The 93,738-nt window shown below is 68.0% G+C and carries 81 protein-coding genes (1 of these 81 only partly in view); 25 read left to right on the top strand and 56 right to left on the bottom strand.

Going from position 1 to position 93,738, the window contains the following annotated elements; genetic code table 11:
- Positions 1–315 precede the first annotated feature (315 nt).
- A complete protein-coding gene (locus AC1ROC_RS18945; RefSeq protein ID WP_493001861.1) occupies positions 316–2,517 on the top strand; it encodes a sigma-70 family RNA polymerase sigma factor in 2,202 nt (733 codons plus the stop codon).
- On the opposite strand, the gene AC1ROC_RS18940 is transcribed toward AC1ROC_RS18945, so the two are convergent.
- The 3 genes from AC1ROC_RS18940 to AC1ROC_RS18930 form a co-directional block, all read right to left on the bottom strand.
- Positions 2,504–3,748, bottom strand: coding sequence for an MFS transporter (locus AC1ROC_RS18940; protein ID WP_256922040.1), 1,245 nt, complete (start codon positions 3,746–3,748; stop codon positions 2,504–2,506). The two genes, AC1ROC_RS18945 and AC1ROC_RS18940, sit on opposite strands and share 14 nt — an antisense overlap.
- A gap of 155 nt (positions 3,749–3,903) precedes the next feature.
- The gene (locus tag AC1ROC_RS18935; protein WP_085370177.1) at positions 3,904–4,452 is read right to left on the bottom strand and encodes a cysteine hydrolase family protein; all 549 of its coding nucleotides are present in this window, start codon (positions 4,450–4,452) and stop codon (positions 3,904–3,906) included.
- Positions 4,449–5,921 (bottom strand): purine-cytosine permease family protein, encoded by a 1,473-nt coding sequence (locus AC1ROC_RS18930; RefSeq protein WP_085370178.1) that lies wholly within the window; start codon positions 5,919–5,921, stop codon positions 4,449–4,451. Before AC1ROC_RS18930 ends, AC1ROC_RS18935 begins: the two co-directional genes overlap by 4 nt.
- A gap of 92 nt (positions 5,922–6,013) precedes the next feature.
- Between AC1ROC_RS18930 and purU the strand changes: the two genes are divergently transcribed.
- Genes purU through nagA form a run of 3 tightly spaced genes read left to right on the top strand, consistent with a single transcriptional unit; the run spans position 6,014 to position 8,457 of the window.
- Complete coding sequence (gene purU, locus AC1ROC_RS18925; RefSeq protein ID WP_493001860.1) at positions 6,014–6,889, top strand: formyltetrahydrofolate deformylase; 876 nt, start codon at positions 6,014–6,016, stop codon at positions 6,887–6,889.
- A gap of 36 nt (positions 6,890–6,925) precedes the next feature.
- On the top strand, positions 6,926–7,288 hold the full coding sequence (locus tag AC1ROC_RS18920) for a YrdB family protein (RefSeq protein WP_247597128.1): 363 nt from the start codon (positions 6,926–6,928) through the stop codon (positions 7,286–7,288).
- The gene (gene nagA, locus AC1ROC_RS18915) at positions 7,285–8,457 is read left to right on the top strand and encodes an N-acetylglucosamine-6-phosphate deacetylase (RefSeq protein ID WP_085370181.1); all 1,173 of its coding nucleotides are present in this window, start codon (positions 7,285–7,287) and stop codon (positions 8,455–8,457) included. Before AC1ROC_RS18920 ends, nagA begins: the two co-directional genes overlap by 4 nt.
- A gap of 56 nt (positions 8,458–8,513) precedes the next feature.
- On the opposite strand, the gene AC1ROC_RS18910 is transcribed toward nagA, so the two are convergent.
- From AC1ROC_RS18910 to AC1ROC_RS18865, 10 genes are all read right to left on the bottom strand, one after another.
- Entirely contained in the window at positions 8,514–10,313 is a 1,800-nt protein-coding gene (locus AC1ROC_RS18910) for an Ig-like domain-containing protein (protein ID WP_085370182.1), read from the bottom strand.
- A gap of 291 nt (positions 10,314–10,604) precedes the next feature.
- The gene (gene nagB / locus AC1ROC_RS18905) at positions 10,605–11,390 is read right to left on the bottom strand and encodes a glucosamine-6-phosphate deaminase (RefSeq protein WP_085370183.1); all 786 of its coding nucleotides are present in this window, start codon (positions 11,388–11,390) and stop codon (positions 10,605–10,607) included.
- Positions 11,383–12,288 (bottom strand): ROK family protein, encoded by a 906-nt coding sequence (locus tag AC1ROC_RS18900; protein ID WP_085370184.1) that lies wholly within the window; start codon positions 12,286–12,288, stop codon positions 11,383–11,385. Before AC1ROC_RS18900 ends, nagB begins: the two co-directional genes overlap by 8 nt.
- Positions 12,285–13,838 (bottom strand): glycoside hydrolase family 3 protein, encoded by a 1,554-nt coding sequence (locus AC1ROC_RS18895; RefSeq protein WP_256922041.1) that lies wholly within the window; start codon positions 13,836–13,838, stop codon positions 12,285–12,287. The genes AC1ROC_RS18900 and AC1ROC_RS18895 overlap by 4 nt, the downstream gene beginning before the upstream one ends.
- The gene (locus tag AC1ROC_RS18890; RefSeq protein ID WP_256922046.1) at positions 13,835–14,665 is read right to left on the bottom strand and encodes a carbohydrate ABC transporter permease; all 831 of its coding nucleotides are present in this window, start codon (positions 14,663–14,665) and stop codon (positions 13,835–13,837) included. The genes AC1ROC_RS18895 and AC1ROC_RS18890 overlap by 4 nt, the downstream gene beginning before the upstream one ends.
- 77 nt (positions 14,666–14,742) lie before the next feature.
- Positions 14,743–15,699 carry a carbohydrate ABC transporter permease gene (locus AC1ROC_RS18885; RefSeq protein ID WP_085370185.1) on the bottom strand — a complete coding sequence of 319 codons (957 nt, stop codon included), beginning with the start codon at positions 15,697–15,699 and terminating at the stop codon, positions 14,743–14,745.
- 118 nt (positions 15,700–15,817) lie between these two features.
- The gene (locus tag AC1ROC_RS18880) at positions 15,818–17,170 is read right to left on the bottom strand and encodes an extracellular solute-binding protein (RefSeq protein ID WP_085370186.1); all 1,353 of its coding nucleotides are present in this window, start codon (positions 17,168–17,170) and stop codon (positions 15,818–15,820) included.
- Positions 17,171–17,276: 106 nt separating this feature from the next.
- On the bottom strand, positions 17,277–18,488 hold the full coding sequence (locus AC1ROC_RS18875; RefSeq protein ID WP_085370187.1) for an ROK family transcriptional regulator: 1,212 nt from the start codon (positions 18,486–18,488) through the stop codon (positions 17,277–17,279).
- Positions 18,489–18,676: 188 nt separating this feature from the next.
- On the bottom strand, positions 18,677–19,138 hold the full coding sequence (locus tag AC1ROC_RS18870; RefSeq protein ID WP_085370188.1) for a hypothetical protein: 462 nt from the start codon (positions 19,136–19,138) through the stop codon (positions 18,677–18,679).
- Between the two features lie 110 nt (positions 19,139–19,248).
- The gene (locus AC1ROC_RS18865) at positions 19,249–20,463 is read right to left on the bottom strand and encodes an NADP-dependent isocitrate dehydrogenase (RefSeq protein WP_085370189.1); all 1,215 of its coding nucleotides are present in this window, start codon (positions 20,461–20,463) and stop codon (positions 19,249–19,251) included.
- 146 nt (positions 20,464–20,609) lie between these two features.
- Between AC1ROC_RS18865 and AC1ROC_RS18860 the strand changes: the two genes are divergently transcribed.
- The 3 genes from AC1ROC_RS18860 (at position 20,610) to AC1ROC_RS18850 (ending at position 21,924) form a co-directional block, all read left to right on the top strand.
- Positions 20,610–21,062 (top strand): GNAT family N-acetyltransferase, encoded by a 453-nt coding sequence (locus tag AC1ROC_RS18860; RefSeq protein WP_085370190.1) that lies wholly within the window; start codon positions 20,610–20,612, stop codon positions 21,060–21,062.
- Positions 21,046–21,420 carry an MGMT family protein gene (locus AC1ROC_RS18855; protein ID WP_493001859.1) on the top strand — a complete coding sequence of 125 codons (375 nt, stop codon included), beginning with the start codon at positions 21,046–21,048 and terminating at the stop codon, positions 21,418–21,420. The genes AC1ROC_RS18860 and AC1ROC_RS18855 overlap by 17 nt, the downstream gene beginning before the upstream one ends.
- Positions 21,421–21,504: 84 nt before the next feature.
- Complete coding sequence (locus AC1ROC_RS18850; RefSeq protein ID WP_085370192.1) at positions 21,505–21,924, top strand: hypothetical protein; 420 nt, start codon at positions 21,505–21,507, stop codon at positions 21,922–21,924.
- A 25-nt stretch (positions 21,925–21,949) separates the two neighbouring features.
- On the opposite strand, the gene AC1ROC_RS18845 is transcribed toward AC1ROC_RS18850, so the two are convergent.
- Genes AC1ROC_RS18845 through AC1ROC_RS18835 form a run of 3 tightly spaced genes read right to left on the bottom strand, consistent with a single transcriptional unit; the run spans position 21,950 to position 24,789 of the window.
- Positions 21,950–23,734: a sensor histidine kinase gene (locus AC1ROC_RS18845; protein WP_085370193.1), complete on the bottom strand. Its 1,785-nt coding sequence runs from the start codon at positions 23,732–23,734 to the stop codon at positions 21,950–21,952.
- A gap of 19 nt (positions 23,735–23,753) precedes the next feature.
- Positions 23,754–24,437, bottom strand: a complete 684-nt coding sequence (locus AC1ROC_RS18840) for a response regulator transcription factor (protein WP_256922042.1) — start codon at positions 24,435–24,437, stop codon at positions 23,754–23,756.
- A gap of 4 nt (positions 24,438–24,441) precedes the next feature.
- Entirely contained in the window at positions 24,442–24,789 is a 348-nt protein-coding gene (locus tag AC1ROC_RS18835) for a response regulator (RefSeq protein WP_085370251.1), read from the bottom strand.
- Between the two features lie 190 nt (positions 24,790–24,979).
- Here AC1ROC_RS18835 and AC1ROC_RS18830 point away from each other — a divergent pair, with 190 nt between their 5' ends.
- A complete protein-coding gene (locus tag AC1ROC_RS18830) occupies positions 24,980–26,059 on the top strand; it encodes a type III PLP-dependent enzyme domain-containing protein (RefSeq protein WP_085370194.1) in 1,080 nt (359 codons plus the stop codon).
- Between the two features lie 97 nt (positions 26,060–26,156).
- Here the strand turns inward: AC1ROC_RS18830 and AC1ROC_RS18825 are convergent, their stop codons facing one another.
- Positions 26,157–26,645, bottom strand: coding sequence for a hypothetical protein (locus AC1ROC_RS18825; protein WP_493001858.1), 489 nt, complete (start codon positions 26,643–26,645; stop codon positions 26,157–26,159).
- Positions 26,646–26,711: 66 nt separating this feature from the next.
- Positions 26,712–28,184 carry a sugar transferase gene (locus AC1ROC_RS18820; protein WP_085370196.1) on the bottom strand — a complete coding sequence of 491 codons (1,473 nt, stop codon included), beginning with the start codon at positions 28,182–28,184 and terminating at the stop codon, positions 26,712–26,714.
- A 156-nt stretch (positions 28,185–28,340) separates the two neighbouring features.
- On the opposite strand from AC1ROC_RS18820, the gene AC1ROC_RS18815 reads away from it, so the two are divergent.
- On the top strand, positions 28,341–29,771 hold the full coding sequence (locus AC1ROC_RS18815) for an SdrD B-like domain-containing protein (protein WP_493001857.1): 1,431 nt from the start codon (positions 28,341–28,343) through the stop codon (positions 29,769–29,771).
- Positions 29,772–29,841: 70 nt separating this feature from the next.
- On the opposite strand, the gene AC1ROC_RS18810 is transcribed toward AC1ROC_RS18815, so the two are convergent.
- The 6 genes from AC1ROC_RS18810 to purN form a co-directional block, all read right to left on the bottom strand.
- Positions 29,842–31,656: an ABC transporter ATP-binding protein gene (locus AC1ROC_RS18810; RefSeq protein WP_085370198.1), complete on the bottom strand. Its 1,815-nt coding sequence runs from the start codon at positions 31,654–31,656 to the stop codon at positions 29,842–29,844.
- Positions 31,653–33,497, bottom strand: coding sequence for an ABC transporter ATP-binding protein (locus tag AC1ROC_RS18805; protein WP_085370199.1), 1,845 nt, complete (start codon positions 33,495–33,497; stop codon positions 31,653–31,655). The genes AC1ROC_RS18810 and AC1ROC_RS18805 overlap by 4 nt, the downstream gene beginning before the upstream one ends.
- Before the next feature lie 391 nt (positions 33,498–33,888).
- Positions 33,889–35,094 (bottom strand): dimethylargininase, encoded by a 1,206-nt coding sequence (gene ddaH / locus AC1ROC_RS18800; protein WP_493001856.1) that lies wholly within the window; start codon positions 35,092–35,094, stop codon positions 33,889–33,891.
- Positions 35,095–35,119: 25 nt separating this feature from the next.
- Positions 35,120–36,199 (bottom strand): Glu/Leu/Phe/Val dehydrogenase family protein, encoded by a 1,080-nt coding sequence (locus AC1ROC_RS18795; RefSeq protein WP_085370201.1) that lies wholly within the window; start codon positions 36,197–36,199, stop codon positions 35,120–35,122.
- A gap of 104 nt (positions 36,200–36,303) precedes the next feature.
- The gene (purH, locus tag AC1ROC_RS18790; RefSeq protein WP_493001855.1) at positions 36,304–37,899 is read right to left on the bottom strand and encodes a bifunctional phosphoribosylaminoimidazolecarboxamide formyltransferase/IMP cyclohydrolase; all 1,596 of its coding nucleotides are present in this window, start codon (positions 37,897–37,899) and stop codon (positions 36,304–36,306) included.
- Entirely contained in the window at positions 37,896–38,489 is a 594-nt protein-coding gene (gene purN, locus AC1ROC_RS18785) for a phosphoribosylglycinamide formyltransferase (protein WP_168690006.1), read from the bottom strand. The genes purH and purN overlap by 4 nt, the downstream gene beginning before the upstream one ends.
- Positions 38,490–38,584: 95 nt before the next feature.
- On the opposite strand from purN, the gene AC1ROC_RS18780 reads away from it, so the two are divergent.
- Together AC1ROC_RS18780 and AC1ROC_RS18775 are read left to right on the top strand one after the other, a co-directional pair.
- Positions 38,585–38,983, top strand: a complete 399-nt coding sequence (locus AC1ROC_RS18780; RefSeq protein ID WP_493001854.1) for an ArsR/SmtB family transcription factor — start codon at positions 38,585–38,587, stop codon at positions 38,981–38,983.
- Positions 38,984–38,986: 3 nt separating this feature from the next.
- A complete protein-coding gene (locus tag AC1ROC_RS18775; RefSeq protein ID WP_493001853.1) occupies positions 38,987–39,664 on the top strand; it encodes an SRPBCC domain-containing protein in 678 nt (225 codons plus the stop codon).
- 16 nt (positions 39,665–39,680) lie between these two features.
- Here the strand turns inward: AC1ROC_RS18775 and AC1ROC_RS18770 are convergent, their stop codons facing one another.
- From AC1ROC_RS18770 to sucC, 5 genes are all read right to left on the bottom strand, one after another.
- A complete protein-coding gene (locus tag AC1ROC_RS18770) occupies positions 39,681–41,003 on the bottom strand; it encodes a threonine/serine exporter family protein (RefSeq protein WP_168690008.1) in 1,323 nt (440 codons plus the stop codon).
- Complete coding sequence (locus AC1ROC_RS18765; protein ID WP_493001852.1) at positions 41,000–42,277, bottom strand: cell division protein PerM; 1,278 nt, start codon at positions 42,275–42,277, stop codon at positions 41,000–41,002. The genes AC1ROC_RS18770 and AC1ROC_RS18765 overlap by 4 nt, the downstream gene beginning before the upstream one ends.
- Before the next feature lie 55 nt (positions 42,278–42,332).
- Positions 42,333–43,742, bottom strand: a complete 1,410-nt coding sequence (locus AC1ROC_RS18760) for a hypothetical protein (RefSeq protein WP_085370208.1) — start codon at positions 43,740–43,742, stop codon at positions 42,333–42,335.
- A 129-nt stretch (positions 43,743–43,871) separates the two neighbouring features.
- Positions 43,872–44,759, bottom strand: coding sequence for a succinate--CoA ligase subunit alpha (gene sucD / locus AC1ROC_RS18755; RefSeq protein ID WP_085370209.1), 888 nt, complete (start codon positions 44,757–44,759; stop codon positions 43,872–43,874).
- Positions 44,760–44,776: 17 nt separating this feature from the next.
- On the bottom strand, positions 44,777–45,940 hold the full coding sequence (gene sucC / locus AC1ROC_RS18750; RefSeq protein ID WP_085370210.1) for an ADP-forming succinate--CoA ligase subunit beta: 1,164 nt from the start codon (positions 45,938–45,940) through the stop codon (positions 44,777–44,779).
- 263 nt (positions 45,941–46,203) lie between these two features.
- On the opposite strand from sucC, the gene AC1ROC_RS18745 reads away from it, so the two are divergent.
- The 3 genes from AC1ROC_RS18745 to AC1ROC_RS18735 all read left to right on the top strand — a co-directional run bounded on the left by AC1ROC_RS18745 (position 46,204) and on the right by AC1ROC_RS18735 (position 48,735).
- Positions 46,204–46,803 (top strand): hypothetical protein, encoded by a 600-nt coding sequence (locus tag AC1ROC_RS18745; protein ID WP_493001851.1) that lies wholly within the window; start codon positions 46,204–46,206, stop codon positions 46,801–46,803.
- 105 nt (positions 46,804–46,908) lie between these two features.
- Positions 46,909–47,850 carry a hypothetical protein gene (locus AC1ROC_RS18740; RefSeq protein ID WP_493001850.1) on the top strand — a complete coding sequence of 314 codons (942 nt, stop codon included), beginning with the start codon at positions 46,909–46,911 and terminating at the stop codon, positions 47,848–47,850.
- 69 nt (positions 47,851–47,919) lie between these two features.
- The gene (locus AC1ROC_RS18735; RefSeq protein ID WP_493001849.1) at positions 47,920–48,735 is read left to right on the top strand and encodes an oxygenase MpaB family protein; all 816 of its coding nucleotides are present in this window, start codon (positions 47,920–47,922) and stop codon (positions 48,733–48,735) included.
- Positions 48,736–48,770: 35 nt separating this feature from the next.
- Here the strand turns inward: AC1ROC_RS18735 and AC1ROC_RS18730 are convergent, their stop codons facing one another.
- The 3 genes from AC1ROC_RS18730 to AC1ROC_RS18720 all read right to left on the bottom strand — a co-directional run bounded on the left by AC1ROC_RS18730 (position 48,771) and on the right by AC1ROC_RS18720 (position 53,431).
- A complete protein-coding gene (locus tag AC1ROC_RS18730) occupies positions 48,771–49,808 on the bottom strand; it encodes an FUSC family protein (RefSeq protein ID WP_493001848.1) in 1,038 nt (345 codons plus the stop codon).
- Positions 49,805–52,300 carry an ATP-dependent helicase gene (locus tag AC1ROC_RS18725; RefSeq protein ID WP_085370213.1) on the bottom strand — a complete coding sequence of 832 codons (2,496 nt, stop codon included), beginning with the start codon at positions 52,298–52,300 and terminating at the stop codon, positions 49,805–49,807. The genes AC1ROC_RS18730 and AC1ROC_RS18725 overlap by 4 nt, the downstream gene beginning before the upstream one ends.
- A gap of 66 nt (positions 52,301–52,366) precedes the next feature.
- On the bottom strand, positions 52,367–53,431 hold the full coding sequence (locus AC1ROC_RS18720; protein ID WP_493001847.1) for a glycerophosphodiester phosphodiesterase family protein: 1,065 nt from the start codon (positions 53,429–53,431) through the stop codon (positions 52,367–52,369).
- A 63-nt stretch (positions 53,432–53,494) separates the two neighbouring features.
- On the opposite strand from AC1ROC_RS18720, the gene AC1ROC_RS18715 reads away from it, so the two are divergent.
- From AC1ROC_RS18715 to AC1ROC_RS18700, 4 genes are all read left to right on the top strand, one after another.
- A complete protein-coding gene (locus tag AC1ROC_RS18715) occupies positions 53,495–54,028 on the top strand; it encodes a hypothetical protein (RefSeq protein WP_493001846.1) in 534 nt (177 codons plus the stop codon).
- A 60-nt stretch (positions 54,029–54,088) separates the two neighbouring features.
- Complete coding sequence (locus AC1ROC_RS18710) at positions 54,089–54,886, top strand: Bax inhibitor-1/YccA family protein (RefSeq protein ID WP_493001845.1); 798 nt, start codon at positions 54,089–54,091, stop codon at positions 54,884–54,886.
- A gap of 303 nt (positions 54,887–55,189) precedes the next feature.
- The gene (locus tag AC1ROC_RS18705; RefSeq protein ID WP_493001844.1) at positions 55,190–57,184 is read left to right on the top strand and encodes an NAD-dependent epimerase/dehydratase family protein; all 1,995 of its coding nucleotides are present in this window, start codon (positions 55,190–55,192) and stop codon (positions 57,182–57,184) included.
- A gap of 29 nt (positions 57,185–57,213) precedes the next feature.
- Positions 57,214–58,383, top strand: a complete 1,170-nt coding sequence (locus tag AC1ROC_RS18700; RefSeq protein WP_179150830.1) for a glycosyltransferase family 4 protein — start codon at positions 57,214–57,216, stop codon at positions 58,381–58,383.
- A gap of 3 nt (positions 58,384–58,386) precedes the next feature.
- Here AC1ROC_RS18700 and AC1ROC_RS18695 read toward each other — a convergent pair whose 3' ends face one another.
- Positions 58,387–60,210 (bottom strand): DUF4012 domain-containing protein, encoded by a 1,824-nt coding sequence (locus AC1ROC_RS18695; protein ID WP_493001843.1) that lies wholly within the window; start codon positions 60,208–60,210, stop codon positions 58,387–58,389.
- Between the two features lie 230 nt (positions 60,211–60,440).
- Here AC1ROC_RS18695 and AC1ROC_RS18690 point away from each other — a divergent pair, with 230 nt between their 5' ends.
- From AC1ROC_RS18690 to AC1ROC_RS18670, 5 genes are read left to right on the top strand one after another with little or no spacing between them, the layout of a single operon-like run.
- Positions 60,441–61,709, top strand: coding sequence for a nucleotide sugar dehydrogenase (locus AC1ROC_RS18690; RefSeq protein WP_085370219.1), 1,269 nt, complete (start codon positions 60,441–60,443; stop codon positions 61,707–61,709).
- 38 nt (positions 61,710–61,747) lie between these two features.
- On the top strand, positions 61,748–62,902 hold the full coding sequence (locus AC1ROC_RS18685) for an acyltransferase family protein (RefSeq protein ID WP_085370220.1): 1,155 nt from the start codon (positions 61,748–61,750) through the stop codon (positions 62,900–62,902).
- 39 nt (positions 62,903–62,941) lie between these two features.
- Positions 62,942–64,357: a hypothetical protein gene (locus AC1ROC_RS18680; protein WP_493001842.1), complete on the top strand. Its 1,416-nt coding sequence runs from the start codon at positions 62,942–62,944 to the stop codon at positions 64,355–64,357.
- The gene (locus tag AC1ROC_RS18675) at positions 64,354–65,562 is read left to right on the top strand and encodes a hypothetical protein (protein ID WP_085370222.1); all 1,209 of its coding nucleotides are present in this window, start codon (positions 64,354–64,356) and stop codon (positions 65,560–65,562) included. The genes AC1ROC_RS18680 and AC1ROC_RS18675 overlap by 4 nt, the downstream gene beginning before the upstream one ends.
- An 11-nt stretch (positions 65,563–65,573) precedes the next feature.
- On the top strand, positions 65,574–66,641 hold the full coding sequence (locus AC1ROC_RS18670; protein WP_493001841.1) for a glycosyltransferase: 1,068 nt from the start codon (positions 65,574–65,576) through the stop codon (positions 66,639–66,641).
- Between the two features lie 36 nt (positions 66,642–66,677).
- On the opposite strand, the gene AC1ROC_RS18665 is transcribed toward AC1ROC_RS18670, so the two are convergent.
- From AC1ROC_RS18665 to AC1ROC_RS18605, 13 genes are all read right to left on the bottom strand, one after another.
- Positions 66,678–67,652 carry an NAD-dependent epimerase/dehydratase family protein gene (locus AC1ROC_RS18665; RefSeq protein ID WP_493001840.1) on the bottom strand — a complete coding sequence of 325 codons (975 nt, stop codon included), beginning with the start codon at positions 67,650–67,652 and terminating at the stop codon, positions 66,678–66,680.
- 81 nt (positions 67,653–67,733) lie between these two features.
- The gene (locus AC1ROC_RS18660) at positions 67,734–69,596 is read right to left on the bottom strand and encodes a polysaccharide biosynthesis protein (protein ID WP_085370225.1); all 1,863 of its coding nucleotides are present in this window, start codon (positions 69,594–69,596) and stop codon (positions 67,734–67,736) included.
- Positions 69,597–69,767: 171 nt separating this feature from the next.
- Positions 69,768–71,354, bottom strand: a complete 1,587-nt coding sequence (gene guaA / locus AC1ROC_RS18655) for a glutamine-hydrolyzing GMP synthase (protein WP_085370252.1) — start codon at positions 71,352–71,354, stop codon at positions 69,768–69,770.
- Positions 71,355–71,376: 22 nt separating this feature from the next.
- Positions 71,377–71,826 (bottom strand): DUF3817 domain-containing protein, encoded by a 450-nt coding sequence (locus tag AC1ROC_RS18650; RefSeq protein WP_085370226.1) that lies wholly within the window; start codon positions 71,824–71,826, stop codon positions 71,377–71,379.
- 4 nt (positions 71,827–71,830) lie between these two features.
- Positions 71,831–72,625 (bottom strand): SURF1 family protein, encoded by a 795-nt coding sequence (locus tag AC1ROC_RS18645; protein ID WP_493001839.1) that lies wholly within the window; start codon positions 72,623–72,625, stop codon positions 71,831–71,833.
- A gap of 45 nt (positions 72,626–72,670) precedes the next feature.
- Positions 72,671–74,023: a cation:proton antiporter gene (locus AC1ROC_RS18640; protein WP_493001838.1), complete on the bottom strand. Its 1,353-nt coding sequence runs from the start codon at positions 74,021–74,023 to the stop codon at positions 72,671–72,673.
- 2 nt (positions 74,024–74,025) lie between these two features.
- Positions 74,026–74,556 (bottom strand): cation:proton antiporter regulatory subunit, encoded by a 531-nt coding sequence (locus AC1ROC_RS18635; RefSeq protein WP_085370229.1) that lies wholly within the window; start codon positions 74,554–74,556, stop codon positions 74,026–74,028.
- Positions 74,557–74,645: 89 nt separating this feature from the next.
- The gene (locus tag AC1ROC_RS18630; RefSeq protein WP_493001837.1) at positions 74,646–76,460 is read right to left on the bottom strand and encodes an ABC transporter ATP-binding protein/permease; all 1,815 of its coding nucleotides are present in this window, start codon (positions 76,458–76,460) and stop codon (positions 74,646–74,648) included.
- 52 nt (positions 76,461–76,512) lie between these two features.
- The gene (locus AC1ROC_RS18625) at positions 76,513–77,715 is read right to left on the bottom strand and encodes a peptidoglycan-binding protein (RefSeq protein ID WP_493001836.1); all 1,203 of its coding nucleotides are present in this window, start codon (positions 77,713–77,715) and stop codon (positions 76,513–76,515) included.
- Complete coding sequence (locus AC1ROC_RS18620; protein WP_493001835.1) at positions 77,712–78,638, bottom strand: hypothetical protein; 927 nt, start codon at positions 78,636–78,638, stop codon at positions 77,712–77,714. Before AC1ROC_RS18620 ends, AC1ROC_RS18625 begins: the two co-directional genes overlap by 4 nt.
- Positions 78,639–79,067: a peptidase inhibitor family I36 protein gene (locus AC1ROC_RS18615; protein WP_493001834.1), complete on the bottom strand. Its 429-nt coding sequence runs from the start codon at positions 79,065–79,067 to the stop codon at positions 78,639–78,641.
- Positions 79,068–79,168: 101 nt separating this feature from the next.
- A complete protein-coding gene (locus AC1ROC_RS18610; RefSeq protein WP_493001833.1) occupies positions 79,169–80,956 on the bottom strand; it encodes a glycerol-3-phosphate dehydrogenase/oxidase in 1,788 nt (595 codons plus the stop codon).
- A 37-nt stretch (positions 80,957–80,993) separates the two neighbouring features.
- On the bottom strand, positions 80,994–82,112 hold the full coding sequence (locus AC1ROC_RS18605) for a GuaB3 family IMP dehydrogenase-related protein (RefSeq protein ID WP_168690924.1): 1,119 nt from the start codon (positions 82,110–82,112) through the stop codon (positions 80,994–80,996).
- A 44-nt stretch (positions 82,113–82,156) separates the two neighbouring features.
- Between AC1ROC_RS18605 and AC1ROC_RS18600 the strand changes: the two genes are divergently transcribed.
- Positions 82,157–83,302 carry a MalY/PatB family protein gene (locus tag AC1ROC_RS18600; protein ID WP_493001832.1) on the top strand — a complete coding sequence of 382 codons (1,146 nt, stop codon included), beginning with the start codon at positions 82,157–82,159 and terminating at the stop codon, positions 83,300–83,302.
- A gap of 34 nt (positions 83,303–83,336) precedes the next feature.
- On the opposite strand, the gene AC1ROC_RS18595 is transcribed toward AC1ROC_RS18600, so the two are convergent.
- The 4 genes from AC1ROC_RS18595 to groES form a co-directional block, all read right to left on the bottom strand.
- Positions 83,337–85,025 carry an ABC-F family ATP-binding cassette domain-containing protein gene (locus AC1ROC_RS18595; protein WP_493001831.1) on the bottom strand — a complete coding sequence of 563 codons (1,689 nt, stop codon included), beginning with the start codon at positions 85,023–85,025 and terminating at the stop codon, positions 83,337–83,339.
- A gap of 97 nt (positions 85,026–85,122) precedes the next feature.
- Positions 85,123–86,625, bottom strand: a complete 1,503-nt coding sequence (gene guaB / locus AC1ROC_RS18590) for an IMP dehydrogenase (RefSeq protein ID WP_168690035.1) — start codon at positions 86,623–86,625, stop codon at positions 85,123–85,125.
- Positions 86,626–86,713: 88 nt separating this feature from the next.
- Positions 86,714–87,685 carry an EamA family transporter RarD gene (gene rarD / locus AC1ROC_RS18585; RefSeq protein ID WP_493001830.1) on the bottom strand — a complete coding sequence of 324 codons (972 nt, stop codon included), beginning with the start codon at positions 87,683–87,685 and terminating at the stop codon, positions 86,714–86,716.
- Positions 87,686–87,771: 86 nt separating this feature from the next.
- Positions 87,772–88,068: a co-chaperone GroES gene (gene groES, locus AC1ROC_RS18580; RefSeq protein WP_055894868.1), complete on the bottom strand. Its 297-nt coding sequence runs from the start codon at positions 88,066–88,068 to the stop codon at positions 87,772–87,774.
- A gap of 137 nt (positions 88,069–88,205) precedes the next feature.
- On the opposite strand from groES, the gene AC1ROC_RS18575 reads away from it, so the two are divergent.
- On the top strand, positions 88,206–89,396 hold the full coding sequence (locus tag AC1ROC_RS18575; protein WP_493001829.1) for a THUMP-like domain-containing protein: 1,191 nt from the start codon (positions 88,206–88,208) through the stop codon (positions 89,394–89,396).
- A 67-nt stretch (positions 89,397–89,463) separates the two neighbouring features.
- On the opposite strand, the gene AC1ROC_RS18570 is transcribed toward AC1ROC_RS18575, so the two are convergent.
- The 6 genes from AC1ROC_RS18570 to alr all read right to left on the bottom strand — a co-directional run.
- On the bottom strand, positions 89,464–90,105 hold the full coding sequence (locus AC1ROC_RS18570; RefSeq protein ID WP_493001828.1) for a DUF4190 domain-containing protein: 642 nt from the start codon (positions 90,103–90,105) through the stop codon (positions 89,464–89,466).
- 192 nt (positions 90,106–90,297) lie between these two features.
- Positions 90,298–91,380: a tRNA (adenosine(37)-N6)-threonylcarbamoyltransferase complex transferase subunit TsaD gene (gene tsaD / locus AC1ROC_RS18565; protein ID WP_493001827.1), complete on the bottom strand. Its 1,083-nt coding sequence runs from the start codon at positions 91,378–91,380 to the stop codon at positions 90,298–90,300.
- Entirely contained in the window at positions 91,377–91,862 is a 486-nt protein-coding gene (rimI, locus tag AC1ROC_RS18560; RefSeq protein ID WP_493001826.1) for a ribosomal protein S18-alanine N-acetyltransferase, read from the bottom strand. The genes tsaD and rimI overlap by 4 nt, the downstream gene beginning before the upstream one ends.
- Positions 91,859–92,479, bottom strand: a complete 621-nt coding sequence (gene tsaB, locus AC1ROC_RS18555; protein ID WP_493001825.1) for a tRNA (adenosine(37)-N6)-threonylcarbamoyltransferase complex dimerization subunit type 1 TsaB — start codon at positions 92,477–92,479, stop codon at positions 91,859–91,861. Before tsaB ends, rimI begins: the two co-directional genes overlap by 4 nt.
- 9 nt (positions 92,480–92,488) lie before the next feature.
- Entirely contained in the window at positions 92,489–93,031 is a 543-nt protein-coding gene (tsaE, locus tag AC1ROC_RS18550; protein ID WP_493001824.1) for a tRNA (adenosine(37)-N6)-threonylcarbamoyltransferase complex ATPase subunit type 1 TsaE, read from the bottom strand.
- On the bottom strand, positions 93,028–93,738 hold the 3' portion of the coding sequence (gene alr / locus AC1ROC_RS18545) for an alanine racemase (RefSeq protein ID WP_256922045.1). Its footprint extends 453 nt past the window's final position; 711 of the gene's 1,164 nt are visible here — the last part of the coding sequence; its start codon lies beyond the right edge, outside the window; it ends in the stop codon at positions 93,028–93,030. The genes tsaE and alr overlap by 4 nt, the downstream gene beginning before the upstream one ends.

Below are 93,738 nucleotides of genomic sequence, written 5' to 3'. Positions count from 1 at the left end.
GGGGGGGGGGGGGGGGGGGGGGGGGGGGGGGGGGGGGGGGGGGGCGGCCCCCCCCCCCCCCCCCCCGACGGTCCGCTCGCGCGGATCCCCCTCGTTTGACGGACGTTCGGGTCGTCCATCAAACGCACGGCGGAGTGGGCCGAATAAGAGCACTCCGCGCCGGATCGCCGTCCATCGCCGACGGCTTCAGTGGGAGAGACGCACCGCTGTCGCGGTTATGACGCCACTTCCGGCAACTTTTTTCCGCCGGTTCAGCGAGCGGTAACAGGACCGAAATATCAGACTTTTTTCAGCTGTTTCCGCCAGAATGGCGGGATGCCCCCCGTCACCGAACAGTCGGACTCCGACCTCGTCGAGCTGACCAGGGGCGGCAACCGGGAAGCATTCGCCGAACTGTGGAGACGGCACGCCCGCGCGGCCATGACGGTCGCACGCTCTCAGACGTCCACCTTCGACGCCGACGACCTGGTCTCGGAAGCGTATGCCAAGATCTACCGCGCCATCGCGGCGGGCGGCGGCCCCACCACGGCGTTCCGCGCGTACCTCTTCAGCACCGTCCGCAACATCGCCGCGTCGTGGGGGCGGGCCAAGCACGAGACGGCCATCGACGAGATGGAGTCCGTCGAAGACCCCGCCTTCAGCGAGGCTGCGACGATGGAGGCACTCGACCGGTCCCTCACCGCGAAGGCGTTCCACACGCTGCCGAGCCGCTGGCAGGAGGTGCTCTGGTACTGCGAGGTCGAGAGCATGACGCCGCAGCAGGTCGCGCCGCTGTTCGGGATGACGCCCAACGCGGTCGCCGCCCTCGCTTACCGCGCACGCGAGGGGCTGCGTCAGGCCTGGGTGCAGGCGCACCTCGCCTCGACGGCCGAGGGCTCCGAGTGCCGCTGGACCACCGAACGCCTCGGCGCATACGCCCGCCACGGCCTCGGTAAGCGCGACACGGCAGCAGTGGATGCGCACCTCGCCGAGTGCGCGCGCTGCAGCATCGTCGCCTCCGAGGCGTCCGAGGTCGGGTCGCGCCTCTCCCTGGTGCTGCTGCCGCTCACACTCGGCATCGGCGGCGCCTCCGCGTACGCGGCGTGGATGCAGTCGGGGGCGAACGCGGTCAGCTACGCCATCGGAGAGTCGGGCGCGGTGATGCCGGGCTCTGCGGCGCCCGGTGCTGGCGGCGCAGGCTCTGGCGGGGCGGGCGCTGGAAGCGCGGGCGGCTCGGGCTCGGGCGCCGCGACTGCGGCTCCCGCAACCGCCACCGCGGCGGCCGGCACCGGAAGCACCGTCGGCATCGGCCTGACCATCGGCGGCCTGCTCGTCGCCGCGGCTGTCGCCGCCGGGTTCGTCTTCGGCCCCCAGCTGTTCCCGCAGCGGCCCGCGTCGGTCACGGCCAGCCAGCAGCAGCCGGACACCGGCGCAGCGACCGCGCCGCCCGTCCCCGCCCCGGCGGCGCCGCTCGCCGCCGATCCTGCTCCCGCAGCGCCGGCTCCCTCCGTCCCGGCCCCCGCCGTGCCCGTCGTCGCGGCGCCGCAACCCGCCGCCCCATCGACCGGCAACCCGCCATCCACAGCCCCGGTCGCCGTCTCCCCCGGCCAGACCGGGACGACGCCGACAGAGCCCTCCGGCCCCGGCACACCGGGCACCCCCACCCCCACGACGCCGCCGGCCGCCCCCGCCGTCTCCTCCCCCGCCCAGCAGACCGAGACCAACGCCGCCACCCTCGCCGCCTCCGGCACCGCAGCACCGGATGCGCGCATCGTCGTCTCCGCGACACCGGCCACCGCATCGCCGCTCTCCACCGCATCCAGCACAAGCACCGCGTCCACCACCGCCGCGGTCTCCGTCGGCAACACCACCGCCGACCGCACAGGCGCCTGGAGCCTCACGCTCGATCTGTCCTCGCTCACCGACGGCGACTGGTCGCTCGGCTTCGTCCAGGCGACGGCGGGCGGCAGCTCCCCCGCGCAGACCACCACCGTGTCGATCGACCGCACGGCCATCGCCCCGCTGTTCAACGAGCCCGACACCGGCTCCGACACGTACGCCGGGCTCCTCGCACCCATCGTCTCCGGCACCGCAGAGCCCGGGGCGACCGTCGACGTCTACGACCACGGGACGCTGCAGGCCACCGTCACCGCCTCAGCAGACGGCACCTGGGCCACCGATCAGCTCACCGGCGTCCAGCCGGCGTTCGCGATCACCGCGCGGCAGACCGACCGGCTCGGCAACGTGTCAGCAGTGACCGCGCCCCTCACCGGATCCGTGGCCGTGCCCGCCATCCGGATCACGCCGACGCCCGGCCACTCGTTCCTGCTCACCGTGGACGGCGCCCCCGGCGCGACCCTCCGGCTGTCCGCCGACGGCAACCGGATGCAGAACCTCGTGCACCTCGACGCATACGGTCACGCGTCCCAGGGATTCGAATGGGCGCTCGACGACACCCTCCAGCACCGGTTCGGCGTGGCGTACACCGACGGCAGCCGCTACGGCCTGCTCGTCGACCTTCCTGTCACGCTGTTCTGACGCTCTCCGGCTCGGCAGGCGCATCCACCGGCTGCCGCCTCCTGGTCATCCGCCCGATCACGAGCACCAGCACGAGCGCGACGACCAGCAGGCCGATGTAGACGACCGGCAGCACCATCAGGCCGCCCAGGTCGAAGATCATCGCACCGATCAGAGCGCCGCCACCGATGCCGATGTTGAACGACGTCGTGTACAGCGCGCTCGCGGTGTCGCGGAACGCCGCGGACGAGGTGTGGAGCAGCCGCGTCTGCAGCAGGGGAGGCAGCGCGCCGAACGCGAGCCCCCACACGATGAACGCGATCAGGGCGATCACGGGCTGCCCGGCGAACGCCGCGAGCGCTGCGACGGCGACTCCGGTGACCACCAGCGCGAGGATCAACCCGAGCTGCGGGCGCGGCCCGAACAGCGAGCCGGCGAGCACCAGCCCGACCGCGCCGGCGATCCCGTAGAAGAACAGCAAGCCGCCGACGTCGCCGGGTGCGACGCCCATCGGTCCGGTGAGGAACGGGACGACGAACGTGTAGAACGTGTAGTGCCCGATCATCGTGACGGAGGCCACCAGGCACACCATCACGACCGCGACGATGGTCGCGTCCTTCGGGCGGGCCGGGCGTTCGAAGCGCGGCACACCGCGCATCCGGTCGGCGTGGGTGTCGGTCTCACGCTCCACCGTCGGCAGCAGCTTCCACACCAGCAGCGCACCGACCAGCATCAGGACGGCGAGGAAGGCGAACGACAGCCGCCAGCCGAACAGGTGACCGGCGAACGTGCCGAGCGGCACACCGAAGACGAACGCGAGCGTGCCTCCGCCGAGCGTGATCGACACGGCCCTGCCGATCTGCTCCTTCGGCACGAGGTGACCGGCGTACGCGCCGACGATCGACCAGAACAGACCGTGGGCGACACCGCCCAGGATGCGCGAGGCGACCACGAACCCGTAGTCCGGCGCGATGGCCGTCAGCACGTTCGACAGGCCGAGGGCGATCAGGATGCCGACGATCATGGCGTGCCGTGGCCAGCGCTTGGTCAGCGCGGTGAGCGGCGTGCTCGTGATCACCACGGTGAACGCGAAGAACGTGACAAGCAGCCCGATCTGCGCTTCGCTCACGCCGAGCGACGAGCTCATGTCGGGCAGCAGCCCGGTGGGGATCATCTCGCTGGTGACGGACAGGAAGACGGCTGCGGCGAGCGCGAGCAGTCCCGCCCAGGGGAATTTCGGTGAGGTTTTCATTGGCGACGTTGAAGTGGCAGACATGACGAACTGTCCAACGAACGGCGTTCCCCGCCCCATCCGGTCGCCGGTGCGGCAAGACTTCGGATGGCGGGTCGACTACGCGCCCATGTGCGCGCCCAGGGCCGGTGTTCGACCACCGACCAGAAAGGAGTCTACCCGATCGACGCCAGGATGCTCCGGCTGTCCTCGATCTCGATCAGCGGAGCGTACAGCGCCATAGCGTCGAGAGCTCGCCGATGGTCGGCGTCGGTCAGCCCGGCGCATCCATCGGCTGCCACGCGGATGTGCACACCCGCGTCCGCCGCCGGCAGCGCGGTGGAGAGCACGCAGCAGTCGGTGGACACGCCGGTCAGCACGATCTCGGTAGTCCCGCCGAGCGCCGCCTCCAGTCCCGGCCCCCACTTGCCGAACGTGGTCTCGGTGACCACCGCGTCCGCCCGTCCGGCGAACGTCGGCACCAGCTCGTAGAGCCTGTCGTCCTCCGGCACGAGCGCGAACGGCCACTGCTCGTAGTACGGCCCCCAGGCACCGACCGGATGCGCCGGGGCCACGAACCGCGTGAACACCACCCGTTCCCCGAAGGCGGGGAGCATCGACTCGATCACCGCGGCCGCCTCGGCGAACCGCGGGGTGAACCAGTCGCTGTCCTCGTCGCCGAACACGCGCTGCATGTCGACGACGACGAGCGTCGGCTCCGTCACCGCTCCTCCTGGCGGCGGATCGCGCCGCGCGAGAACAGAAGGGTGCCGAGGAAGCCGATCACGAGTGCGACGAGCACGCCGAGGTTGGCGTAGGCCCAGTCGCCCTGCGTGCCGCCGAGCCCGAACGGCCCGAGCAGATAGCCCTGCCAGGTGAGCCAGTTCGCCGAGGCGTTCGTGACGAGACCCCAGCCGATCCCCGTCCCGATCACGATGAGGGCGATGGGCAGCCAGCGCACGCTGCCGTACCGGCCGCGCCTGTCGTAGAGGTCGGCTTCTGCGTAGTCGCGCTTGCGCAGGCTGATGTCGGCCATGAAGATGCCGCACCAGGCAGCGATCGGAACACCGAGGGTGATCAGGAAACCTTGGAACGGCCCGAGGAAGTCGTTGGCGAAGAACACCACGTAGATCGCGCCGGCGGTCATGATCACCCCGTCGATCCCCGCCGCGACGTAGCGCGGCGCCCGGAGCCCGACGCTCAACAGGGCCAGTCCGGACGAGTAGATGTCGAGCACGGCGCCACCGACCAGGCCGAGGACCGCGACGATCACGAACGGCACCAGGAACCAGGTCGGCAGCAGGGAGGCGAGCGCACCGATCGGGTCCGCGGCGATGGCCGTGCTGAGCTTCTCCGACGAGCCGGCCAGCAGGATCCCGAACACCAGCAGGATGACGGGAGCCAGCGACGAGCCGAACGTCGTCCAGCCGACGACGCCGGAACTGCGCGCCGAACGCGGCAGATAGCGGGAGTAGTCCGCGGCGGCGTTCACCCAGCCCAGCCCGAACCCGGTCAGCATGAAGACGAAACCGCCGATCACGTGCGGGAGGTCGCCGGCGGGCAGCGCGGAGACGGCGCCGAGGTCGATGTGGCCGAGCACCAGGATGATGTAGAGCACGGTGAGCACGCCGGTGACGATGGTGATGATCATCTGCATGCGCATGATGAGGTGGAAGCCGATCACACCGCCGGCGATGATGAGCGCGGCCACGACGATGAGCGCCACCACCTTCGTGGCGACACCGCCCTCCCAGCCGAGCTGCGTGAACACCGTCGCCGTCGCCAGCACGGCGAGCGCGGTGAGCACGGTCTCCCAGCCGACCGTGAGCAGCCAGGACAGCACGGACGGCACCCTGTTGCCTTCGACGCCGAACATCGCGCGGCTGAGCACCATCGTCGGCGCAGAGCCGCGCTTGCCTGCGAGCGCGATGAACCCGCAGAACAGGAACGAGATCACGATGCCGACGATCCCGACGATCGTCGCCTGCCAGAACGAGATGCCGAAGCCGAGCAGGAACGAGCCGTAGCTGAGGCCGAACACCGAGACGTTCGCACCGAACCACGGCCAGAACAGATCACGCGGACGGCCCCGGCGTTCGCTCTCCTGGATGGTGTTGAGCCCGTTCAGCTCGACCCCGAGGCCGGTGGCCGGTGTCGTCGGGACGTCCGGGGTGTGCTCGCCCGTAGTGGTCATGCACCGATCCAACTTCACCTCGGTGCGCCGCGTCAATGGCTGTGCACCTCCGCGCGTTCGGCAGCGGCCTGCGCAATCGCTAACCTAACAAGGTGACTCTCTCAGCCCCCGCATCCCCGCAGCCCAACCACTGGGTGCTCACGTTCAGCTGCGCAGACAAGCCGGGCATCGTGCACGCCGTCAGCGGCGCGATCGTCGCCGCGAGAGGCAACATCACCGAGAGCCAGCAGTTCGCGAGCACGGACACCGGCCGCTTCTTCATGCGCCTCCAGGTCGAGTCCGGCGCCGACCGCGCCGAGTTCGAGCGCGCTCTCGCTCCCGTCGTCGAGCAGTTCGGGATGCAGCACCGCGTCGACAACGTCGGCCGTCCGCTGCGTACGCTCGTCCTCGCATCCACTGCGGCGCACTGCCTCAACGACCTGCTGTTCCGCCAGCGCGCTGGCCAGCTGCCGATCGAGATCCCGCTCGTGCTGTCCAACCACGGAACCCTGCGCGACCTGGCCGGTTTCTACGGCGTCCCGTTCGAGTCCCGGCCCGTGGCGGATGCGGAGAGCAAGGCCGCGTTCGAGGCGCGCGTGCTCGAGGCCGTCGAGGAGCACGACATCGAGCTGGTGGTACTGGCCCGCTACATGCAGATCCTCTCCCCCGAGCTGTGCGAGCGCCTGACCGGCCGGGCCATCAACATCCACCACTCCTTCCTCCCCGGCTTCAAGGGCGCGAACCCGTACCGTCAGGCGCACGCCCGCGGTGTGAAACTGATCGGCGCCACGGCGCACTTCGTCACGAGCGACCTCGACGAGGGCCCGATCATCGAGCAGAACGTGGTCAGGGTCGACCACTCGCGCACCGTGCAGGAGCTGGTCGCGATCGGCCAGGACGAGGAGAGCCGCACGCTGACCCAGGCGGTCAAGTGGTTCGCCGAGGACCGCGTCCTCCTCGACGGCGCTCGCACGATCATCTTCCGCTAGGCGGGCACGGGATGCTGCGGCAATAGAATGTATTCCGTGACTTCCACGCAGCACCCGCAGAGCGAGACCAGGGTCGGGCCGAACGACGTCCTCCGGTTCGTTCTGGAACTCTTCGCGATCTTCACCCTCGGCTTCTGGGGCTTCGTTGCCTGGCCGCTGCCGTGGAACATCGTCGTCGGCATCCTCGCTCCGGCCGTCGCCATCGTGCTCTGGGCGCTGTTCCGCTCGCCGAAGGCCGTGCTGCACGTCGACCCGTTCGTCAAGGCGCTGGTCGAAATCGTCGTGTTCGCGTCGGCCGCCCTGGCCTGGTGGGACCTCGGCCAGCCCATCGTCGCCGGAGTGTTCGCGGTCGTCGCGACCGTGAGCGGCATCGTCAACGGACGCAAAGAGTTCTCGTGACCGGCCTCGTCGTCCACAACGCCCGCAAGGTGGATGCGGACGGGCTGGTCGACGACTTCTGGCTCGTCGTCGACGGCGACACCATCACTGCCACCGGCTCGGGCACCGGCTGGCACAGCGCGGCCCAGGGCGGCGGCCGAGAGGTGGTCGACGCCGGAGGGCACTGGCTCACGCCGGGCTTCATCGACCTGCACTGCCATGGCGGCGGCGGCCACCCGTTCGACGACGGTCCGGAGCAGATGCTCGCCGGTCTCGCCACGCACAGAGCGCACGGCACGACACGCTCGCTCGTCTCCCACGTCGCCAACCCACTCGCCTCACTGCGCGAGAGCCTGTCCATCGTCGCCGACCTCGCGGCCGGCGACCCTCTCGTGCTCGGCTCCCACCTGGAGGGCCCGTTCCTGGCGCCGGAGCGCCGGGGTGCGCACGACGCCGCCTTCCTGCGTGAGCCGGGCCCCGAGATGGTCGAGGAGCTGATCGGCGCCGCCCGCGGCACGATGCGCGTCGCGACCATCGCCCCCGAGCTGCCGAACGCGCTGGAGTCGATCGGTGTGCTCATCGAGGCCGGTGTCGTGGTCGGCGTCGGCCACACGGCGGCCGACTACGCCCAGGCCACCCGCGCGTTCGAGGTCGGCGCCCGGCTTCTCACGCACGCGTTCAACGCGATGAACGGCATCCATCACCGCGCGCCCGGCCCCGTCGTGGCCGCGTTCGAGAACCCCGACGTGACCCTGGAGCTCATCCTCGACGGTCTGCACGTGCATCCATCGGTCGCCAGGCTCGCCTTCGACGAGGCGCGTGGACGCGTCGCACTGGTCACCGACGCGATGGCCGCCGCGGGCGCCAGCGACGGTGACTACCGCCTCGGCGGCCTCAACGTCTCCGTGCGCAACGGTCTCGCGGTGCTCTCCGGCACGGAGACCATCGCCGGCTCGACGCTCACCCAGGATGTCGCCCTCCGGAACGCCATCACTCTCGCCGGCCTCGAGCCTGTCAAGGCGGTCGAAGCGGTGACGCTCACCCCCGCGCGGGTGCTGGGCGACGGCCACCGGTTCGGGCGGCTGCGCGCCGGCTACGCGGCGGACGCCGTGATCCTCGACCACGAGTGGACCGTCCGCCGCGTCTTCGCGGCCGGCAGCACCATCGCCGACGGCGCGACCGGCGCCTGAACGCCGAACAGCCCGGCCCTCGGAGGAGGGTCGGGCTGCTGGCGATGTGGATCGGACTACTTGACGAAGTACTCCATGGGGACGGCCGAGACCGTCACGCCTTCGAAGATGTGCACAGCGGTGCCGACATAGCGGCCTGCAACCAAGTCGAAGTCCGCCGTGGCTGTCCAGCGTCCGTTCACGTCGACGATCGCCGTCGCGACGATGGCGCCCGAGCTTCCGACGATCTGGATGGTGGCGCCGTTGTGGCCGTATCCGGTGTAGACGGGCCGCGGACCCGCGGTGTTCGCACCGACGCTCGGGCTGGCCACCGAGTGGGTGCCCACGATCGTGTACTGAAGCACTGCGGGCGTGCTCACGCCGTTGCTGATGTGCGATGCGTGCGTGACGTACCGTCCGACGCCGAGCGGGAACTGCGCGGTCGCGGACCAGTTGCCTGCCGCGTCGACAGTGGTAGACGCGACGAGCCTGCCAGTGTTACCGCGGATCTCCACGGCAGCGCCAGGAGTGCCCACGCCGGAGTAGACCGGGGTCTCGGTGTCGAGGACACCGCCGGCTGCCGGGGACGTCACGCTGAACGGCTTCGCGGTGACGGCGTTGACCACGTACGACAGGCGTGCCTGCGTGGTCGCGCCGCCTGGGATCTCCTGCACGACGGAGCCGATGTAGTAGCCGTTGGCCAGCGGGATCTCCGAGGTGACCGACCAGGTGCCGTCCGCGGCGACCGTGGTCGAGCCCAGGACCGCGCCGCTGCTTCCCCGGACCTGGATGCTGGCGCCGGGCTCACCGGTTCCCGCATACATCGGCTTGTCTGTCGTGACCTGCCCTTCGATCGCCGGAGCTGTGACCACGACAGCGGCCGTGACGGGCACAGCAGCGACGGCGACCGTGAAGTTCGTGGATGCCGCGGTCGTCTCAGACACTCCGGCGACCGTCTGCGTGGCGGTGGCCACCACGGGACCGTTGGCGAGCCCGAACTGCGACTCGACACTCCACGCGCCGTCGTCGCCGACCGTCGTCGAAGCGAGCAGCACGCCGTTTCCGTCGGTGACGACGATGGATGCGCCGGCCTCGCCTGAGCCGGCGAACACGGGCGTCGCCGTGTCGACCGTAGAGCCTGCAACCGGGCCGGTCACTGTGACGGGCACCACAGGAATCGGGACGTTCACCGTGATGAAGTGGTTGAGGGAGGAGACCGGCTTCGTCTGCTCGGTCGGGGTGAAGAAGTCGACCCGGAGCGCGACCGCGCCGTTCGGGAAGTCGGACATTGCCGGCGCCGTCCATCGGCCGTTCGTGTCGATCGCGCCCCCGGCCACGGGCTCGTCTCCGCGGAAGACGACGACGAAGCCGCCGGGGAGGCCGGTTCCAGCGAACTCGGGACGGTTGGTGGTGACCGTCTCACCGAAGCCGGGCGCAGTGACGGACTTCGGATAGGTGGCGGGGTCCGCGATCGCGAAGTTGGACGTCGCTCCCTTGTTGTAGACCGTGACATCGACCATATACGCGCCGTACGCCAGCGGCTTGGTCGGCTTCGGGCACGACCAGTTGCCGGATGCATCCGACTTGAACGTGCAATACGTGTACTTCTTGCCGCCCTCTGGGGTGAGGTAGAGGGTGCCCGCGTAGCTCTTCTTCGACGTCCCGGAGAACACCGGGTACTGGTCGTAGATGATCGACGATGCGGCCGGTGACGTGACGACCGGGATTGTCTGAGCGTCCGTCGCCGCGGAAGCGGGAGCCGCGAACGCGAGCCCTGCCGCCGTAACGAGGAGCGCGGACGCTGCGGCGACACCGGTGCGGGCCGCGCGGAACGCCAGCCCCTTCGGAGCACCGGCGTGCTGTGTGTTTTTACGCATGGGAATGCGGATTTCCTTTCGGCGCCCACACGCGTCCTAGGGAGGCGGCGTGAGCAGTCGGGTAGGGGATCGTTCCCCTGGGTGGGTCAAGCGATTCCAGACCGAGCCCGGTCATCGCTGTCGGAGAGTTCAGAGAAGAGCCCGTCGACATATCGATTCTCACACGCTTTCATTTAGGGTGCAAAATTTCAACGCGGGATAATCAATGTTTTTATGAAAAAAGCCCGGCCCCGTCCATGCCGAGTTCGGCGACAGACGGGACCGGGCTTCCGGTACCGAGAAAGAGTGCGGCTAGAGCTTCTGCCAGGCCGGCTTGTTCGCGTACGCGTACCGGTAGTAGTCGATGTTCTTCAGGCGGGACGCCGCAGCCTCGTCGACCAGGACGGTCACGTGCGGGTGCAGCTGGATCGCCGATCCGGGGTTGCTGGCGGAGACGGGTCCCTCGACGGCTCCGGCGACGGCGTCCGCCTTGCCTTCGCCGAAGGCGAGCAGCAGCAGGTGGCGCGCGCGCAGGATGGTCGACAGCCCCTGCGTGATGCAGTGCATCGGCACGTCCGCCTCGGAGTCGAAGAAGCGCGCGTTGTCTTTGCGCGTCTGCTCGGTGAGCGTCTTCACGCGGGTGATGGAGGCGAACGACGAGCCAGGCTCGTTGAATCCGATGTGGCCGTCCGTGCCGATGCCGAGGATCTGCACATCCACCCCTCCGGATTCGGCGATCGCCTTCTCGTAGTCGGCACCGGCGTGCTCGATCGTGTCGATGTTCCCGTTGGGGACGTGGATGAGCGACGGCGTGAGACCCAGCGGCTCCACGACCTCTCTGCTGATCACCGCGCGGTAGCTCTCCGGGTGGCCGTCCGGGAGCCCGACGTACTCGTCGAGCGCGTACCCGCGGACGTGCGACACGTCGACCCCTGCCGTCTGCACCTTCGCCGCGAGCGCGCGGTAGAGCGCGAGGGGCGTCGATCCTGTCGCCAGGCCGAGCACGGCATCCGGCTTGGTGGAGATCAGGTCGAGGATGCTCTGCGCAGCGAGCTCCCCCGCTGCTGCCTGATCGGGGACGACGACGATTTCAGCCACTGAGTTTCTCTCCTACGAGGGCAGCACCGAGTGCCGCGACGGGTGAATCTTCCGGGACGAGGCGCACGCGGTCCTGCAGCGAGAGCGACGCCAGGAACGGCGAGCTCGTCGACCAGGATTCGAGCACTTCGTGGACGTCGCACAGCAGTCGGTCCCCGAGATGACTGAGGCCGCCGCCGATCACGACGGAGTCGACGTCGACGGTCAGCACGAGAACACGGACAGCTGATGCGATGCCCTCTGCAAGCCTAGCCTTGATCGCCCGCGCGTTCCGGTCGCCGTCCGCCGCGGCGGCGAACAGTGCGCGAACGGGCAGTGGGTCGTCGGTCTTCCACTGCCGGGCGACGCCGGATCCGCTCGCGACCGTCTCCAGGCAGCCGCGCTGGCCGCAGGCGCAGAGCACGCCCTTCGGGTCGACCGGGATGTGCCCGATCTCGCCGGCGATGCCTCCCCTCCCCCGCCACAGCCGTCCGTCGACCACGATCCCCGCCGCCATCCCCGTGCCGAGGTTGAGGTAGGCCATCGTGCCGTCGAGGCCGAGCAGATGATACGCGCCGAGGGCCGCGGCCTTCACGTCGTTCTCGATGCGGACGCCGACGCCGAGCCTGCCGGCGAGCTCCCCGCCGAGCTCGAGTCCCTCCAGCCCCAGATTCACCGCGTGCGCGACGTGACCGGATGCGTTGTCGACCAGCCCGGGGATGCCGATGCCGATCGAGTCGAACCCGGTCGCGGACAGGCCGGTCAGCTCGCCGATCCTGGATACGGCGGCCACCGCGGTCTCGACCACCGCCGTCGACCCGAAGCCGGTGGCCAGCCTGACCCGCTGCGCGAGCGATCCGGAGGCGTCGACGGCGACCGCATCGGTCTTGGTGCCACCGATGTCGATGCCGAGTCTCACGAGCCGGAGCCGAGCAGGTCGAGGAGCGCCCGGCCGACGAGCCTGGATGCGCCGAACGTCGCGATGTCCGCGTACGCCCTGTCGTCGCTCGGCCAGCCCATGTCGACCACGAGCACGCTGTCCCGTTCGGCGCGCAGCCGGTCGATGGCCTCCCGCGCGAACGCGTGCCGGTGATTGTCCTTCCCGATCACCAGCACGGGCGACTGTGCGGCGAGCACCAGCTCGGGATGGTCGCCCTCGGTGAACACGACGGTCGGGTTCGCCGCGAACGCCGCCGCGAACGCGGAGTCCGGGTCGGCCGCCACCTCGGCGAACGGACCCCACGGTGACACGCCGACGGCGATGTTCGCGACCGTGTCGATGCGGACGACGGAGCAGGGGCCCCGGTGGGCGCGCATCCACTCGGCGGCATGCTCGGAGATGTCGAAGGTGCTGATCGCGACGACGACGTCCGTCGGGTCGAGCCGCCCGGCCGGGGCGTCGGCCGGGATGGGCACGGCCGCCTGCTCGGCGCGGAGCTCTGCGGTCAGCGCGAGCACCCGCGCGGCGGCCTCGTCCACCCTGGCCTCCGGCAGCCGGCCGGATTCGACGGCGGCGACGATCGCGTTCTCGATCTCGGCGAGCTGGTCGTCCGTGTTCTCCGTGCCGATGCACAGCAGGTCGCAGCCGGCGGCGAGCGCCAGGACGGCGGCCTCCGGGATGCCGCGATCCCCGCTCGCGCCCTTCATGTCGAGCGCGTCGCTGACGACGACGCCCTGGAACCCGAGTTCCCGGCGAAGCAGGCCCTCGATGATCGTCGGGCTGAACGTCGCCGGCCGCTCCGCATCCAGCTGCGGGAGCAGGATGTGCGAGGTCATGATCGTGCGCGCCCCCGCCTCGATGACGGCGCGGAACGGCAGCAGCTCCCGCTCGCGCAGCTGATCGACGTCGAGGTCGACCTCGGGGAGCACCAGGTGCGAGTCCTGGGCCGTGTCCCCGTGGCCGGGGAAGTGCTTGGCGCAGACGGCGACGCCCGCCGACTGCAGCCCGCGCGTCCACGCTGCGCTCTGCTCGGCCACCAGCTCGGGCGACGAGCCGAAGCTGCGCACGCCGATCACCGGGTTGTCCGGGTTGGAGTTGATGTCCACATCCGGGGCGAAGTCGAGGTTACAGCCCGCCCTGCGCAGCTCCCAGCCCACCCGGCGAGCGACCTGCTCGGTGTACCCGGGGTTGCCGAGCCTGCCGAGAACCGCGTTGCCCGGATATGGCGAGCCCGTCTCGTAGTAGAGGCGGGTGACGTCGCCGCCCTCCTCGTCGATCGCGACGACCGCATCCGGGTTGGCGGCGTAGATCGCGTCGGTGAGCGCGCGGAGCTGCTCGACGGATGCGACGTTCTGGCCGAACACGCACACCCCGCCGAGACCGGCGCGCAGCCGAGCTGCGAGCCAGTCCGGCAGTGTGGTGCCCACGAAACCGGGAACAAGGGTCGCAGCGATCCGCCGGCGCAGGCCGGCGCTCGCTTCTCCCGGTTCTGTGGTGTCCTGGTGCTCGGCGATGCCCGGCCGGCTCACCCCTTCACCGCCCCGCTGACCAGACCGCTGGTCATGCGGCCCTGCACGAAGAGGAAGAAGATGATCACGGGAACCGCGACGAGGGTCGACGCCGCCATCACCTGTCCCCAGTCCGTCGCGCGGGACGCCGACTGCTGGATGAAGCCGCGCAGCCACAGCGGGAGCGTCTGGCTGGAGTTCTCCTGCAGGATCACGAGCGCGACCGTGAACTCGTTCCACGCCTGGAGGAACGCATACACCCCGGATGCGACGAGCCCGGGCGCGAGCAGCGGGAACGTGATGCGCATGAACGCCTGGGTGCGGCTGAGCCCGTCGACCATCGCCGCCTCTTCGAGGTCGGCGGGGATGCCGGCGACGAAGCCGCGGAGCATCCAGATGGTGAACGGCACGACGGCGGCGATGTAGATGATGCTCACGCCGACGACCGTGTTCAGCAGGTTGAGGCTGCCCATCAGCTTGTACTGGGCGATGAAAAGACCCTCGGCCGGCAGCATCTGGATGAGCAGGACGGCCAGCACGAACGACTTGCGTCCGCGGAACTTGAACCGGCTGATCGCGAGGGCTGCGAGGAACGCGAACACGATGCAGAACACGACGGTCACGACGGCGATGATGAGGCTCATCCCGAGTGCGGGGAAGAACGTGCCTCCGTTGATGACCTCGGCGAAGTTGTCGAACGAGCCGCCGAACGGCAGCCAGGTCGGCTTGGTGTTCTGCAGGACGACGTTGGGCAGGAGGGACGAGTTGACCATCCAGTAGACGGGGAAGACCCAGATCAGCGAGACGACGACGCCGACGATCCCCAGAACGACGCGAGACGGCTTGATCTTCTGGCGGAGCTTGCGCGGCGGCTGGGCCTGGGCGTCTGCGCCGGCGATGGATGTGGTCGGCGGAAGCGTGCTGGTCACGATTCGTCCTCCTTGAGCAGGTTGCGCACGTAGAACCAGCTGATCGCGATGGTCAGGATGAGCACGAAGACGCTGACGGCGCTGGCCATCGCGAAGTCGCTCGATCCGACGCCGAGCTGGTAGATGTACGTGCCGAGCAGGTTGGTCTCACTGGCGATCGAGCCCTTGTCTTGCAGCAGACGGATCTGGGTGAAGACGCGTAGGTCCCAGATGATCTGCAGCAGCAGCACGATGCCGAGGACGGGGCGGATCATCGGAAGGATGATGAAGCGGAGGCGCTGGAAGCCTTTCGCGCCGTCCATCTGCGCCGCCTCCAGCACCTCGCCGGAGACCTGCGTGAGGCCGGCGAAGACGGAGAACGCCACGAACGGGACGCTCATCCAGACCACGATGATCATGGCGACGAAGAAGAAGGAGAGCGGGTTCTGCAGCCAGTTGTGGTTCTGGAAGTCGAGGCCCCACGAGGTGAGCGTGTAGTTCACGATGCCGCGGCGCCAGTCGAAGAGCCAGTTCCAGACCGTCATCGCTGCGACGACCGGCATGGCCCACGCCAGCAGCATCGAGATCTGGATGATGATGCGCACGGCCTTGTTGACGGCGTTCATCAGCAGCGCCATTCCGACGCCGATCACCACGGTCACGGCGGCCGTGACCAGGCAGAACGCGATCGAGCGCGCGACGACGACCCACATGTACGGGTCGGAGAACAGCGTGATGTAGTTCTCGAACCACACGAACGGCGCGGGCTGGCCGAACTGCTGGGCGAGTCCGAAGCTCTGCATCGACGTGATGAGCTGCCACACGATCGGGTAGCCGAGCGCGAGGATGAGGATCGCGACCGAGGGGATGAGCAGCGCGTACGGGGTGAACTGGAACCTGCGCTTGCGGGGCGCCGGGGCGTCGGGGCGCCCGGCCCTGGCGGTGGCCTGGGCGGCATCCTGGGTGGTCGTCACGTCTGTCCTCCTTCCTGGGAGAGGGTCTGGTGCTGGGGAAAAGTATGGGGGCAGGCCCAGGGGCGCGGAAGGTGTTTCCCGCGCCCCCGGCCTGCTCGGTGTTTCTGGTGGTGCTGTACTACTTACCGGTCTTGACGTTCATCAGAGCGTCGAGCTTGGTGTTGTACTCCTGCGCGAGGCTCTTGAGATCGGTCGAGTCCTTGATCTTGCTGAAGAACTCTTCCATCACGTTGCCCGCCTCGACGGACGCCCATCCGGGAGCCGCCGGGGTCAGCTTCGAGTTCGACGCGGACTCGATGAGAGCCTTCGCGAACTGGTCGTCGCCGAGCGAGGAGGTGTACTTGCTGTTCGCCGGTCCCAGGCCGTTCTTGCCGAGCATCTCCTGGTAGTCCTTGGAGAAGATGATCTTCATGAGCGTCTTGGAGAGGCCGGGGTTCTTGGTCTTGGCCGAGATCCCGATGTTGGAGCCACCGGCGAACACCGGAGCGGGCTTGCCGTCGTTGCCCGGCAGCACGAACGTTCCGAACGTGTTGTCGTTCCAGGTGCGGACGACCTTGCCATCCTTGGTGGATGCGTCGCCGATCGACCAGTGCGCCCATCCGGGAGCCATGATCGTCGCGGCGGCGAGCGACGTGTCAGCCGTCTTGTTGCCGTCGGCGTCCACGGTCTGGTCGCTGTCGTTCAGGTAGATGTACTGGTTCGAGTCCTTGGCATCGTTCGGAGCCTTGGAAGCGTTCTTGTACAGGTCCTGCAGCTGCTGGAGACCCTTGAGCGAGCCCTCGGAGTCCAGCGTGGCGACCCACTTGCCGTCCTTCTTCTTCGCGATGTCCCCGCCGTTGGCGAAGATCCACGAGATGCCGTTGCGCCAGTCCTGGCCGCCGAGGTAGAAGCCGGAGAAGTCCGCGATCCCCTTCGGGTTCTTGGCCGTGATGGTGGCGACGTCGGTGTTGAACTGGTCGAGCGTGGTGGGCACGGAGACCCCGGCGGCCGACCAGACGTCCTTGCGGTAGAACGCGTACCGCGAACCGAAGTAGTACGGGAGGGTGTACTTCTTGCCGTCGACCTCACCGGCTGCGACGAAGGACTGCAGCAGGTTGTCGCCGCCGAGGTCCTTGTACATGTCGGAGATGTCGAGGAACGCACCCACGTTGGTGAAGGTCGGCGACTGGGTGTTGCCGATCTCGGTCACATCCGGGGTGTTGTTCGCGTCGGGAAGCGACGTCGTCAGCTTGGTGACGATGTCTCCCCAGTCCTGCTGCTGGATGTTGAGGGTCGCGCCGGTCTCCTTCTTGAATTCGTCCTTGAGGTAGGTACGAAGAGCATCCGGAGTATCGGCGCCGACGAGCCACAGGGTGACCGTCTTGCCCTTGCCGTCTGTGCTCGGGGCGGTTCCTCCGCCGGAGGCGCATCCCGCGAGCACGAGAGCGGAAGCTGTAGCCACAGCGGCGAGGCCGACGAGCTTTCTCTTCATTGCACTGTCCTTTCGTAGTGAATGGGGCTTTCTTGGGTGGTCAGTGTGTGCGATTGCCACACCGTGGTGCTGGGGTCGTGGTGGTTCGTGTTCGGGCGGTGCTGTGTTACGAGACCCCGAGTTGTCCGGAGAGGACGAGTACGGCCGCGCCGCGCAGGACGATGTCCTGCCCGAGCGTGGTCATCCGGAGCGTGAGCGTGGCGTGGTTCTCGGCCATGGTCCTGTTCCGGAGCGTGTGGATGGTCGCCTCGGCGAGAGGGCCATCGAGCAGGGTGGTCGGGCCGCTGAGGACGATCTCCGACAGGTTGAGGGCGCCGACGACGGGCGCGAGGGCGATGCCGAGCCGCTGCCCGGCTTCGCGCAGGATGGGTGTCGCATCCGACCCGGACGCCTCCGCCTCGCGGATGCGCTGCTGCAGGCGGGGCACGCTGAGCCAGTGCTCGAGCACCTGGTCGCGGTTGTACGTGGTCTCGAGTCCGAGGTCGGTGCCGACCATGACCTGGCCGATCTCGCCGGCGGCGAAGCGGCTGCCGTAGACGAGGGCGCCCGCGACGATCAGACCGGCTCCGATGCCGTGCCCGACGGTGATGAGCATGAGGTCGCCCGCCGCGTCCCCGTAGCCGTGCTCGGCGAGGACGGCTACGTTGGCGTCGTTGGCGACCACCACGGGAAGCCCGGTGCGCTCGTGCAGCCGCTGCTGCACCCGCTCGTCGACCCAGCCGAGGTTCGGCGCGGTCAGCACGGTGCCGCTCAGGTCGACGACACCCGGCGATCCGACGCCCACGCCCAGGATGGGGGCGGTCGCGGCGCCGATGAGCGCGTCGACCAGCTCGGCCACCTTCGCGAACGCGGCCTCACCGGTGGCGCCGTCGAGCGGAACATCCGCCCGGTGCAGGATGCCGCCGTCGATGTCGAGCACGGCACCCCGGAACATGGCGTGGTCGCTGAGGTCGACGCCGACGATCTGATAGGCGGTTCGGTTGATGTCGAGCAGCACGGCGGGCTTGCCAGGACGGGCGGACTCGCGCTGGCCGAGCTCGACGACGAGTCCCTCCGCCAGCAGCTCGGCGACAAGATCGGAGACAGTGACGCGGGTCAGCCCGGTCTCCCGTGCGATGTCGGCGCGGCTGCGCTCCCCCGCCCGGTACAGCGTCTGCAGCACGAGCGAACGGTTGTGGCTGCGGGCGTGCTCCGGAAGCACTTTCGCGCTGGGACGGAGAGCCCTGCCCGGCGCGAACCCGCGAAGCGCCGGGGTCTGCTGCGCCTGCGCATCCACGGCCAGGGCCGCGGTGCCTCGCTGCACATCCGTCGCGTTCATGTTTGTTAGTAAAGCTTACGAACAAAAGACGCGCAAGTCTTCAGACGGATTTGGTGCGGTGTTTACCGAGTCGTAACAAACGGGGCTATCGACGCTTGCGGCGGCGGGCGAGGTTGAGCGCGAGTCCTGCGGAGAAGCCGACGCATTCGTAACATATTGCGATACGAGTACGCGCCCCGGACAAGCGACTACGCGCACTCCTTCTGCACCGCGGTGAACTTCGCGGCCAGCTCCTGCGCCTTCGACGTGATCTGGTTCACGTCGATGCTCGCGGGATCCTTCATCACGCCCTTCAGGTAGGTCGCGTATGCGTGCACGGCCGTGGAGGCGTCGCTCGTCAGCGCCTTGACCTTCTCGTTGGTGACTTTGGCGTCGAGGTCGGCGACCTTCTGGTCGACCTGGTCGAGGACGGCGAGGGACTTGGCCGGGTCGTCCGTCGACACCTGGCTCTGCAGGGAGGCGACATCGGTCAGGCCGCCCTTCACGATGGCGCAGGCGGCGTCGTGGGTCTGGTTCGAGGCCTGAGCGGCCTTCGTCTGGGTCGGCGACGGGCTGGCGCTCGGGGCTGGACCGGACGTGCATCCTGCCAGCGCGACGGCCGCGATGATGGCGGCCGACACGGCCAGAGACGATCGGATGGCTTTTCCCACGGTTTCCCCCTCGGATTCCGTTCCCCCGCGATGGCGGAACGCGACACCACGATACAGAAAGGCCCGGCGGATGCGTGCATCCACCGGGCCTTCCCACCGTGCGTCGAGCTCTAGCTCAGGCGAGCCTTAAGGTTCTCGCCGAGGGTCGCGAGGAACTCCTCGGTGGTCTGGTACGGCTGGTCCGGGCCGACGAGGAGCGCGAGGTCCTTCGTCATCTTGCCGGACTCGACCGTCTTGATGACCACGTCTTCGAGGGTGTGCGTGAAGTCGATGAGCTCCTGGTTGCCGTCGAGCTTGCCGCGGTGCGCGAGGCCGCGCGTCCAGGCGTAGATCGAGGCGATCGGGTTGGTCGACGTGGGCTTGCCCTGCTGGTGCTGGCGGTAGTGGCGGGTGACCGTACCGTGTGCAGCCTCCGCCTCGACGACCTTGCCGTCCGGGGTGGTGAGCACGGAGGTCATCAGGCCGAGCGAGCCGAAGCCCTGCGCGACGGTGTCAGACTGCACGTCGCCGTCGTAGTTCTTGCAGGCCCAGACGTATCCGCCCTCCCACTTGAGGCTGGATGCGACCATGTCGTCGATCAGACGGTGCTCGTAGGTGAGCCCCGCCGCCTCGAACTTCTCCTTGTACTCGGTGTCGAAGACCTCCTGGAAGAGGTCCTTGAAGCGACCGTCGTACGCCTTGAGGATGGTGTTCTTGGTCGACAGGTAGACCGGGTACTGGCGGTCGAGACCGTAGTTGAACGACGCGCGGGCGAAGTCGCGGATCGACGCATCCTGGTTGTACATGCCCATCGCGACACCGGCGCCGGGCGCCTGATAGATCTCGAAGGACTGGGCCTCTCCGCCGTCGGCCGGCTGGAAGCTCATCGTGAGCGTGCCGGGGCCGTCGAAGGTGAAGTCGGTGGCGCGGTACTGGTCGCCGAAGGCGTGACGGCCGATGACGATCGGCTTGTTCCAGCCGGGCACCAGGCGCGGGATGTTCGAGATGATGATCGGCTCACGGAACACCACACCGCCGAGGATGTTGCGGATCGTGCCGTTCGGGCTGCGCCACATCTTCTTCAGGCCGAACTCCTCGACGCGCGCCTCGTCGGGCGTGATCGTGGCGCACTTGACGCCGACACCGTGCTTCAGGATGGCGTTCGCCGCATCCACGGTGATCTGGTCGTCGGTCTCGTCGCGCTTCTCGATGCCGAGGTCGTAGTACTCGAGGTTCACATCGAGGTACGGGTGGATGAGGGAGTCTTTGATCGCCTGCCAGATGATGCGAGTCATCTCGTCGCCGTCGAGTTCGACGACGGTGCCTTCAACCTTGATCTTGTCCAATGGATCTCCTGTGGTCTGTGCCGTTTTTCAGCCGTCGACAGCTTACCCGAGGCACGCAACTATCTTGACATCGAGACAAATTCGCTCAGGGGATCGGCAGGCTGCGCGACTATGCCAGCATCCCTCGCGCACGTTACCCTTTCGATATGGCTGAGTTGAGACTTGAAGAGTTGAGCGCGTCGAACGTTGTGGCGGCGAACGCTCTCACACTGAAGCCGGGCCAGGAGCAGTTCGTCGCTCCCGTGTCCTACTCGGCTGCGGCCGCCGTCACCAACCCGCAGACCTCCTGGCAGCGCGTCGTCACCGACGGCGACGAGGTCGTCGGGTTCATCATGGGCAACTTCGACCCGGAAGCCGAGCACGAAGAGTTCCGCTCGATCCTTTGGCGCATCAACGTGGATGCGGACGACCAGGGTCGCGGCATCGGCACGTTCGCGGTCCACTCGCTCGCCGACGAGGCGCGCAACCGCGGGCTCTCGCGGCTCTACGTCATCTGGGAGCCCGGCGAGCTCGGTCCTGAGCAGTTCTTCCTCCGCAGCGGCTTCCAGCCCATCGGCGAGACCCAGTACGGCGAGACGATCGGTGCCCTCGAGCTCTGAGCGGAGCGGCGCGACCGGCGACGGCCGCACGGACGACGACGGCCGCACCGACGACGACGCCCAGCCGTTCGTCGAGCGCGTCCTCTCCGTTGTCGAGTCGATCCCGTCCGGCAGGGTGATGACCTACGGCGACGTGGCCGCCACCCTGGGATCGCGCGCCGCGCGCATGGTCGGCCAGATCATGGCCTACTACGGCAGCGACTACCCGTGGTGGCGCGTGGTGCGGGCGAGCGGTCACCCTCCCGCCAACCACGAGCACATCGCGCTGCAGTACTACCGCGAGGAGGGCACGCCCCTCCTCGGCGGGGGAACGGCCGCGTACCGCGTCGACCTGCCGGCCGCCCGATACACTCCATAGCAGGGTCATCCCAGCGACCGATGCACCGCTCAGCTTGTTCGTGTTGACTGGTGAGGTCTGTCTACCGCACCTTCAGGAGTCTTCGTGCACCGTATCCGTCTCGTCGGTCTCGCCGCGTCTGCCGCCGTCCTCGCCGTGACCCTCTCCGGATGCTCGGTCGTCGCCGCGTTCGTCCCTCACGTTGACGCGGCGATCTACGACTCCGCCAAGGAGTTCAAGGCGGCATCCACCGCCGCGTTCGGGTCGCCGACGTTCGTCCCTGACGACGCCACGATCATCCGGGTCGACTACGACACCAAGGGTGCAGGCGCCATCCTCACCTACGCGTCGAAGACGCATTTCGTCGCGGGCACCTGCGAGAAGCCGGCGCCCATCCCGAAGCCGACGGTGCAGGACAGTTGGTGGCCGGTCGACGGCATCCCCGCCCAGGGCGTGAGCTGCCCGGGCGGCTGGACGGCGTTCCTCATCGGCGATCAGGTCTACGCGGCGACGCCGAAGAACTAGCGGCGACGCATCCCGCTGCCGCCCGCTAGTCCGCGCTCTGCGCTGCGTGCGGTGCGGGGATGGTGAGCTCGATGATCGTCCCGAGCCCCGCGACGGACTGAACCTCTGCGTGCCCGTCGACGGCCTCGACGCGGTCGCGGATCCCGCCGAGCCCTCCGCCCGGTTCGACGCGGGCTCCGCCCTGGCCGTCGTCCTTCACGACCACCGTCACGGTCCCGTCCGTCCGGCTCACGCTCACCGAGCAGTTGCGCGCCTGCGAGTGCTTCGCCGCGTTCGCGAGCGCTTCCGACACCGAGAAGTAGATCGTCTCCTCGATCACGTCCGGCAGCCGGTGCGGCACGTCGACGTGCACCTCGACCGGGAGATGGCTGCGGTTGGCGAGCTCTTCGATCGCCGACGCCAGGTCCCCGTCGGTGAGCACCGTCGGGTGGATGCCCCTCGCCAGCTCCCGCAGCTCCCTCAGGGCGTCCGCCAGTTGGGTGGATGCGCGCGCCAGGTCGTCTGCGAGCTCCGCGCTCCCGGCCGTCTCGGCTTTCGCCGTCGCGATCCGCAGGCTGATGGCGAGCGAGACGAGCTGCTGCTGCGACCCGTCGTGCAGGTCGCGCTCCAGCCGGCGCCTGGCGAGGTAGCCCTCCTCGACGATGCGGAGACGCGACTCGCGCACCTCCTGCAGCGTGCGCTCGAGCTTCTGGCGCAACCGGTCGTTGTCGACGGAGAGCAGCAGGGCGGAGGACACCGCATCCAGCAGCCTGTCGTCCTGACTGAGGGCAACATCGTGCTCGATCAGCGCGATCGGGCCCTGGTCGGAGTCGATCGTGAGCGTGGAGCGGCCGGGGCGCTGCGGCCCGCCGCCGTCGGCGATGCGTTCGCCGTCGCTGGTCTCGAAGCCCTCCAGGTGGTCGTCCCACCAGTAGACGCGCAGCGAACTGTCGTGCAGCGTGCGCGCGAGGCTCGACTCCCACAGCGCCCTGTCGACCCTGTCGCGGGCGACGATCACCAGGTCGGCCACCCTCGATCGCAGCCCGCGCGCGTAGAGCACGCCGCCGACGTACGACGGCGGGATGAGCGCGATCGCCAGCGGAGGAACGAACTGCAGCCAGCCGCTGTCCCAACCGAGGGTGAAGCTCACCGAGTCCTGCACAGTGCCGTAGCACCAGAGCAGCAGCGCGAGCGGCATCACGAACGCCACTCTCCGCGCGGGCAACGTCGACTGGAACCAGCGCATCGCGAGCCTCACCGCGACGGTCAGCAACAGGGCGAGCCCAGCCAGCCGCCAGCCGACCCCGAACCAGAAGTCCGCTCCGTCGCTCGGGACGATCGCGTACGCGTTCGGGACGCACCCGCACTCGGCGGGCGTCGGCGACGAGAACAGCAGGATGCCCGCGAAGCGCACGAGGAAGGCGACGGACACGGCGATGACGATCCAACGGTCGAAGCGCGAGACGATCCTGCCGGTCGGATACGACAGCACCAGGATCCCGACCAGCACCGCCCACAGGTCGGTCACGCCCTCCAGCAGCGGCCACAGCCAGCCGATGTCCCTGACGATCGGATACCAGGCGCCCGCCGCCCAGAACAGGGATGCGCCGACCATCAGCCACCCGGCGATGGGACTGCGCACCACCTTCCACGCGACGATCGCGCATCCGGCGTAGACCAGCGCGACGAGGACGAACACGATCGCCCAGCCGATGCCCTGCGGGCGCGGCCCGTAGTCGCCGGTCATAGCGCTCACGATCTGCGCGACGACATTCGCCGCGACCGCGAGCACGACGGCGAGCGAGCGGAGCCAGAGCCGCGCGGCCCTCATCCCGGCCTCTGTCCCCGCCTCAGACGTCCCGGCCAAGGAAGCGCAGCACGGCGAGCACGCGCCGGTGACCTTCCGCGGAGTCCTCGACGTCGAGCTTCGACATGATGTGGCCGATGTGGGACTCGACCGTGCGCAGGCTGAGGTGCAGGTCGGCCGCGATCCCGGCGTTCGACTTGCCCTCCGCCATCAGCCGGATCACGTCGCGCTCACGGGCGGACAGCGTGTCGAGCGACACCGTCGCCGACCGTGCGGAGACCAGCAGCTGCACGACCTCCGGGTCGACCACCGAGCCGCCCGCCGCGACGCTGCGCACGGCGTTGACCAGGGTGTTCGCGTCGGCGACGCGGTCCTTCAGCAGATATCCCGTGCCGCTTCCCGCGCTCATCGCGCGGATCGCGTACGAGGCCGTCGTGTACATCGACAGCAGCAGCACCCCCACCTCGGACCCGGATGCGCGCAGCTCTTCGAGAGCGCGCAGCCCCTCGTCCGTGTGGGTCGGCGGCATCTTGATGTCGAGCACGACGGCGTCGATGTCCCGGTCGCTGTCGACCACGGCGAGAAGCTCCTCCGCCGAGTCGACGGAGGCGACGACGTCCAGCCCGCCCGCGCGCAGAATCTGTCCGATCCCTTCGCGGAGAAGTACCGCGTCATCGGCGACAGCGACACGCAGCGAGCGCGGCTCACTGCTGATTCCCGCGACCACGCGCTTACCTTAGCAGGCTGCGAATCGCCTCGCCGCTCAGTTCTGCTTTGCTGATGAAGCCCTCTGCCCCGCTATCGGCGACGCGGTGCCCGTAGTCGCGCACGGAGCGACTGGAGGTGAGCACGACGGCCGCCCCCGTGGCGTGCATCGCGGAGACGAGTTCGAAGCCGCTGGTGTCCGGCAGGGCGATGTCGAGGAGCACCACGTCGGGGGTGAGTTTGCGGCTCAGCTCGACACCGCGAGCTCCCGTGTCAGCGTCCCCGACGACCGAGAACTTCTCCAGTTTCAGCAGTTCTGCCGCCTGTGCACGGAAGCGCGCGTGGTCGTCGACGATCACAACGCGGAGGCACATGCCGACAATCATCGCCGAACGCGCTTTCGAAAGCATCCGTGCCTCCACGCAAACGAATGGGGTGGCCCCCCGGATGTGGGTCACACCCCCCAGGGCCAGCATGTGAGTAAGCCGACCAGAACCCGAGGGATGCCGCCCGGCCCGACGAACGGCATCCCACTGGCCGACACCCAGAGCGAGGAGAAAGGCCATGTTCACCGCAACCCGACCCGCACGGCCGAACGGCGCGCAACCCGAAGGCGCGCCGCCGGCTGCGGGGGTGGACCTGGACAGGAGCGCCGTGCCGGAGCCCGACTTCGACATCGACGAACTCGTGGCACGACACAGCCTTCCGCTCGTCGTGATCGACGTGGCCCGCGCAGCACGGCAGTATCGTGCGCTGCGGGAGGCGTTCCCGAACGTCGAGGTGCACTACGACGTGAGCGCTCTCGCGCATCCCGCCCTCATCGCGGCGGTCGCGGAGTCCGGCGGATCGTTCGTCGCCGCCCATGACGGAGCCCTCGCCGCGCTGACAGCGTCGCAGTCCGACCTGCGCCGCGTGCTGCACGCGACAGCGGCGACGCACCCGCACGAGGTGCTTGCCGCGTACAACGCCGGCGTCCGCCGGTTCGTCGTCGACGGACCGGCGGACGTCGAGAAGTTCGCCTCGGCGCCGCACGACCTCGCCCTGGTGGTGCGGTTGCAGCCGCACACTCCCCCGCAGGCGGCGCACGTCGCCCCGCGCGGGGTGACAGCACGGGATGCGCACCGCGTCGTCCGCGACGCCGCCGCCCTGGGCGTGCGGATCGCCGGCTTCTCGCTCAGCACCCGGCCTGGCGCGAGCTGCTCGGACTACGTCGCCGCCATCGCGCGGACCGCCGGGGTGATGGCGGACGTGCAGGCCGCGACCGGCGCACGTTTCGACGTCCTCGACCTCGGCGACGGGTTTCCCGGCCGGGCCGCCAGGCGGCCGGGCGAGCGGGCCGAACTGGCCAGGGCGATCCGCGCGATCGTCGCCCCAGGCACCTCCCGGGTCACCGTGACCGCGTCGGCCGGGCACGCGGTGACGGCCGGCTGCATCACGATCATCGGCGGGACGGTCGAACGCGATGTCGACCCGTTCACCGCCAGCGAGTGCATCGACGCAGGGGCGGAGGTCGCGGTGCTCGTCGACGGCGACCAGCCGCATCCACTGCTGCGTCTCCCCTTCTTCCGGGCGGTCGCCACGAGCGGACACCGCATCCTCCGTAGCGTCCAGCGCGGGAGAACCACCGGGTCCACGGCGGGCTGAACTTCAACCCCTCTGTTCGCCGGACACGGCGGCGGGGGAAGCGGCACCTGCCGCCTCCCCCGCCGGAACCTCGTCGCGTGTGTCGCGTCGCGTGTGACTACTTGAGGTTCACCTCGTTGGCCTGGCCCTGGTCGTCGACCTTCGGCTCGTTGCCGGTCTCGACGATGTTGCCGCTGGCGGTGAACACGACGGACTCGATCGACGTGGCCGTGACCTTGTTGATCGCGCCGTTGATCGTGAGCATCTGAACGGCGCCGACGGTCACGAGGGTGTTCGACGCGTCGACGATCACGGTCGCACAGTCGCCGGGGATGGTCACATCCAGGTTGTTCTCCGTGATCGTCGCTGTGCCGCCCGGGCACTCCGCGTCCGACTTGGGGATTTCGGGCAGCGCGTCGGCGGGAGCGCCGGAGGCGGACGGCGTCGAGGTCGCCGACGGCTTCGCGGTGGCGGTGGATGCCGGCGAACCCGCGTCGGCGCACCCGGCGAGGCCGGCAGCGGCGAGCGCGATGGAGGCGATCGCGAAGGATCGGCGCAGGGCAGTGATGCTCGTCACGGGGACGTTCTTCACGGTGGGGGTCTTCATGGTGTTCCTATCTGGTGTCTCGGGTCGATTTCCGGTGTGGGGTCGGTCCTGCGGCAAGCAGGACGGTCAGTACGCGCCGTTCGGGCGGATGACCGCCGACGCGGTGCGGACGAGGATGACGACGTCGCGGAGCAGGGTCCAGTTCTCGACGTAGTCGAGGTCGAGCCCGACCCCCTGCTCCCAGGAGAGGTCGGAGCGTCCGCTCACCTGCCACAGACCGGTGATGCCCGGCCGCACGAGCAGCCGCCGATCTTCGTGACGCTCGTACTCGCTGGTCTCGTCGGGGAGGGCGGGGCGCGGGCCGACCAGGCTCATGTCTCCGACGAGGACGTTCCAGAGCTGCGGAAGCTCGTCGACGGAGAAGCGGCGCAGGACACGGCCGACGGGCGTGACGCGCGGGTCGTCTCTGAGTTTGAAGAGTGGCCCTGCGCCTTCATTCTGCGCGGCCAGCTCCGCCTTCATGGCTTCTGCCCGCACATCCATCGTGCGGAACTTGACGATGGAGAATTTCGCCCCGTTCTGGCCGACCCTGGTCTGCCGGAAGAAGACGGGGCCGCCGTCCTGGGCCTTGATCATGCCGGCGATCACCGCGAAGACCGGAAGAAGCACGACGAGACCGGCACCGGCCGCGACGACGTCGAACACCCGTTTGATCGTGCGGCGGGTGCCGAAGTACTCCGGCAACTCGACGTGCATGAGAGGGAGGGTGCCGACAGGGCGGTGGCGCACCCGCAACTGGTCGACGCCGATCAGGGGCGACGACACCACGAGTTCGATGCCGACCCGCTCGAGGTCCCAGCCGAGAGAGCGCAACGCTGTCCTGCCTCCCGGCAGCTCGCCGGCGATGACCACCGCGTCGACTCTCAGGTTCGCCGCCGCCTCGGCCGCCCCGGCGATATCGGACACCCTGGCCGGCAGTTCGTCCCCGTTGCCGGTCGTCGCCGGCGAGGTGTCCGTGGCCACGGCAGCGACGGTGAATCCCGCGCTCGGGGAGGAGCGCAAGGCGGCGGCGGTGAACGCGACATCGTCCACGCTGCCGACGAGCAGCACGCGGGCGAGGTACTCCCCCTCCGCGCGACGCCGGGCCAGCCAGCCGCGCCAGATCCTGCGATTGACGCACAGCGCGAGCGCCCCGAGGGGGAGTGCGATCACCAGGTACCCGCGCGCGATGTCGATCTGCAGCATGAACGCGACGATGGCGATCCCCCCGAACGCCGACACGCTCGACAGCAGGACCCTGCGGTACTCGTCCTCGCCGACGCCCATGATGCGCGGATCGTACGAATGGAAGGCGACGAGGGAACCGGACCAGACGGCCACGAGCACGGCGGAGACCGCGACGTAGTCGAACGCGACGCCGGCGACGGTGAGCACGCTCGCGTCTGCCGTGAAGCGGAAGAGCTGCGCGATGTGGACGGCGACGGCGACGATCAGTGTGTCGGTGAACCACGGGCCCTTGCTCGGGGCAATCGCCCTGGATCGGGCAGGAGCGTCTGCCTGGGAGGGCGGGGCCGTCCGCCGCTGTTCAAGCGCGGTCATGTGGGGAACTTCCAGTCGGGATCGAAGCGTACGGAGAATTCAGTGAACACGGTACCCATTGATCATACGAGTACTCACGTTTGACATTCTACCGTTCACACCTCATATTCTGCTACGAATTGCGACGCGAGAACTTCATCCGTAGTGTGGTCACATATGAAATATGTACGCAGAACGCCTCTCGCCCTGATCGCCGCCGCAGCTGTCGCCGTCCCAACCGTCGGCTTCGCTCCGGCCGGCATTCCCTCCCCGGCGATCTACACCGTCGCCGGAACCGTGTTCGCCGACGTCGACGGCGACGGCGCGCTCGACCTCGGCGAGCCTTTGCTCGCGAATGTCGCCGTCTCGCTGTACGCGAGTGCCGACGACGCGCACGCCACCCGCAACCCGGTAGCCACCACCACGACGGGTGTGCTCGGCACATACCGGGCCGGTTCGCTCGCCGCCGGCACATACTACGTGTCCGCCGGCGCGACCGGCGCATCGGTCCTCCCCGTCACGGTGGGCGGACTGTCCCTGATCCAGACGGCCGACATCGCCGCCACGCCGAAGGGCGCGCTCACCGCGACCGTCTTCGCAGACAGCAACGGCAACGGGGTCAGGGATGCGTCGGAGACGAACCTGGACAACCAGACGATCATCCTCATCGACGTGGCGAAGACCGTCGAGCTGATCGACAGGGGCGACCTCGGCGGCCTCGATGTGGGAACCGCTGTCGCGGCGGCGATCAGCGGAAACCTCGACATCGGCGACGCGATCCACTTCCGCACCACTGCCAAGGGGGCCTCGATCGGCTACCAGGGCCTCGATGCCGGCGCGTACGTCATGATGCGCTCGCCGTTCAATCTCACGGTCGGCGACGCGCTCCAGAACACGGCGCGCATCACGGCCCTCATCGACGTCATCGCCTCCGGCGACCCGGCCGCGATCCTCGCCGACCCATCGCTCCTGTCCTCCTCCGACATCAGCACGACGCCGGAGAACGAGTACATCAAGAAGCTCGCGAGGGCCCTGTCGAAGCTGGCGGACACGATCGACCCGGCCGAGGTCGACGCCTCCGTCGGACAGGATCTCGCAGCCGGCGCCCACGTCGTCGGCGGTACCATCCGGACGGTCGCCGAACTCGTCGACGCCGTACCCGCGATGCACGTCGCCGTCGTCGACCACCGCGGCCAGGGCTGGTCTCTGACCGGTCTCACGCTCGCCAGGACCAACGACTTCCTGTTCGGCGTGCGCAAGCCGGTCAGCATCACCGGAACGGTGTTCAACGACAGCAACGGCAACGGTAAGAAGGACGTGCTCGATCTCGCCGAAGCGGTGACGCTCACGGTGTACACGGAGGACGGAGCTGCGCTCGCCAGCATCAAGACGCCGGCACTGCTCGGTTCTTACACCGTCGACAAGCTGCCATACGACACCGACCTCTACGTCGTCCTCTCCGGGACCACCAAACGCCCGACCAATGGATACGCGGGTCGAGTCCCCGACGCCCTCGCCGGAATGACCGTCGTCGGTTCGACCAGGGTCGGCGGGGAAAGCACCACCAGCTCCGTGCCGTTGACCTTTGGCGTCACCGCCAAGAAGTAGTCCAACGCGAACGCGACAGGGCGCCCGGGTCGATTCGACCCGGGCGCCCTGTCGTGGGTTCACGCGGCGATCACACCAGCGAGTCCCTCCACGCGGCGTGCAGCTGCGCGAAACGGCCCGTGCCGGCGATCAGGTCGGCCGGCGTGCCGTCCTCGACGATCTTGCCGTGCTCCATCACCAGCACCCGGTCGGCGATGGCGACCGTCGACAGACGGTGGGCGATGATCACGGCCGTGCGGTCCGCGAGCAGCGTCTGCAGCGCATCCTGCACCAGGCGCTCGCTCGGGATGTCGAGCGAGCTCGTCGCCTCGTCCAGGATGAGCACGGCCGGGTTGGCGAGGAACGCCCTGGCGAACGAGATCAGCTGACGCTGACCGGCGGACACCCGGCCGCCGCGCTTGTTCACGTCGGTGTCGTAGCCGTTCGGCAGACCCCGGATGAACTCGTCGGCTCCCACCGCGCGCGCCGCCTCCACGATCTCCTCCCTGGTGGCGTCCGGTTTGCCGAGCGCGATGTTGTCGGAGACGGACCCGCTGAACAGGTACGCCTCCTGCGTCACCATCACGATCGCCCTCCGGAGGTCCTTCGGGTGCAGGTCGCGCAGATCGACGCCGTCGAGCGTGACGGAGCCGTCACTCGGGTCGTAGAACCGCGAGATCAGCTTCGCCAGCGTCGACTTGCCCGCTCCGGTGGATCCGACGAGCGCGATCGTCTGCCCGGCCGGGATGTCCAGGCTGAAGTTGGGCAGGATGACCCGGTCGCGCTTGTACGCGAACGTGACCTCGTCGAAGCGGACGTTGCCCTCCGCATCCCACAGGTCGACGGCCTTGACCGGATCCGGAACCGAGGGCTCCTCCTCCAGCACGCCCGAGATCTTCTCGAGCGCAGCGGCGGCCGACTGGTAGGAGTTGTAGAACATCGCCATCTCCTCCATCGGGTCGAAGAACCGGCGCGTGTACAGCAGCGCGGCGAGCAGCACACCGATGGCGAGCTGACCGTCCGCCACCCGGAAGCCGCCGACGAGGAGGACGACACCGACGGTCACGTTTCCAATCATCACGAGACCGGGATCGAAGATCCCGAACAGCTGGATGACGCGGGCGTTGACGTCGCGGTAGTCCTCGACGAGACCGCCGAACTCCTTCTCGTTGCGCTTCTCCTTGCGGAACGCCTTGACGGCGCGGATGCCCGTCATCGTCTCGACGAACTGCACGATCAGCTTCGCCGACGCCACCCGCGAGATGCGGAACAGCCTCTGCGAACGCTTCTGGAACCAGCGGGTCAGGAAGTACAGCGGCACCAGCGAGCACACCAGCACCACACCGCTCACCCAGTCGAGGGAGAACAGCGCGATGGCGATGAACAGCATGTACAGGAAGCCTTGCACCAGCTGGTTGATTCCCGAGTCGAGCAGCTCGCGGATCGAGTCCAGGTCGCTCGTCTGGCGCGAGATGATGCGGCCGGACGTGTACGACTCGTGGAACTCGAGCGAGAGCTTCTGCGTGTGCAGGAACACCCGCTTGCGCAGGTCGATCAGGATGGCCTGACTGATCCGCGCGCTCAGCACCGTGTACCAGGCGATCAGCACAGCGCCGATGACGCCGGTGAACAGGTACGCGATCCCGGCGGCCGCGAGCGGGAACCAGTCCTCCTTGAGGAGGGCGGGCAGACCGTTGTCGATACCGAACGCGATGATCGCGGGGCCGGCCACCTGGCCTGCCGTGCTGACCACGACGACGGCTGCCGTCAGGATCAGCCGCAGGCGCAGCGGGCGCATCAGCGAACCGAGCAGGCGCAGGGACCGCTTGCGGATCTGCTTGCTTTCCTCTTTGGTGAAGTCGTTGCGCTCTTCGCCTTCGACTCCCAATACGGTCGCGGTGCTCACAGGTTCACCTCCTGAAGGATCTCTTCTGTCTGTTCGTCTTCGAGGCTCGAGATGACGAACCGGTAGTGCTCGTTCGTCTCGAGGAGCTCATGGTGGGTGCCCACCGCTGTGATGCGGCCGTTCTCGAGCAGGGCGACCCGGTCGGCGAGCATCACCGTCGACGGACGGTGGGCGACGACCAGCGCCGTGGTGGCGGCGAGGACGCGGCGGAGTGCCGCCTCGACCAGGGCCTCGGTGTCCACATCCAGTGCGGACAGCGGGTCGTCGAGCACCAGGATGGACGGGTTGGCCGCGACGGCACGCGCGAGCGCCAGGCGCTGACGCTGACCGCCGGACAGGCTGAGCCCCTCCTCGCCGACCTTCGTCTCCACGCCCTCCGGGAGGTCGTAGACGAAGCCGGCCTGGGCGATCTCGACGGCCTCGGCGAGCACGCGCTCCGCCTCCTCCGAGTTCGGGTCGAGGTCGTCACGGCCGAGCAGCACGTTCTCCCTGACCGACGCGGAGAACAGCGTGGCGTCCTCGAACGCCATCGCGATGCTCTTGCGGAGGTCGTAGCGGGTGAGGTCGCGCACATCCACGCCGTCGACGCGCAGCGAACCGCCCGTGACGTCGTAGAGCCGGGTGGTGAGGGCCGTGAGCGTCGACTTGCCGGATCCGGTGAGACCGACGAGCGCCATCGTCTCCCCCGGCTCGACCGTGAGGTCGATGCCGTCGAGGAGGTCGGGGAAGCGCTCCGGCGAATCCTGGTACCGGAAGTGCACGTCGTCGAACACGAGCTCTCCGCGCGGGTTCTCGATCTTCTTCGGCTCTGCCGGGTCCTGGATGGTGTTCGCCTCGTCCATCACCTCGAAGAACCGGTCGGCAGCCGTGCGGGTGTCGAAGGTCATCGAGAGAAGGAAGCCGATCGACTCGACAGGGAACCGCAGCACGGTCGCCGTTGCGAAGAACGCGACCAGCTCGCCGACGGACAGCTGCCCCTGCGAGGACAGCCAGACGCCGACCACCAGGCAGATGCCGAACGCCACATCCGGGACCAGCAGAAGCCAGAGCCAGATGCCCGCGATGGCCTTCGCCTTCTCGATCTCGGTGCCGCGCAGCTCCTCCGCCTGCGACTCGAACCTCTTCAGGGCGTGCTTGCCCCTGCCGAACGCCTTGAGGACGCGGATGCCGTGCACCGACTCCTCGACAGCGGTCGCCAGGTCGCCGGCCTGGTCCTGGCTCCGGCGGGCGATCACCGAGTATTTGCCCTCGAAGATGAACCCGTAGATCCACAGCGGGATCGAGCAGACCAGGAAGATCAGTCCGAGGATCCAGTTCCAGCTGATCAGGATGGCGAAGCCGACGACGATGGTCACGACGTTCACCACCAGCAGCACGATGCCGAACGACAGCCACCGGCGGATGAGGCCGAGGTCGCTGACGGCGCGCGACAGCAGCTGGCCACTCGGCCAGCGGTCGTGGAACGCGACGGGCAGGTCCTGCAGCTTCTCGTAGAGACCGTTGCGCATCTTCGCCTCGACGTGCGTGCCCGGCGTGAGCACGAACCAGCGGCGCAGCGAGATGAACACGGCCTCGGCCGCGCCCAGCCCGACGACGAGCAGCGCCGCCGGCCACACGGCCGACGAGTCACCCGTCGACAGCGGCCCGTCGACCAGCCAGCGGAGCACCTGCGGGATGCTCAGTGCGACCAGGCTGGCGAGGAGGGCGGCGACCATGCCGAGCAGGATGCGCGGAGCAGCCGACTTGGCGAACGGCAGGATGCGCAGCAGAGTCCGCACGGTGCCCGCCCGTGCTTTCGTATCTTTTTGTGGGGGGTGCTGATGAGTTTCAGCGACAGACATTATCGATCCGTTTTCTTGTGTAGTGATTGCTTCGCGGGTCAGACAGTGACCCGATTCTGAGCGTGCTGAGAGGTCGTGCGGGGTCGTCAAAAGGGAGCGTTCCACCGGGGGTGGACTCCGCGGACCGTGGATGGTCCGCGCGACGTGCCGACGACAGTCAGCCGGGAAGCATGTCCTGCCTGGGACCTACCAGGCGGGGGCTGGCTCCGGGGACGCATAAGCGACGGCGGCGACGAGTCCGAACCCGATCATGGTTCGTGTGTTCTCGGTCGTTGTCATGGCGTCCTCCCTAGCCCGAATGCGTTCACGTAAATGCCGCCTAGGCAGCCCTACAGCCTATGGCCGCGCACAGCCGATGCACAAGAGGGGAAAGAAAACTCGTCGCGCCCGGCTACCGGATGCGAATGGAGAGGCAGGTCACGCATCCCTCGAGCTTCTCGAACTCGCTGATGTCGACCTGCACGACCGTGTATCCGAGGTCCTCGACCAGCGCGACCGACGCGGGCGCGGACGACGACATCAGCACCGTGTCGTCCGAGAGGACCACGACGGCGGTGCCGTGCGCTTCGGGAACGGGGAGGAAGCGCTCGAACACGCTGGGGTTGTCCACGAGCGGCTCGTAGCCGATGACGGTGCCGTCCGGCAGCGCGGTCACAGCCGTCTTGAGGTGCAGCGCCTTGGTCACCGGAACGCCGACGACGGTGTAGCCGAGCGGCGCGACGAGAGCACGCAGCTGGCGGATGCCCTCCGCGTTGGTGCGGCCGCCGCGGCCGACGTAGACGGTCGAGCCGACCTTGAGCACGTCCCCGCCATCGAGCGTCCCCGGCTCCTGGATGCGCTCGATACGCAGCCCCTGCGCGCGCAGCGCCGCCTCGGTGCCCGGGGTCTCCGCACGGCGCGAGTCCGCGCCAGGGAGGCTGATCACGGCGGTGTCGCCGAACACGATGGCCGTGTCCTCGACGAAGACGGAGTCCGCGAGCCCGTCCGCGCTCGCGACCTCGACGGTCTGCCAGCCGGCCTGAGAGAGGGCGGCGACGTAGGCGTCCCACTGCTTGTCGGCGAGTTCGGCATCCACCGGCTCGCGGTCGATGTGGGTGACGAGGCCGTCCGCCAGGTTGGTGGCCGGGATGCGGACGAGCGCGATCCTGGTGCCGGAGCCGAACGCCGACTCGTCGTCGATGGCGTGGTAGACCGCGTATCCGGCGGTGGGCAGGGCGATGGCGACCGCGAGCCAGAACGGCAGGTTCAGCCCGATGAAGGACTTGAAGATCTGCGCCCAGGCCGCGGCGGCGAAACCGACGTTCAGAGCGGTGAACAGCACGATCGTGCCGAGCAGGGTGCTCACCAGCGCCACGACGACACCCGTGATGACGGCGATCCAGCGACGGACCAGGCCGCCGAGGAGTGCCGCGGCGAAGGTGAGCACCAGCGCGACCAGCGCGTTGTACATCACGTACGGCGTGATGCTTCCGAGCGCTGCGGCGTTCAGCTGGTTGGCCGCCAGCAGAACGAAGGTCGCCGCGATGAACGCGATAGCGCCCACCGCGACGGCAGCGGAAACGGATGCGATGAGCCGGCGGCCCCACGAAGTCGTCATGGGAACCAACCCTAGCGGAGCGTTTCTATGCGTTTGCTGGCTCGCGCAGGCGCGCGAGTGCGATCTCCTCCGCCGCTTCGAGCGTGGTGATCCCGCGCTCCTCGGCGACGGCGAAGATCTCAGTGACGGTGTCGCCGATCCGCTCCACCCTCTCCTGCGTGGCAGCAGCGGATGCGTCCTCCTCGTTCATCATCGAGAGGAAGATCACCCCGCCCGCGTTCACGACGAAGTCGGGCGCCCAGAGGATGCCGCGCGCCGCGAGACGCTCCGCTCCCGCACGGTGCGCGAGCTGGTTGTTGGCAGGACCGACCACGGCCTTGACCCGCAGTTCGTCGATCACCGTGTCCGTCAGCACGCCGCCGACACCGGCGGGCACGAACAGATCGCCCTCGACGGTGTGCGCCTCGGCAGGCTCCACCCAGCGTGCGCCGAGCGCATCCGCCAGTGCGCGCTTCGCCGGGTTGACGTCGGTGACCGTGAGCTCGGCTCCCTCGCTCGCGAGCCGCATCGCGATGATCGAGCCGACGTGGCCGAGCCCGAGCACGGTGACGCGGCGACCGGCCACCGAGCGGGTGCCGACGGCGCGCTCCAGCGTCGAGAGCAGGCCGGCGTACACACCGGCCGCCGTCGCGTCGCTCGGCTCTCCGACGCCGCCCTCGGAGGACGGCAGGCCGCAGACGTGCGCCGTGCGCGTCGCAACGATCGACATGTCCTCGGCCGAGGTGCCGACGTCTTCGGCGGTCATGTACGCGCCGCCGAGGCTCTCCACGGCGTCGCCGAGGTCGAGCATCAGCTCGTAGCGCTGTTCGTTCGTGAGCACCGTGCCGCGCGGGAGGTAGACGACCGTCTTCCCTCCGCCGCGGTTGAGGCCGGCGGCCGCGTTCTTGAGGGTCATGCCCTCCGCGAGCCGGAGCGAGTCCGCGACGGCCTCCGCCCAGGAGTCGTACGTCCAGACACGGCAGCCGCCGAGCGCTGGGCCGAGGATGGTGGAGTGCACCGCGACGCTGATGGTCAGGCCGCTCCGCCTCCCCTTCACGACATGCAGCGTTTCGTGCGGCAGGTTCACTCCGGTCGTTTCGACCAGTTCAGCGGGCAGGACGGACATCGGTGTCTCCTCGTGGGATCGCGGTTGTGCAATTTCGGTGGCCTTGTGAGCCGCCGATCATTCTCCCACGAGTCCCGCCCATGCGCCTCCCCTGCGGGGGCGCACTAGTGGAAGAAGTGACGCTCCCCGGTGAAGTACATCGTCACGCCTGCGGCCTTCGCAGCGGCGATGACGTCCTCGTCGCGGATCGAGCCGCCCGGCTGCACGATCGCGCGCACACCGGCGTTGATCAGGATCTCCGCGCCGTCGGCGAACGGGAAGAACGCGTCGGACGCGGCAACGGCACCGGATGCGCGCTCCCCTGCGCGCGTGACGGCCAGGTTGCACGAGTCCACCCTGTTCACCTGCCCCATGCCGACGCCGACGGATGCGCCGTCGTTCGCCAGCAGGATCGCGTTGGACTTCACAGCGCGGCACGCCTTCCACGCGAACTCGAGGTCGGCGCGGGTCGCCGCGTCCGCCTCCTCGCCGGAGACGAGCGTCCAGCCCGCCGAGCTGCCGTACGACGTGGATGCGGTGTCGAAGCGGTCCGCATCCTGAACGAGCACGCCGCCCGAGATCTGCCGGAACTCCGTGGCCTTGCGGGTGTAGTCCTCCGGCAGCTGCAGGATGCGCAGGTTCTTCTTCGTCTGCAGGAGTTCGAGCGCCTCCGGCTCGAAGCCCGGCGCGATCAGGACCTCGGTGAAGATGCCCTTCACCGCTTCCGCCATCGCCAGCGTCACGATGCCGTTGGCCGCGATCACGCCGCCGTACGCGGAGACGGGGTCGCACTCGTGCGCCTTGCGGTGCGCTTCGGCGATGTCGTCGGCGACCGCGATGCCGCACGGGTTCGCGTGCTTGATGATGGCGACGGCCGGCTGGTCGAAGTCGTACGCGCTGCGGAGGGCTGCGTCAGCATCCACGTAGTTGTTGTACGACATCTCCTTGCCGCCGAGCTGGGTGGCCTGCGCGATGCCGCGGCCCGTCGGGTCGGCATAGAGCGCCGCTGCCTGGTGCGAGTTCTCGCCGTACCGCAGGGTCTGCTTGAGTTCGGCTGCGACCTCGAAACGTTCGGGGAAGTCGGCCGTGCTCGGCGCATCCCCTGCGAACCAGGCGGCGACGGCGCCGTCGTATGCAGCGGTGTGCGCGAACGCCCGCGCGGCGAACTCCCTGCGCTGGTCGAAGGTGGTTCCGCCGGCCGCGATGGCGTCGGCGATGTTGCCGTAGTCGCCGGGAGAGACGACGATGGCGACGTTGGCGTGGTTCTTCGCCGATGCGCGGACCATCGCCGGGCCGCCGATGTCGATCTGCTCGACCACGTCGTTGCCGACGGCGCCGGAGGCGACCGTCTCCACGAACGGGTAGAGGTTCACGACCACGAGCTCGAACGGCTTGATCTCGAGGTCTTTCAGCTGCTCCTCGTGCGAGGCCAGCCGGAGGTCGGCGAGCAGGCCGGAGTGGATGGCGGGGTGCAGGGTCTTCACGCGGCCGTCGAGCGATTCGGGGAAGCCGGTGACGCTGGCGACGTCGGTGACCTCGTAGCCCGCATCCCGGATCGTGGACGCCGTGCTCCCAGTGGAGACGATCTCGACACCCGCGTCTGCGAGCGTCTTCGCGAGCTCGAGGAGCCCGGTCTTGTCGCTGACCGAGATCAGCGCGCGGCGGATCGGGACGATGTCCCTTTCGCGGTAGAGGCTGGCGTCGTGGCGGGGTCCACTCATGCTCGTGCAAGCTCCTTGAGGTCGATGTGTCCGTTGGCGATGTCGAGGACGGCGTCGATGAGCAGCCGTCGCTCCACTGGTTTGATGCGTTCGTGGAGGGCGGCCTCCGTGTCATCGGGATGCACGGGGACGCGCTCCTGGCTGATGATCGGCCCGGCGTCCACGCCGTTGTCGACCACGATGAGGCTCGCGCCGGTCTGGGTGACCCCGGCGGCCAGCGCATCCCGAACCCCGTGGGCGCCGGGGAACTCGGGAAGGTATGCGGGGTGGGTGTTGATGAGGTTGGGCGAGAACGCGGCAACGACCCGCGGTGGCACGAGGCGCATGAAGCCGGAGAGGATTACCAGGTCCGGCTGCCACTGCTCGATCTGCGCGAGGAGTTCGTCGCCCCACTCGTCCCTGTCGTCGAACGACGAGAACGGGACGGTGAACGACGGGATGCCGAACTCTTCCGCGTGCGCGAGCCCGTCCGCGTCGCGGTCGGCGCCGACGGCAACCACCCTGGCGGGGAACTCCGCGTCCTGCGACGCTTCGAGCAGGGCGCGCAGGTTGGACCCGCCGCCGGAGATCAGCACCACAATCGAGAGCACGCCACAAGCCTAGCGGCGGGCACGGCGGGCGGCAGACCACAGCCTCGATGATTTAAGACTTGACTTATATAAGCCGCGGCGCAACGATTGGAGTCATGCACGCTTTCGATGTCCTCGGCGACCCGGTCAGACGCCGCATCCTCGAACTGCTCGTGGACGGCGAGGAGGCCGCCGGCGACATCACGGCGGTCATCGCCCAGGAGTTCGGCATCAGCCAGCCGGCCGTCTCGCAGCACCTGCGAGTGCTGAGAGAACACGGCTTCGCGAGCGTGCGCGCAGACGGCACGCGCCGGATGTACGCGGTCGCCCCCGACGGACTCCGGCAGGCACACACCTGGCTGAGTCCGTTCGAGCGGTTCTGGACAGGGCCGCTTTCCGCCCTCGGGACGGAGCTCGCCCGGGGCAAGCGCTCCGCGCGGCTCGCCGCTTCCGGCGGCGACGCCGCGCACCACCCATCCGATTCCACTCACACCACACCGCAGGACGAGGAGTAAATCATGGTCGACGTCAACGCACAGATCGATGCGGTCACCCGCACCCTCCGCACCGAGGAGATCGACGGAGAGCTGACGCGCATCCAGACCATCGCCCAGGACTACCCGGCGGACATCGCCGACGTCTGGGACGCCACCACCACGGCGGACAGGATCGCACGCTGGTTCCTCCCGGTCACCGGCGACCTCCGCCTCGGCGGCCGCTACCAGCTCACCGGCAACGCCGGGGGCGAGATCCTCGCCTGCTCTCCGCCGGCGGACGGGTCGGCCGCCGGGTCGGCGGAGTACCGGATCACGTGGGAGTTCGGCGGCGGCGTCACGTGGGTCACCGTCCGGCTCACGTCGATCGGGCAGGACAGCACCCGGTTCACCCTCGAACACAGCGCGCGGGTGGCCGACGTCCCCGAACAGCTGTGGGAGACATACGGGCCCGGCGCGACCGGCGTGGGCTGGGACCAGGCCGTGCTCAGCCTCGCCCTCCACTTCGGCACGCAGGACAGCGCCATCTCGCCCGAGGAGGGACAGGCCTGGGCCCTCTCCGACGAGGGCGCGGCGTTCACCCGCTCGGCAGCCGACCGCTGGGCGGAGGCCCACATCGCCGACGGCGCAGAGCCTGCCACAGCAGCTCGGACCGCGGACGCGACCTTCGCCTTCTACACCGGCAGGACAGTGGAGGACTGACGCCGCCGCGGGCCGGTCACACCAGCCGCAGGCCCCACGCGGCCGGGGCGACGCTGTAGATCTGTCGGTACAACGCCGTCCCGACCAGCACGCCGAGCGCGATGGCGACGATCGAGCCGACGATGGTCGGGAAACTGCTCGAATCGAAGTTCACTCCGGATGCGCTCTGCGTGAGCCCGATCAGCCCGGTCGCACCCGGCACCAGCAGCCAGAACGCGGGCAGGAAGCACACCACCGCCGGAGGCGCGCCCCTGATCGACTGCACCAGATACGCCACCACGGTGAGCGCGAGCGCCCCGAAGAACCCGCTGAACTCGCTCCCCATGATCACCGCTCCGAGCAGCTGGGCTCCGTATGCCACGAGCAGCACCAGGGTGAGGAAGTAGAGCGAGCGCCGCGGCCCGCAGTAATAGAGGAAGATCCCGAGCGAGAACAACAGGACGCCCACCCACGGCTGGAACGCGCCGAGCGGCGGGTGCGTGGTGAGCAGGGCAGTGGATGCTGGGACGCCCGTGATCGTCAGCGCCGCCAGGATCCCGAACGACAGGAAGAGCAGTTGCGCGATCCCGGAGACGAGCCTGCTCGCCCCCGCGACCATGTCCCCCGCCGCGAGCTCCTGGATGCCCGTGGTGAGCACCGCGCCGGGCAGCAGTGTGACCAGCGGCGGCACGAGCACCTGCAGCGGCTCGGGGACAAGATCGGTGCGTGCGGCGGCGAAGACGATCAGCGCGAGCGCGAACGCCGTGAAGACGGGGAGCAGGATGGCGGCGTACGTGCCGGGCCGCACCAGCAGCTTGGCCACACCGACCAGCACACCGAGCACGAACGCGTAGACCATGCTGATCGGCTCTGCGCCGAGGAGCACGAGGCCGACGCCCGCCGCCGCGAGGCCGTGACCGAGCACCCGCACGACCGTCGGGAAGCGCGGCTTGGCCGCCGTGATCGCTTCGATGGCCTCGATGCCCTGGACGGCGGTGATCGTTCCGGCGAGCGCGTGGTCGACCACGGTGTAGATCCTGGCCGCCCTGTCGAACCGCACCTCGCCGCCCGGCGACTCCGCGATGTCGAAGCGGGTCTCCTTCTCGTCCGGCATCCCCACGAAGATCAGCGTCGGGAACACGATGAGGGCGGCGTTCGGCGACCCGAGCGCGACGGAGACGCGTTTCAGGGTGCGCTGGATGTCCGTCGCCGCCGTACCGACCGAGAGCAGCGCGCTGCCCAGCTTGACCAGGAACTCCTGCAGCTGCGCCGACGGGCTCTCGACGAGCTGCCTCGCCTCGACCGACCGGCGGTGGATCTCCAGCTTCGGGAAGCGGAACGGCACGTTCCAGCGGCTCATCGTCTCGCCCGACCTCCCGCCACCAGCCCGATGATCGCCGCGACGGCGACCTCCGCCGCCGCGATCGAACCCACCAGCCACGGATTCGGACCGACGTCGTGCAGCCGTCCTGGACCGATGGCGCCGGACGACCACCAGGCCAGGAGGCCGAGTTCGATGCCCGCAACGATACCGATGCCGAGCGCGGCCACCAAGAGCCCCGATGTCCCATGCAGGTCGCGCATCCTGGTCGCCCGGGAGCGGAGCAACGCTGCGGCGAGGAAGCCGGCGACGATCGGCACCAGCACGCCGATCAGGCCGAACGAGAACCCTCCGGCGGGGATGACGCCGAACAGCGGCAGCCCGGGCAGCGGCCCGAGCTCCGTGCCGATCGGGCTGACCGACGAGCCGGTGCCGATCGCGAAACCGGGGCCGACCATCCAGGAGGCGAGCCAGATGACCAGGTTCGGGATGAACGCGAGCTGCGCGATGGTGAGCGCCGCGCCGCCGAGAGCGCCCGCCTGCAGCTGCTCGTACAGGCTGATGATGCCGCCGTAGTTGCCGAGGATGAGGATGGTGAGCACGAGGGCGGCACCGGCGATGACCAGGGCGGCGGCCCCGGTTCCGGCGCGGAGGGCCACGGCCGACGCATCCCGGATCATCGGCGGGATGCGGTTGGTCGCGGCTGCGAGGGCGGGGAGCACGGCGCCCCGAGACTGTGGCGCTTCCGCCAGCCCGCCCCGGTCGTTCCGGTCGCTCAGCCCGATGTCTTTGCCATCGCGCTCGGCCCGCAGCGCGGCGAAGCCGAACCCGCAGACCACCCCGACGGCGTAGACGAACGGGGGCAGCACGATCCCCTGCCAGACCGATGGATGCACGGGGGCGCTCCCCGCGGAGAAGGTCACGGCCGCCGAGAGAACGGCGAAGGCGACGACGGCGCTCACGGCGCCCGTCAGCCGGAACGGCGTCTCCGCTGCGCGCAGGCCGGTGCGCACGCCGAGCCCGGCGGTGAGCACGGCGAAACCGAGGGCGGCGATCGTGACCTGGAACGGGATGACAGCACCGGGCAGCCCGAGGGTCGCCGCCGCCTGGGCGTCGAGGGTGACGGTGAGGTTGACGCCGTGGCCGACGAGCCAGATGTCGGCGGACGCCCGCCAGAACGTGAACCAGTCCGCCGCGAGGTGATACTGGGCTGCCCAGAGGACGGTGAGCGGCACGAGGGAGATCGCGAGGCCGATCGCGACGACGATGACCGCCTCCAGCGCGGCGAGCAGGGCGACGGTTGTGCGATTCATGACCGAATGGAGCCTACCGGTCGGGCGTCGCGCCGCTCCGCCGACACTTCGGCGGTCAGGAGACGGTCATGATCGGGGTCTCGTCGTCCGCGGTCTCCGGCACCGTGATGACCGGCCGCTGCACCAGTTCGAGCACGGCGACCACGAGCGCGGCGATGACCAGCGTCCAGATGATGAGCGACGGCGTCAGTGGGCGGACGAACAGGACGATGGCCGCGGCGATTGCGGCGATGAGCACGCGCAGCAGGGTCCGCTGCGCATACAGCCACTCCCCGGTCCTCCCCGTGCTGATCCCGTGTCGTTCGGCGGAGGTCCGGACCCAGGTGACCCCGGCCCCGAAGAACCCGCGCAGCCGTCTCGGCACCGCGAACGGTCCCGAGTACCAGCCGACGACAGCAACCACGATGGCGAGCACGAGCACGGCGATCCCGGTGTCCCTCATCGCCGTGGTGAGCGTGTCGAAGACGGTTCGCGCGACACCGGACGGGATCAGCGACGGCGACACCGAGCCGACGAACACCAGCCTGCCGATGCCGATCCCCGCCACGATGATGACCATCGACAACGCCAGGGCCACCGCAGCCCAGACCAAGGCGAGCGCGCGGCGTCTGGCCACGACCACGCCCGCCGCGAGCAGGAGCAGCGCCACCCACGGGAGCCAGGCCCCCGCCGCGACCGCGACGCCGTAGAACAGCTGGATGGTCGGAAGCGACGAATTCTGCGCGATCGTGATGGTGCGATCCACCGACGGGATCTGCGACGCGAAGGTGAGCCCCTGCTTCACGAGGATCGCCTTGACCCTGTCGATGATCGGCCCGAGCTGAACGCCGACCGAGCCGTCAGACCCGACGGCGATGGCCGCCTTCGGATCGTTCTGCATCGTCGCGACCAGCTGGGTGTGGCTCGCCCGGAGTGCTTCCTGCCAGACCTGTGCGAACGCGTCCGACCGCACGAACCCATCCACTGTCGATCGCATCAGCGACAGGATGCCCTGGGCGGCCGGCCCCTTCAGCGCCTCGAGGGCGCGGGTGGCCGCCGGACCGGTGCCGAGCGAGGTGATGCCGTCGACCACGTCGGACGTGATCGCCGGCACATCCACGTTCTGCTGGATGACGTCCATCGTCTGGCTGGTGACGAACGACTGCACCCCGGCGTCTTTGGCGAGCGGTGCGTATGCCGCGACGAACGCATCCGTGTCTGTCAGCTGCACCTTTGCCCAGGACGAGACGACGGCGACGGGGGCGAGAAGGGCGCCGATCAGGATGAGCACGGCGGCGAGCAGAGTCCAGGCCCAGCTCCTGGTGTGCTTTCGTGGCACAGCGGTGCTGGGAACGGCTGCCTCGTGCGGCGGAATCGGCTGCGTCGGATCGTTCTCGATGGTCTCGATGGTCTCGCGCAGTCCGGCGTTCTCGGCTTCGAGCTGAGCGATGCGCTGGAGCAACTCGCTGTTGGTGATGCGTGCCATGTCGCTCCCCCCTTTCCCGCTGCTGCTCACTGTAGCGCTCAGTGCCTTCCGCGCGACGGAAAAACAAGGACCCCGTGGAGAACTCCACGGGGTCCTTACCTGTGGAGGGATGCGCTCCCTCCGGTGGTTCTACAGCGCCGCGTAGACCTCGCGGAGCAGGGCTGCGGTCTCGGACGGCGTCTTGCCGACCTTGACACCGGCGGCCTCGAGGGCCTCCTTCTTCGCCTGGGCGGTGCCCGCCGAGCCGGAGACGATGGCGCCGGCGTGGCCCATCGTCTTGCCCTCGGGAGCGGTGAAGCCCGCCACGTAGCCGACGACCGGCTTCGTGACGTTCGCCTTGATGAAGTCGGCGGCGCGCTCTTCCGCGTCGCCACCGATCTCGCCGATCATGACGATGGCCTTGGTCTCCGGGTCCGCCTCGAACGCCGCGAGAGCGTCGATGTGGGTCGTGCCGATGATCGGGTCGCCGCCGATGCCGATGGCGGTCGAGAACCCGAGGTCACGGAGCTCGTACATCATCTGGTAGGTGAGCGTTCCCGACTTCGAGACGAGGCCGATCGGGCCCTTGCCGGTGATGTTCGCCGGGGTGATGCCGACGAGCGACTCACCGGGGGTGATGATGCCGGGGCAGTTCGGCCCGATGATGCGGGTCTTGTTGCCCTTCTCCTGCGCGTACGCCCAGAACTCGGCGGAGTCCTGCACGGGCACGCCCTCGGTGATGATGACGAGCAGCGGGATCTCGGCGTCGATGGCCTCGATGACCGCGTCCTTCGTGAACGCGGGCGGGACGAACGCGATGGAGACGTCCGCGCCGGTCTTCTCGATCGCTTCCGCGACCGTTCCGAAGACGGGGAGCTCGACATCGCCGTGCGTGACGGTCGTTCCGGCCTTGCGGGCGTTCACGCCACCGACCACCTGGGTGCCCGCCTTCAGCATGAGGGCGGTGTGCTTCGTGCCCTCACCTCCGGTGATGCCCTGAACGATGACCTTGGAATCCTTGTTGAGGAAGATAGACATTCTTGATCGCGCCCTTACTACTTCGCAGCCAGTTCGGCGGCCTTGTCGGCGCCTTCGTCCATGGTGAGAGCCAGCGTCACCAGCGGGTGCGCGGCTTCGGTGAGGATGCGGCGACCCTCGTCGACGTTGTTGCCGTCGAGACGGACGACGAGCGGCTTGTTGGCCTCGTCGCCGAGGATCTCGAGCGCCTTGACGATGCCGTTGGCGACCGCGTCACAGGCGGTGATGCCGCCGAACACGTTCACGAACACGCTCTTGACCTGCGGGTCGTTCAGGATGACGTCCAGACCGGCGGCCATGACGGCTGCGGATGCTCCGCCGCCGATGTCGAGGAAGTTGGCCGGCTTGACGCCCTTGTGCTTCTCACCCGCGTACGCGACGACGTCGAGCGTGCTCATGACGAGCCCCGCGCCGTTTCCGATGATGCCGACCTCTCCGTCGAGCTTCACATAGTTGAGGTCGCTCGCCTTGGCCTTCGCCTCCAGCGGGTCGGCTGCAGCCTTGTCCTCGAGCGCCTCGTGGTTCGGGTGACGGAAGCCGGCGTTCTCGTCGAGCGTGACCTTGCCGTCCAGGGCGATGATGTCGCCCTCCTCGGTGAGCACGAGCGGGTTGACCTCGACCAGCGTCGCGTCCTCGCCCTTGTAGACCTCGTACAGCTTCACGAAGACGTCGGCGACCTTGCCTGCGAGGTCGTCCGGGAATCCGGCGGCCTTCGCGATCTCGGCGGCCTTCGCCGCGTCGACACCGGTGATCGGGTCGACCTCGATGCGCGCCAGCGCCTCGGGCTTCTCGACGGCGAGCTGCTCGATCTCCATGCCGCCCTCGACGCTGGTGAGCGACAGGTACGAGCGGTTGGCCCGGTCGAGCAGGACCGAGAAGTAGAACTCCTTCGCGATGCGGGCGCCGCCGGCGACCATCACGCGACGGACGATGTGACCCTTGATGTCGAGCCCGAGGATGGCCTTCGCGGCTTCCTCCGCCTCATCCGGGTTCTTGGCGACCTTGACGCCGCCGGCCTTACCACGACCACCGACCTTCACCTGCGCCTTGACGACGACCACTCCACCGAGCTTCTCCGCCGCTGCGCGCACCTCCTCAGGGGTGTCCGCGACGATGCCCGGAAGGACCGGGACACCGTACTGCTCAAACAGGTCTCTGGCCTGATACTCGTATAGATCCACGGTTATCCAATCCGCTGGTTCCGGCACGCTCGTGGCGCTTGCCGGCCGATTTCTCCTAGGCAGTTCGGCGGGAGAATAGCTCGACGCCGAGATAAATTTCGCCAGAAAGAACTCTAGCGCGTCCTGCTGAACGCCTGCGAAACGAGCCGCGAAATCCACAGCGATCGTGGATGCTCCCTCCACAGCCGGGCTCCTCCATCCACTTCTCCACAGCTTCGGCCCCGAGCCCCACCGCCCCGTCCCGACCGACGACGGTGGATGCCATGACACACCGAATAACAACTCTCATCACCTCCTTCGCGGTGGCCGGTCTGCTGTTCTTCTTTTCGGCGATCCATCTCGCCACCGGAGCGCAGGCCCTCTCCGCGAACGGCCACGGACCCGGCTATCTCTCCGCGGACGGCTGGTGGCTCGGCACGTATTCGCTCGACGACGGATCACGCGGCTTCTGCCTGCAGGCAGGCAAGAAGAGCCCGACCGGCCACGAGATCGACCTCGTGGCGGGTTCGACGCTCGACTGGTACTCGCCGGAGCAGGCCGCGAAGCTCGCCTTCATCTCACGCTCCTGGGCGGGCACCTCCGACCGGGGAACGGCGGCGGCAGGCCAGCTCGCGACGTGGATGGTCGCCGGACTCGACAACGCGACGGCGGCGTCGTACGCGGCCAGGGCGGGAGCGGACGCAGCGACCGTTCTCAGCTGGGCGCACTCGATGGTCGCCGAGTCCGGTACGCTCGGCTCGCGGTCGGTGGAGGCCGACGGCGTGGTCGAACTGGCCGACGACGGTGCCGGCCGCTTCCGGGTCGAGCTCACGGTCGACCGGCTGACGGGCGGCGCCGAGGTCCTCCCGCCCCGTAAGCACTGAGGAACGGCCACGCTGACCGGGGCCACCTTCGAGGACGGCTCGACGACCGCCGACATCCAGAACGGCGTCGACATCCCCATCCTTCCCACCGGCACGGAGGCGAGCGTGTCCGTCACCGCCGACGCCCGGTTCGTCGCGCTTCCATACGGCGACAGACTCACGATCGCCATCCCCCGCGGTGACGCGCAGGCGCTCCTCGTCGCCGTTCCGGCCGACGCGGAAGCCCACGCGAGGGCCGACGCCGCCGGCGTCTCCCCCCTCCCCTTCCAGCCGACGGTCGCGACCGTCACAAGCGAGGCCGTCGCCGAGCCCGGCGCGATGATCTCGGACCACCTCACCGTCGGCGTCGCCGTCGACGACGGCCTGCTGCCCACCTGGGGCGTCTGGTCGTCACCGGACGGCCTTGCCCCGGTGCGCGCCACCATCAAGAGCCGGCTGCTCGGCCCGTTCGCCGACCCGATCGTCGAGGCCCCGGATGCGCCGTCCGACGCTCCCGTCGCCTGCGAGGTCGAACTCGTCGTCAGCGGCACGGGCGAATACGAGACGCCCGAGTGCGAGCTGCCCGCCGTCGGTCACTACGTGTGGGTCGAGTCGATCACGCCCGCCGACACCCCTGCGACAGAAGGCGGCAGCCGCCTGCGCCCGTGGCGCTCCGCGTTCGGCGTGGCGTCGGAGATCACCCGGGGCGTGAAGCCGGAGGTTCCCGAGGTGCCCGAAGTTCCCGAAGTACCGGAAGTTCCCGAAGTACCGGAAGTCCCCGAAGTACCGGAAGTTCCCGAGGTGCCCGAAGTACCCGAGGTACCGGAGGTTCCCGAGGTCCCCGAATCGCCGGAAGTCCCCGAGGAACCGGCCACGCCCGAGCCCCCCGCGCTCCCCGCCGTCTCGCCGGCCACCGTGCGCGAGCCCGAGCTGGCGAACACAGGATCGGACGCAAGCGGGCTGATCCCGGCCGTCTCCGCCGGCGGTGCTGCACTCTCCCTCGGACTGGGCCTCACCGGGCTCACCATCCGCAGCCGCGAGCGTCGAGCCATCCTGGCCGCACGATGACGGCCTGCAGGCGGACCAGCGCCGACGCGCATTCCGGACCTTCGCAGCCTGCCGCGGCAGGATGGTGCGATGCGAACCCGTCAGGCGCCAGCCGGTCTCAGCGCGAAAGACATCGGGGCCGAGGCCATCTACCTGGCCGGAGGCGGCAGGGCGCTGCTCCTGCAGATCGCGCACCCGGCCGTCGGTCGGGGCGTGGTGGAGCACAGCGACTTCGCCAACCGGATGATGGACAGGCTCCACGCCACCATGACGTTCGTCTACGCGTCGGTGTACGCCTCGCCGGAGGAGTTCGCCGTGGTCAGACGGTCGGTCAACAGGGCGCACGCGCCGGTGCGCGCCGCGGCGAGCGCGGACGCCCCCGCATACAACGCGTTCGATCCGCGGTTGCAGCTGTGGGTCGCCTCCACCCTGTACGCCACGATGATCGACCTCTACGAACGCTTCTTCGGCCGGATCCCCGACGCCGACGGCGAGCGGATCTACCGCGAGTTCACGGTGCTCGGCTCTGCCCTGCAGGTGCCGCCGGAGGCGTGGCCGCAGACCCGCGCGGACTTCGACACTTACTGGAGGAAGACCGTGGCCGGCCTGCGACCGACCGCGGACACCAAGCGGGTCGCGCGGCAGATCCTCTACCCCTCCACCATCCCCCTGTGGATGCGCGCCGTGTTCCCGCAGGCGCGCCTGGTCACCGTCGGCCTCCTGCCGCCGGACCTGCGGCGCCGTTTCGGCCTCGCCTGGAGCGCCCGGCTGCAGCGACGCTTCGACCGGTGGATGCGCTGGGCCGTCCTCGTCTACCCGCGCCTTCCCGCGCGGCTCCGGCACCGACCACGGGATGCGTACCTGAAGCGGTTGCGCGCGACCATCGGCGAGCGCTCAGCCGCCTGACCGGCTGGCGGCCCTGCTCAGGCCGCGAGTCCTGCTCAAGCCGCGAGTCCGCGGACGCGTTCGATCCACCGCGCCGCGAGCACGAGCAGGATTCCGACCGCAGCACCCAGCACGGTCTCCAGCACCCGGTCCACGGCAAGGGTCGACAGCGCGACCTTCGTCGTCGACAGGTACGAGACGGACAGCGCCATCGGGGTGATGAACACCAGAGCGGTGCCGTAGTGGGCGCCGACGAGCACTTCGGCGAAGACCTGGCACACCACGATCACGCCGATCACGAACAGCGGAGACGGCGACCAGAACAACAGCAGGACGGTCAGACCGACCCCGACGATCGTGCCGACCACACGGTGCACGGAGCGCGAGATGGAGTGCGCTGCCCGTGCCGGCGGGATGACGGCCACGAGGCTGACGACGGCCCAGTACGCGTGGCCCAGCCCGAACGCCAACGCGATCCCGCCCGCGACGACCACCCCGACGACGTTCTGCGCCACGGCGAGCCAGACCCGCGCATCCCGGATCGCCGACGTGTCGACAGCCGGGGCACGGCGCAGTTCCTTCAGGAGCACGGGGTTCGAGGCGGTGCCCGTGAGGCGCCGGATGAGCCAGCCGGACATGGTCAGCAGCCAGGAGAATGCGGCGGACAGAGCGGCGAGGCCGATCCGGAGCCCGATCTCGTGCGCCGGTGTCGGCACGGCGGCGCAGACGAGGAGGGCGAAGACGAAGAACAGCGGTTGTGCGGGGAGCAACTGGAACGTCGCGGCCAGGATGGTGCCGAGCGTGACCACCACGATGAGCAACGGCACGAGCAGTGCCAGCGGTTCTCCGAGGGCGGCGACCACTGTTCCGAGCGAGATGGTCGCGACGAGCACCACCGCCGCGATCGAGACGCTCCGGATGCGCAGGCGGTACGGCTCGTTCCGCCCGTACAGCGCGGTGAACGCGCCGAAGGACGCGTACGCTGCAAGGTCGAGCCTGCCGACGGCGAAGAGGATCAGCAACGGAACGGCCACGGCCGTCGCGGCCCGCAGGCCGACCTCGACGCTCAGCGTTGTGAGCTGCGGGGCCCTCACAGTTTTTCGATGGGGGCGATCTTGATGAGCAGCTTCTTCGCTCCCACCTTCTCGAACTGCACGTGCGCGACCCGCTTGGCTCCTTCGCCGGTCACCTGCGTCACCCGGCCATCGCCGAAGTCCGTGTGCCGGATGCGGTCGCCGGATGCGAGCTCCAGGTCGCCGTTGTCCCGCACCTGGCCGGTGACCCTGTTCGGCCACTCGGTCTTCGGACGATCGGAGGGCCGCCCTCCCGCGGAGAACCCGCCGGACGTGAGGCTCTCGTTCCAGCGGCCTCCCCCGCTGGACCCGGACCCGGACCCGAGACCGGGCCGCCGCGCGTTGAGTGCACGGGACTGGCTGCCTCCTCGGCCGTTCGCGGTGCCGGGCGACTGCTTCCAGTCGATCAGATCGGCGGGGATTTCTTGCAGGTAGCGACTCGGCATGGCCACGGCGGTCTCGCCGAACTGCGCGCGCGTCATCGCCAGCGACAGGAAGAGCCGCTTCTTGGCGCGCGTGATGCCCACGTAGAACAGGCGCCGCTCCTCGGCCGGCCCACCCGGCTCGTTCGCGGACATCCGGTGCGGAAGGAGATCCTCCTCGATGCCGGTCAGGAAGACGGCGTCGTACTCGAGGCCCTTCGCGGTGTGCAGGGTCATCAGCGAGACGGTTCCGCTCGAATCGTCGATCTCGTCCGCTGCAGCCACCAGGGAGACCTCGGTGAGGAAGTCGACCAGGCCGCCATCTGGGTTGTTGCGTGCGAACTCGCGCGTCACCGCGACGAGCTCGTCCACGTTCTCTGCGCGGGCCTCGTCCTGCGGGTCCCTGCTGTTGCGGAGCACATCCAGGTATCCGCTGCCGTCGAGCAGGAACGTGAGCACGTCTGCGACCGACGACACCCCCGCTGGATTCTCCGGGTCGATCTTGGCGGCCGCGTCGTCCAGCAACGTCGCGAGCTGCAGGATCGCGGTCGTCACCTTCGGGCCGAGCCCGAGCGAGCCGGCGTCGCGCATCGCCTGGCGGAAGTTGATCCCGTTGTCCTCCGCGTAGCTGGCCAGCTGGGTCTCGGTCGCCGGACCGATCCCGCGCTTCGGGGTGTTCAGGATGCGGCGCAGCGCGAGGGTGTCGTCCGGGTTCGCGACGGCGATCAGATACGCCATCGAGTCCTTGATCTCGGCGCGCTCGTAGAACTTGGTGCCGCCCATGATCCGGTACGGCAGGGCGGAGCGGATGAAGATCTCTTCGAGCGCACGCGTCTGAGCGTTGGTCCGATAGAACACGGCGATGTCTTTGTAGTCCATGCCGGCGCTGTGCAGTTTCTCGATCTCGTCGGCGACGAACTGCGCCTCGTCGTGACCGGAATACCCGGTGAAGCCGATGATCTTCTCACCGTCGCCGACCGCGGTCCACAGCTTCTTGTCCTTGCGGTCGAAGTTGTTGGCGATGACGGCGTTGGCCGCGCTCAAGATGTTCTGCGTGGACCGGTAGTTCTGTTCGAGCAGCACCACCTTCGCGCCGGGGAAGTCGCGCTCGAACTCGACGATGTTCCGGATGTCCGCGCCGCGGAACGCGTAGATCGACTGGTCGGAGTCGCCGACCACGGTGAGGGAGGCGCCGGGGATCACGCCCACCGCATCCCGCATCGACTCGACGTGGTGGCCTTGGGCCTCCAGCTCGTCGGCGATGGCCGGCGCGATCGGCATCGTCAGCTCGCGGATCAGGGAGTACTGCGCGTGGTTCGTGTCCTGGTACTCGTCGACCAGGATGTGGCGGAAGCGCCGCTGGTACAGGGCCGCCACCTTGGGGAAGGCGCGGAACAGGAACACGGTCTCCGCGATGAGGTCGTCGAAGTCGAACGCGTTCGCCGTGCGCAGGGCGCGCGTGTACTGGCGGAAGATCTCGAGGAACATCACCTCCTGCGGGTCGCTCAGGTTCGCAGAGCGTGCGTAGGTCTCGATGTCGGTCAGCTCGTTCTTGAGCTTGGAGATGCGGCCGGCCGCTCCCGCCACCGTGAAGCCGAGCGTGTCGGCGTCGAGTCCCTTGATGATCCGCTTGAGCAGTGCCCGGGTGTCGCCGGAGTCGTAGATCGTGAAGCTCTGCGTCTTGCCGATGGTCTCCGCCTCACGACGCAGGATGCGGACGCAGGCCGAGTGGAACGTGGAGATCCACATGCCCTGCGCCTTGCCGCCGAGCAGCACCTCGACGCGCTCGCGCATCTCGGCGGCGGCCTTGTTCGTGAACGTGATCGCGAGAATCTGGCTCGGCCAGGCCTCTCGGGTCTCGATGAGGCCGGCGATGCGGCGCGTCAGCACGCTGGTCTTGCCCGATCCGGCGCCGGCCACGATCAGCAGGGCTGCTCCGCGGTACTCGGCCGCCTCGCGCTGCTGGGGGTTCAAGCCGGCGAAAAGCCGGTCGTTCGCGGAGTCTCCACCGTCGCCGGGGCGCCCGTGACCGGATCGGCCGTCGAGGATGATCGGGGTGGCGGAGGGAGAGGCGTCGGGGAGGCTCGTCATGTCTCCAACGATTTTAGCCTCCACCCCTGTCATCCCAGCCGCGAGACGTTCAGGGACCCGGTGATATCAGTGTTCGTCGCGCACGGCGACGGCCAGATCCGGATGGTCGGCGAAGACCCCATCCACTCCGGAGTGCAGCAGGATCGAGAACAGCCTCCGCCAGTCGCCCCACTGGTCGTCGCGCCCCTGCCCGCGGAACTCCTCCGGCATCAGCGCGTTCTCCGGGCGGAGCGTCCAGCAGTACACGCCGAGGCCCGCAGAGTGGGCGGTGTCGACCAGGTCCGAAGTCACCGCGCCGACATCGATGTCCGGCGGGTCGTCCTCGAACAGGGAGACGGCGACGGAACCGGACGCGAGCACCTGCGACACCTCGACACTGATGCCGTCGACGCGGTCGGGGGCGGCCGCCGCTCCGAGCGCGTACAGTCCGCGCGCCGTCAGATCATCGGCATATCCAGCGGCAGCAGACCCTTGCGCTGCCGCGCGATCGGCGGGGACGCCCGAGTCCTCGAGCAGGTAGACGCGCGTGCCGCGGAAGCCCTGCCTGCGCACCTGACCGAGCACGGTCTTCTCGAAGCTCTCGACGACCAGCCCCGGATTGTCGATCCACCCGGCCTCCGCAACCTCCGCCGCGAAGAGCTCAGCGAGCGGCAGGCCGATGGAGTCGAAGTATGTCGCGTGCTTGATCTCCGCCACCACCCCGAGCCGGCGTGCGGCATCGTCCGACGCCGTGTCGACGATCTCGAGCAGATCCCGCAGCCTCAGTACGGGATATCTGCCGTCGAAGGTCGAGCTCGCCTGCCGGATCGCGGGCAGCCGCTCCTTCGCCCTCAGCGTCGCGAGTTCCTCCCAGGTGAAGTCCTCCGTGAACCACCCCGTCAGCGGCGTGCCGTCGATCTCCTTGATCGTCCTCCGCCCGGCGAACTCTGCACGCGTCGCGACGTCCGTCGTCCCCGAGATCTCGTTCTCGTGCCGGAGCACGAGGATGCCGTCCTTCGTGGCGACGATGTCGGGCTCGACCGCGTCGGCACCCAGCGCGAACGCGAGCTCGTACGAGGCCGCCGTGTGCTCCGGGCGGTACCCGGGCGCGCCCCGGTGACCGATCACCAGAGGGGCCGTCCGAGCTCGCATGTTGAGATACTAGCCCGCGCCTTGGGGGTTCTCTCGCGCGCATACGGGTGACAGAATCAAGCGATGTCCGAAGCGGAACCGCCCTCTCCGAACGGCTGGGTCGAGCCAGCGAGCCGACTGGATCTGCACTGGGGCGCGTACCGCCAGCGACTCGTCATCGGCCTCGGGATGCTCGTGGTCGGCACCGGCTTTATCCTCATGACGAGCGCGTACAGCCTGCCGTTCCTCCTCGTCGGCTCCGTGCTCCAGCCCGCCGGCTGGGCCGTGCTCCCCTCCACGATCGGACGCAGGGTCTCCGTCGCCATCCCCGTGCTCGGATTCACCTGGCTCATGCTCGGCGGCGCCGGCTTCGCCTGGTGCTTCTGCGTGCCGCTCGCCGCCTGGCTGCTGATCCGGCTGCGCCCCCTGCTGAGTTACGTCGTGCTCGTGCTGCCGATCGCGTCCAGCATCGTCCTGGCCAGAACGATCCACGAGTACTCCCAGGGCTGGGTGTCGATCGCGGTGAGCACGGTGGTCATCGTGGCGGCCGCGTGGCTGGCACGATGGGTCGCAATCACCCTTGATTCAAGGCAATCTGTCAGAACTCTTAGACAATAAATCGGTAGGTTTAGTGCACAGATCCGGCTCGTCCGGACCCCACACGCAAGCAGAGGAATCATGGCTACCTCCAACCCGGCATTCTCACAGAGCCCGGCCTTCCAGAACGGGTCAGCGGCCGCTGCGACACTCAGCGCCGAGAACCTCCAGGAGATGTACAACGCACCGGCGGCCGGCGCCGTCGAAACCGACCGCATGACCGTCGAAGACACGATCGTCAAGACCGCGGTCAGCTTCGGCGTGCTCCTCGTCGGAGCGGTCATCGGCTGGATCGTCCCCGTCCTGTGGATCCCCGCTGCGATCGTCGGACTCGTTCTGGCCTTCGTCAACATCTTCAAGAACCGCAAGAAGCCGTCTCCGGCGCTCACGCTGGCATATGCCGGCGCGCAGGGCATCTTCATCGGCGGGATCTCGCTGTTCTACGAAAACCTGGCCAACGGCGTCGTTCTCCAGGCTGTCATCGGCACGATCGTCGTGGTGGGTGTCACGCTCGCCCTCTTCGCCAGCGGCAAGATCCGCGCATCCGCGAAGGCGACGAAGGTCTTCCTCATCGCGCTGGTCGGCTACCTGCTGTTCTCCGTGGTAAACGTCATCCTGATGCTCACGAACGTTTCGGACGACCCCTGGGGCCTCCGCGGCGAGTTCCGCATTTTCGGCATTCCACTCGGGCTGATCATCGGCGTCCTCGTCGTCATCATGTGCGCATACTCGCTCGTGCTCGACTTCGACGCCATCCAGCAGGGCGTCAAGAACCGCGCCCCCCGCGTCTTCGGCTGGGCCGGCGCCTTCGGCATCATGGTCACAGTCATCTGGCTCTACCTCGAGCTGCTCCGCATCTTCGCGATCTCCCGCAACTAGCGCACCCCGCGCCGAAAGGGCGGGCAGGGAGCACACGCTCCCTGCCCGCCCTCTGTGCTGATGGCCGCCCATCGCACCGAAGTTCCCTCCTGACGTTCGCTGGTACTATCGCATCGTGCATTCTCCCGGTCGCCAGGATCGAGTCGAGACCTGCTGATTGCGGGCCAACGCGTCGGCACGCCGACGACCTGCCCGATTGCGGTGAGATCACACGGACCGCACAACCGCAAGACCGGGAGACCCGTTGGAGCTTGTTGACCGCCGGATTGCCCCCTCGTGATGGGTAGCTCGTGGATACTCGTCGTGGCCGCGGCACTGGTCAGCGGGGGCGCGCTCGCCGTCCTCCGACCGATCCTCCGCAGGGTCGGCGTCGTTGACGAACCGAATGCACGCTCCTCTCACGTGCGTCCGACCCTTCGAGGGGGCGGTGTCGGCCCTCTGGTCGGCGTGATCGTCGGAGTAGCCGGCGCGGTCGTGGCCGCAGCCTTCCCATCCATCCCACTGGTCATCAGCGGGATCATCACCGCAGCGTTCGGGCTGCTCGGTCTGGTCGAAGATGTTCGCGGGCTGCCGGTCTGGCTCCGGGCCGGGTTGCAACTCGTGCTGGGCCTAGCGGGCGCCGCCGCGTTGGCCGTTGCGGGACATCAGTCGTTCTGGGTGGCGCTCGTCTGCGGAGTTCTCATCGCCGCCTACGTCAACATCACGAACTTCATGGACGGCGTGAACGGTATCTCCGGGATGCACGGAATCGTGACCGGACTTTCCTACGCGGCTGTCGGCGGCATCGTCGGTGTGCCATGGATCGCTTATTTCGGGCTTCTCGTCGCAGCGGTCTTCGCCGCATTCCTTCCCTGGAATCTGTCTCGGCCGGGCATCTTCCTCGGCGACGTGGGCAGCTACGCGCTCGGTGCATCCGTCTCCATGCTCGCGGTCGCCGCTCTGATGATCGGTGTGCCGATCCTCACGGTCCTCGCACCGGTCCTGATCTATCTGGTCGACACCATGTCCACCCTCATCCGGCGGGGTCGACGGGGTGAGCCCGTACTGCGCCCGCATCGTACCCACGCGTATCAACGGCTGACGGACACCGGACTCTCCCACATTCAAGCCGCGCTGATCGTCTCCGCCTTCACCGCAGCATCGTCGCTCGTCGGGCTGTCGATAATAGCGCTCGCGGTCAATCCCCTGATCGTCGCCGTCGCCATGATCGTCCTCTCAGCGCTCTATCTGGCGTTGCCCCGGATGCGTGGGAACACCATCCCTCGGCCAACCGGTTACAGCCTTCCCCCCGTCGACTTGGACGAAGCTCCGATCGCTCAGGCTTACGAGCGCCCACGCGTCTGGGCCGTCGTCGGGGCCTCGGGATTCGTGGGTTCCGCCCTTGTCCGCCACCTGCGGAGCAAGGGATACGAGGTGCGCGAACTGGCGGCCCCCCGTTTGGAGCTCGATCCGGAGACGCGCGACCTCGAATCGCTCACCGCAGCGGCCGATTCCTCTCCTGCGTGCGGCGAACTCGCGACCCGGATCGCCGGTGCGGACGTCGCGGTCAACGCCGCAGGCCTGGCGCAGCCCGACTCGGCGGGCGGCGCAGATCTGTACGGAGCGAACGCGCTGCTTCCCGCCGTATTCGCCGTCGCGGCCCGCCGTGCCGGAGTGCGCACGGCGATTCACATCAGTTCGGCCGCGGTTCAGGGAAGGCGTCCCGTTCTCGATGAAAGCATCGAGGCGTCGCCGTTCTCTTACTATTCGCATTCGAAGGCGCTCGGTGAGCGCGCATTCCTGAAGAGCGGTCCGGACGGCGGTACACCAGCACTGCTCGTGATCAGGGCGACGAGCGTTCAGGGACCCGGCAGACGCACAACGGAGTCGTTCGTCAGAATCGCTCGCTCGCCGATCGCGAGCGTTGCGGGCACGGGCGCACAGCCGACGGTCGTGAGCACGATCGACGGACTGGTCGCGTTCATCGCCGACGTCGGCACGACAGCGACCGTGACGCGAAAGATCCTCCTCCAGCCGTGGGAAGGACACACCGCTGCAGGCGTGCTCGAACTGGCCAAGGGCGAATCCCCTCTGCGTCTTCCACGTTGGATGTGTGTCGCGCTCCTCAGCGTGGCCAGAGGCGTCGGACGGATCGTTCCGGAGGTCGCCGGCGCCGCCCGACGACTGGAGCTGATGTGGATGGGCCAGGACCAGCGCTCATCCCACGCCGCAGCTCCAGACATCGACGACCGCACGCTGGCCGACATCTTCGACGGAGTCGAACGGCGAAACGAAATGCAAGGACCCAGCAACGTATGACTGAACGCCGCCCCCGCATACTCCTGGCTGTGACCGTCCCCGTGTCGCTGATCCTCATGCGCAACGTCCCTGAACTCCTGGTTCGAGACGGATGGGAGGTGCATATCGTCTCGTCACCGGGCGAGCAGTTGACGAAGCTGGGCACGCTGCAGCACGTCGTCGTCCACCCGCTGCCGATGGAGCGGGACCCGTCACCGCTCAGCGACGCCGTCTCGCTCGCGCGATGGGTCGTTCTCTTGCGAAAGGTGCGCCCAGACGTCGTTTCCGTCAGTACACCGAAGGCATCGTTGCTCGGCGCGCTCGCCGCGAAGCTGACGCGAGCGCCTCGCCGCATCTACCTGCAGCGAGGTCTGCGCCTCGAGACCGCGACCGGAATGATGCGAAAGGTGCTCATCGCCGCTGAGCGGGCAACAGCGCGCTCGTCGCACACGGTCCTGGCCGTCAGCCCCAGCCTCCGATCGGAATTGATCGAGCTCGGGATCGCGCCGTCCGACAAGGTCACGGTGCTCGGATCGGGCAGTTCCAACGGCGTCGATGTCGAGCTGTTCGCGAACGCCCGCAACCGCGAGGCGGCGGAAGCGATAGGAACGCAGCTCGGGCTCGATCGCACGATCCCTGTCGTCGGATTCGTCGGCCGCGTCGCACCGGACAAGGGGCTCAAAGAGCTCGCCGAGGCCAGGAAAATCCTGTTGGAGCGCGGGATCGAGCATCAGCTGCTCATCGTGGGAGGAGTCGATTCCGGCGTTGCCAGCACGGATGCTCCCGCGTCAGAGATATTCGGACCCATGACCGTGACCACGGGCGCCGTCGAGAACACAGCGCCGTACTACGCCCTCATGGATGTGTTCTGCCTTCCCACCTATCGCGAAGGGTTCCCGAACGTGGTCCTCGAGGCGAGCGCTGCAGGCGTCCCGACCGTGACGACCGACGCAACGGGGGCCGTCGACTCTGTGAAGCCGGAGACCACCGGCTTGATCGTGCCTGCGCGGTCCGGCTCCGAGCTTGCCGGGGCCCTGGCCACGTTGCTCCTCGACCCGGAGCGCCGTCGGTCGATGGGGGCTGCCGCTCAACGCTGGGTCAACGCGGAGTTCCGTCGCGACCAGGTGGCTCGGCAGACCACTGACTTCTACGCGCAGGAACTCGAGCGCGCAGGTGGTCGCACTCCTGAGCTCCGTCCGACAGCAGACGAACAGCTGTAGCCCCTACTTGCCGATCGCCTTGCAGTCGAGGGTACCGTAGCCAGCCACCGTCGGATTGACGGTGGGCGTGACGTCCGCCTTCAGCTTCTTGAGCGGTGTCTCACCAGCGTCGAAGAGCACATCCAAGACCATCGTCTGCCCGGGGCCCATCTGCTGAACACCCTGCGCCACGGGATATTCGCCGTCCGACCCGATCATCGGGGCAGCGGACGGCTGAGCGTCGATGGCCGTACCGAGCACCTTGTAGCCCTTCGGTGCGTACACGGTCGTGCCGATCTGCACGTTGCCCTTGGCGACGAGAATGCCGTCACCGACCACGTAGTTCGGGAGTATCTCGCCCGCGTTGGCCGGCGCCGTGCTGTTGAGGGCGACACGCGCGAACACATAGCGGTGCTTGTCGCCGCAGACCGCCTGGGTGATGCCCACCTTGACCTTGAGGAAGTAGTCCATTTTCGACGGCGTCTGATCCATGAAGTACACCCCGAACGCATCCGTGTCCTTGGTGCTTACAGGCGGCGCCGAGTAGAACGGCGTCATCTTGATGAGGCTCTGCTCCGCCTTGTCGCCGGTCCACATCTTCACGCGGCCCTCCTCACCCATTTTCAGCAGTGTGCTGAGCAGGGTCTTCGGGTTCGCACCGCCCCCCAGAACCCGGGAGAAGGCGCCGATCGCGATCGATTCGTTGATCTTGTCGACTGTCACAGGGTCGGGGTACATCGTGTAGATGTCAATGAGCAGGATGCGCACGGCGTTCTCCGGCGTCAGTGTGAGCCCGGGGAGGACGTCGATCGGTCCGGTGGCCTTCAGCAGGTTGCCGAGCGTCACGGTGTCCATTGCGATGACGCCGTCGATGTCGTCGCCCTTCGCCTGCTTCCACATGGCTTTGGCGACATCGAACGTCGTCGAGAAGCGCGGCGTGATGGTGAGGTCCTGCACCTGCCTTCCGAGGCCGTACGGGTACAGCATCTTCACGTCTTCGGGAAGCGGGATGACGTAGTCGTCGAATCGTGGGAAATCGCGGATGGACGCAGACGACTGCTTGACCAGGCTGATCTTCCCGTTGTCGAGTTGCAACAGGGCCATGGATCCCGTCGTTCCGCCGTTCGGAAGCAGTTCGCCGCTGTTCTCGAAGATGACCAGGTAGTTGCGGACGCCCTTCGCGCCCAGCGCGGCTGGGAGCGCGTGAACCGCGTCCTTCGCCTGCTTCATCTGCCCGGCGACCTTGCCCAGCATCGTGGAGAGTTGCGTCGTGGCCGAACGCACGGGACCGATCGTGCCAGACGTGTCGATGGCGGCGACCTGCGCGTTTGCCTTGTCGAGAGCGGCGGCGGCACGGTCGACCGTCGGTGTGGCCTTGACGATCGGGGCGAGGTTGAGCGCTCCGTTGACCGGCTTGATGCTCTCCGGCGAGACCGTGTTGAGCACGCCGACGAGCGGCTTGATCGCCTTCGTCACCACGTCATCGGTGGACGATGCAAGCGTGCGGACGGCCGAGAGGTTGGGGCCGACGAACGGAATGACCTCCGCTCCCCGCCAGATCGGGTCGCTGGTATCGCTCCGCGCCGAGTTCACCTTCGGCTCGAGCTTCGCCATCGTGGCCTTGGCTCCGTCGACGTCCAGGGCGGCCACTTGCGTCTTCAGGGTGGTCACGAGAGGAATCGCAGCTTCGAGCGAAGACTTGGCGGCGAGAGCTCGCAGCCCGATCCAGAGCCCGCAGAAGACGATGACGGCCAGGACGATACCGGCGCCCACGTACCACCAAACACGGCGGGATCGGGTCTGCCGGGCGTGCGAGATCGCGGCGCGCGTATGGCGGGAGTCGGGCATCCAACCATTAGACCAGACGAGTGCTCGCCGAACCTGCAAGCAACCAGGAGGAGATCGTGAGGAAACGCTTGAAATCCGCACACAGACGGGCTGGATCCACGGCACTTCAGTCGGTGCCTGCCGAACCACTGTGAGTCGTCTGATAATTTGTCCTTCTGGGGCGTGCTGATGCGCCCGATTGTCCCTGCTGCACTTCCGCGCGGGACACTCTTGCGTCCGAACCGGGGATCATGACTTCACACAACAAGCGCGCCGTCATCGTGGGGCAGGGCTATGTCGGCCTGCCCGTAGCAATGCGAGCCGTCGACGCCGGATACGACGTCATCGGCCTGGATGTCGACGACAGGCGCATCGCCGGCCTTCAGAGCGGCGAATCCTACGTCGACGACATTCCTTCCAGCGTGCTCGCCGCCGCCCTCGCGTCCGGCAAGTACAAGGCGAGCAAGGACTACGACGATGCTGCTGGGTTCGACGTCGCAGTGATCACTGTGCCTACGCCTCTCAGCGAAGGCATCCCCGACCTCAGCTTCATCGAGGACTCGGCCAAAGCCCTTTCGACACGGCTCTCTGCCGGAGCCACTGTCATCCTCGAATCGACGACATACCCCGGGACCACACAGGAGTTGCTGGTGCCGCTCCTGGAAGAAGGCTCAGGCCTCACGGCGGGCACGGACTTCTTCGTGGGCTACAGCCCCGAGCGCATCGACCCGGGCAACAAGACCTGGGGCTTCGCCAACACCCCGAAGGTCGTCTCCGGCATCGACCCCGAGTCGCTTGTGAGGGTCAAGGGCTTCTACGACGATCTGGTCGAGACGACTGTTCCGGTGAGCGGTACCAAAGAGGCGGAACTCACCAAGCTCCTCGAGAACACGTTCCGGCACGTCAACATCGCCCTCGTCAACGAACTCGCCATCTTCGGTCACCAGCTCGGTGTCGACGTCTGGGAATCCATCGAGGCAGCGTCGTCCAAGCCGTTCGGTTTCATGAAGTTCACGCCAGGACCCGGCGTCGGAGGACACTGCCTCCCCGTGGATCCCAGCTACCTGTCCTGGCAGGTGCGCCGCAAGCTCGGCCAGTCCTTCCGGTTCGTCGAGCTCGCGAATGACATCAACGACCACATGCCCGACTATGTCGCGCAGCGGTTGATGGTGTTGCTCAACCGTGCGGGGAAGGCGCTGAACGGCGCTCGGGTCGTCCTCGTCGGGCTCTCGTACAAGCGGAACACCGGCGACATCCGCGAGTCTCCCTCGCTGCGACTCATCGACGTGCTGCGCGAGCTGGGCGCGGAGATCGTCGGTATCGACGACCGCGTCGAGGACCACCGCTGGCCGGCCGGGGTCGAGCGGGCGTCGTACTCCGCCGAGACCCTCTCCGGGGCAGACGCCGTGGTGCTCCTCACCGATCACGAGGAGTTCGACCTCGCCCTCCTCGCAGAGACGCCCGCTCCGGTGCTGGACACCAAGAACCGCGCCGCCGGTCCAACGGTCGAGCGTCTGTGAGCAACCGGTCCGCGCTGATCGCAGTGGCGGCATAGCCGATGCTCGCGCCCGATCTCGCGCCACGAGCCGCGCGCCGGGGACGCCTCAATCTCCTCGACGCGCTGCGGTTCTGTGCCGCGCTGGCCGTCGTGGCCTACCACTTCACGACGTATCCGTACCAGTGGGGCTGGGATGCCCGCCCCGTCACTATTTTCGGTCCGTTGACGATGGTGACCGGATACGGGTACCTCGGCGTCTATCTGTTCTTCATCATCTCCGGATTCGTCATCATGATGTCCGCCTGGGGACGGACGACAGGGCAATTCGTCGCATCGCGTCTTGCTCGGCTGTTCCCCGCGTATTGGGTGGCCGTCCCACTCGCCGGGATCGTCGCCGTCCTGATCATCGATGGTCGCGTCACGGCCGACAACCTGCGAACCACCGCGGTCAACATGACGATGCTGAACAAGCCGTTCGGTGTCCCATACGTCGACGGCGTCTATTGGACGCTCTGGGTCGAGCTGTGCTTCTATCTCATCGTCGGCATCCTGATCGTCACCGGGCTCACCTACCGCAAGGTGCTCGCCCTGGCGGCGCTCTGGCCGCTTCTCGCGATCCTGGTCAAAGCCGGGAACAAACAGTTCGCCGAGATCCTGCAGCCGGACTTCGCCCCGTTGTTCGCCGGCGGCATCGCCCTCTACCTCCTCTACGCACACGGTCACACCCTGCTGCACTGGATGATCCTCGGTGTCAATGCTGTGCTCGCCGCCAACAACGCAGCACTCACGGCCTCGTGGGTCCACGACAGCACGGGAGCGCGCCTCTCGGGCGCCGTCGCATTCTGCGTGATCCTCGCCTTCTTCGCCGCGGTGGCGATCGCGACCCTGACTCCTGCACGTACCTGGACAGGGACGGCCGGAACGTCACTCGGCCGCCTCACCTACCCGCTCTACCTTGTGCACGTGTACCCCGGCCTCATCGTCATCCACTACACGCAGGACATACTCGGCACGTGGGGTGCGCTCGCGCTCGGCATCGCCGTGGCCATCACTCTCGCCTGGCTCGTCAACAGGTTTGTCGAGCGGCCTTTCGCTTCACGCATGCGGGCGCGCATCGAGCGCACCTTCGATCGCTCGAAGGCGACCGGACCGGTGAACCCGGTAACGGACCTCCAACGGGGGCCAGGCGACGAGCCGGCCGTCAAGGGTCCGTAGTGTAGATTTATCGAGCTATTCGTCTAAGGAACCCGTCCCATGCCTCTTGCCTCGCTCAAACGCGACCCGTGGGCAATCGCCACCATCGTCTGGTCGGTGGTCGCCATGGCGTACGTGTTCTTGATCCCGGTCAGCAACAACTTCCTGCTCTACCCGCTCATCCTCTCGTTCGCCCTTCTTGCCGGGATCAACATCCTGAAGCACAGGCTGCGTCCGGATAAGTCTCTCCTCCTGCCTGCCGCTCTGTGGCTTGCGTTCCTCCTCCTCGGAATCGTGACCGCGATTGCCCGGGATGCCGAGTCCTGGCAGCGAACACTGGTGTTCTTCCTGGTCTGGCCTGCTGTCTACAGCGTGATGGTCGTCGGCTTCGACCGTCGACTGATGCGCGTGATCTTCCTCGTCGGAGCCTGGGTGACAGTGTTCATCGGGGTCGTCTTCGTCCTCGAAGCCCTGACCATCACCGGCCACATGCCGTTCAGCTCATTGCCATACTGGCTCACCACGCCCATCCTCTTGCGGGGCGTGACGGATTCGCAGGGGATGGTGGCCCTGTCCGCCAACTCGCTGCCTCCCCTCATCTGGTGGGGCGGAATGTGGGTCGCCTCGCTCTTCTGCAGCTCGAAGGACCCGTACCTGCCGCCCGTCTGGCTTCGCACGCTCGCTGCATCGTTGGCCATCCTCGGCGCCGTCGTCTCCTGGCGACGGGCGGTCGTCCTGATCCTGGTGGTCTCCCCCATCATCGCCGTCGTGATGCTCGTCGCGCTGCGATTCCGTAATGCGAAGCCGGAGAGCCCACGATTCACCGGTCGTGCTGTTCTCCGCGTCGGAGTCGTCGCCGTCGTCGCGATCGCCCTCAGCCTCCTCACGCAGCCGCACTTCGCCTCCATGTTCACGTCGGCGGTCGGCTCCTCCACGAAGATCGTCGAAGGACAGCCGGCCAAACTCCCGACGACGGACCTCCCCTCGGTGGACGACAAGTCCCTCACCGTCTCGGCGGACGACGCACTGGCGGACGAGATCCGCAAGAACGAGAGCCAGAACCTGCTCACGCCGCACTCGGCTGCAGACCTGCTCGTGGGGCGCGGCTTCGGGGCCTCGATCGATCGAGGCGAGGTCGTTCGTGACATGAAACCCTGGCAGACAGAGCTCCAGTACCACGCGATCTTCTACTGGACCGGAATCATCGGCATCCTGTTGATTCTCGCCGTGTTCCTGACCTCCCTCCGTGTGGTGCGCAAGGCATTCCGCATCGACGATCCGCTACGCGCCTCACTCTACGTCAGCTCCGTCGGCGCGGTTGCTGCGCTCGCAGCCAACGCCACCAACCCGTATCTCCAGGCTCCCGGCCACATGTGGCCGGTGTTCCTGCCATTGATGATCGCGAGCGCCATCCTGGCTGCACGGTCACGCGCGGAAGAGGCATCGGCTCCCGAGTTGGCGGAGCAGGTGAGGTGAGGGCCCTGACGTCACGGCCTCATCTGTACTGGATCTCGCTCGGCACCGTCTTCTACTCGGCGGCGATCGTGCTTCTGCAGATCCTCGCCCTCGTCAGCCTCGATCCCGCGACGTTCGGGCGCTTCTCCGCGATCTACCTGGCATTCGCCCTCGCATCGTCGGTTCTGCTCTCCGTCGTATGCGAAGCCTGGCAACGCGTGCAGCCGGCCGCGAGCTGGAAGGAGTTCAGCGCACCCCTGCTGACGCATTCCATCCTCTCCACGATCGTCACCGTCCTCGTCTTCTTTTTCATCCCCGGCTACGGCAACCTCGCCATCCTCGGTGGCCTCGCGGTGGGCTTCGCAACCTACCGGACCGGAGCCAGGTATTACGCCATCCACCACCGCGAGTACCGCTGGGTGGTACCAGCTGATTTCGCGAACGTCGTCGTCTTCGCCATCGGCTGGTGCATCTTCCTGTTCGCGCGGGACTCCTTCTCGATCGTCACCATGATGGTCGTGTGGGCGGTCGGATCGTTCCTCAGTGCCGCACTGTCCAAGCCTGCGACCGGATACGCTCCATCACTCATCCCGAAGTGGATGCGGACCCACAACCACGAAATCAAGACCCTGCTCAGCGATTCTGTACTGCTCGACGCCTCGGGTATCGGCACACCGTATGCGCTCATCCCCATCCTCGGCGTGACCGGCTTCGGCGTCTACCGCGCGCTGTCGAACGTCTCCGGTCCGGTCAAACTCCTGCTGACTCCCGTTCGCCCGCTCTTCGCAGGAGTCGACGCCAAGCGGTTCGCCACGCTGAAGTCGGTGTCGCTCTTCGTCGGGCTTTCGCTTTTCATCGGCGCTGTGTGCTTCGCGGCGATCATCCTGCTCAAGGCCAGCGGGCTGCAGATCGGGACGCTGACCGCCCTGACCGACTACGCGTGGGAAGCAGCGATCTTCGTCGCCGCTACGTTCCTGAACGGCGTCTATTACTTGCTCGCCCGCACCCATTTCGCGCGGCGGCGCCTTCTCACCGCCCGCGCCGTCACATCCATCGCTGGAATCGTGATGCCTCTGGCAGGCGGCCTTCTGTTCGGTGTCGGGGGCGCCATCGCGATGGTCACAGCGGCGACCGTCCTCATCGCGATCATCTGGATAGTCCTCCTGTTCCGGCAGGCGACCACCCCGTCCCCGGCCGTCGCCGACGTGCCGGCCGAGATCATCTGAGGCCGGAACATATGCGCATCGTGCATGTCATCAACTCGCTTGCGACCGGCGGAGCGGAGACGCTCGTCGTCGACCTCGCTTCGTCCATGCGTACCGCGGGCCACGACGTGACGATCCTCACGATCTCCGACACGGCCGGTGTTCCTCTGGACACGGCCCGACGACTCGGACTGAACGTCGTGTCGCTCGGCCGATCACCCCGCGACCCTCGCGCGATCCTAGGTCTGCGCTCCCATCTGAAGACGTCGGACCTCACTCACGTCCACCTGTTCCCCGCACTGTACTTCGTGCCCATGGCCGGTCGCGGACGCCCGCTCGTTTACACCGAGCACTCGACGTGGAACAAGCGTCGGGACTCCACCTTGCTCCGACGTGCGGATCGCTTCTTCTACAAGCGGTTCGCGAGCATCGTCGCCATCAGCGATGGCGTGGGGAACGCCTTGCGCAGCTACCTCGCGTCGCTCGGCCTGACACGCGACATCCCCGTGGTGGCCAACGGCATCTCCGACACATTCTTCGATCGCCGTCGGCCACGCTCGCTGGGAGAACACCCGAGACTCATCGCCGTGGGCAACCTGGACGAGCGCAAGAACTTCGTGGACGCGATCTCGGCTGTGGCCCGCGTACCCGAGGCATCGCTGACCATCGTCGGCGAGGGGGCGCAACGGGGCGCGCTCGAGCGACACATCGCGGACCTTGGCGTTGGAGACAGAGTCTCCCTGGTCGGCCAGTCCAGCGATGTGGCGAGGCTCATGGATCAGCACGACGTGCTGATTTCGACCTCCCGCTTCGAAGGGTTCTCGTTGGTCGCCGCCGAGGCGATGGCGATGGGGCTCCCCGTGGTCGGCCCGGACGTCGACGGCTTCCGCGACTCCGTCGTCGACGGCTCGGCCGGTATCCTCTTCGACCAGCAGGAGGGTGTCGAGGGAGTCTGCCGAGCAATCGCCGACGTCACCCGGAGTGCCGCGACATACGAAGCGCTGTCGCAGGGGGCGGCGGAGAACGCGAAGAGGTTCCGCGCGTCCGACACAGCCCGTGCGTATCTCGCGCTCTACGAGGCCATCAGCGAGACGCCATAGGAGCGCACTCCTGCTCCGAACTCGACCGTTCGCGCGTTACGCCCCGGAGGAGGCTCGATCGCGGCCTGAGGCCGCAGCCTCGTGCCGCTCTCGGTACCAGTCGATGGTCTGTCCGAGCGCCGTCTCGAAGTCCGTCGGCTTCACATCGGGGAACAGCTCCCGGATGCGGATGCCGTCTGCCTGAGACGCGCGCACGTCGCCGACGCGCGGCTCGACGTGCTCGACGGCGATGTCGATGCCGAGGTGCTCCTGCATCAGGTCGATGACGCGCAGCAGCGGCGTGCTCGTCCCGAACGCGAGGTTGACGGGGTCGAGGGAGCTGACCCGGCGCTGCACCGCGTCGAGCAGGGCGGAGCAGACGGTCTCGACGTAGGTGAAGTCGCGGGACTGCAGGCCGTCGCCGTGCACGGTCAGCGGCTGACCGTTGAGGGCGGCATCGAGGAACTTGGGGATCACGGCCGCGTAGACGTGATCGGCGGCCTGGTACGGGCCGAAGACGTTGAAGAAGCGGAACGCGAGCGTGCTCATCCCGTACGAGTAGTTGTACGCGATCGTGTAGCCCTCTGTGGCGTGCTTGGTGACTGCATACGGGCTCATCGGCCTCGTCCAGTCGAACTCCGACTTCGGGAGTTTGGTGTTGCTGCCGTAGACCGAGCTCGACGACGCGACGACCACGTGCTCGACCCCGGCGAGACGGGATGCTTCGAGCACGTGCAGCGTTCCCGTGGCGTTCGCGTGGTGCGAAGGCAGCGGCGCGGCCACCGAGCGCGGAACGCTGCCGAGCGCAGCGAGGTGCACGACGGAGTCGACGCCGGAGACGGCCTCGTTCAGGGCGTCCCCGTCGAGGATCGACCCTTCGATGAAACGCACGTCGACGCCGTCCAGGTTGTCCAGGCGACCGGTGCTGAGGTCGTCGATGACGCGGACCTCCGCGCCGGGGACGTGCGAAGTGACATAGCGTGCGAGGTTCGAGCCGATGAATCCGGCCCCGCCTGTGATGAGTAGTTTCATTGGTCTTTCAGTTTTTCGAGTACGAGCCGGTGATGGCCACGTGTCACGGAGTTCTGGAACGCGACGAAGCGGACGCCGCGGTCACCGCGTCACTCCGCCAAGACTCCCGCGCTCGATCCCGACAATGGCGGTCTCGGCCTGGTCGTCTTCCCAGCGCCGCTGCCACTCCGAGCGATCGAGCCTGCTGGGGTCGATCGGGAGCACTCGCGCGTGCGAGATCAGCGAATGGGTGTGGTGGGCGCCCTTCTCACCGATCCCCGTCAGTTCCTCGTGCAGCTTCTCGCCGTCGCGCAGGCCCGTGTAGATGATCTCCAGGCTCTTGCCGGACTGTGCGATCATGCGCCGGGCGATGTCAAGAATTCGAACCGGCTGGCCCATGTCGAGGATGAGAACCTCGCCCGGGGATCCGATCGCGCCTGCCTGCATCACCAGCTGACAGGCCTCCGGGATCGTCATGAAGTAACGGGTGGCATCCGGGTGCGTCACGGTGAGCGGCTTGTCCGCCGCGATCAGAGCCTGGAACGTCGGCAGGAGCGACCCCCGGCTGCCGAGCACATTGCCGAAGCGCACGGACAGGTATGAGCTCCCCGTCTCCTTGCCCGCCCACGCCGTCAGCCGCTCCGCCGCGCGCTTCGAGTGGCCGAGGATGCTGGTGGGATTGGCCGCCTTGTCGGTCGAGATGTTGACGAAGGTCTCGACGTCTATCTCCATCGCGGCGCGCAGGACATTGAGTGTCCCGAGGACATTGGTCTTCCAGGCCTCGTCCGGGTACTGCTCGAGCATCGGGAGGTGCTTGAGCGCAGCGGCGTGGAACACCACCTCCGGACGACGTGCGATGAAAATCCGCTTGAGAGCGTCAGCGTCGCGGATGTCGGCGAGGATGACGTCGGTCGAGTCCAGCAAGCCGTGCCCGGAGATCTGCAACTGGGTCTGCTGCAGGCCGGTCTCGTCACGGTCGAGCATCATCAGCTCCGCAGGACCGAACTTGGCGATCTGCCTGCAGAGCTCCGAGCCGATCGAGCCGCCGGCGCCGGTGACCAGGATGCGCTTGTTCGACAGGTAGTCGGCGATGGACGCGACGTCCGTGTCGACCGGGTGGCGGCCGATGAGGTCTTCGATGGAGAGGTCGCGCACATCCTTGAGCGTGGCGCGCCCGCCGTTCACGTCATCGAGCTCCGGCAGTACCTTGACCTTGAGGCCGACGGAATCGGCGATCGTCGTGATGCGCTGCAGCAGGTTGGAATCTGCCCGCGCGACACACACGACGAGCGCGGTGGCCCGCGTCGCGTTGGCGACTTTGACGATGTCCTTGAACCGGCCGAGCACCGGCACACCCATCAGGTGCAGATTGCGCTTGCTTCTGTCGTCGTCGAGGAAGCCGACGGGGATGTACTCCGACTCACGGTCGGTGAGCATCCGGCGCACCATGAGACTTCCCATGAAGCCCGCGCCGAGCAGGAGCACGGGCTGCGCGTTGTCGGGCCGCATCCGTTGCGCCACGTACATCCGCTTCAGATACCGCACCGCCCCCATCAACCCGTATGCGATGAAGCCCGAGATCAGCATGAGGCTGCGCGGGACTCCGATCTGGGCGGAGAAGATCACGACGGGCACGGAGGAGAACAGGGCGATCGTGACGACCGTGTATGCCACGGCGCGTGCTTCCTCGAAGCTGCCGTATGTGAACCGTCCGCGGTAGACGCCGAACGTCCAGCCGAGCAGGAGCTGGAGGACGATCACGACCAGGCAGAGGAAGAGTACGGGCACCCAGTGCACCCGGGAGACGACGAAGTCGTAGCGGAAGACGACCGCCGCGACGATGGCGAGGGCCCAGGCGACCGCATCGGTCAGGTACTGGACGCCGAAGCGGACGAAGATCGACTCACCGCGCGCTCGCGTCTCATCCTGGACGTGAGTGCTCCAGAGCCAGTTCTTCACGGACATCGGTGGTGCGGACTCGCTTTCGTGTACTACGGCATCGGGATGGCGCAGAGGCCGACGCCATTTTCCCACACATTGTCAGGGTTTTCGTACCCTACGGTATTTATCACGTGTTAAGGGCCGGGACGCGCGAGCATCCCGGCCCTTTTCAGGCGGTGGCCTCAGCCGGGCCGCCTACTCCCATTCGATGGTTCCCGGCGGCTTCGACGTGACGTCGAGGACGACGCGGTTGACGCCGTCGACCTCGTTGGTGATGCGGTTGGAGATCTTGGCGAGCAGGTCGTACGGCAGGCGCGTCCAGTCGGCGGTCATCGCGTCTTCGCTGGACACCGGGCGCAACACGATCGGGTGACCGTATGTGCGGCCGTCGCCCTGCACTCCGACCGAGCGGACGTCGGCAAGGAGCACGACCGGGCACTGCCAGATCTCGGTGTCGAGGCCGGCGGCGGTGAGCTCCGCGCGCACGATGGCGTCCGCGTCGCGGAGGAGGTCGAGACGCTCGCGCGTGACCTCTCCGACGATCCGGATGCCCAGGCCAGGACCGGGGAACGGCTGGCGGCCGACGATCTCCTCCGGGAGGCCGAGTTCGCGGCCGATGGCGCGCACCTCGTCCTTGAACAGCGTGCGCAGCGGCTCGACGAGCTCGAACTGCAGGTCTTCCGGGAGGCCGCCGACGTTGTGGTGGCTCTTGATGTTGGCGGTGCCCGTTCCCCCGCCGGACTCGACCACATCCGGGTACAGGGTGCCCTGCACGAGGAAGCGGATCGGGTCGCCCTCGCTGGCCGCCTCGGCGATCAGGTCGGCCTGGGCCTTCTCGAAGGTGCGGATGAACTCGCGGCCGATGATCTTGCGCTTGGTCTCCGGATCGCTCACGCCGGCGAGCGCGTCGAGGAACTGGTCCTGCGCGTTCACGGTCACCAGGCGGATGCCCGTGGCCTTGACGTAGTCCTCCTCGACCTGACGGGCCTCGTCCTTGCGCAGCAGGCCATGGTCGACGAACACGCAGACGAGCTGGTCGCCGACGGCCTCGTGCACGAGCGCGGCGGCCACGGCGGAGTCGACGCCGCCGGACAGGCCGCAGATGACCCGGCCGGAGCCGACCTGGGCGCGGATCGCGGCCACCTGGTCGGCGATCACGTTTCCGCTGTTCCAGTCGGCGGGGATGCCGGCCGCGCGGTGCAGGAAGTTCTCGAGCACGGCCTGGCCGTACGCGGAGTGCTTGACCTCGGGGTGCCACTGCACGCCGTAGAGCTTGCGCTCGTCGTTCGCGAAAGCGGCGACCGGGGTGGAGTCGGTGGACGCCAGCACCTCGAAGCCCTCAGGGGCCTTGGAGACCGAGTCTCCGTGGCTCATCCACGCCGTCTGCTCCTCGGGCTGGCCATCGAGCAAGACGCCCGCGTCGCTGATCCGCACGGCGGTCGAGCCGTACTCGCGCTGACCGGTGTGGGCGACCTCTCCGCCGAGGGCGGTGGCCATCACCTGGAAGCCGTAGCAGATGCCAAGCACGGGGACGCCGAGGTCGAAGATCGCCTCATCGAGCTGCGGGGCGCCCTCCTCGTAGACGCTGGACGGGCCGCCGGAGAGGACGATGCCCGCCGGGCGCTTGGCCGCGATCTCGGAGGCGGTGACCGTGTGCGGCACGATCTCGGAGTAGACGTTCGCCTCGCGCACGCGCCGGGCGATCAGCTGCGCGTACTGCGCGCCGAAGTCGACGACGAGCACCGGACCGGACGGGTTGGCGGAGTCTGCGCCTCCGAGCAGGTCGGAGAATGCTGGGTCAGTGCTAATTTGATGCCTCCACGAGGGTCGCTTCCTCGGCCTCACGGCCGGCCAGATAAGACTTCACCTGCTTGGTGATGCGGGTTTCCACGAAGAACGACAGGAACGGGATGACGCCACCGAGGGCGATCGCCACGAACTTCGTGAAGTTCCACCGCATCAGGCTCCACAGGCGGAAGTCGGAGAACAGGTACACGACGTACAACCAGCCGTGCGCGATCAGGATGCCCGTGCTCAGGTCGACGCCCGTCGGCGTCACCGGGTCGTTCACCGGCACCAGGGCGAAGACGCCGTGGTTGCCGAACGCGAAGAGCTGGTAGCCCATCCCGTACTTGATGACCATCTCGAGGCAGAGCAGCAGCAGCATGATGCCCGTGATGTATGCGAACACCTGGTAGAACCGGAGCGCCCCGCGGATCTTCGGGAAATCGGCGAGCTTGGGAGCGAGGGGCATGGGTCTATTCTACTTTCCCGAGCGGGGCGGCCGTTCCGGCGGCGAGCTCGCGCAATTCGTCTTCCTTCTCCTTCGCGTCCTTCACCAGGCGATACCAGAAGAAGACCGCGAATCCGGCGAAGATGATCCACTCCGCCGCGTAGAAGATGTTGAGCCAGTTGAGCGTGCGCTCCTGGATGGGCGGGGGCGAGTCGATCTTCGTCAGCCCGGCGGGCGGCGTCTTCTCGACGACGTATGCGGAGTACACGTCCATGCCGTCCACACCGGTCCAGAGGTTGTAGAGGGCGGCGACCGACACGGTGGTCATCGCCGTCGGGTGCTTCTTGTCGCTCGGGACCTCCGGCCCCTCGGTCGGCAGCAGCCTGCCGACGATCTCCTGCTGGGCGGCCGGCTCACCGGCGAGCCGTGCCATGACCGACTTCGCGGTCGCTTCGTCGGCGGCCCACCCGCGCGCGACGGCGAGGGCGACGGGACGTGCGCCCTCCTCGGCGCCTGGCACGGTCGCGTGCGCGACGACCCACCAGCCGGCGGTTCCGTGGTTGAGCCTGCCCTGCACCAGCTGGTAGTCGGTCGGCACGAACGAGCCGGTCACGCTGATGAGCTGGCCGGTCGCCGTGTCGGCGATCGGGCCGCCCGGCTTCGCCACCTTCGCGAGCGGCAGCACGGTCTCGCTCGGGATCTCGACGACCTTGCCCGCCTCGACGGCGCGTTCCAACTGCCACTGGCCCAGCCACGCGAATCCACCGGCCAGCAGCAGCGCGAAGACGAGAGCGCCGATCCACCGCGGGCGCAGCATCATCTGGAACAGTGTGGTCTCTCCACTGCCGCTGGTCGTGCTAATGGCTCAGTCCCGCTTTCGGTCGCTGCTGTCTTCGTGCATGGCCTGCTCGACGACGCGGTCGATGGCCTGCCGGGTGTCGTCCGATCGCGCCTCTGGGTCGAGGTCGGCTGTCGCCGCCTCCACGAGCGCGATCTCCTCGTCGAGCATCGGATCGCGCTCGGGTTTCTTCGCGCGCTTCTTCTTCGGGCTTTTGCCGGTCCGGAGAATCATCGCACCGATCTTCTCGGAGTTTGCTGCGAGCACGGGCCCGAGGACGGCCATGATCAGCACGTACAGGCCCGCGAACGGCTGGATGCGTTCATCCAGTCCAGCACTCAACGACAGCGTGGCGAGGATCAGCGCGAACTCGCCGCGGTTCTGCAGGATGACGGTGGTGTTGATGCCGGCCTGCACGCCCATCCCGTTGATCCAGGCGACGAACTGCCCTGCGAGGATGTTCAGCACGATCGTCAGCAGCACCGCCAGCAGCACGGGGACGACAACGGACGGGAACTGGGCGGGGTTCAGCGCGAGGCCGAAGTTGAGGAAGAAGAACGCGGCGAACACGTCCCGCAACGGGATCGCGATGTGCTCGATCTTGTTGCGGTACTTCGTCGCGCCGAGCACGAGCCCGATGAGGAACGCGCCGATCGCATCCGTGACGCCGAGGATCTCGCCGATGCCGGCGAACAGCACGGCGAAGCCGAAGAACAGGATGGTGAACAGTTCGTCGTCTTTGGTGCGGAACAGCTTGGACACGTACCGGCCGCCGAACCGCGCGATCGTGAACATCACCACGAGGAAGGTGAACGCGATCGCCAGTTTGGCGACGATCGGCCAGAAGTCCGTCTCACCGCTCAGCACGACGGAGACGATCGCGAGGTAGATCGCGATGAAGATGTCCTCGACGACGGTGACGCCCAGGATCATCGGCGTCTCTGTGTTCGCTAGGCGTTTCAGCTCGATCAGCAGCTTGGTCACGATCGCGCTGGACGACGTGGCCGTCATTCCGGCGATGATCAGGGCTTCCCTGGTGCCCCAGCCGACCATGAAGCCGAAGATGAGGCCGACACCCATGTTCACAACGATGTACGAACCGCCGGAGATGATGAGCTTGCCGAAGTTGCCGAAGAATTCGTCCTGATCGAACTCCAGCCCCAGGTTGAACAGCAGCAGGATCAACCCGAAGATCGCGATGAGCTCGATGTAGTTCGACTCGAAATTGAGCGGGAACCACCCGGTGTGCGGGCTGGCGAGCAGCCCGACGAGCATGTAGATGGGGATCGCGGGGAGACCCACCAGCTTGCCGAGACGCCCAAGCACGTATGCCACGAGCAGGAGGACGCCGAGAATGATGAGGTCTTCGCCGAGATGCATGGCTACCCCCCAGGCGGTGCGTCGACGGTGGCGCGGACGGGCAGCTCACCGGTGCGGAAGAATGCGAAAGCCTTGGCCACCTTCTCCGGCGACCCCGCGACGACGAGCGTGTCGCCGGGGAACACCTTGAAGTCGGGAGCCGGCGCCGGGTTGGCGGACTCGCCGCGCACGACGGCAACGACGGTCAGCCCGACCATCCCGCGGTCGGCGGGGCTGCCGAGCTGCTGCCCGGCGATGTGGTCTTCGTAGTCGACGCTGAACCAGTCGATGCTGAGGCCCGGGATCTGGTCGAGCGCGGTGAGCGACTCGGTGATCTGCGTGCCACCGAGCAGCTCGGCGAGCGTGTGGGCCTCGTCGTCGTTCAGGCGCAGCGAGACCTTCGTCACGTCTGCACCGTCTTCGTGGTCGGAAAAAGTGATGAGGTCGCTGTGACCGGACCGGTGGGCGATCACGCCGACCTTTCCGCCATCGTCTGTGACGAAGGTATGCAGCACCCCGACCCCGGGCAACTTGACCCGTCGAACGTCAACCATGTTCCGTCTCCAACCGATTCACGTGGAGCTACAAGCCTACCGGAGGGCCTCTGTGCGTGAGCCCTGGACCAGATCGTGGAGCGAGGTGGTCAGTGGCGTAGTGCGTCACTCGGCCGGATTCGCGCGGCACTGATGGCTGCCAGCATCCCACCGATCGATCCAACCAGGATCCCGCCGACGACCGCGCACGGCGCGAGTGCCAGATCGAAGACGGGAGCCCAGCGTTGCGCGATGGTCACGATCAGAAGACCTCCCACTCCTGTCGCCAGTCCGACTACCCCGCCGACCGCGCCAAGCATCACTGCCTCCACGATGACCTGCCAGAAAAGATGCGACGTCCTCGCTCCGATTGCGCGCCGCAACCCGAACTCCTGCCTGCGTTCCATCACGGCAGAGACCATCGCATTACCTAAACCGAAGATTGCTGCGATGACGGAGATGCCGGTAAGGACGAAGAGCAGACTCTGGACATCGGCTTCCACCTCCGCCCGAAGATCGCTCGGGTCTGTCGGTGCCGTGACTTCGACTCGTGACGGTAGGAAGGGATCGATTGCGAATGAAATCTGCTTTGCGACTTGCTGCGCTGCACCGGCACGTGAGACCACGAGGGCGACCACTCGGTCTGAGCGGCCGAGCGCGGCGGAATCCTCGTTCGAGACGATCACGGCGTTCGGAAGGTGCGGAAGCCGAGACGAAGAGTTGATAGTCCCGGCGACGACGAACGGCTGGGAATTGATTGTCACGACCGGGCGTAGATCGGGGGAAGCCAGTTGGAGACGCTTGGCGAGAACGCTTCCGACAAGCACGTTACCAGTTTCGAGGCGCTCGACTCCGTCTGCCCAATCCAGGTCCGCTCGCGCTGCCTCCGCTATCTCGGGCGTCGCACTGTAGCCGACCACCTCAATCGGCTCTCTCGTCGTCGTCGCTTGCGCTGTAGCCGGTGAATGAGTAGCGAGCAAGCCAGCAGACTCCACGCCGCTAAGGCGCTCGATGTCCCTGAGCGTCTCGCCCGTTCGCTGCGACGAGCGCGGCGTCCATTCCGCTTTCACGTCTCGATTGACATGCGCGTCGAACGTGTCGCGCACCTGAGCCTGCGATGACTGGGCAACGCCCATGGTGCCCACCGCGAGAGCGACTCCGAGCGCTACTGCGGACACGAGGCCGACGGACCGCGCTACACGCGACGCCAGTGTAGAGAAAGCATCCCCGATGAGGTCAGCGATTCGAAGGCGGGACGGGCGTCCCGGCCCGCCTGGGCTGGGGCGAGGCTCCGGGAGTTCGACAGCACCCGTCGTCGATCTCTCCGTGAGGCGGCCGTCTACCATGACGACGCTGCGGCGCGCTGACTGTGCAACCTCCGGGGAATGTGTGACGAGGACGACAGTTGCACCAGACCGATTCACCTGCTGCAGGGCAGCGACGACGCTCGCTCCACTTTCGGAATCAAGATTGCCCGTCGGCTCATCGGCAAGCACGATCGGCGCGCCCGACGCTAGCGCACGCGCAATCGCCACACGCTGCCGCTCGCCCCCTGAAAGATTCGCCGCCCGTGTGAACGCGAGCGATTCGATTCCGAGCGATGCGAGTGACTCCAGAGCACGCTTCCGTCGTTCCGTCCGGCGAAGGCCTCTATACAGAAGTCCCAGTTCGACGCTGTCGATCGCCGGCCTTCGGTCCAGGAGATGAAAACTCTGAAAGATGAACGCGAATGTGTCAGAGCGGAATCGCGCCAGGTCTTTGCGGGAGAGAGAACGGGTGTCGACGCTGCCGAGCAGGTAGTCACCGGCATCCGGCGTGTCAAGCAGTCCGATGATATTCAGCATCGTCGACTTGCCCCCGCCCGAGGGTCCCTCGATCGCTACGAACTCGCCCGGCGCGACGGAGAAGTCCAGTCCAGAAAGCACGTCTCGGTTCGGAGGAAACGCCTTCGAGATGGATCGGAGAGCGACTGCGTTCTCAGCCGACTCGGACAACGTCACCTGCCTTGAGCGCCCCCTGCTGCGACGGTTCGATTGCGCTGCGTCCTTCCAGCACCGCCTTCTCGGTCACCGCGACGCGGCGAAACGATCCGTCTGTTTCCCGCTTGAGAACATGCGATCTGCCACCGGACTCCGCGACGACGGCGCTCGCGGGAACTTGGAGCGCGGATTGAGCGAGGATCGCAACGACGATGGATGCGTGGAGACGTTGGCTTCGGTAATCATCGGCGATTTCTCCGCCCAGCGTGAGCGTTACGCTGGTGCTACCGGTACTCGTCTTCTCGCCTTCGTCTGAGTTTCCCGTGCTCGGCGCGACATCCGACACCTCCGCGGTCACGGTGTCTCCATTCGGCAAGGTGATATGCGCGGGCATTCCCGATGCCAACTGCGACGCCGCGGAGTCGCCCACCTCGGCCCGGGCGACCAATCCTCCGAACTCAAGCGCAAGCGCCGTCTCAGTGTTAACGACGGTTCCTACCGATGGCGTGCTTGCGACGCGCGCGGGGAGGACAGGAGACACCACCAACTCTGACATCGGAACGACGGGAGTTCGAAGGGATTCGGGCACCTCTACGTCGGAAGTCGGCGTCTCCGTTTCGGGTCCTGAGACCGTCTTTGCAGGACTGTTCGCCGTCGGAGCGGGTGGCGGAAGCACGAGATTGTGATCCGCCGCCTCATAGAGGGATTCCACAGCGCGCATCGTCTGCCTGCCGAACCGCCCGTCATCGTCAATTGGATATCCCGCGACAGTGAGGCTCCGTTGCAGCTGAGCGACATCCGGGCCTTCCATACCGAGGGCGAGATCCCGGTAGAAGGGAAAGGTTCCGACCATTGCAAAGATGGGCCGCCCGTTCAGGACGGTTACCACGTCGCCGGCCTTGAGGGTGCCCCCCGGCACCGACCGTTGATCGGTGACCACGACGAGGGAAGCATCCCTCGGCTGGGGAAGGGCGAACGACTGGGTTGCCTCCGCGACGAGCGCGATCGGCACAGTGACGATCCGCTCGAGGTCGCCTTCTGTCACTTCAGCGACGATCGGCTTCGGGGCAGGCGGACGTGCGGCCGCTTCGCGCTGTGCGGGAGACTGCAGGATCGACGCCGCAAACCATCCGCCGGAGATGAGCAGTACGCCAACAGCAGCCCCTGCGATGACGAGCAGCCGACGCAGACGCTTTGTCATTCGGTCGCGTTCCCGCTGTGGAGTCTGCGCACAGCATCCGCCCAGTCGTCCTGGATCGCCTTTCTAGCACGCTCCAGTTCGTCAGCATGCTTGCGCACCTGTTCGCGCTGTTCGTCCCAGGATGCGTCGTAGTACGCCTGAGAGAACCCACTCTCCCGACGGCACTTCGCATCCTCCGTCGCCGTCTCGATCTCTGCGCTCGAAGCCGTCGATCCGGCACCCCACATCGACGTCAAATCTCCACCCGATATGCCGAGCTTCTCCCTCATTGCCTCCGTTGGCATATCGATCGGCGATCGTGGGACTTCGAATGAAATCTTCGGTGTCAGACACGTCCGCCACCGCTTCGCCGCCGCTTCAACTTCCTCGGAAGCGAGAGCGACCGCATCGGCGTCCATAGCAAGGCTTGTCGCTCCCTGGTACTTCGTCACTGCGAGCGGATACTCTTTGTCCGCTCGCTTGTGACAGGCGTCAAGCGTGTCGGCGTATGACGGCGACGCCTCTCCCCGGGTCGTCGAATACTCAATCGCCTCGCGGCGATCCGCCTCGTAGGATCCTGGGGGTGGAGCCGGGCGATAGCCCCATTCGGATGCAATCGCAACGGAGAACAGTTTCCGCCCATATCGCGTAGATGTTTCGCTCCCTCTGGACTCCGGATCCACGATCGCAACCTTGTACTCTTCGCCGCTGTCAACCATGCAGGCACGAACAATCGCGCTGCTGACCGCCGACGCGACAGTGAAGTGCATCTCAGTCGGACGGTACTCGTCGAGCGGCATGACCCACTGATCGAGATTCTTGTCGGGAAGCTCGGGCGTCGTCGTTGACCCTTCTGCGCCGGAGCAGCCGGCGAGCACGATGAGCAGAGGCGCAACGCCGGCCATCGCGTAGAGCGATGACCGGCGCCCATTCGCGAAGACCATCTAGACGAACTTGCCCGACGAGATACGGTCGTGGAACTGCTTGGTCACGACGCCGGCCGCATCGTGGATGTTGCCGTCATACTTCCCGACACCCACGAAGACGTAGTCGCCGCCGTAGTTGGGATGCTGGTACCACATAACGTTGCTGGAGCCACCGTTGTTGAACAGCGACGATGCAGACTCCGCACCGCTGATGTTCGTGCCCTCGTATTTGCCATACGCCTTGGCATAGTCGTCCATCCAGTACTGGAACTTGCTGAGACCGAGCCCGTTGCCGGCGGTCTCGTACATCGTGTCTCTCCAGATGCACGCGTAGTACTTCGGGCAGTGCGATGTAGCGGCCGAGGCGGGGTCGGTTGCGATCACTGAAAGGGTTGCGGCGGCCATAACCGTTGCGCTCGCCGCGACGATCTTCTTGAATCGAGACATTCTTCTCCTTGGTGCTGCTCCCCGTGATATTGAGAATCACAGGGTGGAACCCACAGTACACCACTAGAAGAATCTAAAACTCCACCTTCCGGATTCGAGCCCTACTTCGCCGTCTTTGGCGACTTCTCCGCTTTCAGTGCCGCGGCGTCGACATCCACGATGTCCGGCGCCTCCAACCGGATGCGGTCGGCCGATTCGTCGTCCGGCTGCAGCTGGCTCGCGCGTTCGGCGGCGACGCGTTCGAGGTATGTACGGACCTCGCGCTCCTCGCGTGCCTTGTCCCAGCCGAGTACGCCGGCGAGCAGCCGCGCGGCGACGGGGGCGGCGGAGACGCCGCGGTCCCACGCTTCGATCGAGATGCGGGTGCGCCGGGCGAGCACGTCTTTGAGGTGCAGTGCGCCCTCGTGCGACGCCGCGTAGACGACCTCCGCGCCGATGTAGTCGTCCGCGCCGGGCAGCGGGTAGCCGAGCTCCGGATCGTCGCGGACGAGGTCGAGGATGTCCTCGGCCATCGTGCCGTAGCGGTTGAGCAGGTGCTCGATGCGGGCGACGTGCAGGCCGCTGTCCGCCGCGATGCGCTTGCGCCTGTTCCAGGCCGCCTGGTATCCCTCTGCGCCGACGAGGGCGATGTCCATCGTCGCGCTCGCGGGGATCTTGCCGTCGAGCGCATCCACGGCCGCGTCGATCGCGTCCTTCGCCATGATGCGGTACGTGGTCCACTTGCCGCCGGCGATCACGACCAGCCCGGGCACGGAGTGCGCGACGAGGTGCTCGCGGGACAGCTTGCTGGTCTGCTCCGACTCCCCGGCGAGCAGCGGCCGCAGCCCGGCGTACACGCCCTCCACGTCCTCGCGGGTCAACGGGATGCCGAGCACCGCGTTGACGTGGGCCAGCAGGTAGTCGATGTCCGCCGCCGTCGCGGCCGGGTGCGCCTTGTCGAGGTGCCAGTCGGTGTCCGTGGTGCCGATCAGCCAGTGCCTGCCCCACGGGATGACGAAGAGCACGCTCTTCTCCGTGCGCAGCAGCAGGCCCATCTTCGACTGGAACCTGTCGCGCGGCACCACCAGGTGGATGCCCTTGGAGGCCCGCACCTTGAACTGGCCGCGCTCCCCCACCATCGCCTGGGTGTCGTCCGTCCACACGCCGGTCGCGTTGACGACCTGCTTGGCCCGGATCTCGAACCGCTCCCCGGTCTCCAGGTCGTGCGCCTGCACGCCGACCACGCGCTCGCCCACCTTGATGAAGCCCTCGACGCGCACCCGGGTGGCCACGTGGGCCCCGTAGTGCGCTGCGGTGCGGGCGAGGTTCGCGACGTAGCGCGCGTCGTCCACCTGAGCGTCGTAGTAGGTGATGCCGCCGACCAGCGCGTCGTTCGCCAGGCTCGGGATGGCGCGCTGCACCTGCCGCTTGGACAGGTGACGGTGGTGCGGAACGCCCGGCGGGCGGAGGCCGGTGTAGGAGAAGATGTCGTACAGCATCATGCCGGCGCCGACGTATGCGCGCTCGACCACCCGCTTCTTGAGGGGGTAGAGGAATCGCACCGGCTTCACCAGGTGCGGGGCGATGCGCTGCAGCAGCAGGCCGCGTTCGATCAGCGCCTCGCGCACCAGCCGGAAGTCGAGCTGCTCCAGGTACCGGATGCCGCCGTGCACGAGCTTCGACGACCTGCTCGACGTGCCGGAGGCGAAGTCGCGCGCCTCGACGAGTCCGACGCTGAGGCCGCGGGTGACCGCATCCACCGCGCTGCCTGTGCCGACGATGCCGCCGCCGACCACGAGGATGTCGAGTTCGGTGTCCTTGAGCGCGGCGATCGCGTCAGCTCGCTCTGCGGGGCCGAGCCGTGACGGATACGTCACGGCGGGGTTGGACGCGGATCCTTGTGTGACCATCGTTCTCTCCCTTACTCGGCCGCCTTCGGCCGACGTCTTATTGCGCTCGGTACGGCGCGACGACGACCTCGACGCGCTGGAACTCCTTCAAGTCCGAGTATCCCGTGGTTGCCATCGAGCGTCGCAGGGCTCCCACCAGATTCGCAGAGCCTTCGGCGACCGGGGCCGGTCCGTAGAGGATCTCCTCGAGCGGGGCGACCTGGCCGACGGAGACGCGGTTGCCGCGCGGCAGCTGCGAGTGGTGCGCCTCGGCGCCCCAGTGGTATCCGCCGCCGGGGGCGTCCGTCGCCCTGGCCAGCGTCGAGCCGAGCATGACGGCGTCCGCACCGCAGGCGATCGCCTTGACGATGTCGCCGGAGCTGCCGAGGCCGCCGTCGGCGATGACGTGCACGTAGCGTCCGCCCGACTCGTCCATGTAGTCGCGGCGAGCGCCGGCGACGTCGGCGACGGCCGTGGCCATCGGAGCGTGGATGCCCAGGGTCGAGCGGGTGGTGGACGCAGCGCCGCCGCCGAAGCCGACGAGCACGCCGGCAGCACCGGTGCGCATGAGGTGCAGGGCGGCCGTGTACGTGGCCGCGCCGCCGACGATGACGGGGACGTCCAGCTCGTAGATGAACTTCTTGAGGTTGAGCGGCTCGACGCTCTTGGAGACGTGCTCGGCGGACACCGTGGTGCCGCGGATCACGAACAGGTCGACACCGGCGGCGACGACGGTCTCGTAGAGCTCCTGCGTGCGCTGCGGGGAGAGCGCGCCGGCCACGGTGACGCCGCCCTCGCGGATCTCCGCCAGGCGTGCCGTGACGAGCTCCGGCTTGATCGGCTCCGCGTAGATCTCCTGCATCCTGGCCGTCGCCTTGTCGGCGGGGAGGCCGCGGATCTCGGCGAGCAGCGGCTCCGGGTCTTCGTAGCGGGTCCAGACGCCTTCGAGGTCGAGGACGCCGAGGCCGCCGAGCTGGCCCATCATGATCGCGGTGGTCGGAGAGACGACCGAGTCCATCGGCGCCGCGAGGAACGGGATGGAGAACTGGTACGCGTCGATGGACCACGACACCGACACATCTTCGGGGTCGCGGGTGCGCCGGCTCGGAACCACGGCGATGTCATCGAAGGCGTAAACGCGGCGAGCGCGCTTGGCGCGCCCGATCTCAATCTCCATACTCACTCGTTCAGTCTATGGCGGAGGGCTGGCAGAGTGGTCCCATGACGGTCGAAGCCTCCCCGCTCTCCCAGCTCAGGACCCGCACCAGCGAGAAGTGGCGCGCGTATCCGGACGACGTGCTCCCCCTGTTCGTCGCCGAGATGGACTACCCGCTCGCCGAGCCGGTCGCCGCTGCGCTGCACGACGCCATCGCCCACTCCGACACCGGATACATCGGGCCGGACGACGCCGCGAAGCGCGCCCTCGCCGACTTCGCCTCCGCATCCTGGGGCTGGGAGGTGGAGCCGGAGCGCACGCTGACGACCACGGACGTGAGCGTCGTCATCGTCGAATCCCTGCGGCTGGCGATCCGCCCGGGCGATCGCGTCATCATCACGCCCCCGGTCTACCCGCCGTTCTTCGAGCTGGTGCCCGAGGCCGGCGGAGTGGTCGACGAGGTGCCGCTGCTGTTCTCCGACGCAGACGGCTGGTCGCTCGACCTGGACGGCATCGAGCGCGCGTTCGCCGCGGGCGCCCGTGCGTTCCTGCTCTGCAACCCGCACAACCCGCTCGGCCTGGTGCACTCCGCCGAGCAGCTGGCGGAGGTGGCCGCGCTGGCCGCACGGTACGACGCCGTCGTGGTCAGCGACGAGGTGCACGCGCCGCTCACCCACCCGGACGCCACGTTCACCCCGTTCCTCTCCGTCTCCACGGAGGCCCGCCGCCACGGGATCGCCGCCCACGCCGCGAGCAAGGCCTGGAACCTCGCCGGGCTGAAGTGCGCGTTCTTCGTGACGGCCGACGACAGGATGACCGACCGCATCCGGTCGCTGCCCATCGAAGTGGAGGTGCGCACCAGCCACCTCGGGCGCATCGCCACCGAGGCCGCCTACCGCGACGGCCGCGCCTGGCTGGCGGATGCGCTGGCCGCCATCGGCAGCAATCGCGTGCGGCTCACGACGCTGCTGGCCGAGCACCTCCCGGATGCGCGCTACCGCGAACCGCACGCGAGCTACCTCGCCTGGGTGGATCTGCGCGCGCTCGGCTGGGGAGACGACCCGAGCGCGCGCATCCTGGACGAGGCGAAGGTGGCGCTGAACCCCGGCGCCGACTTCGGCCGGCAGGGCGCCGGGTTCGTACGGCTGAACTTCGCGTGCTCGCCCGCAGTGCTGGAGGAGGCGGTCACGCGCATCGCCCGGATGCGCTGACCCGGGGTGCGCTGACCCCGGATGCGCTGACCCGTCAGCGCACCCTCGCCACCCGCCCTTCGTCCCACACCGGCTCGTCCGTCTCGTAGACCTCGCCGTCCGCGCCGAAGACGAGGAACCGGTCGAACCCGCGCGCGAACCAGCGGTCGTGGGTCACCGCGAGCACCGTGCCCTCGAACCCGGCCAGTCCGTCTTCGAGAGCCTCGGCAGACACCAGGTCGAGGTTGTCCGTCGGCTCGTCGAGGAGCAGCAGCGTCGCCCCGGACAGTTCGAGCAGCAGGATCTGCAGCCGCGCCTGCTGCCCGCCGGACAGCGACTCGAAGTTCTGCTCGGCCGCGACGGCGAGGCCATAGCGGTCCAGCACCCTGCTCGCTGCTTCCCTCGGCATCCCGTCCCTGCGGTCGTCACCGCGGTGCAGGATGTCGAGCAGCGTCCTGCCGACCAGCTCCGGATGCTCGTGGGCCTGCGCGAACAACCCGGGCGCCACGCGCGCGCCGAGCTTCACGACGCCGGTGTGCGGCACTGGCGTCCCCGCGACTTCCGCGGACGCCAGGTGACCGGCCGCCGGGTCGGGGTCGGTCCCTCCCGCCGCCAGCAGCCGCAGGAAGTGCGACTTGCCGGAGCCGTTGGAGCCGAGCACGGCGATGCGCTCGCCGAACCAGACCTCCGCGTCGAACGGGCGCATCAGCCCGGTCAGTTCCAGGCCGTGGCATTCGACGACGCGGCGTCCCGTGCGCGCGCCGGTCAGCCGCATCCGCACGTTCTGCTCGCGCGGCCTCGCCTCCGGCGGACCGGCGGCGAGGAACTTCGCGAGCCTGGTCTGCGCAGCCTGGTACGCGGAGGCGAGATCGCTGTTGTACTTCGCTTTCTCCTTGAAGCGCAGCACGAGCGCCTTGAGCTTCGCGTGCTCCTCGTCCCAGCGTCTGCGCAACTCGTCCAGCCGCTCCATGCGCTCCTCGCGGGCCGCGTGGTAGCCGCCGAAACCGCCGCCGTGCGTCCAGGTGGTGTTGCCTGCCGCGCCGAGCTCCAGGGTGACGATGCGGTCGGCGGCGCTCGCGAGCAGTTCCCTGTCGTGCGAGACGAGCAGCACCGTCTTGCGCGTGGTGCGTAGCTGCTCCTCCAGCCAGCGCTTGCCTGGCACATCCAGGTAGTTGTCCGGCTCGTCGAGCAGCAGCACCTGCTCCGGACCGCGCAGCAGCGCCTCCAGCACGACGCGTTTCTGCTCCCCGCCGGAGAGACTGCGCACCGGCCGCAGTCTGGCGCGCTCGAACGGGATACCGAGCGCCGCGACCGTGCAGTTGTCCCAGAGCACTTCCTGGTCGTATCCGCCCGCATCCGCGTACTCGGCGATGGCCGTGGCGTAGCGCAGCTGGGTGTCCGTCTCGTCGCGCTCGATGATCGCGTCCTCCGCGGCGATCAGCCGCTCCGCCGCCGCGCGCACGGCGGGAGGGGCCACCTGCACGAGGAGGTCGTGCACCGTCCGGTCGTCGCGCACGTGGCCGACGAACTGGTCCATCACCCCGAGCCCTCCGTCGATGACGACCGAACCGGAATCCGGTCGCAGCTCGCCCCGAATGATCCGCAGCAGCGTCGACTTCCCCGCGCCGTTCGCGCCGATCAGTGCCGAGACGCGTCCATCACCCACTCGGAACGAGACGTCGTCGAGCAGCGGACGGCCGTCGGCGAGGGTGTACGAGACGCCTGAGACGTCGATGTGGCCCATGACGGGACTCCTGAACTGGATGCGGACAAAGCCTTCCAGAATAGACGAAACCGCCGCCCACGGGGAGTGGACGGCGGTTTCGGTGGAGCAGGTGGCGTCAGCGCGTGTAGTTCGGCGACTCCACGACCATCTGGATGTCGTGCGGGTGCGACTCCTTGAGCCCGGCCGGCGTGATGCGCACGAACTTGCCGCGCTCCTTGAGCTCGGGGATGGTGCGGGCACCGACGTAGAACATCGACTGACGCAGGCCGCCGAGCAGCTGGTACGCCACGGCGGACAGCGGGCCGCGGTACGGGACCTGACCCTCGATGCCCTCGGCGATGAGCTGCTCGTCGCTCGGGACGTCCGCCTGGAAGTAGCGGTCGCGGGAGTACGAGGTCTTCTTGCCGCGGGTCTGCATCGCGCCGAGCGAGCCCATGCCGCGATAGTTCTTGAACTGCTTGCCGTTGACGAAGACCAGGTCGCCGGGCGACTCGGCGGTTCCGGCGAGCAGCGAGCCGAGCATGACGGTGTCCGCTCCGGCGACGAGCGCCTTCGCGATGTCTCCCGAGTACTGCAGGCCGCCGTCGGCGATCAGCGGCACACCGGCCGGACGCGCGGCGAGGGAGGACTCGTAGACGGCGGTCACCTGCGGAACGCCGACGCCGGCGACGACGCGGGTGGTGCAGATGGAGCCTGGCCCGACGCCGACCTTGATGGCGTCCGCGCCGGCGTCGATCAGTGCCTGGGCACCGGAGCGGGTGGCCGCCTGGCCGCCGATCACGTCGACGTGGGCGGCGCGCGGCTCGTGCTTGAGCCTGCTGATGATGTCGAGGACACCGCGGCTCTCGCCGTTCGCCGTGTCGACGACGATCACGTCGACTCCGGCGTCGATGAGGGTCATCGCGCGCTCCCAGCCGTCGCCGAAGAAGCCGATGGCCGCGCCGACGCGCAGGCGGCCCTCGTCGTCCTTGGTGGCGTTCGGGTACTTCTCGCTCTTGTCGAAGTCCTTGACGGTGATGAGACCGCGCAGGCGACCGTCGGCGTCGACCAGCGGGAGCTTCTCGATCTTGTGCTCGGCGAAGATGGCGACGGCGGAGTCCGGGTCGATGCCGACCGGCGCGGTGATCAGCGGCATGCGGGTCATCACGTCGCGCACGTACGTGCTGGTGCGCTCGAACGGCGACACGAAACGCATGTCGCGGTTGGTGATGATGCCGACGAGCTTGCCGTCCGCCTCGACCACGGGGAGGCCGCTCACGCGGAACTGGCCGCAGAGCGCATCCACTTCTTCGACAGTGGCGTCAGGAGTGGTGGTGACCGGGTTGGTGATCATGCCGGACTCCGACCGCTTGACCTTGTCGACGTGTGCCGCCTGGTCTTCGATCGAGAGGTTGCGGTGCAGGATGCCGATGCCGCCCTGGCGCGCCATGGCGACGGCCATGCGGGACTCGGTGACGGTGTCCATCGCGCTCGACAGGAGCGGGGCGGAGACCGAGATGCGCTTGGTGAGCCGCGAGGAGGTGTCGACCTCGCTCGGGATGACGTCCGTGTAGCCGGGAAGCAGCATCACGTCGTCGTAGGTCAAACCGATGAAACCGAACGGATCCGACTGATCCATTTCACCCCTTAGTCGTTGCGGAGTTGGAAGAAGTCCGCCGCCACCAGCGCCTGCGGATAATCAATCGTAACGGCAGAACCCTGGTGTTTTATTCCACGGTCGCGACGTCGAGTTCCGCGCCTTTCCGCCCGGAGCGGCTGGCGACGATCATGTCGACGCACAGGATGAGCAGTGCCAGCCAGACGATCGCGAACCCGAACCAGCGCTCGGGCGGCATGGCCTCGTGCAGCACGACGACGCCCACCAGGAACTGGATGAACGGCGCGAAGTACTGGATGAACCCCATGTAGACCAGCGGCAGCCTCCGCGACGCGGCGGCGAAGAACAGCAGGGGAACGGCCGTGATCACGCCCGCGCCCGCCATCGCGACCGTGTGCCAGACGCTCACGGTGCCGATGGTGATGCCGACCGTCGCGCCCACCACCACCAGCTGCACGATGGCGACCGGCGTCAGCCACATGGTCTCCAGGGTCAGCCCGGAGACCGCATCCACCGCCCCGCCGACGCGCTTCTTGATCAGGCCGTACAGCCCGAACGAGAACGCCAGGATGAGGGCGATCCACGGCATCGAGCCGTAGCCGATCGCCAGCACGACCACGGCGACGATGCTCACGCCGACCGCCACCCACTGCGCGATCCGCAGCTTCTCGCGCTGCACGAGAACACCGAGGAACACGGTGACGATCGGGTTGATGAAGTAGCCGAGCGCCGCCTCCACGACGTGCCCGCTGACCGTCGCGAGCACGTAGGTCTGCCAGTTCACGTAGATGAGGGCGCCGGCGACGCCCATCGTGAACACGACGCGCTTGTTCAGCAGCAGCGCTCCGAACACCCGCCAGCTGCGCGTGACGGTGAGCAGGATCGCGCAGAACACGAGGGAGAACAGCACCCGCCACGCCACGATCTCCCACGCGCTCGCCGGCACCAGCGACAGGAAGTAGATCGGCAGGATGCCCCAGAGCACGTACGCGGAGATGGCGTAGACGAGTCCGGAGCGGCGGTGCTCGGACAGCGGCTTCTCCGTGACGGTCTGGTCGGGGGTGGTTTCGCTCTGGGACACGGAGCGATCCTACGCGGGGCTGCCGACGCCGGGACGCGAAAGGGCCCGGATGCGCGTGCACATCCGGGCCCTCGAACAGCCGGTCGTCAGCGGACGACGACGGCCAGAACGTCGCGAGCGGAGAGGACGAGGTAGTCCTCGCCACCGAACTTGACCTCGGTTCCCCCGTACTTGGAGTAGATGACCTTGTCGCCGACGGCGACGTCGAGCGGAACGCGGTTGCCGTTGTCGTCGATGCGGCCGGGGCCGACGGCGACGACTTCACCCTCCTGCGGCTTCTCCTTGGCAGTGTCAGGAATGACCAGACCAGATGCAGTGGTCTGCTCAGCCTCGACCTGCTTGATGACGATGCGATCCTCGAGCGGCTTGATGGAGACCGACACGTTTGACCCTCTTTCCTACAAACACAGGCGTGAACAAAGACGTGAGTTAGCAAACTCATAGTGAGAGTGCTAATAGGAGTTTAGGGGGTGCGTTAGCAGTCACGCAACGTGAGTGCCAAGAGGGTAGCGTGAGGGGCATGGATCGGTCGGAACTCGTCGAGCTGCTCTCCACCGAGGGGCTGCGGCTGCTCGATTCCCTGCCGCCGTACCACTCCGAGCGAGATGTGCTCCGGATGGTCAGCGACCTGCGCAAAGCCGGGCACTCCCCCGGGCTCGTCGCCGCCGTCCTCACCCAGGCGAAACTGCGGTCGAAGGCGAAAGCGAAGTTCGGCCCGTTCGCCGACAGGATGCTGTTCACCGAGGCCGGGCTGGAACAGGCGACGCGGCTGCCGGTCGCCGCACGCCACGCCGGCCGCTTCCAGGCCGCCGGCCTGGAGCGCGTGGCCGACCTCGGCTGCGGCATCGGCGGCGACGCGCTGGCGATCTCCGCGCTCGACATCGACGTGCTCGCCGTCGACGCCGACGAGGTCACCGCGGCCATCGCCAGCTACAACCTCGCGCCGTTCCCCGGCACCACCGTGGAGCACAGGAGGGCGGAGGACGTGGACCTGCGCTCGTTCGACGGCGTCTTCCTCGACCCCGCAAGGCGCACGGCGGGGCACGGCCAGACCTCCCGCCTCACCGATCCGGACGAGTACTCGCCGTCCCTCGGCTTCGCCTTCGAGCTCGCGACGGGCCGGTCGCTCGGCGTGAAGCTCGGCCCCGGCCTCGACCGCGACCTCATCCCGTCGACGGCGGAGGCGCAGTGGGTCTCCGTCGACGGCCAGGTGGTCGAGATGGGCCTGTGGTTCGGCGTGCTGGCTCGCCCCGGCGTCGGCCGCGCAGCACTCGTCATCCGCGCAGACGCTGCCGACGAGTTGACGGCGGCCTCGGACAGCGACGACGCGGAGACCGGCGCGCTCGGCGAATACCTCTACGAACCGGACGGCTCCGTCATCCGGGCCCGCCTGATCGGCGACCTCGCGCGAAGCATCGACGGCAGGATGCTCGCAGACGGCATCGCATACATCACGTCCGACACCAGGACCGAGACGCCGTTCGCCACCGGCTTCCGGGTGGTGGACACCCTCCCGTTCAACGAGCGCGACCTGAAGCGTGCGCTCCGGGAGCGCGGGATCGGCACCCTGGAGATCAAGAAGCGCGGGGTGGATGTGGACCCGGCGACCCTGCGCAAGCGCCTGTCCCTGAGCGGTCAGGCGTCCGCGACGCTGCTGCTCACGCGGGTGGCGGGCAAGCACACGGCCCTGCTGGTGGAACGCATCCACTGACCACCGGCGGAGACGACGACGGCCGGGGCACGCTTTCGCGCATCCCGGCCGCCGGAGTCTCTGACGATCAGTACCCGTAGTTGTTGTACGAGGCGCTGAACGCGATCACCGCGATGATGATGATGATCCAGATGATCAGCGAGAAGAGCACGCTGACGAAACCGGTGATGATGCCGGTGAGCCAGAAGCCCTTGGCCGCCGGCTCCTTCCTCTTGCCGATGAAGCCGAGGATGATCGCGGCGACGCCGAACGGGAAGCCGATGCCGTACACCCAGCCGAGGACGACACCGATGATGCCGCCGACCATCGACAGGATGCTCAGCGTCGGCGACTTGGCGGGCGCAGCGTACGGCTGCGCGTATCCGGGGGCGGGCTGGCCGTATGCCGGCTGGCCGTACGCCTGCTGCTGCCCGTACGGCTGCTGCTGTCCATACGGCTGCTGGCCGTACGGCTGCTGCTGACCGTACGGCTGCTGGGGCTGCTGGCCGTATGCCTGCTGCTGGCCGTACGGCTGGCCGGGCGCCGGCGGCTGCTGACCGTATCCGGCCGGCGGCACGGGCGGCGCAGGCGGCGCGGGAGGCACGGGCGCAGCGGGGGCGGCCTCGGGCGGAACAGGCGGGACGGCGCCGGTCTGTGCGTCGCCGGACGGTGCTTCACCGTTCTGCGCGTTGGGGTCCACCGGCTCCGCCGGCACGTTCGGATCGGTCATGAGACCCTTCTCCTTCAATCCTGAGAAATCGCTGTAACGCAGCCAATGCTGGCAGCGCGGGCACAGGGGTGTCAACGACGTTGCAGTCGGTTCCCCCTGCACACCACCATAGCCACCGGGATGCCCGACCGTGAGCGCTCGCACAGGATTGGGCACCCGGGTACCACGTCGCGCCGTACCGCGGCGCGACCGTCAGCCCGCGACCTGGATCTCCGTCACCGGCAGTGTCGAGTCCGCCGAGAATCCGAGGGTGCTCGGCTCGTGGCCCGCCATGATCAGCTGCGCGCCGAGCGCCGCGATCATCGCGCCATTGTCCGTGCACAGCGACAGGTCCGGGATGCGCAGGGCGACCCCGGCTGCCGTCGCGCGTTCCTGCGCCACCTGACGCACCCGCGCGTTCGCGACGACCCCTCCGCCGAGCAGCAGCCGCGGCACGCCGTGGTCGGCGCAGGCGGCGAGCGCCTTCGTGATCAGCACATCCACGACGGCCTCGCGGAACGACGCAGCGACATCGGCGACGGGAACCGGCTCTCCGGCGTCCTGCTTCTGCTCGACCCAGCGGGCGACCGCCGTCTTGAGGCCGGAGAACGAGAAGTCGTAGCGGTGGTGCTCCAGGTCTTTCGGCTTGGTGAGGCCGCGCGGGAACCGGATCGCCTTCGGGTCGCCGTCGACCGCCACCCTGTCGATCTGCGGGCCGCCCGGGTACGGCAGGCCGAGCACGCGTGCCACCTTGTCGAACGCCTCGCCGGCCGCGTCGTCGATGGTCTCGCCGAGCAGCTCGACGTCGGAGACGAGGTCGCGCACCAGGAGCAGCGAGGTGTGGCCGCCGGAGACGAGCAGCGCGATGGTCGGCAGCTCGACGGGGTGGCCCTGGCCTCCGTGGGCGTCGAGCAGGTCGGCCCCGACGTGGCCGACCAGGTGGTTCACGGCGTACATCGGTTTGCCGAGCGACAGCGCGAGCGCCTTCGCCGCCCCGACGCCGACCATGAGCGCGCCGGAGAGGCCCGGACCGCTGGTGACCGCGACGGCGTCGATGTCCGCCAGTTCGATGCCCGCGTCGGCGACCGCCGTGCGGAGCGTGGGGGTGAGCGCTTCGAGGTGGGCGCGCGCGGCGACCTCGGGAACGACGCCGCCGTAGCGGGCGTGCTCGTCCATCGACGACGCGATGGTGTTGGCGAGCAGGCTGGTGCCGCGCACGATCCCGATGCCGGTCTCGTCGCAGGAGGTCTCGATGCCGAGGACGAGCGGGTCGCGTCTGTTCATGCTCGTGGTCATGCTGTCGTCGTCTCCGGGGTCGGGACGGCGAGACGCATGACGATCGCGTCGACGCCGTCCGGCTGGTAGTAGCGGGGCCGCACGCCGATCTCCTCGAAACCGAGCTCGCGGTACAGGCTCTGCGCTCCGGGGTTGTCCGCCCGCACCTCGAGGAACACCTCGCGTGCTCCACGCTTCCTCGCCTCACCGATCAGCGAGAGCATCAGCACCCTGCCGAGCCCGCGGCGCCGCGCGTGCGGTGCGACGGCGATGGTCTGGATGTCCGCCTCGCCGGCCCCCTGCGGTGCCAGCAGTCCCGCATAGCCGTCGATGCGCTCCGGATGCTCCGGCTCGAACGCCACCAGGTAGTACCCGTTCGCGCTCGCCACCTCCGAGCGCATCGAGTGCTCCGACCAGGCGTCGGAAAAGAACGTCGCGCGCTCCAGCTGCATGATCGCATCCACGTCGTCGTCTGCGGCACGCCGGAGCTGCCAGGCGGTCACGCGCTCACCCGCTTCGGACCGTTCGAGAGCGTCACGTCCGGAGAGCGGAGGTACAGCGGCTCGTCGGCGTCGAACGGCAGCCCGTTCGCGAATCGCAGCTCGGCGATCATCCCGAGCGCGCCCGCGGAGACCGTGGAGGCGTCGACCCGCTCGATCCCCGCGTGCGGCAGGTCGTCCGGCTTGGTGAGCCCCGGCCCGTCGAGCCGAATCGGGAGACCGTGCTCGTCCGTGCCGGAGTACGCCGACCAGTAGAGCTCCCTGCGCCGCGCGTCGGTGACGACCAGCAGGTCGCCCGTCGAGCCCGCGCGGTAACGCTCGAACGCGACGGCGTCGTGGCTGACCACCGGGACCAGGGGCTTGCCCGCTCCGAACGCGAACGCCTTCGCCGCGGCGATGCCGACCCGCAGACCGGTGAACGGCCCTGGTCCCATCCCAGCAACGACGCCGGACAGCGCGCTCACGGGCACTCCGGACTCCGCGAGGACCGCCTCGATCAGCTCGCCGATGACCTCGGCGTGACGCATCGTGTCCGCCTCGGTGCGCTCGGCGATGATCCAGCGGTCACGGTCGACCACGGCGACACTCGTTCCGGCGGAGGTGTCGATGGCGAGAAGCATGGATCAAGCCTAAACGGGTTCCGGCGCGGCAGCCGCGGCCCAGCGCGGACCGTAGCCGGTGACCGTCACGGTGCGCGGCTCGTCGGCGTCGAGCTCGGCGTCCTCGCCGTCCTCCACGTCGCCATCATCCCCGTCGGCCGCCGCAGCGCCCGTCGGCCGCGCGATCTCCACCTCGAGCCACGACTCCGCGACCCCGTCGAGCATCCCGCTGCCCCACTCGACCACCACGACGGAGCGGGCGAAGTCGATGTCGAGGTCGTCGAGCTCCAGCGCGCTGCCGAGCCGGTACGCATCCACGTGCACGAGCGGCGGCCCTCCGACGACACTGGGATGCGTCCTCGCCAGCACGAACGTCGGGCTCGTCACCGGCCCGCGCACCTGCAGCCCGTCGCCGATCCCGCGGGTCATCGTGGTCTTGCCGGCGCCGAGCGGACCGCTCAGCACGACCAGGTCGCCGGCGTGCAGGATCGCGGAGAGCTCGACGCCGAACGTGTGCATCTCCGCCGCCGTGGGCACCACGCGCGTCGCGGGAGGCCAGAGGTAGCCGGTCACGGCATCCCCACGTAGCGGCGGCGCACCCTGGCTCCGATGCGCGTCACGATCTCGTAGTTGATGGTGCCTGCCGCCTCCGCCCAGTCGTCGGCCGAGGGGACACCGGTGGCGGGGTCGCCGAACAGCACGACCCGGTCGCCGACCTGCACGGGGTGGTCGTCGATGTCGACGACGAACTGGTCCATCGCGATCCGGCCGGAGACGCGGAACGTCGCCCCGCCGATCGACACGGGCGCCCGGTTAGACGCGTGCCGGGGGATGCCCTCCGCATAGCCGAGCGGGACGAGCGCCAGCGAGGTGTCGCCGGAGGTGCGGTACGTGTAGTCGTAAGAGACGCCGGTGCCGGACGGCACGCGGCGCACGGCGGCGACGCTCCCGCACAACGTCATCACCGGACGCAGCCCGAGGTCGGCGCTCGACCGGCCGGCGAGCGGCGACAGACCGTAGATTGTGACGCCGAGACGCACCAGGTTGAACCGGGCATCCGGGATGGTCAGGGCAGCGGCGGACGCGGCGAGGTGCCGCAGCTCGGGCGTGAGCCCGGCGGCCGCCGCCCGGTCGAGGCCCCTGCTGTACACGGCGACAGCGGCGCGATCGTCGTCGGGAGACGCGTTCGAGACGTGGCTGAAGATGCCTCGCACGACGATGTCACCCGCCTGCTCCAGCGCGCGTGCCCTGGCGAACGCGGCATCCCACTGCGGTTCGGA

This window comes from Leifsonia sp. GW821-FHT13C05 (assembly GCF_058806515.1).
This window is presented reverse-complemented; position numbering and strand designations above follow the sequence as displayed.

Excerpts from the sequence above, each read along its gene's own strand:
- AC1ROC_RS18945 (WP_493001861.1), top strand. The coding sequence starts at position 316 with ATGCCCCCCGTCACCGAACAGTCGGACTCCGACCTCGTCGAGCTGACC.
- AC1ROC_RS18940 (WP_256922040.1), bottom strand. The coding sequence starts at position 3,748 with ATGAAAACCTCACCGAAATTCCCCTGGGCGGGACTGCTCGCGCTCGCC.
- AC1ROC_RS18930 (WP_085370178.1), bottom strand. The coding sequence starts at position 5,921 with ATGACCACTACGGGCGAGCACACCCCGGACGTCCCGACGACACCGGCC.
- AC1ROC_RS18910 (WP_085370182.1), bottom strand. The coding sequence starts at position 10,313 with ATGCGTAAAAACACACAGCACGCCGGTGCTCCGAAGGGGCTGGCGTTC.
- AC1ROC_RS18880 (WP_085370186.1), bottom strand. The coding sequence starts at position 17,170 with ATGAAGAGAAAGCTCGTCGGCCTCGCCGCTGTGGCTACAGCTTCCGCT.
- AC1ROC_RS18875 (WP_085370187.1), bottom strand. The coding sequence starts at position 18,488 with ATGAACGCGACGGATGTGCAGCGAGGCACCGCGGCCCTGGCCGTGGAT.
- AC1ROC_RS18860 (WP_085370190.1), top strand. The coding sequence starts at position 20,610 with ATGGCTGAGTTGAGACTTGAAGAGTTGAGCGCGTCGAACGTTGTGGCG.
- AC1ROC_RS18845 (WP_085370193.1), bottom strand. The coding sequence starts at position 23,734 with ATGAGGGCCGCGCGGCTCTGGCTCCGCTCGCTCGCCGTCGTGCTCGCG.
- AC1ROC_RS18835 (WP_085370251.1), bottom strand. The coding sequence starts at position 24,789 with ATGTGCCTCCGCGTTGTGATCGTCGACGACCACGCGCGCTTCCGTGCA.
- AC1ROC_RS18830 (WP_085370194.1), top strand. The coding sequence starts at position 24,980 with ATGTTCACCGCAACCCGACCCGCACGGCCGAACGGCGCGCAACCCGAA.
- AC1ROC_RS18825 (WP_493001858.1), bottom strand. The coding sequence starts at position 26,645 with ATGAAGACCCCCACCGTGAAGAACGTCCCCGTGACGAGCATCACTGCC.
- AC1ROC_RS18820 (WP_085370196.1), bottom strand. The coding sequence starts at position 28,184 with ATGACCGCGCTTGAACAGCGGCGGACGGCCCCGCCCTCCCAGGCAGAC.
- AC1ROC_RS18815 (WP_493001857.1), top strand. The coding sequence starts at position 28,341 with ATGAAATATGTACGCAGAACGCCTCTCGCCCTGATCGCCGCCGCAGCT.
- AC1ROC_RS18805 (WP_085370199.1), bottom strand. The coding sequence starts at position 33,497 with ATGTCTGTCGCTGAAACTCATCAGCACCCCCCACAAAAAGATACGAAA.
- ddaH (WP_493001856.1), bottom strand. The coding sequence starts at position 35,094 with ATGACGACTTCGTGGGGCCGCCGGCTCATCGCATCCGTTTCCGCTGCC.
- AC1ROC_RS18795 (WP_085370201.1), bottom strand. The coding sequence starts at position 36,199 with ATGTCCGTCCTGCCCGCTGAACTGGTCGAAACGACCGGAGTGAACCTG.
- purH (WP_493001855.1), bottom strand. The coding sequence starts at position 37,899 with ATGAGTGGACCCCGCCACGACGCCAGCCTCTACCGCGAAAGGGACATC.
- AC1ROC_RS18780 (WP_493001854.1), top strand. The coding sequence starts at position 38,585 with ATGCACGCTTTCGATGTCCTCGGCGACCCGGTCAGACGCCGCATCCTC.
- AC1ROC_RS18775 (WP_493001853.1), top strand. The coding sequence starts at position 38,987 with ATGGTCGACGTCAACGCACAGATCGATGCGGTCACCCGCACCCTCCGC.
- AC1ROC_RS18770 (WP_168690008.1), bottom strand. The coding sequence starts at position 41,003 with ATGAGCCGCTGGAACGTGCCGTTCCGCTTCCCGAAGCTGGAGATCCAC.
- AC1ROC_RS18765 (WP_493001852.1), bottom strand. The coding sequence starts at position 42,277 with ATGAATCGCACAACCGTCGCCCTGCTCGCCGCGCTGGAGGCGGTCATC.
- AC1ROC_RS18760 (WP_085370208.1), bottom strand. The coding sequence starts at position 43,742 with ATGGCACGCATCACCAACAGCGAGTTGCTCCAGCGCATCGCTCAGCTC.
- sucD (WP_085370209.1), bottom strand. The coding sequence starts at position 44,759 with ATGTCTATCTTCCTCAACAAGGATTCCAAGGTCATCGTTCAGGGCATC.
- AC1ROC_RS18745 (WP_493001851.1), top strand. The coding sequence starts at position 46,204 with ATGACACACCGAATAACAACTCTCATCACCTCCTTCGCGGTGGCCGGT.
- AC1ROC_RS18735 (WP_493001849.1), top strand. The coding sequence starts at position 47,920 with ATGCGAACCCGTCAGGCGCCAGCCGGTCTCAGCGCGAAAGACATCGGG.
- AC1ROC_RS18725 (WP_085370213.1), bottom strand. The coding sequence starts at position 52,300 with ATGACGAGCCTCCCCGACGCCTCTCCCTCCGCCACCCCGATCATCCTC.
- AC1ROC_RS18720 (WP_493001847.1), bottom strand. The coding sequence starts at position 53,431 with ATGCGAGCTCGGACGGCCCCTCTGGTGATCGGTCACCGGGGCGCGCCC.
- AC1ROC_RS18715 (WP_493001846.1), top strand. The coding sequence starts at position 53,495 with ATGTCCGAAGCGGAACCGCCCTCTCCGAACGGCTGGGTCGAGCCAGCG.
- AC1ROC_RS18710 (WP_493001845.1), top strand. The coding sequence starts at position 54,089 with ATGGCTACCTCCAACCCGGCATTCTCACAGAGCCCGGCCTTCCAGAAC.
- AC1ROC_RS18695 (WP_493001843.1), bottom strand. The coding sequence starts at position 60,210 with ATGCCCGACTCCCGCCATACGCGCGCCGCGATCTCGCACGCCCGGCAG.
- AC1ROC_RS18690 (WP_085370219.1), top strand. The coding sequence starts at position 60,441 with ATGACTTCACACAACAAGCGCGCCGTCATCGTGGGGCAGGGCTATGTC.
- AC1ROC_RS18685 (WP_085370220.1), top strand. The coding sequence starts at position 61,748 with ATGCTCGCGCCCGATCTCGCGCCACGAGCCGCGCGCCGGGGACGCCTC.
- AC1ROC_RS18680 (WP_493001842.1), top strand. The coding sequence starts at position 62,942 with ATGCCTCTTGCCTCGCTCAAACGCGACCCGTGGGCAATCGCCACCATC.
- AC1ROC_RS18670 (WP_493001841.1), top strand. The coding sequence starts at position 65,574 with ATGCGCATCGTGCATGTCATCAACTCGCTTGCGACCGGCGGAGCGGAG.
- AC1ROC_RS18665 (WP_493001840.1), bottom strand. The coding sequence starts at position 67,652 with ATGAAACTACTCATCACAGGCGGGGCCGGATTCATCGGCTCGAACCTC.
- AC1ROC_RS18660 (WP_085370225.1), bottom strand. The coding sequence starts at position 69,596 with ATGTCCGTGAAGAACTGGCTCTGGAGCACTCACGTCCAGGATGAGACG.
- AC1ROC_RS18650 (WP_085370226.1), bottom strand. The coding sequence starts at position 71,826 with ATGCCCCTCGCTCCCAAGCTCGCCGATTTCCCGAAGATCCGCGGGGCG.
- AC1ROC_RS18645 (WP_493001839.1), bottom strand. The coding sequence starts at position 72,625 with ATGATGCTGCGCCCGCGGTGGATCGGCGCTCTCGTCTTCGCGCTGCTG.
- AC1ROC_RS18640 (WP_493001838.1), bottom strand. The coding sequence starts at position 74,023 with ATGCATCTCGGCGAAGACCTCATCATTCTCGGCGTCCTCCTGCTCGTG.
- AC1ROC_RS18635 (WP_085370229.1), bottom strand. The coding sequence starts at position 74,556 with ATGGTTGACGTTCGACGGGTCAAGTTGCCCGGGGTCGGGGTGCTGCAT.
- AC1ROC_RS18625 (WP_493001836.1), bottom strand. The coding sequence starts at position 77,715 with ATGACAAAGCGTCTGCGTCGGCTGCTCGTCATCGCAGGGGCTGCTGTT.
- AC1ROC_RS18620 (WP_493001835.1), bottom strand. The coding sequence starts at position 78,638 with ATGGTCTTCGCGAATGGGCGCCGGTCATCGCTCTACGCGATGGCCGGC.
- AC1ROC_RS18615 (WP_493001834.1), bottom strand. The coding sequence starts at position 79,067 with ATGTCTCGATTCAAGAAGATCGTCGCGGCGAGCGCAACGGTTATGGCC.
- AC1ROC_RS18610 (WP_493001833.1), bottom strand. The coding sequence starts at position 80,956 with ATGGTCACACAAGGATCCGCGTCCAACCCCGCCGTGACGTATCCGTCA.
- AC1ROC_RS18605 (WP_168690924.1), bottom strand. The coding sequence starts at position 82,112 with ATGGAGATTGAGATCGGGCGCGCCAAGCGCGCTCGCCGCGTTTACGCC.
- AC1ROC_RS18600 (WP_493001832.1), top strand. The coding sequence starts at position 82,157 with ATGACGGTCGAAGCCTCCCCGCTCTCCCAGCTCAGGACCCGCACCAGC.
- AC1ROC_RS18595 (WP_493001831.1), bottom strand. The coding sequence starts at position 85,025 with ATGGGCCACATCGACGTCTCAGGCGTCTCGTACACCCTCGCCGACGGC.
- guaB (WP_168690035.1), bottom strand. The coding sequence starts at position 86,625 with ATGGATCAGTCGGATCCGTTCGGTTTCATCGGTTTGACCTACGACGAC.
- AC1ROC_RS18575 (WP_493001829.1), top strand. The coding sequence starts at position 88,206 with ATGGATCGGTCGGAACTCGTCGAGCTGCTCTCCACCGAGGGGCTGCGG.
- AC1ROC_RS18570 (WP_493001828.1), bottom strand. The coding sequence starts at position 90,105 with ATGACCGATCCGAACGTGCCGGCGGAGCCGGTGGACCCCAACGCGCAG.
- tsaD (WP_493001827.1), bottom strand. The coding sequence starts at position 91,380 with ATGACCACGAGCATGAACAGACGCGACCCGCTCGTCCTCGGCATCGAG.
- tsaB (WP_493001825.1), bottom strand. The coding sequence starts at position 92,479 with ATGCTTCTCGCCATCGACACCTCCGCCGGAACGAGTGTCGCCGTGGTC.